This window comes from Pseudomonas bharatica CSV86 (assembly GCF_000319305.2).
GTDB classification, from domain to species: Bacteria; Pseudomonadota; Gammaproteobacteria; order Pseudomonadales; family Pseudomonadaceae; genus Aquipseudomonas; species Aquipseudomonas bharatica.
This window is the reverse complement of the sequence record NZ_AMWJ02000004.1, coordinates 1-114,571: the sequence shown is the minus strand read 5'-3', so window position 1 is coordinate 114,571 and position 114,571 is coordinate 1. Positions and strand designations below refer to the sequence as shown.

General features: G+C 63.7%; 91 protein-coding genes, 1 other RNA gene and 10 pseudogenes (1 of these 102 cut by a window edge). 45 read left to right on the top strand and 57 right to left on the bottom strand.

Annotation, left to right across the window (positions count from 1 at the left end):
* The 3 genes from CSV86_RS27075 to CSV86_RS27065 all read right to left on the bottom strand — a co-directional run.
* Nucleotides 1-900 carry the 5' portion of a polyamine ABC transporter substrate-binding protein gene (locus CSV86_RS27075; protein ID WP_009395599.1) on the bottom strand. Its footprint begins 195 nt before the window's first position, so only the first 900 of its 1,095 coding nucleotides appear in the window; it begins with the start codon at nucleotides 898-900; its stop codon lies off the left edge, out of view.
* A gap of 159 nt (nucleotides 901-1,059) precedes the next feature.
* On the bottom strand, nucleotides 1,060-2,421 hold the full coding sequence (locus CSV86_RS27070; RefSeq protein ID WP_009395600.1) for an aspartate aminotransferase family protein: 1,362 nt from the start codon (nucleotides 2,419-2,421) through the stop codon (nucleotides 1,060-1,062).
* A 48-nt stretch (nucleotides 2,422-2,469) separates the two neighbouring features.
* Complete coding sequence (locus tag CSV86_RS27065) at nucleotides 2,470-3,831, bottom strand: glutamine synthetase family protein (RefSeq protein ID WP_009395601.1); 1,362 nt, start codon at nucleotides 3,829-3,831, stop codon at nucleotides 2,470-2,472.
* 602 nt (nucleotides 3,832-4,433) lie between these two features.
* Here CSV86_RS27065 and CSV86_RS27060 point away from each other — a divergent pair.
* Complete coding sequence (locus CSV86_RS27060; RefSeq protein WP_009395602.1) at nucleotides 4,434-5,810, top strand: glutamine synthetase family protein; 1,377 nt, start codon at nucleotides 4,434-4,436, stop codon at nucleotides 5,808-5,810.
* A gap of 140 nt (nucleotides 5,811-5,950) precedes the next feature.
* Here the strand turns inward: CSV86_RS27060 and argA are convergent, their stop codons facing one another.
* Entirely contained in the window at nucleotides 5,951-7,249 is a 1,299-nt protein-coding gene (argA, locus tag CSV86_RS27055) for an amino-acid N-acetyltransferase (protein WP_009395603.1), read from the bottom strand.
* A gap of 113 nt (nucleotides 7,250-7,362) precedes the next feature.
* Nucleotides 7,363-8,520, bottom strand: a complete 1,158-nt coding sequence (gene argE, locus CSV86_RS27050; protein ID WP_009395604.1) for an acetylornithine deacetylase — start codon at nucleotides 8,518-8,520, stop codon at nucleotides 7,363-7,365.
* A gap of 125 nt (nucleotides 8,521-8,645) precedes the next feature.
* Here argE and CSV86_RS27045 point away from each other — a divergent pair, with 125 nt between their 5' ends.
* Entirely contained in the window at nucleotides 8,646-10,016 is a 1,371-nt protein-coding gene (locus tag CSV86_RS27045; RefSeq protein WP_009395605.1) for a CYTH domain-containing protein, read from the top strand.
* Nucleotides 10,017-10,061: 45 nt separating this feature from the next.
* Here CSV86_RS27045 and CSV86_RS27040 read toward each other — a convergent pair whose 3' ends face one another.
* Nucleotides 10,062-10,532: an Lrp/AsnC family transcriptional regulator gene (locus tag CSV86_RS27040; protein WP_009395606.1), complete on the bottom strand. Its 471-nt coding sequence runs from the start codon at nucleotides 10,530-10,532 to the stop codon at nucleotides 10,062-10,064.
* Nucleotides 10,533-10,658: 126 nt separating this feature from the next.
* Between CSV86_RS27040 and CSV86_RS27035 the strand changes: the two genes are divergently transcribed.
* Both CSV86_RS27035 and CSV86_RS27030 read left to right on the top strand, forming a co-directional pair.
* The gene (locus CSV86_RS27035) at nucleotides 10,659-11,015 is read left to right on the top strand and encodes an ACT-like domain-containing protein (RefSeq protein ID WP_009395608.1); all 357 of its coding nucleotides are present in this window, start codon (nucleotides 10,659-10,661) and stop codon (nucleotides 11,013-11,015) included.
* Nucleotides 11,016-11,079: 64 nt separating this feature from the next.
* Nucleotides 11,080-12,810: a GspE/PulE family protein gene (locus CSV86_RS27030; protein ID WP_009395609.1), complete on the top strand. Its 1,731-nt coding sequence runs from the start codon at nucleotides 11,080-11,082 to the stop codon at nucleotides 12,808-12,810.
* A 15-nt stretch (nucleotides 12,811-12,825) separates the two neighbouring features.
* Here the strand turns inward: CSV86_RS27030 and gcvP are convergent, their stop codons facing one another.
* The 9 genes from gcvP to CSV86_RS26985 all read right to left on the bottom strand — a co-directional run bounded on the left by gcvP (nucleotide 12,826) and on the right by CSV86_RS26985 (nucleotide 24,820).
* Complete coding sequence (gene gcvP, locus CSV86_RS27025) at nucleotides 12,826-15,699, bottom strand: aminomethyl-transferring glycine dehydrogenase (protein ID WP_009395611.1); 2,874 nt, start codon at nucleotides 15,697-15,699, stop codon at nucleotides 12,826-12,828.
* A 238-nt stretch (nucleotides 15,700-15,937) separates the two neighbouring features.
* Nucleotides 15,938-16,321: a glycine cleavage system protein GcvH gene (gene gcvH, locus CSV86_RS27020; protein WP_009395613.1), complete on the bottom strand. Its 384-nt coding sequence runs from the start codon at nucleotides 16,319-16,321 to the stop codon at nucleotides 15,938-15,940.
* Between the two features lie 48 nt (nucleotides 16,322-16,369).
* Entirely contained in the window at nucleotides 16,370-17,452 is a 1,083-nt protein-coding gene (gcvT, locus tag CSV86_RS27015; protein WP_009395614.1) for a glycine cleavage system aminomethyltransferase GcvT, read from the bottom strand.
* Between the two features lie 120 nt (nucleotides 17,453-17,572).
* A complete protein-coding gene (locus CSV86_RS27010) occupies nucleotides 17,573-19,135 on the bottom strand; it encodes an ABC transporter permease (RefSeq protein WP_376699777.1) in 1,563 nt (520 codons plus the stop codon).
* A 208-nt stretch (nucleotides 19,136-19,343) separates the two neighbouring features.
* Complete coding sequence (locus tag CSV86_RS27005) at nucleotides 19,344-20,345, bottom strand: extracellular solute-binding protein (RefSeq protein WP_009395618.1); 1,002 nt, start codon at nucleotides 20,343-20,345, stop codon at nucleotides 19,344-19,346.
* Nucleotides 20,346-20,450: 105 nt separating this feature from the next.
* Nucleotides 20,451-21,668 carry a 2-octaprenyl-3-methyl-6-methoxy-1,4-benzoquinol hydroxylase gene (locus tag CSV86_RS27000; protein ID WP_170395217.1) on the bottom strand — a complete coding sequence of 406 codons (1,218 nt, stop codon included), beginning with the start codon at nucleotides 21,666-21,668 and terminating at the stop codon, nucleotides 20,451-20,453.
* Nucleotides 21,669-21,709: 41 nt separating this feature from the next.
* Nucleotides 21,710-22,909 carry a 2-octaprenyl-6-methoxyphenyl hydroxylase gene (gene ubiH, locus CSV86_RS26995; RefSeq protein WP_009395622.1) on the bottom strand — a complete coding sequence of 400 codons (1,200 nt, stop codon included), beginning with the start codon at nucleotides 22,907-22,909 and terminating at the stop codon, nucleotides 21,710-21,712.
* Complete coding sequence (pepP, locus tag CSV86_RS26990; protein WP_009395625.1) at nucleotides 22,906-24,246, bottom strand: Xaa-Pro aminopeptidase; 1,341 nt, start codon at nucleotides 24,244-24,246, stop codon at nucleotides 22,906-22,908. The genes ubiH and pepP overlap by 4 nt, the downstream gene beginning before the upstream one ends.
* A 19-nt stretch (nucleotides 24,247-24,265) precedes the next feature.
* Nucleotides 24,266-24,820: a YecA/YgfB family protein gene (locus CSV86_RS26985; RefSeq protein WP_009395627.1), complete on the bottom strand. Its 555-nt coding sequence runs from the start codon at nucleotides 24,818-24,820 to the stop codon at nucleotides 24,266-24,268.
* A gap of 151 nt (nucleotides 24,821-24,971) precedes the next feature.
* Between CSV86_RS26985 and CSV86_RS26980 the strand changes: the two genes are divergently transcribed.
* The 4 genes from CSV86_RS26980 to CSV86_RS26965 all read left to right on the top strand — a co-directional run bounded on the left by CSV86_RS26980 (nucleotide 24,972) and on the right by CSV86_RS26965 (nucleotide 26,359).
* Nucleotides 24,972-25,181, top strand: coding sequence for a TIGR02449 family protein (locus tag CSV86_RS26980; RefSeq protein ID WP_009395629.1), 210 nt, complete (start codon nucleotides 24,972-24,974; stop codon nucleotides 25,179-25,181).
* Complete coding sequence (locus CSV86_RS26975) at nucleotides 25,178-25,495, top strand: cell division protein ZapA (protein ID WP_009395631.1); 318 nt, start codon at nucleotides 25,178-25,180, stop codon at nucleotides 25,493-25,495. The genes CSV86_RS26980 and CSV86_RS26975 overlap by 4 nt, the downstream gene beginning before the upstream one ends.
* 19 nt (nucleotides 25,496-25,514) lie before the next feature.
* Nucleotides 25,515-25,692, top strand: a non-coding RNA gene (gene ssrS, locus CSV86_RS26970) — 6S RNA.
* Nucleotides 25,693-25,753: 61 nt separating this feature from the next.
* Nucleotides 25,754-26,359, top strand: coding sequence for a 5-formyltetrahydrofolate cyclo-ligase (locus CSV86_RS26965; protein ID WP_009395633.1), 606 nt, complete (start codon nucleotides 25,754-25,756; stop codon nucleotides 26,357-26,359).
* Nucleotide 26,360: 1 nt separating this feature from the next.
* Here the strand turns inward: CSV86_RS26965 and CSV86_RS26960 are convergent, their stop codons facing one another.
* Nucleotides 26,361-26,519, bottom strand: coding sequence for a hypothetical protein (locus CSV86_RS26960; protein ID WP_009395635.1), 159 nt, complete (start codon nucleotides 26,517-26,519; stop codon nucleotides 26,361-26,363).
* Between the two features lie 187 nt (nucleotides 26,520-26,706).
* On the opposite strand from CSV86_RS26960, the gene CSV86_RS26955 reads away from it, so the two are divergent.
* The 4 genes and pseudogenes from CSV86_RS26955 (at nucleotide 26,707) to CSV86_RS26940 (ending at nucleotide 32,041) form a co-directional block, all read left to right on the top strand.
* Nucleotides 26,707-27,156 (top strand): EVE domain-containing protein, encoded by a 450-nt coding sequence (locus CSV86_RS26955; RefSeq protein ID WP_009395637.1) that lies wholly within the window; start codon nucleotides 26,707-26,709, stop codon nucleotides 27,154-27,156.
* Between the two features lie 100 nt (nucleotides 27,157-27,256).
* Entirely contained in the window at nucleotides 27,257-28,216 is a 960-nt protein-coding gene (locus CSV86_RS26950; RefSeq protein ID WP_080604712.1) for an HlyD family secretion protein, read from the top strand.
* On the top strand, nucleotides 28,213-30,933 hold the full coding sequence (gene rbbA / locus CSV86_RS26945) for a ribosome-associated ATPase/putative transporter RbbA (RefSeq protein WP_009395642.1): 2,721 nt from the start codon (nucleotides 28,213-28,215) through the stop codon (nucleotides 30,931-30,933). The genes CSV86_RS26950 and rbbA overlap by 4 nt, the downstream gene beginning before the upstream one ends.
* Nucleotides 30,933-32,041, top strand: a pseudogene (locus tag CSV86_RS26940) (ABC transporter permease). The gene rbbA and the pseudogene CSV86_RS26940 overlap by 1 nt, the downstream one beginning before the upstream one ends.
* Here the strand turns inward: CSV86_RS26940 and CSV86_RS26935 are convergent.
* Nucleotides 32,042-32,449, bottom strand: a complete 408-nt coding sequence (locus CSV86_RS26935) for a flagellar basal body-associated protein FliL (RefSeq protein ID WP_009395646.1) — start codon at nucleotides 32,447-32,449, stop codon at nucleotides 32,042-32,044.
* A 163-nt stretch (nucleotides 32,450-32,612) separates the two neighbouring features.
* Here CSV86_RS26935 and CSV86_RS26930 point away from each other — a divergent pair, with 163 nt between their 5' ends.
* A complete protein-coding gene (locus CSV86_RS26930; RefSeq protein WP_009395648.1) occupies nucleotides 32,613-33,590 on the top strand; it encodes an NADPH:quinone oxidoreductase family protein in 978 nt (325 codons plus the stop codon).
* A 121-nt stretch (nucleotides 33,591-33,711) separates the two neighbouring features.
* Here the strand turns inward: CSV86_RS26930 and CSV86_RS26925 are convergent, their stop codons facing one another.
* The 5 genes and pseudogenes from CSV86_RS26925 to trxA form a co-directional block, all read right to left on the bottom strand.
* A complete protein-coding gene (locus CSV86_RS26925; protein ID WP_009395650.1) occupies nucleotides 33,712-34,317 on the bottom strand; it encodes a gamma-glutamylcyclotransferase in 606 nt (201 codons plus the stop codon).
* 329 nt (nucleotides 34,318-34,646) lie between these two features.
* Nucleotides 34,647-35,615 (bottom strand): CDP-6-deoxy-delta-3,4-glucoseen reductase, encoded by a 969-nt coding sequence (locus tag CSV86_RS26920; RefSeq protein WP_009395652.1) that lies wholly within the window; start codon nucleotides 35,613-35,615, stop codon nucleotides 34,647-34,649.
* Complete coding sequence (gene ubiD, locus CSV86_RS26915; RefSeq protein ID WP_009395653.1) at nucleotides 35,615-37,081, bottom strand: 4-hydroxy-3-polyprenylbenzoate decarboxylase; 1,467 nt, start codon at nucleotides 37,079-37,081, stop codon at nucleotides 35,615-35,617. The genes CSV86_RS26920 and ubiD overlap by 1 nt, the downstream gene beginning before the upstream one ends.
* 127 nt (nucleotides 37,082-37,208) lie before the next feature.
* Nucleotides 37,209-38,467 (bottom strand): annotated as a pseudogene (gene rho / locus CSV86_RS26910) (transcription termination factor Rho).
* 227 nt (nucleotides 38,468-38,694) lie between these two features.
* Entirely contained in the window at nucleotides 38,695-39,021 is a 327-nt protein-coding gene (gene trxA, locus CSV86_RS26905; protein WP_009395655.1) for a thioredoxin TrxA, read from the bottom strand.
* 240 nt (nucleotides 39,022-39,261) lie between these two features.
* On the opposite strand from trxA, the gene ppx reads away from it, so the two are divergent.
* On the top strand, nucleotides 39,262-40,764 hold the full coding sequence (gene ppx / locus CSV86_RS26900) for an exopolyphosphatase (protein WP_009395656.1): 1,503 nt from the start codon (nucleotides 39,262-39,264) through the stop codon (nucleotides 40,762-40,764).
* Here the strand turns inward: ppx and ppk1 are convergent.
* Together ppk1 and hemB are read right to left on the bottom strand one after the other, a co-directional pair.
* Nucleotides 40,751-42,916 (bottom strand): polyphosphate kinase 1, encoded by a 2,166-nt coding sequence (gene ppk1 / locus CSV86_RS26895; RefSeq protein ID WP_376699776.1) that lies wholly within the window; start codon nucleotides 42,914-42,916, stop codon nucleotides 40,751-40,753. The two genes, ppx and ppk1, sit on opposite strands and share 14 nt — an antisense overlap.
* A gap of 97 nt (nucleotides 42,917-43,013) precedes the next feature.
* Nucleotides 43,014-44,024 carry a porphobilinogen synthase gene (gene hemB / locus CSV86_RS26890; protein WP_009395658.1) on the bottom strand — a complete coding sequence of 337 codons (1,011 nt, stop codon included), beginning with the start codon at nucleotides 44,022-44,024 and terminating at the stop codon, nucleotides 43,014-43,016.
* Between the two features lie 208 nt (nucleotides 44,025-44,232).
* Here hemB and CSV86_RS26885 point away from each other — a divergent pair, with 208 nt between their 5' ends.
* Nucleotides 44,233-44,868: a DedA family protein gene (locus tag CSV86_RS26885; protein WP_080604711.1), complete on the top strand. Its 636-nt coding sequence runs from the start codon at nucleotides 44,233-44,235 to the stop codon at nucleotides 44,866-44,868.
* A gap of 501 nt (nucleotides 44,869-45,369) precedes the next feature.
* Here the strand turns inward: CSV86_RS26885 and CSV86_RS32225 are convergent.
* Nucleotides 45,370-45,918: pseudogene (locus tag CSV86_RS32225) on the bottom strand (sterol desaturase family protein); the annotation flags it as partial.
* Nucleotides 45,919-46,109: 191 nt separating this feature from the next.
* On the opposite strand from CSV86_RS32225, the gene elbB reads away from it, so the two are divergent.
* Nucleotides 46,110-46,775 carry an isoprenoid biosynthesis glyoxalase ElbB gene (gene elbB / locus CSV86_RS26875; protein WP_009395662.1) on the top strand — a complete coding sequence of 222 codons (666 nt, stop codon included), beginning with the start codon at nucleotides 46,110-46,112 and terminating at the stop codon, nucleotides 46,773-46,775.
* An 89-nt stretch (nucleotides 46,776-46,864) separates the two neighbouring features.
* On the opposite strand, the gene CSV86_RS26870 is transcribed toward elbB, so the two are convergent.
* Entirely contained in the window at nucleotides 46,865-47,326 is a 462-nt protein-coding gene (locus CSV86_RS26870) for a YaiI/YqxD family protein (RefSeq protein WP_009395664.1), read from the bottom strand.
* A 63-nt stretch (nucleotides 47,327-47,389) separates the two neighbouring features.
* Nucleotides 47,390-49,285, bottom strand: a complete 1,896-nt coding sequence (locus CSV86_RS26865; protein WP_009395666.1) for a cytochrome c/FTR1 family iron permease — start codon at nucleotides 49,283-49,285, stop codon at nucleotides 47,390-47,392.
* Between the two features lie 321 nt (nucleotides 49,286-49,606).
* Here CSV86_RS26865 and CSV86_RS26860 point away from each other — a divergent pair, with 321 nt between their 5' ends.
* From CSV86_RS26860 to CSV86_RS26845, 4 genes are read left to right on the top strand one after another with little or no spacing between them, the layout of a single operon-like run.
* Nucleotides 49,607-51,001 carry a COG3014 family protein gene (locus CSV86_RS26860; protein ID WP_009395668.1) on the top strand — a complete coding sequence of 465 codons (1,395 nt, stop codon included), beginning with the start codon at nucleotides 49,607-49,609 and terminating at the stop codon, nucleotides 50,999-51,001.
* Between the two features lie 14 nt (nucleotides 51,002-51,015).
* Nucleotides 51,016-51,387 (top strand): YcfL family putative periplasmic lipoprotein, encoded by a 372-nt coding sequence (locus tag CSV86_RS26855; protein WP_009395670.1) that lies wholly within the window; start codon nucleotides 51,016-51,018, stop codon nucleotides 51,385-51,387.
* Between the two features lie 19 nt (nucleotides 51,388-51,406).
* A complete protein-coding gene (gene lpoB, locus CSV86_RS26850; protein ID WP_009395671.1) occupies nucleotides 51,407-51,997 on the top strand; it encodes a penicillin-binding protein activator LpoB in 591 nt (196 codons plus the stop codon).
* A gap of 3 nt (nucleotides 51,998-52,000) precedes the next feature.
* Nucleotides 52,001-52,741 (top strand): hypothetical protein, encoded by a 741-nt coding sequence (locus tag CSV86_RS26845; protein WP_009395673.1) that lies wholly within the window; start codon nucleotides 52,001-52,003, stop codon nucleotides 52,739-52,741.
* A gap of 82 nt (nucleotides 52,742-52,823) precedes the next feature.
* Here the strand turns inward: CSV86_RS26845 and CSV86_RS26840 are convergent, their stop codons facing one another.
* The 3 genes from CSV86_RS26840 to CSV86_RS26830 form a co-directional block, all read right to left on the bottom strand.
* A complete protein-coding gene (locus tag CSV86_RS26840) occupies nucleotides 52,824-53,456 on the bottom strand; it encodes a LysE family transporter (RefSeq protein WP_009395674.1) in 633 nt (210 codons plus the stop codon).
* Nucleotides 53,457-53,541: 85 nt separating this feature from the next.
* Nucleotides 53,542-54,129 carry a mechanosensitive ion channel family protein gene (locus tag CSV86_RS26835; RefSeq protein WP_009395675.1) on the bottom strand — a complete coding sequence of 196 codons (588 nt, stop codon included), beginning with the start codon at nucleotides 54,127-54,129 and terminating at the stop codon, nucleotides 53,542-53,544.
* Nucleotides 54,129-56,039: an ATP-binding cassette domain-containing protein gene (locus CSV86_RS26830; protein WP_009395676.1), complete on the bottom strand. Its 1,911-nt coding sequence runs from the start codon at nucleotides 56,037-56,039 to the stop codon at nucleotides 54,129-54,131. The genes CSV86_RS26835 and CSV86_RS26830 overlap by 1 nt, the downstream gene beginning before the upstream one ends.
* A gap of 50 nt (nucleotides 56,040-56,089) precedes the next feature.
* On the opposite strand from CSV86_RS26830, the gene CSV86_RS26825 reads away from it, so the two are divergent.
* On the top strand, nucleotides 56,090-56,572 hold the full coding sequence (locus tag CSV86_RS26825; RefSeq protein WP_009395677.1) for a TIGR02444 family protein: 483 nt from the start codon (nucleotides 56,090-56,092) through the stop codon (nucleotides 56,570-56,572).
* Here the strand turns inward: CSV86_RS26825 and CSV86_RS26820 are convergent.
* Nucleotides 56,548-57,681, bottom strand: a complete 1,134-nt coding sequence (locus tag CSV86_RS26820) for an AlgP family protein (RefSeq protein ID WP_009395678.1) — start codon at nucleotides 57,679-57,681, stop codon at nucleotides 56,548-56,550. The genes CSV86_RS26825 and CSV86_RS26820 overlap by 25 nt on opposite strands.
* A 241-nt stretch (nucleotides 57,682-57,922) precedes the next feature.
* Here CSV86_RS26820 and CSV86_RS26815 point away from each other — a divergent pair.
* Nucleotides 57,923-58,584, top strand: a pseudogene (locus CSV86_RS26815) (FKBP-type peptidyl-prolyl cis-trans isomerase).
* A gap of 27 nt (nucleotides 58,585-58,611) precedes the next feature.
* Here the strand turns inward: CSV86_RS26815 and CSV86_RS26810 are convergent.
* The 7 genes and pseudogenes from CSV86_RS26810 to CSV86_RS26780 all read right to left on the bottom strand — a co-directional run bounded on the left by CSV86_RS26810 (nucleotide 58,612) and on the right by CSV86_RS26780 (nucleotide 65,008).
* Complete coding sequence (locus tag CSV86_RS26810; protein ID WP_037058943.1) at nucleotides 58,612-59,082, bottom strand: Rsd/AlgQ family anti-sigma factor; 471 nt, start codon at nucleotides 59,080-59,082, stop codon at nucleotides 58,612-58,614.
* A 227-nt stretch (nucleotides 59,083-59,309) separates the two neighbouring features.
* Nucleotides 59,310-59,831: a disulfide bond formation protein B gene (locus tag CSV86_RS26805; RefSeq protein WP_009395682.1), complete on the bottom strand. Its 522-nt coding sequence runs from the start codon at nucleotides 59,829-59,831 to the stop codon at nucleotides 59,310-59,312.
* A 200-nt stretch (nucleotides 59,832-60,031) separates the two neighbouring features.
* Nucleotides 60,032-61,269: pseudogene (locus CSV86_RS26800) on the bottom strand (heme biosynthesis HemY N-terminal domain-containing protein).
* Entirely contained in the window at nucleotides 61,266-62,396 is a 1,131-nt protein-coding gene (locus CSV86_RS26795; protein ID WP_009395687.1) for a uroporphyrinogen-III C-methyltransferase, read from the bottom strand. Before CSV86_RS26795 ends, CSV86_RS26800 begins: the two are co-directional and overlap by 4 nt.
* A gap of 44 nt (nucleotides 62,397-62,440) precedes the next feature.
* Entirely contained in the window at nucleotides 62,441-63,208 is a 768-nt protein-coding gene (locus CSV86_RS26790; RefSeq protein WP_009395689.1) for a uroporphyrinogen-III synthase, read from the bottom strand.
* Nucleotides 63,205-64,146, bottom strand: coding sequence for a hydroxymethylbilane synthase (gene hemC, locus CSV86_RS26785; RefSeq protein WP_009395691.1), 942 nt, complete (start codon nucleotides 64,144-64,146; stop codon nucleotides 63,205-63,207). Before hemC ends, CSV86_RS26790 begins: the two co-directional genes overlap by 4 nt.
* Nucleotides 64,147-64,261: 115 nt before the next feature.
* A complete protein-coding gene (locus CSV86_RS26780) occupies nucleotides 64,262-65,008 on the bottom strand; it encodes a LytR/AlgR family response regulator transcription factor (protein ID WP_009395694.1) in 747 nt (248 codons plus the stop codon).
* Between the two features lie 303 nt (nucleotides 65,009-65,311).
* Between CSV86_RS26780 and argH the strand changes: the two genes are divergently transcribed.
* Nucleotides 65,312-66,706 (top strand): argininosuccinate lyase, encoded by a 1,395-nt coding sequence (argH, locus tag CSV86_RS26775; protein WP_009395695.1) that lies wholly within the window; start codon nucleotides 65,312-65,314, stop codon nucleotides 66,704-66,706.
* Between the two features lie 118 nt (nucleotides 66,707-66,824).
* Here the strand turns inward: argH and CSV86_RS26770 are convergent, their stop codons facing one another.
* On the bottom strand, nucleotides 66,825-67,493 hold the full coding sequence (locus tag CSV86_RS26770; RefSeq protein WP_009395696.1) for a glutathione S-transferase family protein: 669 nt from the start codon (nucleotides 67,491-67,493) through the stop codon (nucleotides 66,825-66,827).
* 147 nt (nucleotides 67,494-67,640) lie between these two features.
* On the opposite strand from CSV86_RS26770, the gene CSV86_RS26765 reads away from it, so the two are divergent.
* The 3 genes from CSV86_RS26765 to CSV86_RS26755 all read left to right on the top strand — a co-directional run bounded on the left by CSV86_RS26765 (nucleotide 67,641) and on the right by CSV86_RS26755 (nucleotide 71,286).
* Nucleotides 67,641-67,925, top strand: a complete 285-nt coding sequence (locus tag CSV86_RS26765) for a hypothetical protein (RefSeq protein ID WP_009395700.1) — start codon at nucleotides 67,641-67,643, stop codon at nucleotides 67,923-67,925.
* An 83-nt stretch (nucleotides 67,926-68,008) separates the two neighbouring features.
* Nucleotides 68,009-68,254, top strand: a complete 246-nt coding sequence (locus CSV86_RS26760) for a TIGR02647 family protein (protein WP_009395701.1) — start codon at nucleotides 68,009-68,011, stop codon at nucleotides 68,252-68,254.
* Nucleotides 68,255-68,430: 176 nt separating this feature from the next.
* Nucleotides 68,431-71,286: a class I adenylate cyclase gene (locus CSV86_RS26755; protein WP_009395702.1), complete on the top strand. Its 2,856-nt coding sequence runs from the start codon at nucleotides 68,431-68,433 to the stop codon at nucleotides 71,284-71,286.
* On the opposite strand, the gene rnk is transcribed toward CSV86_RS26755, so the two are convergent.
* The 3 genes from rnk to cyaY form a co-directional block, all read right to left on the bottom strand.
* Entirely contained in the window at nucleotides 71,287-71,697 is a 411-nt protein-coding gene (gene rnk / locus CSV86_RS26750; protein ID WP_009395703.1) for a nucleoside diphosphate kinase regulator, read from the bottom strand. It abuts the gene before it with no gap.
* Nucleotides 71,698-71,898: 201 nt separating this feature from the next.
* Nucleotides 71,899-72,120: a DUF1289 domain-containing protein gene (locus tag CSV86_RS26745; protein WP_009395704.1), complete on the bottom strand. Its 222-nt coding sequence runs from the start codon at nucleotides 72,118-72,120 to the stop codon at nucleotides 71,899-71,901.
* 1 nt (nucleotide 72,121) lies between these two features.
* Nucleotides 72,122-72,454 carry an iron donor protein CyaY gene (cyaY, locus tag CSV86_RS26740; protein ID WP_009395705.1) on the bottom strand — a complete coding sequence of 111 codons (333 nt, stop codon included), beginning with the start codon at nucleotides 72,452-72,454 and terminating at the stop codon, nucleotides 72,122-72,124.
* Nucleotides 72,455-72,639: 185 nt separating this feature from the next.
* Here cyaY and lptM point away from each other — a divergent pair, with 185 nt between their 5' ends.
* The 6 genes from lptM to CSV86_RS26710 are packed head-to-tail and all read left to right on the top strand — an operon-like array spanning nucleotide 72,640 to nucleotide 77,212.
* Nucleotides 72,640-72,777, top strand: coding sequence for an LPS translocon maturation chaperone LptM (gene lptM, locus CSV86_RS26735; RefSeq protein WP_009395706.1), 138 nt, complete (start codon nucleotides 72,640-72,642; stop codon nucleotides 72,775-72,777).
* 9 nt (nucleotides 72,778-72,786) lie between these two features.
* Complete coding sequence (gene lysA / locus CSV86_RS26730; RefSeq protein ID WP_009395707.1) at nucleotides 72,787-74,034, top strand: diaminopimelate decarboxylase; 1,248 nt, start codon at nucleotides 72,787-72,789, stop codon at nucleotides 74,032-74,034.
* Nucleotides 74,035-74,038: 4 nt separating this feature from the next.
* Nucleotides 74,039-74,869 carry a diaminopimelate epimerase gene (gene dapF, locus CSV86_RS26725; protein ID WP_009395709.1) on the top strand — a complete coding sequence of 277 codons (831 nt, stop codon included), beginning with the start codon at nucleotides 74,039-74,041 and terminating at the stop codon, nucleotides 74,867-74,869.
* Between the two features lie 13 nt (nucleotides 74,870-74,882).
* Entirely contained in the window at nucleotides 74,883-75,620 is a 738-nt protein-coding gene (locus CSV86_RS26720; RefSeq protein WP_009395711.1) for a DUF484 family protein, read from the top strand.
* Nucleotides 75,621-76,520 (top strand): tyrosine recombinase XerC, encoded by a 900-nt coding sequence (gene xerC, locus CSV86_RS26715; RefSeq protein ID WP_009395713.1) that lies wholly within the window; start codon nucleotides 75,621-75,623, stop codon nucleotides 76,518-76,520.
* Nucleotides 76,517-77,212, top strand: a complete 696-nt coding sequence (locus CSV86_RS26710) for an HAD family hydrolase (protein ID WP_009395715.1) — start codon at nucleotides 76,517-76,519, stop codon at nucleotides 77,210-77,212. The genes xerC and CSV86_RS26710 overlap by 4 nt, the downstream gene beginning before the upstream one ends.
* 197 nt (nucleotides 77,213-77,409) lie before the next feature.
* On the opposite strand, the gene sutA is transcribed toward CSV86_RS26710, so the two are convergent.
* From sutA to glnK, 3 genes are all read right to left on the bottom strand, one after another.
* Nucleotides 77,410-77,733, bottom strand: a complete 324-nt coding sequence (gene sutA, locus CSV86_RS26705; protein ID WP_009395717.1) for a dormancy-specific transcriptional regulator SutA — start codon at nucleotides 77,731-77,733, stop codon at nucleotides 77,410-77,412.
* A gap of 469 nt (nucleotides 77,734-78,202) precedes the next feature.
* Nucleotides 78,203-79,540, bottom strand: coding sequence for an ammonium transporter (locus CSV86_RS26700; protein ID WP_037058946.1), 1,338 nt, complete (start codon nucleotides 79,538-79,540; stop codon nucleotides 78,203-78,205).
* Nucleotides 79,541-79,580: 40 nt separating this feature from the next.
* Nucleotides 79,581-79,919: a P-II family nitrogen regulator gene (gene glnK / locus CSV86_RS26695; protein WP_002555808.1), complete on the bottom strand. Its 339-nt coding sequence runs from the start codon at nucleotides 79,917-79,919 to the stop codon at nucleotides 79,581-79,583.
* A gap of 416 nt (nucleotides 79,920-80,335) precedes the next feature.
* Here glnK and CSV86_RS26690 point away from each other — a divergent pair, with 416 nt between their 5' ends.
* The 3 genes from CSV86_RS26690 (at nucleotide 80,336) to dmeF (ending at nucleotide 81,946) form a co-directional block, all read left to right on the top strand.
* On the top strand, nucleotides 80,336-80,599 hold the full coding sequence (locus CSV86_RS26690; RefSeq protein ID WP_009395804.1) for an accessory factor UbiK family protein: 264 nt from the start codon (nucleotides 80,336-80,338) through the stop codon (nucleotides 80,597-80,599).
* Between the two features lie 157 nt (nucleotides 80,600-80,756).
* Nucleotides 80,757-81,032 (top strand): metal/formaldehyde-sensitive transcriptional repressor, encoded by a 276-nt coding sequence (locus tag CSV86_RS26685; RefSeq protein ID WP_009395812.1) that lies wholly within the window; start codon nucleotides 80,757-80,759, stop codon nucleotides 81,030-81,032.
* 8 nt (nucleotides 81,033-81,040) lie between these two features.
* The gene (dmeF, locus tag CSV86_RS26680) at nucleotides 81,041-81,946 is read left to right on the top strand and encodes a CDF family Co(II)/Ni(II) efflux transporter DmeF (protein ID WP_009395813.1); all 906 of its coding nucleotides are present in this window, start codon (nucleotides 81,041-81,043) and stop codon (nucleotides 81,944-81,946) included.
* 340 nt (nucleotides 81,947-82,286) lie between these two features.
* Here dmeF and CSV86_RS26675 read toward each other — a convergent pair whose 3' ends face one another.
* Complete coding sequence (locus CSV86_RS26675; RefSeq protein ID WP_009395814.1) at nucleotides 82,287-83,540, bottom strand: type II toxin-antitoxin system HipA family toxin; 1,254 nt, start codon at nucleotides 83,538-83,540, stop codon at nucleotides 82,287-82,289.
* Entirely contained in the window at nucleotides 83,530-83,778 is a 249-nt protein-coding gene (locus CSV86_RS26670; RefSeq protein ID WP_009395815.1) for a helix-turn-helix domain-containing protein, read from the bottom strand. Before CSV86_RS26670 ends, CSV86_RS26675 begins: the two co-directional genes overlap by 11 nt.
* Before the next feature lie 203 nt (nucleotides 83,779-83,981).
* Here CSV86_RS26670 and CSV86_RS26665 point away from each other — a divergent pair, with 203 nt between their 5' ends.
* The 4 genes from CSV86_RS26665 (at nucleotide 83,982) to CSV86_RS26650 (ending at nucleotide 87,877) form a co-directional block, all read left to right on the top strand.
* Nucleotides 83,982-85,478 (top strand): YifB family Mg chelatase-like AAA ATPase, encoded by a 1,497-nt coding sequence (locus CSV86_RS26665; RefSeq protein WP_009395817.1) that lies wholly within the window; start codon nucleotides 83,982-83,984, stop codon nucleotides 85,476-85,478.
* 128 nt (nucleotides 85,479-85,606) lie between these two features.
* On the top strand, nucleotides 85,607-85,876 hold the full coding sequence (locus CSV86_RS26660; RefSeq protein ID WP_009395818.1) for a type II toxin-antitoxin system Phd/YefM family antitoxin: 270 nt from the start codon (nucleotides 85,607-85,609) through the stop codon (nucleotides 85,874-85,876).
* Nucleotides 85,857-86,165, top strand: coding sequence for a Txe/YoeB family addiction module toxin (locus CSV86_RS26655; RefSeq protein WP_009395819.1), 309 nt, complete (start codon nucleotides 85,857-85,859; stop codon nucleotides 86,163-86,165). The genes CSV86_RS26660 and CSV86_RS26655 overlap by 20 nt, the downstream gene beginning before the upstream one ends.
* A gap of 293 nt (nucleotides 86,166-86,458) precedes the next feature.
* On the top strand, nucleotides 86,459-87,877 hold the full coding sequence (locus CSV86_RS26650; protein WP_009395821.1) for a mechanosensitive ion channel family protein: 1,419 nt from the start codon (nucleotides 86,459-86,461) through the stop codon (nucleotides 87,875-87,877).
* Nucleotides 87,878-87,916: 39 nt separating this feature from the next.
* Here the strand turns inward: CSV86_RS26650 and amaA are convergent, their stop codons facing one another.
* Both amaA and amaB read right to left on the bottom strand, forming a co-directional pair.
* Complete coding sequence (amaA, locus tag CSV86_RS26645; protein ID WP_009395823.1) at nucleotides 87,917-89,206, bottom strand: L-pipecolate oxidase; 1,290 nt, start codon at nucleotides 89,204-89,206, stop codon at nucleotides 87,917-87,919.
* 117 nt (nucleotides 89,207-89,323) lie between these two features.
* The gene (gene amaB / locus CSV86_RS26640) at nucleotides 89,324-90,814 is read right to left on the bottom strand and encodes an L-piperidine-6-carboxylate dehydrogenase (RefSeq protein ID WP_009395826.1); all 1,491 of its coding nucleotides are present in this window, start codon (nucleotides 90,812-90,814) and stop codon (nucleotides 89,324-89,326) included.
* Nucleotides 90,815-90,945: 131 nt separating this feature from the next.
* On the opposite strand from amaB, the gene CSV86_RS26635 reads away from it, so the two are divergent.
* On the top strand, nucleotides 90,946-91,857 hold the full coding sequence (locus CSV86_RS26635; RefSeq protein WP_009395827.1) for a LysR family transcriptional regulator: 912 nt from the start codon (nucleotides 90,946-90,948) through the stop codon (nucleotides 91,855-91,857).
* A gap of 84 nt (nucleotides 91,858-91,941) precedes the next feature.
* Nucleotides 91,942-93,317, top strand: a pseudogene (gene hglS, locus CSV86_RS26630) (2-oxoadipate dioxygenase/decarboxylase HglS).
* Nucleotides 93,318-93,408: 91 nt separating this feature from the next.
* Here the strand turns inward: hglS and CSV86_RS33590 are convergent.
* The 3 genes and pseudogenes from CSV86_RS33590 to CSV86_RS26620 all read right to left on the bottom strand — a co-directional run bounded on the left by CSV86_RS33590 (nucleotide 93,409) and on the right by CSV86_RS26620 (nucleotide 96,487).
* The gene (locus CSV86_RS33590; RefSeq protein ID WP_376699775.1) at nucleotides 93,409-94,140 is read right to left on the bottom strand and encodes a methyl-accepting chemotaxis protein; all 732 of its coding nucleotides are present in this window, start codon (nucleotides 94,138-94,140) and stop codon (nucleotides 93,409-93,411) included.
* A 135-nt stretch (nucleotides 94,141-94,275) separates the two neighbouring features.
* Nucleotides 94,276-95,391, bottom strand: a pseudogene (locus CSV86_RS33585) (Cache 3/Cache 2 fusion domain-containing protein); the annotation flags it as partial.
* Nucleotides 95,392-95,543: 152 nt separating this feature from the next.
* A pseudogene (locus CSV86_RS26620) lies at nucleotides 95,544-96,487 on the bottom strand (LysR substrate-binding domain-containing protein).
* Between the two features lie 132 nt (nucleotides 96,488-96,619).
* On the opposite strand from CSV86_RS26620, the gene CSV86_RS26615 reads away from it, so the two are divergent.
* Nucleotides 96,620-98,002: a NorM family multidrug efflux MATE transporter gene (locus CSV86_RS26615; RefSeq protein WP_009395833.1), complete on the top strand. Its 1,383-nt coding sequence runs from the start codon at nucleotides 96,620-96,622 to the stop codon at nucleotides 98,000-98,002.
* A gap of 109 nt (nucleotides 98,003-98,111) precedes the next feature.
* Here CSV86_RS26615 and CSV86_RS26610 read toward each other — a convergent pair whose 3' ends face one another.
* Nucleotides 98,112-99,776 (bottom strand): putative bifunctional diguanylate cyclase/phosphodiesterase, encoded by a 1,665-nt coding sequence (locus CSV86_RS26610; RefSeq protein ID WP_009395834.1) that lies wholly within the window; start codon nucleotides 99,774-99,776, stop codon nucleotides 98,112-98,114.
* Nucleotides 99,777-100,036: 260 nt separating this feature from the next.
* Between CSV86_RS26610 and rep the strand changes: the two genes are divergently transcribed.
* Both rep and CSV86_RS26600 read left to right on the top strand, forming a co-directional pair.
* Nucleotides 100,037-102,046 carry a DNA helicase Rep gene (gene rep / locus CSV86_RS26605; protein ID WP_009395835.1) on the top strand — a complete coding sequence of 670 codons (2,010 nt, stop codon included), beginning with the start codon at nucleotides 100,037-100,039 and terminating at the stop codon, nucleotides 102,044-102,046.
* Between the two features lie 66 nt (nucleotides 102,047-102,112).
* On the top strand, nucleotides 102,113-102,682 hold the full coding sequence (locus CSV86_RS26600; RefSeq protein ID WP_009395836.1) for a xanthine phosphoribosyltransferase: 570 nt from the start codon (nucleotides 102,113-102,115) through the stop codon (nucleotides 102,680-102,682).
* 168 nt (nucleotides 102,683-102,850) lie between these two features.
* On the opposite strand, the gene CSV86_RS26595 is transcribed toward CSV86_RS26600, so the two are convergent.
* The 4 genes and pseudogenes from CSV86_RS26595 to CSV86_RS26580 all read right to left on the bottom strand — a co-directional run bounded on the left by CSV86_RS26595 (nucleotide 102,851) and on the right by CSV86_RS26580 (nucleotide 109,232).
* A protein-coding gene (locus CSV86_RS26595) for an IS3 family transposase (RefSeq protein WP_376699728.1) occupies nucleotides 102,851-104,217 on the bottom strand; the annotation gives its coding sequence in 2 pieces (ribosomal slippage) (nucleotides 102,851-103,726 and nucleotides 103,729-104,217; 1,365 coding nt in all).
* Between the two features lie 102 nt (nucleotides 104,218-104,319).
* Nucleotides 104,320-105,693: an HlyD family type I secretion periplasmic adaptor subunit gene (locus CSV86_RS26590; protein ID WP_009405337.1), complete on the bottom strand. Its 1,374-nt coding sequence runs from the start codon at nucleotides 105,691-105,693 to the stop codon at nucleotides 104,320-104,322.
* On the bottom strand, nucleotides 105,683-107,836 hold the full coding sequence (locus tag CSV86_RS26585) for a type I secretion system permease/ATPase (RefSeq protein WP_009405336.1): 2,154 nt from the start codon (nucleotides 107,834-107,836) through the stop codon (nucleotides 105,683-105,685). Before CSV86_RS26585 ends, CSV86_RS26590 begins: the two co-directional genes overlap by 11 nt.
* Before the next feature lie 38 nt (nucleotides 107,837-107,874).
* Nucleotides 107,875-109,232: pseudogene (locus tag CSV86_RS26580) on the bottom strand (TolC family outer membrane protein).
* A 351-nt stretch (nucleotides 109,233-109,583) separates the two neighbouring features.
* On the opposite strand from CSV86_RS26580, the pseudogene CSV86_RS33580 reads away from it, so the two are divergent.
* Nucleotides 109,584-114,571, top strand: a pseudogene (locus tag CSV86_RS33580) (beta strand repeat-containing protein); the annotation flags it as partial.

Genomic DNA, 114,571 nt, shown 5'->3' with positions numbered 1-114,571 from the left:
GGCCATGATTTCCGGCTGCTGCAGGAAATTCATCCACTTGTAGGCGGCTTCGACGTTCTCGGCATCCTTCGGAATGGCGACCATGTCGTAGAAGGTACCGGCGCCTTCCTTCGGAATCACGTAGTCCAGCTTGACCTTGTCGCCGGCCTCGTGGGCGCGGGCCTTGGACTGCTCCAGGTCACCCGAGTAGCCCACGGCCACGCAGATGTTGCCGTTGGCCAGGTCCGAGATGTACTTGGAGGAGTGGAAGTAGGTGACCGACGGACGAATGCTCAGGAACAGCTTTTCGGCGGCCTGCAGATCAGCCTTGTCCTTGCTCGCGGTCGGCTTGCCCAGGTAGTGCAGCGCGGCCGGGATCATCTCGGTCGGGGCATCGAGGAAGCTCACGCCGCAGCTCTTGAGCTTGGCGATATTCTCGGGCTTGAACACCACGTCCCAGGAGTCGATCTTGTCGATGCCCAGCGCGGCCTTGACCTTCTCCGGGTTGTAGCCGATGCCGATGCTGCCCCACATGTACGGGAAGGCGTATTTGTTGCCCGGGTCGCTGGCGTCACCGACGGCCTTGAGCAGGTCTTCGTCGAGGTTCTTCCAGTTGGGCAGCTTGGACTTGTCCAGCTCCTGGTAAACGCCGGCCTTGATCTGCTTGGCCAGGAAGTTGTTCGACGGGACCACGATGTCGTAGCCGGACTTGCCGGCCAGCAGCTTGGCTTCGAGGGTTTCGTTGCTGTCGAAGACGTCGTAGACGACCTTGATGCCAGTCTGCTTTTCGAACTTGGCCACGGTATCCGGGGCGATGTAGTCGGACCAGTTGTAGACGTGGAGGACCTTGTCATCCGCGTGAGCGGTACCGACCAGCATCCCGAGGGATACGGCCAACAGCGTCTTGCCCATTTTCTTCATGCGTTAATGCTCCAGAATTTTTATAAAGCCATCTGTTCCGCGGCCTGCCCTGTCGGCGCCAGGGGAGCGACTGGAAACAGGCGCTAGTCTGGCAAGATCCAAGGCGTCCTTACAACGCCTTGGCATGCCGCAAAGCCACCATGCCAGCCTAGCACCTCGTTAGATCAGTGCTTCCAGGGTCAGGTCCAGGCATTTACGAGCTTTTTCAATCAGTTCATCGATCTCGTCACGGCTGATCACCAGCGGCGGCGCGATGATCATGGTGTCGCCCACGGCACGCATGATCAGGCCGTTGTCGAAGCAGAACTGCCGGCAGATCATGCCGACGGCCTTGCCTTCGTAGCGGCTGCGGGTTGCCTTGTCCTTGACCAGCTCGATCGCACCGAGCATGCCCAGGCCGCGCACTTCGCCCACCAGCGGGTGGTCGTTCAGCTCGCGCAGACGCTTCTGCAAATAGGGTGCCGTTTCCTCGCGAACCCGCTCGACGATCTTCTCTTCGCGCAGGATCCGCAGGTTTTCCAGGCCCACCGCCGCCGCTACCGGGTGGCCGGAATACGTGAAGCCGTGGTTGAAATCGCCGCCCTGGCTGACCACCTTCGCCACTTCGTCACGAACGATCACGCCGCCCATGGGGATGTAGCCGGAGGTCAGGCCCTTGGCGATGGTCATCAGGTCGGGCTTGAGGCCGTAGTAGTCGGAGCCGAACCACTCGCCGGTACGGCCGAAGCCGCAGATCACTTCGTCGGCGACGAACAGGATGTCGTAGCGGGCGAGGATTTCCTTGATCTTCGGCCAGTAGCTGTCCGGCGGAATGATCACGCCGCCAGCGCCCTGGATCGGCTCGGCGATGAAGGCCGCGACATTGTCGACCCCCAGTTCGAGGATCTTCTGCTCCAGTTGCTCGGCAGCCCAGATACCGAATTCTTCCGGGGACTTATCACCGCCCTCGCCGAACCAGTACGGCTGCGGGATATGCACGATGCCTGGGATCGGCAGGTCGCCCTGCTCGTGCATGCCGGACATGCCGCCGAGGCTGGCACCGGCCACGGTAGAGCCGTGGTAGCCATTGATACGGCCGATGATCACCTTCTTCTGCGGCTTGCCCTTGAGCGCCCAATAGTGGCGGACCATGCGCAGCACGGTGTCGTTGCCTTCGGAGCCGGAACCGGTGAAGAACACATGGCTCATGCCGGCCGGGGCCACTTCGGAGATGGCCTTGGCCAGTTCCAGGGCCGGCGGGTGAGCGGTCTGGAAGAACAGGTTGTAGTACGGCAGCTCGCGCATCTGCTTGCTGGCCGCTTCGGCCAGTTCCTCGCGTCCGTAGCCGACCGCCACGCACCACAATCCGGCCATGCCATCGAGGATCTTGTGGCCCTCGCTGTCCCACAGGTGCACGCCCTGCGCCTTGGTGATGATCCGCGGGCCCTTTTCCTGCAACTGTTTATAGTCGCTGAAGGGTGCCAGGTGATGATCACGGCTCAGGTCCTGCCACTCGCGGGTTTGCGGGTTCTTGACGCTCATGTGCTTCTCCGATTTCTGGCGGCCGCGCTCCTGCGGCCCCGGGGTTTATCAGACCGCGAACAGCAGGAACTCGCGTTCCCAGGAGCTGATCACGCGCTTGTAGTTTTCATGCTCGGCGCGTTTGGTCGCGACGTAGCCGGCGATGAATTTCTTGCCCAGGTAGGCTTCCAGCGCCCGGCAGTTTTCCATGCGTTCCAGGGCGTCCTCGATGGTCAGCGGCAAACGCAGGTTGCGTCGCTCGTAGCCACGCCCCTGGACCGGCGCGCTGGCGTTGACGCCTTCGACCATGCCGATATAGCCACACAGCAGGCTGGCCGCGATGGCCAGGTACGGGTTGGCGTCGGCACCCGGCAGACGGTTTTCCACGCGGCGGTTCTGCGGGCCGGCGTCCGGTACGCGCAGGCCGACGGTACGGTTTTCCTCGCCCCATTCGACGTTGACCGGCGCCGAAGTGTCGGGCAGGAAACGGCGGAACGAGTTGACGTTGGGCGCGAACAGCGGCAGCACTTCGGGGATGAACTTCTGCAGGCCACCGATGTGATAAAGGAACAGCTCGCTCATGCTGCCGTCTTCGTTGGAGAAGATGTTCTTCCCGGTGTTCACGTCGATGATGCTCTGGTGCAGGTGCATGGCGCTGCCAGGCTCGCCGGTCATGGGCTTGGCCATGAAGGTGGCGGCGACGTTGTGCTTGAGCGCGGCCTCGCGCATGGTGCGCTTGAACACCAGGATCTGGTCGGCCAGGGACAGGGCGTTGCCGTGACGGAAGTTGATCTCCATCTGGGCGGTGCCGTCCTCGTGGATCAGGGTGTCGAGGTCGAGGTTTTGCAGCTCGCACCAGTCATAGACGTCTTCGAACAGCGGGTCGAATTCGTTGGCGGCTTCGATGGAGAACGACTGGCGGCCGGTTTCCGGGCGGCCGGAACGACCAATCGGCGGTTGCAGCGGGAAATCCGGGTCTTCGCAGCGCTTGGTCAGGTAGAACTCCATCTCCGGCGCCACGATCGGCTGCCAGCCCTTGTCGGCGTAGAGCTTCAGCACCTTCTTCAACACGTTGCGCGGCGACAGCTCGACCGGATTGCCCTTCTTGTCGTAGGTGTCGTGGATGACCTGGGCGGTCGGCTCGATGGCCCACGGCACGAGGAATACCGCGTTTTCGTCGGGGCGGCAGACCATGTCGATATCGGCCGGGTCGAGCAACTGGTAATAGATATCGTCGTCGACGTAGTCACCGGTCACGGTCTGCAGCAAAACGCTCTCGGGCAGGCGCATGCCCTTTTCCGCGATGAACTTGTTGGTCGGCGAGATCTTGCCCCGGGTGATGCCGGTCAGGTCGCTGATCAGACATTCGACTTCGGTGATCTTGTGCTCTTTCAGCCAATCGGTGAGCTGGTCGAGATTGCTGCTACTCATACATACCTCGGGAGGTAAATGCCTGGACTATGGTCGGAACGCCCTTGGCAGGCCGTTTCCAGCATTCTGGATGCCCCGCGGGCCCAAAGCAAAAGGCGCGCAGGGAGAATGCGTCTCCGGCATCCATCGGAATGCGGGGGAGCCGACTATAGTCATGAATGGCAGTACGAGAGGGTGAATCTTTGGGGAATGCGACGCCCTGGCCGTCAACTATTTTGGCCGGCACCGGCGCTGCTCGCATGGCGCGCTCGCTGCTTGCGGAAATGGCGTACAGGCCTGCCCACGCTGGACAGCCGCTGTCGCCTATGATCGACAGGCGTAACATGTAACCCCCGGTATTATTGATGTTATGGGTTGCGACCGAGCTTAGCCTTGTTCATTTTTTTACACAACACCCCCGTAAAAAATAAAATACGGCTCTGTTGTGTGAAACCTCGGGCGACGAAAGCAGGCCTTGTCGCTGCCCTCAATTGCAGCAAAAATGCCGCAATGGCGCCCTTTTAGGGCATCATGGGCCTTGCTTGACTTCACTTCGGCTTTCCGATTGACTGGGGTCGCAAGCCCAGATTGATTGATATTTTTAACAACAAAGGTGTTGCATCATGTCGGTACCCCCGCGTGCCGTTCAGCTTAACGAAGCGAACGCGTTCCTTAAGGAACATCCTGAGGTTCTCTACGTTGACCTTCTGATTGCAGATATGAATGGTGTGGTGCGTGGCAAGCGCATCGAGCGCACCAGCCTCCACAAGGTTTACGAGAAAGGCATCAACCTGCCGGCCTCCCTCTTCGCATTGGATATCAACGGCTCCACGGTCGAGAGCACCGGCCTCGGCCTGGACATCGGCGACGCCGACCGGATCTGCTATCCAATCCCGGGCACCCTGTCCAACGAACCCTGGCAGAAGCGCCCGACCGCGCAACTGCTGATGACCATGCACGAACTCGAAGGCGAGCCCTTCTTCGCCGACCCGCGGGAAGTCCTGCGCCAGGTGGTGAGCAAGTTCGACGAACTGGGCCTGACCATCTGCGCCGCGTTCGAGCTGGAGTTCTACCTGATCGACCAGGAGAACGTGAACGGGCGTCCGCAGCCGCCGCGCTCGCCGATCTCCGGCAAACGCCCGCAATCGACCCAGGTCTACCTGATCGACGACCTCGACGAATACGTCGACTGCCTCCAGGACATCCTCGAAGGTGCGAAGGAACAAGGCATTCCCGCCGACGCCATCGTCAAGGAAAGCGCCCCGGCGCAGTTCGAGGTCAACCTGCACCATGTCGCCGACCCGCTGCGGGCCTGTGACTACGCGGTGCTGCTCAAGCGCCTGATCAAGAACATCGCCTACGACCATGAAATGGACACCACCTTCATGGCCAAGCCGTATCCAGGCCAGGCGGGTAATGGTCTGCATGTCCATATCTCGGTGCTGGACAAGGATGGCAAGAACATCTTTACCAGCGAGGATCCCGAGCAGAACGCCGCGCTGCGTCACGCGATCGGCGGTGTGCTCGAGACCCTGCCCGCGTCGATGGCGTTCCTCTGCCCGAACGTCAACTCGTACCGCCGTTTCGGTGCGCAGTTCTATGTGCCGAATGCGCCAAGCTGGGGCCTGGACAACCGCACCGTGGCCCTGCGCGTGCCGACCGGCACCGCCGATGCGGTACGCATCGAGCACCGCGTGGCCGGCGCCGACGCCAACCCGTACCTGCTGATGGCCGCCGTGCTGGCGGGCGTGCATCACGGCCTGACCAACAAGATCGAGCCAAGCAGCCCGGTGGAAGGCAACGCCTACGAACAGGTGGAGCAGAGCCTGCCGAACAACCTGCGCGACGCCCTGCGCGAGCTGGACGACAGCGAGATCCTCAACAAGTACATCGATCCGAAGTACATCGACATCTTCGTCGCGTGCAAGGAGAGTGAACTGGAGGAGTTCGAGCACTCGATCTCGGACCTTGAGTACAACTGGTATCTGCATACCGTGTAACTGAAAACGCCGCCTGAGAAGGCGGCGTTTCTTATGGCCTCATCGCTGCGGTGCGGCGGTCCGACAAGCCAGCTCCCACAGGTTTGGCGGTGCACGCGGTCCTGTGGGAGCTGGCTTGCCAGCGATGGGGCCCTAAAGCCTTACAAAGCTTTTTCGAAGATCTTCGAGTTCCGCTGGTAGTTGTACAGCGAAGCCCGCGCCGCCGGCAGCCTTTCAACCCCGCTCGGCACGAATCCGCGCTCCCTGAACCAGTGCGCCGTCCGGGTCGTCAGGACGAACAGCGTCTTCAACCCCAGCGCCCGCGCTCGTTCCTCGATTCGCTCCAGCAGGTCATCGCCGCGCCCGCCATGGCGATACTCCGGATTGACCGCCAGGCATGCCAGCTCGCCCGCATCGGAATCGGCGATCGGGTACAGCGCCGCACAGGCAATGATGTTGCTTTCGCGCTCCACCACGCTGAACTGCTCGATCTCGCGTTCCAGCACCTCGCGCGAGCGTCGCACCAGAATGCCCTGCTCTTCCAGCGGGCTGATCAGCTCCAGCAGGCCACCAACATCCTCGATCGCCGCTTCGCGCACCACCTCGAACTGCTCCTGGGCGACCAGCGTACCGCCACCGCCACGGGTGAACAGCTCGTTGAGCAGCGCGCCGTTCTCCACGTAGCTGACGATATGACTGCGCGCCACCCCGCCCCGGCAGGCCTCGGCGGCCGCGTCCAGCAGCTCGGCCTGGTAATCGCTGCCAAGACGCTCAAGGTGCGGCGCCACCTGTTGCGGACGGATCTCCTTCACCAGCTTGCCGGAAGCATCCAGCAGCCCCGGCTCGGCGCCGAACAGCAGCAGTTTGTCGGCACCCAGCTCGATGGCCGCCCGGGTAGCGACATCTTCGCAGGCGAGGTTGAAGATCTCGCCGGTCGGCGAATAGCCCAGCGGCGACAGCAGGACAATGGAGCGCTCGTCCAGCAGGCGGCCGATGCCCTTGCGGTCGACCCGGCGTACTTCGCCGGTATGGTGATAATCGACACCCTCGACCACACCGATAGGCCGCGCCGTCACCAGGTTGCCCGAGGCAACGCGCAGGCGCGCGCCCTGCATTGGCGAAGCGGCCATGTCCATCGACAGGCGAGCCTCGATGGCGATACGCAACTGCCCGACCGCATCGATCACGCATTCCAGCGTGGCGGCATCGGTGATGCGCAGGCCGTGGTGGTAGTGCGCGCTCAAGCCGCGGGCGGCCAGGCGGCTTTCGATTTGCGGGCGGGAGCCATGCACCAGCACGAGGCGAACCCCGAGGCTGTGCAGCAGCACGAGATCGTGGACGATATTGCCGAAGTTGGGGTGTTCGACCCCGTCTCCCGGGAGCATGACCACGAAGGTGCAGTCCCGGTGGGCATTGATGTAGGGAGAAGCGTGACGCAGCCAGTTGACGTATTCGGGCATGACCTGAGCCTGTAGAAAGTGAAACAAGGACGGAACGGCACACAGCGCTCGAGGGTTATCGTCGCAGCAGGCAAGACGTCACACGCGTTCTCCTCTGGAAAGAATGGCCGGGCTCAGCGGGCGATGGCCGGGCTGAGACAGTAATGTTCGATCAGTCCACGCAACAGACGCACTGTAGGCTCCAGGCGTGACAGTTCAAGGTACTCACCGGGCTGGTGGGCACAGGCGATATCACCAGGGCCAAGAACCAGGGTCTCGCAGCCCAGGCGCTGAAGATAAGGCGCTTCGGTGCCAAAGGCTACCGCTTCGGCAACATGGCCGGTAAGACGTTCGGCCAGTTGCACCAGCTCGGCATCGGCGCTCTGCTCGAAGGGCGGCACTTCGGGGAACAGCGGCGCATAGTCGATCTTCACCTGGTGCTGCTCGGCCAGCGGCGCCAGCTTGCCGCGAATCGCCGCGCGCAGCACCTGCGGGTCCATGCCCGGCAGCGGGCGCAGGTCGAACTCAAGGGCGCATTGGCCGCAGATCCGGTTGGGGTTGTCGCCGCCATGGATGCAGCCGAAGTTCATGGTCGGCTGCGGCACGCTGAACTGGGCGTTGTGGTATTCGCGCTGCCATTGCTGGCGCAGGTCCATCAGCGCCCCCATCACCTGGTGCATGGCCTCCATCGCGCTGTGGCCGAGGGACGGGTCCGATGAATGGCCGCTGCGCCCGAGGATGTCGATGCGTTCCATCATCACGCCTTTGTGCAGGCGGATCGGCTTAAGCCCGGTCGGCTCGCCGATCACCGCAGCACGGCCCAGCGGCCGCCCGGCCTCGGCCAGGGCGCGGGCACCGGACATGGAACTCTCCTCGTCACAGGTGGCCAGGATCAGCAGCGGCTGCCTGAACGGCTGGTCCAGCAACGGCCGCACCGCCTCGATGATCAACGGGAAGAAACCCTTCATGTCGCACACGCCCAGGCCGATCCAGCGGTCGCCGTCCTCGCTGAGCCTGAGCGGATCGGTTTTCCACAACTGCGGGTCGTACGGCACGGTGTCGCTGTGCCCGGCCAGGACCAGGCCGCCAGGGCCGCTGCCGAAGCTGGCGAGCAGGTTGAACTTGCCCGGGGTGACTTGCTGGATCTCGCAGGAGAAACCCAGGTCGCCGAGCCAGGTGGCGAGCTGGTCGATCACCGCACGGTTGGACTGGTCAAGGTCGGGCTGGGTACAACTGACCGAAGGCGCTGCGATCAACGCGGCGAACTGGTCCTTGAGCGATGGCAACGGCATGCGCGTTCTCCTGGAAACGGCCCCCATCATAGGGCCATCGGGCTGCATGAATAAACCGTGGGCTGTCGAGTCCTGTACACTGCACGGCCAAGACGTACCCGCCCTTCCAGCCTGGTTACCCGGCAATGAATAAAGAAACCGAAATCAAACTGCGCATCAGCCGCGAAACCCTCGCCGCGCTGCGCGAACATCCGCTGCTGAAAAAGCGCAACAAGTCCGGCTGGCAGCAGCGCGAACTGCTCAACCAGTACTTCGACACCCCGGAGCGCGATTTGTCCGCCGCCAGGGTCGCCCTGCGCCTGCGCCGCGATGGCGATGTAGTGATCCAGACCCTGAAGACCCGCGGCAACAGCGTCGCCGGCCTGTCCGAGCGCAACGAGTTCCAATGGGAGCTGCCCAAGGCCAAGCTGGACCTGAAGAAACTCGACGATACCTGCTGGCCCGAGTCCCTGGCCGGGCTGGACAAGAAAACCATCAAGCCGCTGTTCACCACCGATTTCGTGCGCGAGTTCGCCGATATCGCCTGGGGCCGCGGCAAGTCCAAGGTGGTCATCGAAGCCGCCCTGGACCTCGGCACCGTCAGCGCCGGCAAGCAGAAGGAAGAAATCTGCGAACTGGAACTGGAACTGCGTGAAGGCGAGCCGGAAGCCCTGCTGGAGCTGGCCGCCGAGCTGGCCGCGAGCCTGCCGCTGTTCCCCTGCGACATCAGCAAGGCCGAGCGCGGCTACCGTCTGCTCGATCCGTCCAGCTACCAGGTCAACCTGCCGGCGCCCGAGCTGGATCCGGAAATGTCGCTGGACGACGCCTTCTCTGCCCTCGCCTGGCACCTGCTCGCCAGCAGCCAGCGCCTCGCCGAGCAATACCAGCACACCGGCCACTGGCGCCTGCTGCAGGACTGGGTGCAGTGCCTCGGTGAGCTCCGCGCCCTGGCCAGCAGCCTCGGCCAGGCCGCACCGCGTGCAACCACCCGTGAACTGCGTAGCCGCCTCGACGCCCTGCTGGAAGACTGGCGCACCCTGGTGCTGGCCGGCAACGACGACGAAGACGTGCGCCGTGCCGCCCCCGAGCAGTTCGCCGATGAGCTGCTGGACACGCGCTGGGGCCAGTTCTCCCTGGACACTTCGCGCTGGCTGATCGCCCGCGGCTGGACCGCCGAGCGCAACAAGCGCGGCGAGCGCCAGGGTGCCGCCGCGCTGGCCAACTGGCTGGCCGTGGAACTGGGTGACGAGGCCAAGGCCCTGCAACTGCCGCTGTACCAGCAGCAGCCGGAAGACCTTGCCGAGCAGTTGCCCCGCATCGAGCGCCTGCTGGCCTGGCTGCACTACGCGCGCGATGTGTTGCTGAAAGCGCCGGAGCTGGACCGTCTGTACGGCGAGCTGAGCAAGCTGCAACAACTGGCCAACCAACCGATCAGCGACGAGATCCTCGACGCCCGCGTCCAGCAGGCGTTCGCCGTGGCCCAGAGCCGTGGCTGGAAGCACCTGGTGCGCAAGTAAGCCGATTCCTCGCGGGCGGGCAGCTGTGCCCGCCCGCGAGGACGCTCAACGGATGACCGGCAGGCTGGTGGTGGACTTGATCTCCGACAGCGCAACGGTCGAGTTGACCTCCTGGATCCCCGGGACCATCGACAGTTTCTCGAAGAAAAACCGCTCGTACGCCTCGATATCGGGGGTGACGATGCGCAGCAGAAAATCCACCGCGCCCATCAGCACATAACACTCCAGCACCTCCGGAAAACCGCGGATCGCTTCGGTGAACTCGGCGAAGTTGGAGCGGCCGTGCGCGTTGAGCTTCACCTCGGCGAAAATCTGCGTGTTGAGGCCGATCTTCTTGCGATCCAGCAGGGTCACCTGGGCACGGATAACGCCCTCCTCCTTCAACCGCTGAATTCTTCTCCAGCACGGCGATTGCGACAGCCCCACCTTCTCCGCCACCTGCGCGCTGGATAGCGAGGCATCGTCCTGCAGGACGGCCAGAATGCGGCGGTCGTACGCGTCCAGATCGCTGGGCATTATTTTTCCTCGCTATCGCCGTTCAACAGATTGAACAATTCGTAAAAAAGTCATTGCGCCTCATGATAGGCAAATAATCTCCACTTCGCCGTGCAAAGATTCCTTCACCGCTATCGGAGGATTCTCATGACCGCTCTCGAACGCCCTGACCACTTCGCCTTACCCCGGCAGCAAGATGCCGACGGCATCGGCGGCGAAAACAACAAGGTGCGCTACCACTACGAACTGCAGGTCGAGCCGGAGTCCGACAGCCTTTGCCGAATCCTTAACCTGTTCGCCTTGCAATGCCTGTTGCCCCATGGCGTGCAGATGCAGCAGCAGGCCGATCTGCTGCGGGTGGACATCGCCATCGATGGCTTGAGCTGGCACCGTGCCCAGTTGATCGCAGAGAAGATGCGCAACCTGATCTGTGTGTGCGAAGTCGTACTGCGCACCGCGCTGCTCAACAGTGAAAGCCAGGGAAAGATCCAGCAACGCTTCTGAAGCGGCAGATCGCCCGGCGCGGACTAGCCTTGGCAATTTCTCCATTGCACAAGGACGTTCGCCAATGGATCGCCACCTGGAGCTTTTCCCCTTGCTGGACAGCCTGGTTGCCCAGCGCCGGATCAGCAGTGAATCCCGCCAGCGTTTCAGCCACGAGACCCCGGGTGAACACCCGCTCGAAAGCATCGCCCGCGAGCGTCTGGACGACCTGCACCGTCCGGGCCACAGCCTCGACCTGGACAGCCTCTGCCAGTGGCTGGCGCAACAGGCCGGGCAACCCTTCCTGCGCCTCGATCCGCTGGGCATCGACCTGCCCGGCATGACCGGCCTGATGTCTGCGGCCTTCGCCCGCCGCCATGGGATCCTGGCAGTGGCACAGAGTGTCGACAGCGTTACCGTGGCAAGCGCCGAGCCGTGGGTCTGCTCATGGGAGGCGGACCTGGCCCGGGCACTCAAGCGCCGGGTGGTGCGGGTGGTAGCCAGCCCGCTGCGGATTCGCCAGATCAGCCAGGATTTCTTCCGCCTTGCCCGCTCGGTCAGCGGCGCCAGCCAACTGGAGGCTGCGCCCCCGGTCAGCGGCAACCTGGAGCAATTGCTGGAACTGGGCGACGGCGAGCCGGAGGCCGATGACGCGCATATCGTCAGCATCGTCGACTGGCTGCTGCAATACGCCTTCGAGCAACGCGCCAGCGATATCCATCTGGAACCGCGCCGTGACCAGGGCCGGCTGCGCCTGCGCATCGACGGCGTACTGCACGATGCCTATCCCTTCCCGCCGACGGTGACCCTGGCCATCACCAGCCGCCTGAAAAACCTGGGGCGGATGAACGTCGCGGAAAAACGCCGCCCTCAGGATGGCCGGATCAAGACCCGCAGCCCGGCCGGCGATGAGGTCGAACTGCGCCTTTCGACCCTGCCCACCACCTTTGGCGAAAAGCTGGTCGTGCGCATTTTCGACCCGCAACTGCTGCGCTTGGACAACCGCGCCCTGGGCTTCGACGGCCCCGAGCTGGATCGCTGGCAACGCATGCTGCACAGGCCAAACGGCATTATCCTGGTCACCGGTCCGACCGGCTCGGGCAAGACCAGCACCCTCTACAACGCGCTCAAGGAACTGGCTACGCCAGAAGTCAACGTCTGCACCCTGGAGGACCCGATAGAAATGATCGAGCCGGCGTTCAACCAGACCCAGGTGCAGCCGGGCATTGGTCTGGATTTCGCCAATGGCGTGCGCGCGTTGTTGCGACAGGATCCGGACATCATCATGGTGGGCGAGATTCGCGACTTTGAGACGGCGCAAGTCGCGATCCAGGCCGCGTTGACCGGACATCTGGTGCTGTCGAGCCTGCACACCAACGATGCCTGCTCGGCGATCGGACGGTTGCTGGAGTTGGGTGTTGCGCATTATTTGATCAAGGCGACGCTGGTGGGCGTGCTGGCACAGCGACTGGTGCGAACCTTGTGTCCGGCGTGCAGCACAGCGCAGGGTGCGGTGGGTTGCCGGGAATGCCGGCAGACCGGCTATCGCGGGCGCACCGGCGTGTTCGAGGTGCTGGAACTGAACGAACGGCTAGGCGGGTTGATCGGGCCTGAATGCGATATCCACGCATTGAGGACGCTGGCCCGCAGCGAAGCGATGGACGGGCTGCGGGAGAATGGAATGAGGAAGGTTGCGGCCGGGGTCACGACCCAGGAGGAGATCGACCTGATTTCGTGTAGTGCTGCTGATGGCCTCATCGCTGGCAAGCCAGCTCCCACAGGTGTGGGAGCTGGCTTGCCAGCGATGAGGCCCTGAAGAACAACAGACGTCTCAGCGGTAATCCTCCACCGGCACACAGGCACAGAACAGATTCCGGTCCCCATACACATTGTCCACCCGGTTCACCGCCGGCCAGTACTTGTGTGCCCGGGCGTGAGCGCTCGGCGCCACGGCCTGCTCAAGGCTGTACGGCCTGTCCCATGTGCCCAGCACATCGGCCAGGGTATGCGGCGCACGCTTGAGCGGGTTGTCCTCCGCTGGCCAATGACCGTTCTGCACCTCGGCGATCTCCGCGCGGATGCTCAACATGGCCTCGACGAAGCGATCCAGCTCCGCCTTTGGCTCGCTTTCGGTAGGCTCGACCATCAAGGTGCCCGGCACCGGGAACGACATGGTCGGCGCGTGGAAGCCATAGTCCATCAGGCGCTTGGCCACATCCTCCTCGCTGATGCCGGTCTGCGCCTTGAGCGGGCGCAGATCGAGGATGCATTCATGCGCGACCCGCTCGTTGCGCCCGCGATAAAGCACCGGGAACGCCCCGCCCAGGCGCTCGGCCAGGTAGTTGGCAGAAAGGATCGCCACCTCGCTGGCATCCGCCAGTTGCGGCCCCATCATGGCGATGTACATCCAGCTGATCGGCAGGATGCTCGCGCTGCCCCAGGGCGCGGCGCTGACCGCCGTGTTCTGCGGATCCGGCCCCGGCAGCGGAATCACCGGGTGGCTCGCCACGAAGGGCGCCAGGTGCGCGCGCACGCCGATCGGGCCCATGCCCGGACCGCCGCCGCCATGGGGAATGCAGAAGGTCTTGTGCAGGTTCATGTGCGACACATCGGCGCCGATGTCCGCCGGCCGCGCCAGCCCCACCTGGGCATTGAGGTTGGCGCCGTCCATGTACACCTGGCCGCCATGCCTGTGGATAACCTCGCAGATCTCGCTGATGCCCTCCTCGTAGACGCCATGGGTCGAGGGGTAGGTGGCCATCAGGCAGGACAGCCGCTCACCCGCCTCCTTGGCTTTGAGCTTGAGGTCTTCCAGATCCACGTTGCCGGCACTATCGCAGGCCACGATCACCACCTGCATGCCGGCCATCTGCGCCGAAGCCGGGTTGGTGCCATGGGCCGAGGCCGGGATCAGGCAAATATCGCGCTGCCCTTGCTGGCGGCTGCGGTGGTACTTGCTGATCGCCAGCAACCCGGCGTACTCGCCCTGGGCGCCGGAGTTGGGCTGCATGCAGATGGCATCGAAACCGGTGATCGCGCAGAGCCAGCCTTCCAGCTCGTCGATCATGGCCTTGTAGCCGGTCGCCTGTTCCACCGGCGCGAAGGGATGCAACTCAGCAAAACCGGGCCAGGTGATGGGGATCATTTCGCTGCTGGCATTGAGCTTCATGGTGCAGGAGCCCAGCGGGATCATCGACTGGTTCAGTGCCAGATCCTTGTTTTCCAGTTGCTTGAGATAGCGCAGCATCTCGGTTTCGCTGTGGTGCAGGTTGAACACCGGGTGGGTCAGGTAATCCGAGCGACGCAACAGTTCATCCGGGATACCGGCAGGCAGGTCTTCGCCGTCCAGCCCGGCGATGTCCAGGCCATGATCGACACCGAGGAACAGGTCGAACAGGCGCAGCACCGTGCTTTCATCGCAGGTTTCGTCGAGCGCCACGCCCAGTTGGCCGCGCCCGAGGATACGCAGGTTGATCCGCGCCGCCTCGGCACTCTGGATGATCGAGGTCTGGCTGCCACCGACCTCCAGGGTCAGGGTGTCGAAGAAGTGCTGGTTGAGGCGTTTGACGCCGTTACGCTCCAGCCCGGCCGCAAGAATGGTGGTCAGCCGGTGGACCCGCTGGGCAATCCGGCGCAGCCCGTCGGGTCCGTGATAGACGGCGTAGAAACCAGCGATGTTGGCCAGCAGCACCTGGGCGGTGCAGATGTTCGAGTTGGCTTTCTCGCGACGGATATGCTGCTCGCGGGTCTGCAGGGCCATGCGCAATGCCAGGTTGCCCCGGGCATCCTTGGACACACCGATGATGCGCCCGGGCATGGCCCGCTTGAACTCGTCGCGACAGGCGAAATACGCCGCATGCGGCCCGCCATAACCCATGGGCACGCCGAAGCGCTGGGAAGAGCCGAGCACCACGTCGGCGCCCTGCTCGCCCGGCGGGGTCAACAGTACGAGGCTGAGGAGGTCGGCAGCCACGCAGGCGATGGCCTGCTGGCTATGCAGGTGCTGGATGGCGGGACGCAGGTCATGCACAGCGCCATGGGTGTCGGGGTACTGCAGCAAGGCGCCGAACACCTCATGCTGGTCGAGGTTGGCCAGCGAGTCGATCACCAGCTCGAAACCGAAGCCCTCGGCACGGGTCTGCAGCACCGAGAGGGTCTGTGGATGGCAGTGCTCGTCGGCGAAGAAACGGTTGCTGCGGGATTTCGTCACCCGCCTGGCTAGGGCCATGGCTTCGCCGGCGGCAGTGGCCTCATCCAGCAGCGAGGCGTTGGCCAGGTCGAGGCCGGTGAGATCGATGACCATCTGCTGATAGTTCAGCAGCGCTTCCAGGCGGCCTTGGGCGATTTCCGGCTGGTAAGGCGTGTAGGCGGTGTACCAGCCCGGATTTTCCAGGACGTTGCGCAGAATGACCGTCGGTGTGCGGGTCGCGTGGTAGCCCATGCCGATCAGGCTGGTCCAGCGCTGGTTCTGCTCGGCATACCCGCGCAGGCGCTCGAGCGCGGCCTGTTCATCCAGGGCGGGCGGCAGGTCCAGCGGGCGGTTGAAGCGGATGCCGGGCGGCACGGTCTGCTCGATCAGCTCGGTACGGCTGGCGACGCCAAGCACTTCGAGCATGGCTTGCTGCTCGGCCGCGTCGGGACCGAGATGGCGGCGCAGGAACGGATTGGGGTCGTGCAGTTGGCTCAGGGATGGCAACAGGGACATGGCAGCTCTCTCTTCCTAGGCTCTGTAGGAAAAGCCTTGATACTCGTTCATGCTGCGTTGAAAACAGCCTCGGAATGCTCATGTACTCCAGTACACTCCGCTTCCTCGGCTGTTTTCGCCTTGCCTGACCTTCGTCTCAACGCTTTTCGTACAGAGCCTTGACCAAGCCCCGATGGGTGTCGGGGCCATTAGAGTCTAGGAAGGGATTGCCGATCGTGCGGGAAAAACTGCGGCGGGCTTACTCGCCGATGGACTTGGCGTATTCCGCGGCGCTCAGCAGCTTGTCCAGTTCGGACTTGTCCGATGGCTTCAGCTTGAAGAACCAGGATTCGTAGACTTCTTCGTTGACCAGCTCCGGGCTATCGCGCACTTCATCGTTGACGGCGATGACTTCGCCGCCGACCGGCGAGTAGATATCCGAGGCCGCCTTGACCGACTCGACCACGCCGGACGCATCGCCTTGAGCGAAGACGCTGCCGACTTCAGGCAGTTCGACGAAGACCACGTCATCCAGGGCTTCCTGGGCATGGTCACTGATACCGACAGTCACGGTGCCATCGGCTTCCAGGCGGGCCCACTCGTGGCTTTCGGCGTAACGCAGGTCGGCAGGGATTTTGCTCATTGTGTTGTTCCTCAACAGGGAGTCAGCGGACGGCCCGCCGGAATTAATTTAGATCAGGATTCGGCCATGGCGAACGAAGGTCGGCTTGACCACCCTCACCGGATACCACTTGCCACGGATTTCCACTTCAGCGCGGTCCGCAGTGGCCATGGGCAGGCGTGCCAGAGCGATTGCCTTGCTCAGCGTAGGCGAGAAACTACCACTGGTGATCTCTCCTTCGCCAATTTCCGCGACTCGCACGACCTGGTGGGCGCGTAGTACACCACGCTCCTCAAGGACCAGTCCGACAAGTTTCTGGGAAACGCCTTGTGCCTTTTCGGCATTCAGCGCCGCGCGCCCGATGAAATCGCGCTCGGCAGGCTCCCAGGCGATGCTCCAGGCCAGGTTCGAGGTCAAGGGCGAATGCCCTTCGTCCATGTCGTTGCCGTACAGGTTCATGCCGGCCTCGAGACGCAGGGTATCGCGGGCACCGAGGCCACTCGGAGCGATGCCGGCGCCGACCAGGTCGTTGAAGAAGGCCGGTGCCTGCAGTGCAGGGAGGATGATTTCCAGGCCGTCCTCACCGGTATAGCCGGTGCGGGCGATGAACCAATCGCCTTCGAAATGGGCTTCGAAAGGCTTGAGATCGCGGATCAGGGCAGCGCGGGAGGCGCTGAGCAATTCGGCGACCTTTTCCCGCGCCTGCGGGCCCTGGATGGCGAGGATCGCCAGTTCCGGACGCTCGCGGAACTGCACTTCGAAACCGCTGCGGCGGGATTCGAGCCAGGCCAGGTCCTTGTCGCGGGTGGCGGCGTTGACCACCAGCCGGTAGCCATCATCGAGGCGATAGACGATCAGGTCGTCGATCACCCCGCCTTCGTCATTGAGCAGGGGGCTATAGAGGGCCTTGCCGGGCACATCGAGGCGGGCCACGTCATTGGCCAGCAGGTGCCGCAGCCAGACGCTGGCATCAAGGCCAGCGATATCGATGACGGTCATGTGCGACACGTCGAAAACCCCGCAATCGCGGCGCACCTGATGGTGTTCCTCGACCTGCGAGCCGTAATGCAGGGGCATGTCCCACCCGCCAAAATCGACCATCTTGGCGCCAAGCGCCAGGTGCAGGTCATACAGAGGCGTACGCTGTCCCATGGGTTTCTCCTTCCGGGCGTGGCGAAGCTACGGCTGAGGGCAGCGTTCCGGCTACCCGGTCGTGGACCGGCCGCAGCGAATGCCGCGCATTGTATCCGCAAGGAGGCCGGGTGGCATCCGTCAGTGACTCTGACCCGGATGACGCGCGGAGCGCCGTATCAGACCGATGACCGGCAACAGGCCGACCAGCACCAGGGTCAGGGCTGGCAGCGAGGCCCGCGCCCACTCGCCTTCGCTGGTCATTTCGAATACCCGCACCGCCAGGGTGTCCCAGCCGAACGGACGCATCAGCAGGGTCGCCGGCATTTCCTTGAGCACATCGACGAAGACCAGCAAGGCTGCGCTGAGGGCGCCTGGCACCAGCAAGGGGAGATACACCTTGAAAAACAACCTGGGGCCACTGACGCCCAGGCTGCGCGAGGCCTCCGGCAGTGACGGACGGATGCGGCCCAGGCTGTTTTCCAGCGGCCCGTAGGCCACGGCGATGAAGCGCACCAGGTAGGCCAGCAACAAGGCCGAAAGACTGCCCAGCAACAAGGGCTTGCCCGCCCCGCCGAGCCAGCCGGACAGCGGGATCACCAGCTCGCGGTCGAGGTAACTGAATGCCAGCATGATCGCCACCGCCAGCACCGAGCCGGGCAATGCATAACCAAGGTTGGCCAGGCTGACCCCGGCACGGATCGCCGGGGCCGAGGACTGACGGCGGGCGAAGGCCAGGACCAGGGCAACGCAGACAGTGATCAGCGCCGCCGCCGCACCCAGGTAGAGGGTATGCAGGATCAACGCGGTATAGCGCTCATCGAGGTCGAAACGGCCACGCTGCCAGAACCAGGCCAGCAGTTGCAGCATCGGCACGACGAAGGCGCAGGCGAACACCAGCAGGCACCAGGCGCTGGCGGCAGCGGCCTTGATACCGCGCAGGTGATACAGCGCCTTGCCCCGCGGTCGTTCGTTGCTGCTGCGCACGGCGCCACGGGCACGCCGTTCGCCGTAAAGCACCAGCATCACCGCGAGCAGCAGCAGGCTGGCCAGTTGCGCCGCACTGGAGAGGCTGAAGAAGCCATACCAGGTCTTGTAGATGGCGGTGGTGAAGGTGTCGAAATTGAACACCGAAACGGCACCGAAATCCGCCAGGGTTTCCATCAGCGCCAGGGCAAGGCCAGCCAGGATCGCCGGGCGCGCCATCGGCAGTCCAACGCGCCAGAACGCCTGCAACGGGGATTGCCCCAGCACCCGTGCGGCCTCCATCAGGCCCTTGCCCTGGGCCAGGAAGGCATTGCGCGCGAGCAGGTAGACGTAGGGATAGAACACCAGCACCAGCACGACGATCACCCCGCCGGTGGAGCGCACTCGCGGCAAGCGCATCGGCCCGAACCACTCGCGCAGCAGGGTCTGTACCGGTCCGGAGAAGTCCAGCAGGCCGACGAAGACGAACGCCAGCACGTATGCGGGAATGGCGAAGGGCAGCATCAGCGCCCAGTCCAGCCAGCGCCGTCCGGGAAACTCGCAGAGGCTGGTGAGCCAGGCGAGGCTGACGCCCAGCACGGTGACACCAAGGCCGACGCCCACCACCAGGGTCAAGGTATTGCCCAGCAAGCGGCTCATCTGGGTATCGAGCAGGTGCGACCAGATCTGCAGGTCGATGCTCTGCCACGACAACACGAGCACGCTCAGGGGCAGCATCACCAGCGCAGCGATGGCGAAGACCAGGGGGTACCAGCGGCGTTGGGTGGGGCGGGACAAGGGGCGGGATCTCAGGGATGTGGTGTTTTTCAGGGCCCTATCGCTGGCAAGCCAGCTCCCACAGGGACCGCGTGCACCGCGAAACCTGTGGGAGCTGGCTTGCCAGCGATGAGGGCCTCAAGGACCCAGCAAGAATAAGGGCTGAACCTCAGTTCCAGCCAGCCCGGTCCATCAAGCGAATCGCCTCGGCCTGGCGCTTGCCCGCCACTTCCACCGGCAGGTCATCAGCCTTGAAGCTGCCCCAGGCCGCCACTTCCTCGGACGGAGCGACTTTCGGGTTGGCCGGGAATTCCTGGTTGATGCCGGCGAACATCTTCTGCGCTTCCTCGCCAGTCATCCACTCCACCAGCTTCTTCGCCGCTTCCGGGTGCGGCGCATGCTTGGTCAGGCCGATGCCGGACAGGTTGACGTGCACGCCACGGTCACCCTGGTTGGGCCAGAACAGCTTGACCGGCAGTTTCGGGTCGGCCTGGTGCAGGCGACCGTAGTAGTAGGTGTTGACGATGCCCACGTCGCACTGGCCGGCGGCAATGGCGTTGATCACCGCGTTGTCGTCGGAGAACACGTCGGTGGACAGGTTATTGACCCAGCCCTTGACCAGCTCTTCGGTCCTGGCCTCGCCATGGGTCTCGATCATGGTGGCGGTCAGCGACTGGTTGTAGACCTTCTTCGCCGTGCGCAGGCACAGGCGGCCTTCCCATTGCTTGTCGGCCAGCGCTTCGTAGGTGGTCAGTTCGCCAGGCTTGACTCGCTCGGTGGAGTAGACGATGGTCCGCGCGCGCAGGCTCAGGCCGGTCCATTCATGGGAAGACGCGCGGTACTTCTGTGGAATGTTGGCATCGATCACATCGGACCTGATCGGCTGCAGGATGCCCATCTGCTCGGCCTGCCAGAGGTTGCCGGCATCGACGGTGAGCAGCAGGTCGGCCACGCCGTTCTCGCCCTCGGCCTTGATCCGCTGCATCAGCGGGGCTTCCTTGTCGGTGATGAACTTGATCTTCACCCCTGTCTTGGCGGTGTAGGCGTCGAATACCGGCTTGATCAGTTCATCGATGCGCGAGGAGTACACCACCACTTCGTCCGCCGCTTGGGCAGCTCCGCCGAACAGGGTGAGGGTCAGGGCGGCCAGTAAATGCTTGCGTGGCGACATCGGTTGCGCTCCTCGGTAGCGGAATGAGGCGCAAATGGTAGTTAATGTCATTTGCCATCACAAACCCAAGGCCAGACCGAGGAGTTACCAGATGTTGCGAAGGCGTCAGGCCCTGGCCAGGTCCGGCAGGTCACCGCTCAGGCCCAGCGCCTGACGGACGAACACGGCCTTGGCTTCCGGCATCTGCTCGACCCATTTCAGTCCGCTGTTGCGCAGCCAGCGCAGCGGCAGCGGGTCAGCCTGGAACAGGCGCTCGAAACCTTCCATCGCGGCCATCAGCGCAAGGTTGTGCGGCATGCGCCTGCGCTCGAAACGGCTCAGCACGCGGACATCGGCCAGGCGTTCACCGCGCTCGTGGGCATGCTGCAACACCTCGGCGAGCACCGCAGCATCGAGGAAGCCCAGGTTGACGCCCTGGCCCGCCAGCGGATGGATGGTGTGGGCGGCATCGCCGATCAGCGCCAGGCCTTCGGCGACATAGCGCTTGGCGTGGCGTTGGCGCAGCGGCACGCACAGCCTTGGATCGGCATGCAGCACCGAGCCCAGCCGGCGTTCGAAGGCCCGTTCCAGTTCGGCGCAGAACTCGCTGTCCGGCAGTGCCATCAGGCGCGCGGATTGCTCCGGCGTGGTCGACCAGACGATCGAGCACCAGTCCTGCCGGCCGTCGCGCAGCAGCGGCAGGAAGGCCAGCGGCCCTTCGTCGGTGAAACGCTGCCAGGCCGTGGCCAGGTGCGGCTTGTCGCACTGCACGCTGGTAACAATGGCGTGGTGCAGATAATCCCATTCACGGGTTTCGCAGCCAGTGAGGCGGCGCACGGCGGAGTTGGCGCCGTCGGCGGCGATCACCAGCGGCGCTCGCAGGTTGCGGCCATCGGCGAGGGTCAGCAGCCACTCGTCACCGGAGCGGCGCATGCGCTCCAGGCGAGCGTTGGGCAGCAGGCCGATTTCGCTGTCGTGCAGGCGCTCCAGCAGACCGTCCTGGACCACTCGGTTCTCGACGATATGCCCGAGCACCTCGGCATGCACGCTGGCCGCCGAGAAGTGGATCTGCCCAGTGCCGCTACCGTCCCAGACGTGCATGTCGGAATACGGGCTCAGGCGCCGTCCGCTGATGCCCTGCCAGGCGCCGAGGCGTTCGAGGATGCGCTGGCTGGCGGCCGACAGGGCGCTGACCCGCGGTTCGAAAGGTGCTTCGTCATCGAAGCGCTGCACCGACAGCGGACTGCCATCGATCAGGAGGATTTCCAGGCCGCTGTGCTGCAACGCCAGGGCCAGGGCGCTGCCGACCATACCGGCACCGACAATCAACAGATCCGCGCGCATGTCCATGCTTCAAGCCTGTTCCGGGTAATAGAAAGAGAGGGTCATGCCTTGCCCTGAAGATCAGGACGGGTGCCCAGGCCCATGGCCTGGCGGGCGAACCAGCGCTTGGCCGGCGGCAGCAGGTCGAGGCCGAGCAGGCCCAGGTTGCGTCCGGTGGCGACCAATGGCTGGGCAGTACCGAACAGCCGGGTGACCTTGTCGGAAAAGCCGACGGTCAGGTCCTGGTCCAGGCGCTGGCGCTCGCGGTAGGCATTCAGGGTAGCGAGATCGCCCGGGGTGTCTGGGCCGGCGAGCAGGCCATCGGCCAGCGACTGCACATCGCGCAGCGACAGGTTGAAGCCCTGCCCGGCAATCGGATGCAGGCTGTGGGCAGCGTTGCCGAGCACAACAAGGTGTGGACGGACCTGCTCCTGCGCCTCGATCAGCGCCAGCGGATACAGGTGCCGGGCCCCGACCTGGCGCAAGGCGCCGAGGCGATAACCGAAGACGCCCTGCAGTTCATCGAGGAAGCTGCGTTCGTCCAGTTCGGCCAGGCGCCTGGCGTCCATCCCGGCACGGGTCCAGACCAGCGCACAACGGTTTTCCGGCAGCGGCAGCAGGGCCATCGGGCCGTCATCGGTGAAGCGCTCGAAGGCCTGGCCGCAATGGGCTTCGCCCGGAGTGATATTGGCGATCAGCGCGCTCTGGTGGTACGGGCGCTGGTTGACGTGGATCCCCAGTTGCTCGCGCAGGCCGGAGCGGCCGCCATCGGCGAGCACCGCCAGGTCGCAATCGACCTGGGTTTCGTCATTCAGGGAAAGACGATAGCCGTCGCCAAGGGGCTGCATGGCGGTGACTTCCGCCGGGCAGCGCCAGCTCACCACTTCGCTATCGAGGCCCTGCCACAGGCATTGGCCGAGCCAGGCGTTTTCCACCACGTAACCCAGCGCCGGCACGCCTTCTTCGATGGCATCGAGGCGGGTCGCGCCAAAGCGCCCGCGATCGGACACCTGGATCTGCCGGATCGGCTCGGCACGCCGGGAGATGCCCTGCCACAGGCCCAGGCGCTCATAGATCTGCCGGGTGCCGAAGGACAGCGCCGAAGAACGCGCGTCATAGCTGGGCTGGAAACTGTCGCCCGGGGCGAAGGGCTCGATCAGCAGGATCTTCCAGCCACGAGCCCGGGCACCGGCCTGCAGGGCCAGGGCGAGGCTGGCACCGACCAGGCCACCGCCGATGATCGCCAGATTGAACCTGCTCATGCGACCTGGCTTCGTGCAGCGGCCATCAAGGCTTCGATTTCGGCGACCGTCTTCGGCACGCCGGAGGTCAGGATTTCACAGCCGGTCCTGGTTACCACTACGTCATCCTCGATTCGGACACCGATGCCGCGCCATTTCTTCGCGACATTCGGGTTGTCCGCAGCAATGTAGATACCCGGTTCGACCGTCAGGGCCATGCCGGGTTCGAGCACGCGCCACTGGCCGCCGACCTTGTATTCGCCGACATCATGCACATCCATGCCCAGCCAGTGTCCGGCACGGTGCATGTAGAAGGCCCGGTAGGCCTCGGTTTCGATCAGTTCGTCGACCGCGCCCTTGAGCAGGCCCAGTTCGACCAGGCCCGCGGTAATCACCCGAACGGTCGCCTCGTGGGCCTGGTTCCAGTGCTTGCCAGGGGCGATTTCGGCAAAGGCCGCTTCCTGCGACCTGAGCACCAGCTCGTAGATCGCCTTCTGCTCGGCCGAGAACACGCCGCTGACCGGGAAGGTGCGGGTGATGTCGCTGGCGTAGCAGTCGATCTCGCAACCGGCATCGATCAGCACCAGGTCGCCGTCCTTCAGGGGCGCATCGTTTTCCTGGTAGTGGAGGATGCAACCGTTGCGCCCGGCGGCGACGATGGAGCCATAGGCCGCCATCTTCGCCCCGCCCTTGCGGAACTCGTAGTCCAGCTCGGCTTCGAGGCTATATTCGTGCAGGCCGGCACGGCAGGCTTGCATGGCGCGAACGTGGGCACGAGCGGAAATCGCTGCAGCCTCGCGCATGACCTTCACTTCCGCCGCCGATTTATACAGGCGCATGTCGTGCAGCAGATGATCCAGGGCAACGAATTCGTTCGGCGGCTGCGCGCCCATGCGCGCCTTGGAACGGATCACGTTGATCCACTCCATCAGCCGACGGTCGAACTCGGCGTTGCTGCCCATGGCCGAGTAGACCCGGTCACGGCCTTCGATCAGGCCGGGGAGAATGTCGTCGATATCGCTGATGGGGAAGGCGTCGTCGGCACCGAAGTCGCGGATCGCGCCTTCCTGGCCGGCGCGCAGGCCGTCCCACTGCTCCCGCTCGGCATTGCGCTCGCGGCAGAACAGCACGTATTCGCCGTGCTCGCGCCCGGGAATCAGGGCAATCACCGCTTCCGGCTCGGGAAAACCGCTGAGGTACTGGAAATCGCTGTCTTGGCGGTAAAGGTATTCGACATCACGGTTGCGGATGGCAACCGCGGCCGCCGGCAGGATGGCGATGCTGTTGGGTTCCATCTGCGCCATCAGCGCCTTGCGGCGCCGGGCGTATTCCGCTTTCGGGATATGGGTGACTGCCACGGGGAACCCCTGTTCGGCCTCAGTGCAAGGAAGGTTTGGCGGCGGCGGCGACCGGCTTGGCCAGCTCCGTGTAGAGCAGCAGCGGCGCGACACGCAGGTATTCCATTACTTCCATATAGTCGCTTTCGCCATCGTCGGACTCTTCCAGGGCGTCCTGGACTTGCGAAATGGCGGTGAGGTCCTGCAGCACTTCCTTGGCTTCGTCGCTCAGGTCCTTGCCGCCGGCATTCAGGCCGAAACCGGCAAGGAAGCCCTGGCACCACTGGCCCAGGGCGCCTGCACGTTCGCTCAGTGGCTGCTCGTCGCCGGGCAGGAGCAGGACGATGGTGATGTCTTCGCCGGTCAGTTCGCCCTTGACCATCTCCTGGAGACCGATCAAAGCGTTGCGAACGTTGTCTACCGGTTCGGTTTCCAGCAGGTGGGCCGCATCGGCCAGCCAGGCGTCGGCATCGAAGCCGGCACCGGCGCAGCTGCGGCCGAGCAGCAGGCCATGCAGCTCGGCGGGGGAAACGGGGTGGCCGTTGCTGCTGAGCAGGCTGGCGAAGGCTGTGTACGGCGATTGGGTATTGGACATGGCAACTAGGCGCCAGACGGCGCAATGACTAGAATGAAGGCCTTGTATCCTAGCACCGGCAGGCGCGCCAAGACCATCGAAGCGGGTAAACCCGGCCAGTGGCGGACGTGGGTACGAAGCGGTCACGGCCAGACGAATCGAGTGGCGAGCAATGCAAGAAGACGAGCTGCAAACGCTGAAGAGCCGTCTCGAACTGCTGATCGAGCGGGTCGAGCAACTAAAACGGCAAAACGCACTCCTATCCGTGCAGGAGAAGTCCTGGCGCGAGGAGCGCGCCCACCTCATCGAAAAAAACGAAATCGCGCGACAGAAAGTCGAATCGATGATTTCGCGGCTCAAGGCCCTGGAGCAAGACTCATGAGTTCACCGAACAATGTCACCGTGCAGATACTCGACAAAGAGTATTCGATCATCTGTCCGCCGGAAGAGCGCAGCAACCTGATCAGTGCCGCCCGCTACCTCGACGGCAAGATGCGCGAGATCCGCAGCAGCGGCAAAGTCATCGGCGCCGACCGCATCGCGGTGATGGCCGCGTTGAACATCACCCACGACCTGCTGCACAACCAGGAGCGTCCCGACGCCCAGAGCGGCGGTGCCACCCGCGAGCAGGTGCGCGAGCTGCTGGACCGCGTGGATCAAGCCCTGGCCGACGACTCGGATACAAAAAGCAACTAACTTTCTGTATACTCCGCCCCACTCCCTGGAGTGCTTGCCAGTCGGTCATGTCCCTGAGCCGATACGCACAACCACGGGGGTTGCACGTGGGGCCGGTGTGCATGTCCGCTTGACGGAAAGCCTTAACGCCTCCTGCAATCTCCACCTTGAACTTTCGGGTTCAAGGGCTACACCGACAGCGGTTCGTCGGGGAGCCTGCTTCCTTTGCCTGCGCACCTTACTTCCTCCGCGCAGGCATCCCTAGGGATCGCCCGTGCCATGACCGACACCGCGTCGCTGACCCGCCCCCAACTTCGCCGCCTGCTTCGCAATGCCCGCCGCGCCCTGACGCCGGCCGAGCAACGCCGCGCCGCTCGCGGCCTGTACCGGCAACTGGCGCAGCATCCGCTGTTCCGCCGTGCCCGGCATATCGCCCTGTACCTGCCCAATGACAGCGAGATCGACCCGCGCTTGTTGCTGCGCGAGGCCCAGCGCCGTGGCAAGTGCACCTACCTGCCGGTGCTGCATGCCTGGCCGCGGACCAAGATGGCCTTCCAGCGCTTCGAGCACGGGGAAAAACTGCGCCCCAACCGCTTCCGCATTCCCGAGCCGACTATCAGCCTCGCACGGCAACGCCCGGTCTGGGCGCTGGACCTGATCCTGCTGCCGCTGGTGGGATTCGATGAACTGGGCGGGCGCCTGGGAATGGGCGGTGGCTTCTATGACCGCAGCCTGGCCTATCAGGGTCGTCGCAAGGCCTGGAAGAAACCCTTGCTGCTGGGGCTGGCACATGAATGCCAGAAAGTTGAGCGTCTGGCGCAGGCCAGTTGGGACGTTCCGCTACAGGGAACGGTATCGGACAAAGGCTGGTACCTGGCGCGCTGAATCAGCGCTGGACCTGGGCCTGGGCTTGCGCAGGAACGACCGGCATCTGGTAGGCAGCGTCGGCCTTGCGCTCCCAGAAGCTCTGGGCGTAACCGGTGGTGACCACGCCAAGACCGAACACGAAGACGAGTACCCAGAACAAATCCGGTTTGCGATTCATCGATTGCCCCCTCAGGCAAACTCATCACGATGTCCGCAGCGGTTCTTGTTATAAGCCGTGCAGCAGCGTCAAGCTGAAAAAATTTGGCGCATTTTCCGACAACGCGCGTCTGCACGCAAACCTTGACGTCAACCAGTCGTCGGTTTGATGCAACAGGTTGTTTCAAAGCAAAACAGGTAGCGAATCCATGGCGTATTGGCTGATGAAATCCGAACCCGACGAGCTGTCCATCGAGGATCTGGCCCGTCTTGGCGAGGCACGCTGGGACGGCGTGCGCAATTACCAGGCGCGCAATTTCCTGCGCGCGATGGCGGTCGGTGACCCGTTCTTTTTCTATCATTCCAGCTGCCCCGAGCCGGGGATCGCCGGCATCGCCCGGATCAGCGCCGGTGCCTATCCGGATCCGACCGCACTGGACCCGCAGAGCCACTACCACGACGCCAAGGCCAGCGCCGAGAAAAACCCCTGGAGCGCAGTGGATGTGGCCCATGTGGAAACCTTCCGCAAGGTCCTGGGCCTTGGCTACCTCAAGCAGCAGGCCGCCCTTGCCGAACTGCCGCTGGTGCAGAAGGGCAGTCGCCTGTCTGTGATGCCGGTCACAGCGGAGCAATGGGCGGCAATACTCAATCTTCGCTGAACGGGGTAGGATCGGAACTCATTTGACGCTAATCAACCCACCAGGGCAGGTGGTCCGTCACACTCTGACGCGTACGTAAGCAGGATGCGAAACCATGTCGATGAGCCAACATACACCCAGGATCTTCGCCGGCGCACTGATTGCGCTGCTGCTGGCGGCCGGAGGCCTGGGCTACTGGAAATCCCTGCATGACCGCCTGCCCGAGGGCCTGGCCATGGGCAACGGGCGACTCGAAGCCACCGAGGTGCAGATCGCCAGCAAAATCCCCGGGCGCCTTGCAGAAGTGCTGGTCGACGAAGGCGACAAGGTCGTCCGTGGCCAGCTTCTCGCCCGCATCGATACCCGTACCCTCGAAGCCCAGCGCAGCCAGGCCGAGGCCGAAGTCCTGCGAGCCCGGGAAAACTTCGCCGCCGCCCAGGCCACCGTGCAACTGCGCCAGAGCGAACAGTTGCTGGCCAGCCAGGAATTGAAGCGGATCAAGGAACTGTTCCAGCGCAAGTACGCCAGCCAGCAGTTGCTCGACCAGCAACAGGCGCGCTTCGACACCAGCAATTCTGCAGTGGTTGCCGCCCGTGCACAGTTGGCGGCGATCAAGGCGGCGATCGGTGCGGCCGAGGCCCAGGTTGCCCAACTGACCAGCGAGATCGACGACAGCAGCCTGCGCGCGCCGCTAGACGGCGTAATCCAGTTGCGCCTGGCCGAGCCGGGCGAAGTGCTGGGTGCCGGCGGTCGCGTACTGCTGCTGATCGACCCCGGCGACCAGTACATGAACCTGTACCTGCCCGCATCGACCACCGGCCGCCTGACGGTCGGCGACGAGGCCCGCATCGTCCTCGACGCCCTTCCCGACCAGGCTCTGCCGGCGAAGATTGCCTTCGTCGCGGCCAAGGCGCAGTTCACCCCCAAACAGGTGGAAACCCGTGACGAGCGGCAGAAGCTGGTGTTCCGGGTGAAACTGCGCCTGACCACACCCGACGCGGTGCCCCAGGCCAAGCCCGGCATGCCCGGGGCCGGCTACGTGCGCACCACCTCCGTGGACTGGCCGGCCAACCTGCAATGAGCGCCCTGGCGCTGCGGGCGAGCGGGATCGATCACCGCTACGGCGCGCTGCAAGCCCTGCGCGACATCACCTTTGACCTCCCCGCCGGCACCCGCTGCGGGCTGATCGGCCCGGACGGCGCCGGCAAATCGACCTTGCTCGGCCTGATCGCCGGGGTAAAGCGCCTGCAGCAGGGCGAGCTGGAAGTCCTCGGCGGGCCGATCCGCAAGCGCTCGCACCGCGCCAGCCTGTACCCGCTGATCGCCTTCATGCCCCAGGGCCTGGGCGGCAACCTGTACCCGGACCTGTCGATCAGCGAGAACATCCGCTTTTTCGCCACCCTGTTCGGCCTGTCCCGCAGCGAATGCGATGCGCGCATGCAGACCCTGCTCGACGCCACCGACCTCGCCCGCTTCGCCGAGCGCCCAGCGGGCAAGCTGTCCGGTGGCATGAAGCAGAAGCTCGGCCTGTGCTGCGCGCTGATCCACGAGCCGGACCTGCTGATCCTCGACGAACCCACCACGGGTGTCGATCCGCTGTCACGGCGGCGTTTCTGGGAGCTGGTGGAGCGTGTGCGCCAGCAGCGGCCGCAACTGACGCTGCTGGTGGCGACGGCCTACATGGAGGAAGCCGAGCAGTTCGAACACTGCCTGATGCTCGACCGCGGCCAGTTGATCGCCGCCGGCCTGAGCAGCGAACTGGCCAGCGTCACCCCGGGCGGCAAGCTGGACGAAGCCTTCACCCATTTCCAGGGTGATCGCCGGCACGACGCCGAGCCCTTGCGGATTCCACCCCAGGACAGCCAGGACCACAGCATCGCCATCGAGGCCCATGACCTGACCCTGCGCTTCGGGGACTTCACCGCGGTGAACAAGGTGAGCTTCGCCATCGGTCGCGGCGAGATCTTCGGTTTCCTCGGGTCCAACGGTTGCGGCAAGACCACCACCATGAAGGTGCTCACCGGCCTGATGCCGGCCAGCGAAGGCAGCGCCACCCTCCTCGGCAGGCCGGTGGACGCCAGGGACCTGGCCACACGCAAGCGGGTCGGCTTCATGTCACAGAGCTTCTCGCTGTACGGCGAGCTCAGCGTGCGCCAGAACCTCGAACTGCACGCCCGCCTGTTCGACCTGGACAAGGCCGACAGCACGCCACGGATCGCCGAACTGATCGAGCGCTTCGACCTCGGCGAGGTGGCCGACCAGCAGTCCGGCGCCCTGCCGCTGGGCCTGCGGCAACGCCTGTCGCTGGCCGTGGCGGTGCTGCATCGCCCGGAAGTGCTGATCCTCGACGAACCGACCTCGGGCGTCGATCCCGCCGCCCGCGACGACTTCTGGCGCTTGCTTGTCGAGCTGTCGCGCGAACAGGGCGTCACCATTTTCCTTTCCACCCACTTCATGAACGAAGCCCTGCGTTGCGATCGCATTTCGCTGATGCACGCCGGCACGGTGCTGGCCTGCGACACGCCTGCGGCGCTGCAGGTGCGGTACGGCGGCGAGACGCTGGAGGACGCCTTCGTCACCTGCCTGGAACAGGCCCAGGGTGGCGCGCTGGATACACCGCAGGCCAATCTGGACAACCCTGCCGGCCCGGCCAGTCCGCCACCACGTCGCGGCTTCAGCCTGACCCGGCTGGTCGCGGTGGCCAGCCGCGAGGGCAAGGAGCTGCTGCGCGACAAGGTGCGCCTGGCCTTCGCCCTGGCCGGTGCGCTGTTCATGATGGTCATCTTCGGCTTCGGCATCTCCCTGGATGTGGAGAACCTCGCGTTCGCCGTCTACGACCAGGACCAGAGCCCGCAAAGCCGGGCCTATCTGGAAGCCTTCCGCGGCTCGCGCTACTTCGCCGAACAACCGCCCATCCGCGACCCGCAGCAGTTGCACCAGCGCCTGCAACGTTCGGAGATCAAGCTGGCCCTGGAAATCCCGCCGGGTTTCGGGCGCGACCTGATGGCCGGGCGCCAGCCGGTGGTCGCTGCCTGGCTCGACGGCGGCATGCCGTTCCGCGCCGAAACCAGCCGTAACTATGTCGAGGCAGTGCACCAGGCCAACCTCGAGCAACTGGCGGCCCTGAGCAGCCCGGCGCAACCGCGCCAGGCGGCGGTAAAACTGGAAACCCGGTTCCGCTACAACCAGGACGTAGTCAGCGTGAACGCCATCGGCCCGGGGGTGATGGCGCTGATCCTCGCCTTCATCCCGGCGATGCTCACCGCGCTGGGCATCGTCCGGGAAAAAGAACTGGGTTCGATCACCAACTTCTACGCCACGCCCCTGACCCGCCTGGAGTTTCTTCTCGGCAAACAGGTGCCGTACCTGGCGGTGAGCCTGGTCAACCTGGCCTTGCTGGTGGCAATGAACCGCTGGCTGTTCGGTGTACCGTTCAAGGGCAGCGCCCTGGCCCTGGCCTGCGGCGGCGTGCTGTACCTGCTGGCGACCACCAGCCTCGGCCTGCTGATTTCCGCCTTCACTCGCACCCAGATCGCGGCCATCCTCGGCACCATGATCCTCACCAGCCTGCCGACCATCCAGTTTTCCGGGCTGATCGTGCCGCGTTCGTCCCTCGACGGCTCGGCGGCGCTGATGGGCCAGCTGTTCCCGGCGGGCTACTTCCTCGACATCGCCGTCGGCACCTTTACCAAGGCCCTCGACCTGCGCGAGCTGTGGCCGCAGTGCCTGGCGCTGCTGGGCTTTTTCGCCGCGTTCACCGGGTTGAGCCTGGTCATGCTGAAGAAACAGGAGGCCTGATGCAGCGTCTCGCCCATATCCTGCGCCTGGGCCTGAAGGAACTGACCAGCCTGCGCCACGACAGTGTCCTGCTGCTGTTCCTGCTCTACGCCTTCAGCGTGGCCATCTACATGCCGGCGGCAGGCTCGGTGATCGGTGTGCATAACGCCAGTGTCGCGGTGGTCGACGAGGACCGCAGCCCGGTCTCGCGCAAGCTCGCCGAGGCCCTGCAACCACCGGAGTTCCAGGCGGCGGTGCCGCTGGCCTACGGGCAGATGGACCGCAGCCTGGACCACGGCCTGTTCACTTTCGTCATCAATATCCCGGTGAATTTCCATACCGACCTGCTGGCCGGGCGCTCCCCGGAAATCCAGATCAATGTCGATGCCACGGCAATGAGCCAGGCGTTCATGGGTGCGGGCTACATTGCACGGATCTTCGAACGCGAACTACTCGATTACGCCAACGCCGCCAATCGCCCGCCGATCCAGCTGGAACCGCGGGCGCTGTTCAATCCCAACCTGGAGGGCGGCTGGTTCCTCGCGGTGATCCAGATCATCAACAACATCACCATCCTTGCCATCGTCCTGACCGGCACGGCGCTACTGCGCGAACGCGAGCACGGCACACTCGATCACCTGCTGGTGCTGCCCCTGACGGCACTGGAAATCATGCTGGCGAAAATCGCCAGCAACGCGCTGGTAGTCGTGCTGTGCACCTGGGTGTCGCTGGAAGTGATCGTGAAGTGGGCTTTGGGCGTGCCGCTGGCGGGCTCGCTGGGGCTGTTTCTCGGAGTGACCGCACTGTATCTGTTCGCCAGCACCGCGCTGGGGATCTTCCTCGCGACCCTGGCACGTTCGACACCGCAGTTCGGCCTGCTGGCGATTCCGGTGATCATCCCGATGCTGCTGCTCTCGGGGGCAGCACGCCGCTGGACAGCATGCCGCAATGGTTGCAATGGGTGATGCAGCTATCGCCTTCGACCCACTTCGTCAGCCTCGGCGCCGCCATTCTGTTCCGCGACGCCGGAGTCAACGTGGTCTGGCCGGACCTGCTGGCCCTGGCGGCGATCGGCCTGGCCTTCTTCGTGATCGCCCTGGCGCGCTTTCGCCGCAGCCTGGCCTCGTGACTACTGGACGATCAGGTTGTTGAACAGCAGGTCTTCGACGACCGGGCGGCCTTCTTCGTTTTCCAGCACCTGCTGGACCTGCTTGAGGGCTTCCTGGCGCAGCTTTTCCTTGGCCTCGACATTGCTCATGGCATCCAGCGGCTGCTGGGTGAACAGCGCCACCAGCTGGTTGCGGATCAGCGGCTCGTGGTGCTTGACCGCGGCAGCATCGGCGTCGCCGGTGACCTTGAGCGCCACGTCGGCCTTGTACACCCGCAGGCGCGGGCTGCCGTCGAGAGCGTAGTTGCCGACGAATGGCGGGTTCAGACTGACATAGGACACCTTGGGCGCCGCGCCTTCCTTCTCTTCTTCGGCCATTGCCGCTGCTGGCAGCATCAGTGCCAGTACCACCAGGATCCACGCTTTCACGAACTCGCTCCTCGAAACAATGGGTCGCCAGCATACCCAGCGCGCCTGGCAAACCCAAGCCCGGGCTGGCTTATGCCGGCCTATTCAGGCCAGGCCATGCTCGTTGACCCGGCCCCTCGCCTACCTACACTTATCGGCCACCCCTCGCAAAGGAATAGCCCCGATGAAAGCCTTGTTGTGCAAAGCCCATGGTCCGGCCAGCGACCTGGTGCTGGAAGAGGTCGCCAGCCCGGCACCGAAGAAGAACGAGATCCTCCTGGACGTGCACGCAGCCAGCGTCAATTTCCCTGACACCCTGATCATCGAAGGCAAGTACCAGTTCAAGCCGCCCCTGCCGTTTTCGCCTGGTGGCGAAGCGGCAGGGGTGGTCAGCGCAGCCGGGGAAAGCGCTGGCGGCTTCCAGGCCGGCGACCGGGTCATGGCCCTGACCGGCTGGGGCAGTTTCGCCGAGCAGGTGGCGGTGCCGGCCTATAACGTGATGCCGATTCCCGAAGGCATGGACTTCGTCACCGCATCGGCCTTCGGCATGACCTACGGCACGTCGATGCACGCCTTGCGCCAGCGTGGCCAATTGCAGCCGGGCGAGACTCTGCTGGTGCTGGGCGCCTCGGGCGGTGTCGGGCTGGCGGCGGTGGAAATCGGCAAGGCCATGGGCGCGCGGGTAATCGCGGCCGCCAGCAGCGCGGACAAGCTGGAGACCGCCAGGGCCGCCGGGGCGGATGAGCTGATCGACTACAGCCAGGCCAGCCTCAAGGACGAAATCAAGCGCCTGACCGCCGGCAAGGGCGTCGATGTGATCTACGACCCGGTCGGCGGCGACCTGTTCGACCAGGCCGTGCGTGGCCTGGCATGGAACGGACGGCTGCTGGTGGTGGGCTTTGCCAGCGGGCGGATTCCCGAGTTGCCGGTGAACCTGGTGCTGCTCAAGGGCGGCGCGGTGCTTGGCGTGTTCTGGGGATCATTCGCCCAGCGCCAGCCGGCGGACAATGCGGCGAATTTCCAGCAATTGTTTACCTGGTTTGCCGAAGGGAAGCTGAAACCGCTGGTGTCGAAGACCTATCCACTGGCGGAGGCCGGGGAAGCGATCGAGCAACTGGCTAGCCGCAAGGCGGTGGGCAAGTTGGTGGTGAAAGTGAGGTAAACCTCAAGGGCCTCATCGCTGGCAAGCCAGCTCCCACAAGGTCCGGGTCAACCAAGGTTTTGTGCCAGGCCCTAAACCTGTGGGAGCTGGCTTGCCAGCGATAGGGCCCTCGACAACGCCATCAATTCCCCTGCTGGGAATGACAGCGCCTGTACCGCGCCTCAAGGTTGCGGTCCGGCATTGCATGGCTGCGCAGCGCCTCCAGCGTTTGCTCCACATACTCCCGGGTGGTGCCGTAGCGCCCCTTGGCGCTGGCGAGGATGTGCGTGAGCAGGCTGTCCGGTAGATTTCCCGCATAGCAAGGCAGGTGCCGCTCCAGCACGAAGCCCAGGGCCTGGACCTTGCTGCCGTCATCCAGCCGGCAGTTGAGCCAGTGCGGCTTGTAGGCCGGGTAAGGCATCTCCCGCTGCCACAGCGCCAGCAGCGAGTCCTGCAAGGTATCTTCGGGCAGGCGATAGGCGAAACCGCTGCACGAACCGCCTCGGTCGAGCCCGAACACCAGCCCCGGGCACTCCGGTGTGCCGCGATGCTCGTGGGACCACAGGTACAGCCCGCGGTGATAGCCATGCACGCGCCCACGGCGCCGCTCGGTCGATTGGCATTCCGGACGCCAGATCAACGAACCGTAGGCGAACAGCCAGACCGGCCCGCCATGATGCAGGGCCATGGTCTTTTCGACCGATTCAAGAAGTTGTTCCCGGGACAATTGCTGTCCGAAATCCAGCACCGGGGGATACGCCTGGGGAAAGGTGCAGGTTCAAGTACCGACATAGCCGCCGCCAAAGATCCTCGTGAAATACCGAAGTACCTCACTATAAAGCCAACACTCTCGTTGAACACTTACCGTACGGCAGATAGCGGTGCGTTAACAAGCCCCGTTGCGCTCAGAGCCCGTGAATTCGGGCATTTCGGAATATTCGACTGTACTTTTGCAAGTGTAGCGATACTTTTTCACGTTGCGCGCAACAATGAATAAATGCCAGCCCTTATAAGCTTTACTTGCGCAGTTGGTTATTTACCTCAGGCGCGCCATTGCAACGCGCCTTATTACCGAAGTTACCCCCGTGGGGCATAAGCAAATACATCGGCACGCATCTGGTGCGCGTCCATGCCGGCTTCGACCAGGGCGTCGAGGGTCGCATAGACCATGTTCGGCGAACCACTGGCATAGACATGGACCAGCGACAGATCGTCGATATCCTCGCAGACCGCCTCGTGCAACAGGCCGCAGCGCCCCGTCCAGCCGCACTGATCGCTGACCACCTGGTGCAGGAACAGGTTGGGCAGTTGCTGCCACTGCGCCCACGCCTCGATCTCGTAGAAGTCCTCGGGCCGGCGCACGCCCCAATACAGATGCACCGGATGCGCGAACCCCTGCACCCGACAGTGCTCGATCAGGCTGTGCATCTGCGCCATGCCGGTGCCGGCGGCGATCAGCACCAGCGGACCATCGGGCAGTTCGGCCAGGTGGGTATCGCCGAAGGGCATCTCGATCCGGGCCATGCCGTTGCGCTGCAACTGGGCGACCAGGTCTACCGCGCTTTTCTCGCGGGCCAGTACATGCAATTCGAGATCGCGGCCGCTGTGCGGCGCCGAAGCCAGGGAAAAGGCCGCCTTGTCCCCGCCGTCGCGCTCGATCATCAGGTACTGCCCGGCGTGGTAGCGCGGCGGCTTGCCGGCCGGCGCGCGCAGACGGACGCGATAGACGTCGCCGCCAACTGGCGCACATTCACTGAGCTGGCAGGCCAGCTCGCGCACCGGCAGCTCACCGAGGGCGAGCACGCCATCCCAGAGCAGCACGCAGTCTTCCAGCGGCTCGGCGATGCAGGTGAACAGCTCACCGTGATCGCGCACCTCGCCGTTCTGGCGCACGCGCCCTTCTACCAGCAAGGCAGCGCAAACATGGCAGTTGCCATTGCGACAGCTCTGCGGGCAGTCGTAACCCAGGCGCTGCGCCGCTTCCAGAATCCTCTCGCCGGGGGTGACGGTCATCACCGCCCCGGACGGCTGCAAGGTCACCTGCATCAATCTATTCCCAACTGGTTCCACAATTCATCGATCCGCTTGGTCACGGCTTCGTCCTTGACGATGACCCGGCCCCATTCGCGGCTGGTTTCACCCGGCCACTTGTTGGTGGCATCCAGGCCCATCTTCGAGCCGAGGCCCGAGACCGGCGAGGCGAAGTCCAGGTAGTCGATCGGGGTGTTGTCGATCATCACCGTATCGCGCTTGGGGTCCATGCGCGTGGTGATGGCCCAGATCACGTCGTTCCAGTCCCGCGCATTGACATCGTCGTCGGTGACGATAACGAACTTGGTGTACATGAACTGTCGCAGGAACGACCACACCCCCAGCATTACGCGCTTGGCGTGGCCCGGGTACTGCTTCTTCATGGTCACCACCGCCATGCGGTACGAGCAGCCTTCCGGCGGCAGGTAGAAGTCGGTGATTTCGGGGAACTGCTTCTGCAGGATCGGCACGAACACCTCGTTCAGCGCCACGCCGAGGATCGCCGGCTCATCCGGTGGCCGGCCGGTGTAGGTGCTGTGGTAGATCGGCTTGGTACGGTGGGTGATGCGCTCGATGGTGAACACCGGGAAGCTGTCGACTTCGTTGTAATAGCCGGTGTGGTCGCCATACGGGCCTTCCGGCGCGGTTTCGCCCGGATGGATCACGCCTTCGAGGATGATCTCGGCAGTGGCCGGAACCTGCAGGTCGCTGCCGCGGCATTTCACCAGCTCGGTACGGTTGCCGCGCAGCAGGCCGGCGAAGGCGTATTCGGAAAGGGTGTCGGGTACCGGGGTGACGGCACCGAGGATGGTCGCCGGGTCGGCACCCAGGGCCACTGCCACCGGGAACGGCTTGCCGGGGTTCTTCTCGCACCATTCGCGGTAGTCGAGGGCGCCGCCACGGTGGCTCAGCCAGCGCATGATCACCTTGTTGCGGCCAATCACCTGCTGGCGGTAGATGCCGAGGTTCTGGCGCTCCTTGTTCGGCCCGCGGGTGACGGTCAGGCCCCAGGTGATCAGCGGCGCTACGTCGCCGGGCCAGCAATGCTGGATCGGCAGCATGCCCAGGTCGACGTCGTCGCCTTCGATGACCACTTCGTGGCAGGGCGCATCCTTTACCACCTTCGGCGCCATGGACACGACCTTCTTGAAGATCGGCAGTTTCGACCAGGCGTCCTTCAGGCCCTTCGGTGGCTCTGGCTCCTTGAGGAAAGCCAGCAGCTTGCCGATCTCGCGCAATTCGCTGACCGACTCGGCACCCATGCCCATGGCCACCCGCTCCGGAGTACCGAACAGGTTGCCCAGCACGGGAATGTCGTAACCGGTGGGACGCTCGAACAACAGTGCCGGCCCCTTGGCCCGCAGCGTGCGGTCGCAGACTTCAGTCATTTCCAGGACCGGCGAAATGGGGACCTGGATGCGCTTGAGTTCAGAGCGCTGCTCCAGGCCACGGATAAAGTCGCGCAAATCGCGATACTGCATGCGTGAGCCTCGTATTGGCCGTATCGGTCGGGGTGGGCAGTGTAACGTCGATCCGGGCCGGTCAGAATAGCGTTTATGACAGATAGCAAAAAGCCGGGTTTCCCCGGCTCTTGCATACAGCGAGTGCTTACTTGCGCTTCATCGACAGGAAGAACTCGTCGTTGGTCTTGGTCTGCTTGAGCTTGTCGACCAGGAACTCGATGGCGGCGATCTCGTCCATCGGGTGCAGCAGCTTGCGCAGGATCCACATGCGCTGCAGTTCGTCGTCGGCGGTCAGCAGCTCTTCGCGGCGGGTACCCGAACGGTTGATGTTGATGGCCGGGAACACACGCTTCTCGGCGATGCGGCGGTCCAGGGGCAGTTCCATGTTGCCGGTACCCTTGAACTCCTCGTAGATCACTTCGTCCATCTTCGAGCCGGTTTCGACCAGCGCTGTGGCGATGATGGTCAGCGAGCCGCCTTCCTCGATATTACGCGCGGCACCGAAGAAGCGCTTCGGCTTCTCCAGGGCGTGGGCGTCGACACCACCGGTCAGGACCTTGCCGGAGCTCGGGATCACGGTGTTGTAGGCGCGGGCCAGGCGGGTGATGGAGTCGAGCAGGATGACCACGTCCTTCTTGTGCTCGACCAGGCGCTTGGCCTTCTCGATAACCATCTCGGCCACTTGCACGTGACGGGTCGGCGGCTCGTCGAAGGTCGAGGCGACCACTTCGCCGCGCACGGTGCGCTGCATCTCGGTCACTTCTTCCGGGCGCTCGTCGATCAGCAGGACGATCAGGTGGCACTCGGGTTGTTGCGGGTGATGTTCGCCGCGATGTTCTGCAGCATGATGGTCTTGCCCGCTTTCGGCGGGGCGACGATCAGGCCGCGCTGGCCCTTGCCGATCGGGGCGCAGAGGTCGATCACGCGGCCGGTGAGGTCTTCGGTGGAACCGTTGCCGGCTTCCATCTTCAGGCGCTCGTTGGGGAACAGCGGCGTCAGGTTTTCGAACAGGATCTTGTTCTTCGCGTTTTCCGGACGGTCGAAGTTGATGGTGTCGACCTTCAGCAGTGCGAAGTAACGCTCGCCCTCTTTAGGCGGCCGGATCTTGCCGACGATGGTGTCGCCGGTGCGCAGGTTGAAACGACGGATCTGGCTGGGCGAGACATAGATGTCGTCAGGGCCGGCCAGGTAGGAGGAGTCCGCCGAACGCAGGAAGCCGAAACCGTCCTGGAGAATCTCCAGCACGCCGTCACCGGAGATTTCCTCGCCGCTTTTCGCGTGCTTTTTCAGCAGGGAGAAAATCACATCCTGCTTGCGCGAACGGGCCATATTTTCTATGCCCATCTGTTCGGCCATTTCGAGCAGATCGGTAATCGGCTTTTGCTTGAGTTCAGTCAGGTTCATAAGGGGAATGGAGTAATCATGTAAGAAAGGAGAGATTAAGCATCTGGCTTAATGAAGCCGCGCCGCGGGAGGCGAATGATCGCGTACTGAATTCGAATTGGAATGCGGCGACGGGCGTGCAGGGGGCACTGGAGAATCAGTGCGAGGCCGAATGTAACACCTGCTTTTTCTGGCGTCTAGTCACCAGAAAGAGAAAAGCCCCGACGAATGCGGGGCTTTTTCGAGGCTCAGAGATGAGCGTCGAGGAAGGCTTGCAGCTGCGACTTCGACAGCGCGCCGACCTTGGTAGCCTCGACGTTGCCGTTCTTGAACAGCATCAGGGTCGGGATACCACGAACGCCGTGCTTGGCCGGGGTCTGGTCGTTTTGGTCGATGTTCAGCTTGGCGATGGTCAGCCTGCCCGCGTAGGTTTCAGCGACTTCGTCCAGAACAGGAGCGATCATTTTGCAAGGACCGCACCATTCAGCCCAGTAGTCCACCAGTACAGGGCCTTCGGCCTGCAGCACGTCGGCCTCGAAAGAGGCGTCGGTGACGTGTTTGATAAGTGCGCTCATGGAAATCTCCAAGTTCGGAAGCAAAAAAACGTCGCTCATCATAGCCGCCCTGCCAGCCGACAGGAAGTCGCAATCGATTGAGTCTAACTATGATAGTTGATGATTTGCCGAATGGACTGTCACACAAAAGACACAATTCCTACGCGAAACTGCGCCATATCAAGCCCCGGAGTGCCGCGCGTTGGCGTATGACGTCTATCGTGGCAGGATTGCCGGGTTAACGACCGAGAAGCCATTACCATGCCCCACTCCTCCGCCAAGAACCTTTCCCTGATCGCCGCCATCGACCTGGGCTCCAACAGTTTCCACATGGTTGTAGCCAAGGCCCATCACAGCGAGATCCGCATCCTGGAGCGCAATGGCGAGAAGGTCCAACTGGCGGCCGGTATCAATGAAGAACGCCATCTCAGCGAAGAGTCCATGCAGCGCGGCCTCGACTGCCTGAAGCGCTTTTCCCAACTGATCAACGGCATGCCGCAGGGCTCGGTGCGCATCGTCGGCACCAACGCCCTGCGCGAAGCGCGCAACCGCGGCGAATTCATCCGCCGCGCCGAAGAAATCCTCGGCCACCCGGTGGAAGTGATTTCCGGTCGCGAGGAAGCCCGCCTCATTTACCTGGGCGTTTCCCATACCCTCGCCGATACGCCGGGCAAGCGCCTGGTCGCCGATATCGGCGGCGGCAGTACCGAATTCATCATTGGCCAGCGTTTCGAGCCGCTGCTGCGCGAAAGTCTGCAGATGGGCTGCGTCAGCTTCACCCAGCGTTATTTCCGCGACGGCAAGATCACCCCGGCGCGCTACGCCCAGGCCTACACCGCAGCACGCCTGGAACTGATGAGCATCGAAGGCGCACTGCACCGCCTGGGCTGGGACGAAGCCATCGGTTCCTCCGGTACCATCCGCGCCATCGGCTCGGCGATCAAGGCGGCTGGCCTGGGCAGTGGCGAAGTCAACGCCGAAGGCCTGGCCTGGCTCAAGCGCAAGCTGTTCAAACTGGGCGAGACCGACAAAATCGACTTCGACGGGGTCAAGCCCGATCGCCGGGCGATCTTCCCGGCGGGCCTGGCGATCCTCGAGGCCATCTTCGACGCCCTCGAACTGCAACGCATGGACCATTGCGACGGCGCCCTGCGCGAAGGCGTGCTATACGACCTGCTCGGCCGCCATCACCACGAGGACGTGCGCGAGCGCACCCTCACCTCGCTGATGGAGCGCTACCACGTCGACCAGGGCCAGGCCGCTCGGGTCGAGCGCAAGGCGTTGCATGCCTTCGACCAGGTGGCCAAGGCATGGGATCTTGAAGAAGGAATCTGGCGCGAACTGCTGGGCTGGGCAGCCAAGGTGCACGAAGTGGGGCTGGACATCGCCCACTATCACTATCACAAGCACGGCGCCTACCTGATCGAACACTCCGACCTGGCCGGATTCTCCCGCGAAGACCAGCAAATGCTGGCCCTGCTGGTACGTGGCCATCGCCGCAACATCCCCAGGGACAAGTTCGCCGAGTTCGGCGACGAAGGCACCAAGCTGATCCGCCTGTGCGTGCTGCTGCGCTTCGCCATCCTGTTCCACCACATCCGCGGCAACCAGCAAATGCCGAAGGTGCAGTTGCAAGCCAACGAAAACAGCCTGGACGTGGCCTTCCCCGATGGCTGGCTGCAGGAGAACCAGCTGACCCGGGCCGACTTCGAGCAGGAAGCCGAGTGGCTGACCCGGGTAGGCTTCGTCCTCAGCGTACGCTGAGGACCGGGTTGCTCAGGCGCTCCAGCAGGGTCGCCTGGGCACTGCGCGGGTTCTGGTTGCCGGTCGGCGAGCTGCGTACGTAGCGCCCGTCCGGTTGCAGGATCCAGGCGTGGGTGTTGTCGGTCAGGTACCCTTCCAGCTCCTTCTTCACACGCAGCAGCAATTTCTTGCCTTCCACCGGGAAGCAGGTCTCGACGCGCTTGTCGAGGTTGCGCTCCATCCAGTCGGCACTCGACAGGAAAATCTGCTCGTCGCCACCATTGAGGAAGTAGAACACCCGCGTGTGCTCGAGGAAGCGGCCGATAATCGAGCGCACATGGATGTTGTGCGAAACCCCGGCGATACCCGGACGCAAGCAGCACATGCCACGCACCACCAGGTCGATGCGCACCCCGGACTGGCTGGCCTTGTACAACGCGCGGATGATCTTCGGATCGGTCAGCGAGTTGAACTTGGCGATGATGTGCGCCGGCTTGCCGTCCAAGGCGAACTGGGTCTCCCGGGCGATCATGTCGAGCATGCCTTTCTTCAGGGTGAAAGGCGCGTGCAGCAGCTTCTTCATGCGCAGGGTCTTGCCCATGCCGATCAACTGGCTGAACAGCTTGCCGACGTCTTCGCACAGGGCGTCGTCGGAGGTCAGCAGGCTGTAGTCGGTGTACAGGCGCGCATTGCCGGCGTGGTAGTTGCCGGTGCCCAGGTGGGCGTAGCGGACGATCTCACCGGCTTCGCGACGCAGGATCAGCATCATCTTGGCGTGGGTCTTGAAGCCGACCACGCCATAGATCACCACGGCACCAGCGGCCTGCAGACGGCTGGCCATCTGCAGGTTGGACTCTTCGTCGAAGCGCGCGCGCAGTTCGATGACCGCGGTGACTTCCTTGCCGTTGCGCGCGGCGTCCACCAGGGCATCGACGATTTCCGAGTTGGCACCGCTGCGGTACAGGGTCTGGCGCACGGCAAGAACGTGGGGGTCCTTGGCGGCCTGGCGCAGCATGTCCACCACCGGTGTGAACGATTCGAACGGGTGCATCAGCAGGATGTCCTGCTTGCCCACCACGCTGAAGATGTTCTCGCTGTTCTGCAGCAGCTTGGGAATCGCCGGCGTGAACGGGGTGTATTGCAGCTCCGGGTGGCTGTCCAGGCCGGTAATGCTGAACAGGCGGGTCAGGTTTACCGGACCGTTCACCTGGTACAGCTCGCTCTCGCTCAGGCTGAACTGCTTGAGCAGATAGTCGGACAGGTGTTTCGGGCAGGTGTCGGCGACTTCCAGGCGCACCGCATCACCATAGCGACGGGAGAACAGCTCGCCGCGCAGTGCGCGGGCCAGGTCTTCCACGTCTTCGGAGTCCAGTGCCAGGTCGGCGTTGCGGGTCAGGCGGAACTGGTAGCAGCCCTTGACCTTCATGCCCTGGAACAGGTCGTCGGCGTGCGCATGGATCATCGACGAGAGGAATACATAGTTGTCGCCAGGGCCGCCGACTTCCTCGGGCACGCGGATGATCCGTGGCAGCAGGCGCGGCGCCGGGATGATCGCCAGGCCGGAATCGCGGCCGAAGGCATCGACACCTTCCAGCTCGACGATGAAGTTCAGGCTCTTGTTCACCAGCAGCGGGAACGGGTGGGTCGGATCCAGGCCGATCGGCGTGATGATCGGCGCAATCTCGTCGCGGAAGAAGCGGCGCACCCAGGTCTTCAGCTTGGCGGTCCAGTGCCGGCGGCGGATAAAGCGGATCTGGTGCTTTTCCAGTTCCGGCAGCAACACATCGTTGAGGATGGCGTACTGGCGCTGAACTTCGCTGTGCACCAGGTCGCTGATTCGCGCCAGCGCCTGGTGCGGCTGCAGGCCGTCGGCGCCGGCCTGTTCGCGGGCGAAGGTGATCTGTTTCTTCAGGCCCGCAACACGAATTTCGAAGAACTCGTCCAGGTTGCTGGAGAAGATCAGCAGGAATTTCAGCCGCTCCAGCAAGGGGTAGGACTCATCCAGCGCCTGCTCCAGCACACGGATGTTGAACTGCAACTGCGACAGCTCGCGATGGATATAAAGACTGCTGTCGTCCAGGCCCGGGATCGCCACGGCCGGCGCCGGCGCAGCGGCCGCCGTTTCCGCGGAGACGACCGGAACCGCAGCGGGCTCGGGCGGGGTTTCCAGCATCGGCTCGGGAATGACCGGCCCTTCCTTCACGTCCTTGATGTCCTTAACCGCAGCTTCGATCAGTGCTTCGTTATTCATATTGCGTTCCTGAAGGGCGTTACTGCCCTCTCATCAATTGTGCGGCGCGCACAGCGAAATACGTGAGAATGCCGTCGGCACCCGCGCGCTTGAAGGCGGTGAGCGACTCGAGAATGACGCCCTCGGAGAGCCAGCCATTCTGGATCGCCGCCATGTGCATCGCGTATTCGCCGCTGACCTGGTAAACGAAGGTCGGCACCTTGAACTCGTCCTTGACCCGCTGAAGGATATCCAGATACGGCATGCCTGGCTTGACCATGACCATATCGGCGCCTTCGCTGAGGTCGGCCGCCACTTCATGCAGCGCCTCGTTGGTATTGGCCGGGTCCATCTGGTAGGAGGCCTTGTTGGCCTTGCCCAGATTGAGCGCCGAACCGACCGCATCGCGGAACGGACCATAATAGGCGCTGGCGTACTTGGCCGAGTAGGCCATGATGCGCACGTTGACATGGCCGGCCACTTCCAGGGCCTCGCGGATCGCCTGGATGCGACCGTCCATCATGTCCGACGGCGCGACCACCTGGGCGCCGGCGTCGGCATGGGACAGCGCCTGGCGGACCAGGGCATCGACGGTGATGTCGTTCTGGACGTAACCCTCTTCATCGAGGATGCCGTCCTGGCCGTGGGTGGTGAACGGGTCGAGAGCGACGTCGGTGATCACCCCCAGCTCCGGGAAACGCGCGCGCAGCGCACGGGTAGCGCGCTGGGCAATGCCCTCGGGGTTCCAGGCTTCGGCACCATCAAGGGACTTCTTCTCGGCCGGGGTTACCGGGAACAGGGCCAGGGCCGGAATGCCCAGTTCGACCCACTCGGCCGCCGCTTCCAGCAGCAGGTCGATGCTCAGGCGCTCGACGCCCGGCATGGACGCGACTTCCTCGCGACGGTTCTCACCATCGAGAACGAAGACCGGCAGGATCAGGTCATCGACTGTCAGAACATTCTCACGAACCAGGCGACGGGAAAAATCGTCGCGGCGATTGCGACGCAGGCGGGTAGCGGGAAACAGGCGATTGGCAGGGGTAAAGCTCACGGCAGACTCCTGAGCCCGCATGGACAGGCGGGCGCGACAGTTATAAGCGGCCATTATGACGCTTGTGTGACAGGCGGGGACAACCCTGCGACCTACAGACGCAGTCATTGTCCCTTGTAGGAATTGTTCACGTCGAGACACATTTGGACACTTTCCCCGAAGGCCATGAAGGGGTAGGCTGCGCGTTCATTTCGCCAGCATCCAGAAAATGCTCCAACAATTCCTGCAAGATTTTGGCTACTTTGCCCTTTTTCTAGGTACGTTCTTTGAAGGCGAGACCATCCTGGTGCTGGCCGGATTCCTGGCGTTCCGCGGATACATGGATATCAACCTGGTGGTGCTGGTGGCCTTCTTCGGCAGCTACGCCGGCGACCAGCTCTGGTACTTCATGGGGCGTCGCCATGGACGCAAACTGCTGGCGCGCAAACCACGCTGGCAAATGATGGGCGACCGTGCACTGGAGCATGTGCGCCGCCATCCCGACATCTGGGTGCTGAGTTTCCGCTTCGTCTACGGCCTGCGCACAGTAATGCCGGTGGCCATCGGCCTGTCCGGTTATCCACCGCGCCGCTACCTGCTGCTCAATGGCATCGGCGCGGCCATCTGGGCCCTGGCCCTTGGCGCGGCCGCCTACCACTTCGGCGCGATCCTCGAAGGGCTGCTGGGCAATGTGAAAAAGTACGAGCTATGGGTGCTTGGCGGTCTGCTGGTGCTGGGCGGCCTGCTGTGGTTGCGCCGACGCTTCAAGGCTGCGCGCATCGCCAAACAGCAAGCGCAGGCCCAGCAGGCTGAGCAGCTCGTAGGCGAGCAGAATGACCCATCCCAGGACAGTGACCGGCGCTAAACCGGCCCACCCGGCCAGCGCGTAGGCCGGCAGGGTCAGCGCCAGGCGCAGCATTTCCAGCTTCAGCGCCCAGGGACGGTTCTCCAGTGCCGTCCCCAGCACGAACAACCCGAACCCGATCACCAGCGCGCCCAGCCACAATGCTGGCAGCGACAGATGCGGGCCCGCGTTCATCAGATAGCTGCCCAGCGCCACGTAGATAACGAACTGCAGCACTACATAGAGCTGTCGCGACCAGGCCAGGGGCACCTCGAACTTCTTGAAATTCGCCAGGTCCTGCCCGGCCTGTGGATAACGTTGCGCCACATCCGCCGGTCGCCAGCCGGTGGGCATGAACCAGATGCGCAGCTTGTCCTGCCAGCGCGAGGCGCGGCGCGCATCGTTCCACAACTGCGCGTAGAACTGCAGGTTGGCCCACAGCGGATTCCAGCTCGCCAGCGGCGTGGTCACGCCGAAGATCACCGGTTCTGCATCATCCTCGGACTGAAAGGTGCCAAACAGGCGGTCCCAGAGAATGAACACACCACCGTAGTTGCGATCCAAGTACAAAGGATTCTGTGCATGGTGGACGCGATGGTTGGAGGGCGTGACGAAGATCCACTCGTACCAGCCGAGCCTGGGGATGTGCCGTGTATGTACCCAGAACTGGTACAGCAGGTTCAACGCGCCGACGCTGATGAACACCAGCAGCGGCACACCGAGCACCGCCAGTGGCAGATAGAACACCCACGACAACAGGAAGCCCGTGCTGGTTTGGCGCAGCGCCGTGGAAAGGTTGTACTCCTCGCTCTGGTGATGCACCGAGTGCGCTGCCCACAGGATGTTGCACTCATGCCCGAAGCGGTGCAGCCAGTAATAGCAGAAGTCATAGGCAACGAAGGCGATCACCCATACCCACCAGGCCTCGGACGGCAATTCGAAAAGGGCCAGGTGTTCTACCGCAATGGCGTAGGTCACCAGGCCGACGCCCTTGGTCAGCAAGCCGAAGGTGGTGGACAGTACCCCCGCGCTCAGGCTGTTGACGGTATCGGCCAGACGATAGTTGCGCATGCCGCGCCAGCGATCGGCGAGCAGCTCGACCGCTATCAACACGAAGAAAAACGGCACGGCGAGCAGGATGAAGTCCATGGCGGGTCCATTTTCAGGCGATGGATCAAGATTAGGCCTACGATCCACTTATCCCTATGGCGACAACTGCCAAATTAGACGACATTTAGCGCCTTGAAACGGGAGTAGAAAGCATGACCAAAAAAGTTGCTGTGATTCTGTCGGGCTGCGGCGTCTACGACGGCGCGGAGATCCACGAAAGCGTGATCACCCTGCTGCGTCTCGACCAGCGTGGTGCCCAGGTACAGTGCTTCGCGCCGAACATCGCGCAGAGGCATGTGATCAACCACCTGACTGGCGAAGAAATGCCCGAAACGCGCAATGTGCTGGTCGAGTCGGCGCGCATTGCCCGCGGCGAGATCAAGGACCTGGGCGAGGCGGACGTCAACGACTTCGACGCGCTGATCGTGCCCGGCGGGTTCGGCGCGGCGAAAAACCTGTCCAGCTTCGCGGTCGATGGCCCCGGCTGCAGCGTTCACCCGGATGTACTGGCCCTGGCCGAAGCCTTCGCCGAGGCGGGCAAACCGGTGGGCCTGATCTGCATCTCGCCGGCACTGGCGGCGAAGATCTATGGGCCTGGCGTGGTCTGCACCATCGGCAACGACGCCGATACCAGCGCGGCCATCGTCAAGATGGGCGGCACCCATGAAGAATGCGATGTCCATGACATCGTCGAAGACACCCAGCGCAAGCTGGTCAGCACCCCGGCCTACATGCTGGCGCAGTCGATCAGCGACGCGGCAAGCGGCATCAACAAGCTGGTGGACCGGGTGCTCGAACTGACCCACGAAGGCGAGTAGGCCTCCGGGGCCTCATCGCTGGCAAGCCAGCTCCCACAGGACCTGTGGGAGCTGGCTTGCCAGCGATGAGGCTCTCAAAGAGCACCCCATCAGCCAGGAAACTGCCTCGCCAGCCGGGTCAGGATCCGGTCCAGCGAATTGGCAAACGCCTGCTTCTCCTTCTCCCCGTAGGGCGCCTGCCCGCCGCCAACCTGCCCCTGCTCGCGCAGGTCGGTGAACAGGTTGCGCACCGCCAACCGCTCGCCCATGTTCCGCTCGTCGAACTCGCGGCCGCGCGGGTCCAGCGCTGCCACGCCTTTCTTCACCAGCCGGTCGGCCAGCGGTACGTCGCTGCAGATCACCAGTTCGCCCGGCACGGCATGCTCCACCAGATAGTCATCGGCGGCATCCGGCCCGCTGGGCACGACGATCAGCCTGACAAGGGCGAACGGCGGCTTGGCCTGGGGCCCGCCGGCCACCATCACCACCTCGAACTGGCGCTTTAGCGCGAACTTGACGACCTGGTCCCTGGCCAGCTTCGGGCAGGCATCGGCGTCGATCCAGACACGCATGACAGAGTTATCCACAACTTGAAACGGGCGGGCAGTATGGCTGCTCGCCCGCCCCGCTTCAAATCACGACGCCGCCACGCGCCGCGAAGCCAGCCAGCTGCGCCCGTACAGGACGATCACCGCCAGCAGCGCGACGCACTGGGCAGACAGCGAATACAGATCGGCATGAATCCCCAGCCATTCGAAGTCGAAGAACGCCACTGGATGGGTGCCGAACACCCCGGCTTCCTGCAAGGCCTTGACCCCGTGGCCGGCGAACACGACCGACAGCGCGCAAAGCAGTGCCGCGTTGATGCTGAAGAACAACGCCAGCGGCAGCCGGGCCGAACCACGCAGGATCACCCAGGCCAGACCGACCAGCAGCACCAGCGCCGTCGCACCACCGGCCAGCACCGCCTGATGTCCGCCGGGGCCCGCCTGCAACCACAGGGTTTCGTAGAACAGGATCACTTCGAACAGCTCGCGATACACCGAGAAGAACGCCAATACGGCAAAGCCGAAGCGACCGCCGCCGCCGACCAGGCTGCTCTTGATGTAGTCCTGCCAGGCGGCAGCGTGGCGCCGGTCATGCATCCACACCCCGAGCCAAAGCACCATGACGCTGGCGAACAAGGCCGTACTGCCTTCCAGCAACTCGCGCTGGGCACCGCCGACATCGATCACATAGGCTGCCACCGCCCAGGTGGCAAAGCCGGCAACCAGGGCCAGGCCCCAGCCGATGTTGACGCTGCGCACCGCCGCCTGCTGGCCGGTGTTGCGCAGGAACGCGAGGATCGCCGCCAGCACCAGGATCGCTTCCAGGCCCTCGCGCAGCAGGATCAGCAAACCGGAAACGAAGCTCAGCGACCAGCTCAGGCCATCGCCCCCCAGCAGGCCGGCACATTCCTTCAGACTGGCCTTGGCGACATCCAGCCTGGCCATCACCTGGTCCAGCGGCAGGCCGTCCTGCAGCGACTGGCGGTAAGCCATCAAGGCCTTTTCGGTGGTCTTGCGCAGGTTGCTATCGACGTTGTCCAGCGAGCTTTCCACCAGCTCGAAACCTTCCAGGTAGGCCGCGACGGAAAGGTCGTAGGCCTGCTCATGGTCACCACTGCGGTAAGCCGCAAGGCTCTGGTCGAGGGTGTTGGCGGTGTAGTCGAGCAGTTGCCCCGGGCCGCGCTTGACCTGCGGCGGCTGGGCGCGCTGGGCGCGGAACGCCGCTACCGCGTCGGCACCCTGGGCCGCCTGGACTTCCGCCGGGGTCTGGCGCGCCAGATCGCCGAGGCTGAACGGCTTGTCACTGGCAGCCTTGGCCGGATCGGCGGTAAAGCTGGCGATGTAGGTCGCCAGATCCCAGCGCTGGCGCTCATCAAGCTGGTCGGCAAAGGACGGCATGTCGGTGCCTTCGATGCCCAGGCCGAGGGTGCTGTAGATAGCGTAGAGGCTCAGGTGGTCCAGACGGCCGGGATCACGCAGGTTCGCCGGGGCCGGCTCCAGGCCGACACCTGCCGGGCCGTCACCGGCGCCCGTGTCGCCATGGCAGACCGAGCAATGCTGAGCATACAGCGGCGCACCGCGGGTTGGATCGGGCGTGATCAAGGGAGCCAGGGCGACCTCGTAGGCCAAAGCCAGGTCGGCGCCCAGCTGTCGGGCCTGACGGGCTACTACCGGGCCGTCCTGACGTTCGCTGATCGCCTGGCGCAGGGCAGCTACCCCGTCCTCCAGCGCCTTGCGTTGCGGGCGATCCGGCAGGTCGGCCAGCAGCCCTTGCAGCGTGCCGACGAACTCCAGTTGCTCGCGGTACTCGGACTCGTCGAGCACCGCGCCGGCCTTGACCGTCGGCGGATAGTCGGCACCGATGTAATCCAGCAAATGCAGGGCTTTCGCCGCCCCCTCGACAGGTTCGGCGAGTGCCACGGCACTGCCCAGGGCCAGCACTGGCCAGAGCAGCCAGGCGATCAAGCGGGAGCGGGAAATCATGAGCCAATCTCGGACGTCAGCGATGAGGCGAATATTGTTCACCGCCGCCCTGGCAGGCTCAAGGCGAATCGTAAAAATTCGCAACAATTTCATCAGTTGCCACTTTCTTCCCCGGAAAATTACCGCTCGTCGGGCGGCTCAGGGATAATGGCACGCGTAATGGCACTTACCGGTGGTAACAAACGGCTCCTCCCACCCCAAGGGAAAAGGGGCCTAATGCGTCACGCCACCCCCTATATCCATTCGAAATTTCAAAAATACTTATAAGAATTTCCGGACCTATATAGCCGGGAAAATTCGCCAACTCTCAGGGAAGAAGTAATGAAATCCCGCGTACTCACGCTCGCCACGCTCTTCGTGGCTACCCAGCTGACCGGCTGCGCGATGTTCCGCAGCTACGACAACGAACTCAAGGAAACCAACCAGCATCTGAGCACCGGCAATGTCGATGCCGCTCTCGCCGTGCTGGAGAAAAACAACACGGGCGAGGACAAGGACCTGCTCTATTGGTTCGAGAAGGGCGAACTGCTGCGTTCCAAGGGCGACCTGGCAGGCAGCCAGAACGCCTGGCGCGAAGCCGACGGCATGGTATTCAAATGGGAAGAATCGGTCAGGCTCGACACCGACAAGTACCTGAGCCAGTTCGGTAGCTACCTGATCAACGACAAGGTCCGCCGCTACGAAGGCTACGACTACGAAAAAGTCATGCTGACCACGCAGATGGCCCTCAACCTGCTGGCACAGAACGATTTCGATGGTGCCCGCACGGCGATCAAGAAAACCCATGAGCGCGAGGCAGTGATCGCCGAACTTCGCGACAAGGAATACCTCAAGCGCGAGGAAGAGGCCGAAAAGGAAGGGCTCAAGACCGAGTACAAGGACCTTCAGGGCTATCCGGTGGCGGCCCTGGACGCACCTGAAGTCATCAGCCTCAAGAACAGCTATCAGAGCGCCTTCAGCCACTTCCTGTCCGGCTATGTCTACGAGGCACTTGGCGAAAGGGGCCTGGCTGCGCCGGGCTATCGCAAGGCCGCTGAATTGCTGCCCAACACCCCGCTGCTGGAACAGGCGCTGCTCGACCTCGACAAGACCCCGGGCAAGGACCAGGACAGTGACGTGCTGATAGTCGTCCAGAGCGGCCTTGCCCCGGCACGCGACTCGATCCGTATTCCTCTTCCCTTGATGATCAGCGGCAACCTGGTGATCACTCCGCTGTCGTTTCCGATCATGCGCGAAGATGCGTCCACGGCACGCATCAGCCAGATCAACCTGGACGACAAGGCGCTGAACCTCACTGCGCTCAACAGCACTTCGGCCATGTCCCGTCGTGCCCTGCGCGACGACATGCCCGGCATCATCCTGCGCACCACCGTACGCGCGGTAACCCGTGGCGTGGCGCAGAAGCAGATCAACGAGACCAACCCGATGGCCGGACTGGTCATGGGCATCGCCTCGACCATCACCGAGGGCGCCGACACCCGCACCTGGCGCACCCTGCCCAACGACACCCTGGTCACCCGCGTGCGCCTGCGCCAGGGCGAGCACCAGTTGAGCCTGCCGTCGGGCCTGGGTGGCAGCAAGGTGGTGGTCAAGGTCGAGCATCCGTACCAGGTCGTCGCTCTGCGCGTGGTCGGCAACCAGGTCTATACCGCCGGCCAGGCAGCCCACGTCCTCACTCCTCCCGCGCCGGCCGCCGCCGTCGCCAGCCTCAAGTAAACGAAGGATTCGTCATGCGATTCAAACTGTCCCTCGCCCTCGCCGCCGCCCTCCTGGCCGGCTGCGCCACCCCGCCGCCACCCGCACCCGGCAGCGCTGCCAGCAAGGTCGCGGTGATGGGCAAGCTGAAGAACATCGAGACCGGCCCGATGCGGGTCGCGCGCGAGAACGGCTTCCTTACCGTCAAGGTGGCGCTGAACAACACCAGTGGCAGCAACAGGACGCTGTTCTATCGCTTCGCCTGGCTGGGCAACGATGGCTTCCCGGTCGCCGATGAGGAGAGCTGGAAGACCGTGACCCTTTATGGCTCGCAGTCCACCGTACTGCCCGCCATCGCACCGGTGCCACAGGCCACCGATTTCCGTCTTGAAGTCCAGTCGCAGTAATTCTTTCCAGGAGTTTTCCATGAAGTTCATCCAGATTTCCCTGCTCGCTGCCGTCGTCGCCCTGGCCAGCGGCTGCTCCAGCCCGTCCCCGGTACTGGGCGGCAAGAACATCAGCTATGGCGACAGCAAGGCCGTCGAACTGGTGACCAACGAGTTCGGTTCCACCGACCTGCAGATGATCGCCGAGAGCATGACCCGCTCGCTGGCCCAGTCCGGCGTGCTGCACGGTCGCCCCGTGGTGCAGGTCTACGACGTGAAGAACAAGACCAGCGAGTACATCGATACCCGCGAGATCACCACGTCGATCAAGACCCAGCTGATGAAGTCCGGCACCGCTCGCTTCGCCAGCGACAACAACCAGATGGACAGCCAGGTCGACCAGCTCAAGCTGCAGAACCAGAGCGGCCTGTACAAGAAAAGCACCGTTGCCAAGACCGGCAACATGATCGCCGCCAAGTACCGCCTGGAAGGTTCGATCAGCTCGATCGTCAAGCGCAGCAGCGATTACAAGGACGTGTTCTACAAGTTCAGCCTGCAACTGGTCGATGTCGAAAGCGGCCTGGCCGAATGGATGGACGAAAAAGAAATCCGCAAGACCACGGAGCGCTAAGCAATGCGTGCATGGATGGGAATCCTCGGCCTGGCTTGCGCCTTCGGCGTGCAAGCGGCCCCCAGGGTGGCGGTGACCGACCTCGCGTACCAGGAACGTGTGGAGCAGTACATCCACATCGTCGCCGCGCAGAGCAATTCATCGGCCAGTCCGTACCACGCCAGCAGCGCGTCGAGCTACGCCGAGTTCGAGAGCAGCGACAGCTACATCGAGCAGACCGAACTGCGCAAGTTCAGCGGCGACATCAAGGGCGAGATCCTCAAGTCAGGGATGTTCCAGCTGGTCCAGGGCAAGCCGTACATCACCGGCAGCAAGACCGATGTCTACGACATCATCAAGCGCATCAAGGCCGGCGATTTCAAGGGTGCCGACTACGTGCTGTTCGGTACGCTCTCGGACATCGACTTCCAGCGCGACATCAATGCCCTCGACCACACCAGCAGCTATTCGGCGGTACTGGGCCTGACGCTGGTGGCGGACTTCAGCCTGATCAATACACGCACCTACGAAATCACCTCGGCATTCACTGCCATGGGCGAAGGGCAGGACACCAAGCTGGTGGGCTCGCGGGATATCAAGGTCCGCCTGAACCGGCCAAGAGTGGTGCGGGAAGTATCGAAGGAGCTGGGCGTGGATGTAGCCCGGCAGATGGCGGAGCAGTTGGGTGGGCAGGTGCCGGGAGAAGGCCGCCCGGTGCAGCGCAACAATCTGCCGCCGGATGAGCCGGCGAAGATTCTGCGCTGAATTCCCTGGCCTAATCGCTGGCAAGCCAGCTCCCACAGGTCCTTGTGGGAGCTGGCTTGCCAGCGATAGGGCCGGCACTACCTCAGACCGGCGCCCGGCGAATCGTGGCCAGCAAGGTCGCCGCCCCGAGGAACAACCCGGCAAAGGTGCGGTTCATCCGCCGCTGCTGTTTCGGCGTGCGCAGCAGGCGCAGCACTTTCGACGCCAGCCCGGTGTAACCGGCCATCACCAGCAGATCCACACTGATCATGGTCACCGTGATCATCATGTATTGCGGCAGCAGCGCTTCATGCGGATTGATGAACTGCGGCAGCACCGCCAGCATGAACACCAGCGCCTTCGGGTTGCTGACGTTCACCAGGAACCCGCGGAATACAAGGCTCAGCGGCCTGCCGATCGGGCGCACCGCGGATTCATCGGACAAGTCGGCCGGCAGCGCCCGCCATTGCTTGACCGCGAGATAGACCAGGTAGGCCACCCCGAACCACTTGATCACCTGGAAGGCCGTCGCCGAAGCCGCCAGCACCGCGCCTACCCCGGCAGCGATGATCGCGATCTGCAGGATCAGGCCCAGTTGCAGGCCCAGGGCATTCCAGTACCCGCGCCAGAATCCGTATTGCAGGCCACAGGACATCGAGGCGATGGCCCCGGCACCCGGCGACAGGCTGATTACCCAGCAGGCGGCAAAAAAGGCCAACCACGTTTCCAGCGACATCTCACACCTCGGCCAAAAAATCGGTTCAAGGGCCCAACGCTAATCCGCCTGAAGGAAAATCACCACAAAAGTTTTCAGGGAACCATCACTTGCCGAGGGACTTGTCTTCGCCCACCAGCGGCAGCCCATCGCTACCACGCCAGCGGCGCACGGATTTCTGGAAGAACTGGCTGTTCGGCACCTGTACCAGCGCGCCGCCGGTTTCCGGCATTTCCACCAAGGTGGTGAACAGCAGGTTGATCGCCGTGACCCGGCCCTTGATGCCGGGCTTGTCGGTGGTATCGACCAGTTCCACCACATCACCGATGCGGAATGGTCCGACGGTGAAGATCAGCACCGCGCAGAGCAGATTGGAAAGCACGCTCCAGATCGCGAAGAAGGCTACCGCTGCCACCGCGACGAACCCCGACAGGGCGGTCCACAACACGGTAGCGGACACACCCAGGCGCTCCAGCACGAACAGCACCGCGCTGCCCATGATCAGCCAGCGCAGGCCGCCACGCAGCGGCATCATCAGTTGCGGCGGCAGCGGGTAGCGTTCGCCCAAGGTCTTGAGGCTGCGCGCCACCAGGCGTTGCAGAACGAAGGCCACCACCAGGATCAGCAGGATCTGCAGGCCCATCCAGAACGGCCCGAGCCATTCCACCGGGATCATCTGCCGCAACGACTCCATCAGGACAATGCCTCCAGCTCCGCCTGCATGGTCTCCAGCACTTCCAGCGCTTCCATCCAGGCTTCTTCCAGTTCCGCTTCGCGGGCTTTCAGTTGCGCCTGACGTGCCAGCAGGTCGCGCAGTTCATCCTTGCGCGCCGCCTCGTAGACGCCACTGTCACCGAGGCTCGCCTCGACCTTCGCGAGGTCTGCGTGCAGCTTGCTCAACTCGGCTTCCAGCTTGTCGGCCTGGCGCTTGTGCGGTGCCAGTTGCTGGCGCAGGGCGGCGGCGGCCTGGCGCTGGGCCTTCTTGTCGGTCTTGTCCGGGTTGACCGGGCTGTTGCTGACCGGCGCATTGCGCTGGCGATAGTCGACCAGCCAGCGGGCGTAGTCGTCGAGGTCGCCCTCGAACTCGCTGACCTTGCCATCGGCGACCAGGAGGAACTCGTCGGTGGTGCTCTTGAGCAGATGTCGATCGTGGGAAACCACCACCACGGCGCCGCTGAATTCCTGCAGGGCCATGGTCAGCGCCAGGCGCATTTCCAGGTCCAGGTGGTTGGTCGGTTCGTCGAGCAGCAACAGGTTCGGCCGCTCCCAGGCGATCAACGCCAGGGCCAGGCGGGCCTTTTCACCACCGGAGAAATTGACCACCGGTTCGTCGCAGCGATCGCCACGGAAGTCGAAACCACCGAGGAAATCGCGCAGGGTCTGCTCGCGCTCGCTGGGCGCCAGGCGTTGCAGATGAAGGAGAGGGCTGGCCTTGCTGTCCAGCGAGTCGAGCTGGTGCTGGGCGAAGTAGCCGACCGCGGTGTTCTCGCCGCGAACCAGGCGCCCGGCCAGCGGCTGCAGCTCGCCGGAGAGGTTCTTGATCAGGGTCGATTTACCCGCGCCGTTGGGGCCGAGCAGGCCGATCCGGGCACCGGGTACCAGTTGCAGCTTGACCTTTTCCAGCACGGTCTTCTCGCCGTAACCCAGGCGGGCTTCGGACAGGTCGAGCAACGGGCTGGAGATCTTCTGCGATTCACGGAAAACGAAGTCGAACGGCGAATCGACATGGGCGGCGGTCAGCTCCTCCATGCGTTCCAGCGCCTTGATCCGGCTCTGCGCCTGGCGGGCCTTGGTGGCCTGGGCCTTGAAGCGGGCGATGTACTTTTCCATGTGCGCACGCTGGGCCTGCTGCTTCTCGTAGGCCTGTTGCTGCTGCGCCAGGCGCTCGGCCCGGGCTCGCTCGAACGCCGTGTAACCGCCGCGATAGAGCGTCAGCTTGCACTGTTCGACATGGGCGACGTGATCGACCACGGCATCGAGGAAGTCCCGGTCGTGGGAAATCAGCAACAGCGTGCCGGGGTAACCCTTGAGCCAATCTTCAAGCCAGAGGATCGCATCGAGATCCAGGTGGTTGGTCGGTTCGTCGAGCAGCAGCAGGTCGGAGGGGCACATCAGTGCCTGGGCCAGGTTCAGGCGCATCCGCCAGCCACCGGAGAAGTCACCGACACGGCGATCCATCTGTTCGTTGCTGAAGCCCAGGCCGGCCAGCAACTTGCGCGCACGGGCGTCGGCGGTATAGCCGTCGGCGCTGTCGAGTTCGACGTGCAGGCGCGCCAGCGCGGCGTTATCGTGTGCGGCTTCGGCAGCGGCCAGCTCGTCCTGGACCTTGCGCAGGCGAATATCGCCGTCGAGCACATAGTCCACGGCCAGGCGATCGAGGGTGTCGACCTCCTGGCGCATATGGGCGATGCGCCAGTCGCCGGGCAGCTGGCAGTCACCCGAGTCCGGGGTGAGCTCGCCGCGAAGCAAGGCGAACAGGCTGGATTTGCCGGCGCCATTGGCACCGATCAGGCCGGCTTTCTGGCCGGCGTGCAGGGTCAACTCGGCGCCTTCTAGCAGGCGTTGCGGACCACGCTGTAAAGTGAGGTTCGAAAGTCTGATCATAATGGCGGCGGAGTCTACCAGCTTCGCTGGCAACTGGCGCGAGCAGGAATATGCACACCGACCTGTGGGATTTCGCCGTCGGGCTTTATGCCCGTCCTGGCGTGGAAACAGCCTGCCTGGAATTGCAGGCATTGGGCGCCGATGTCTGCCTGCTGCTCTGCGGCGCCTGGCTGGAACAGCGCTGTGTGGCGCTCAGCGACGAGCGTGTCGAAGGGCTTCGGCAACTGGCCAGGCCTTGGCAAACCGATGTGGTCCGACCGTTACGCGCACTGCGCCAGCAATGGCGCGCCGACGCGCTGAAGGATGCGCAACTGGCGGCCCTGCGTGAACGATTGAAGGCACTTGAACTGGATGCGGAACGCCTGCAACTGCAACGCCTGCAAGACATGTGCAGTGGCTGGCCGAACGGAGCCGAAGCCCCGTCGGAAAGCTGGCTGGCCCGGCTGGCGCCGGCAGCCTCCCGCGATCGCGACGCGCTGCGTGTGCTGCGCGTCGCGGCGGGAACCACTCAGGAAGCCGAAGACGGCGTCTGAGTGCTTGGGGTGGCAGCAGCAGGCGTTGCCGCCGGCGCTGGCGAAGCAGCAGGCGTTGGTGCCGGAGTGGCAGCCGGAGTAGCGGGCTTGGCCGCAGCGGGTTTGGCGGCGGCAGGTTTTGCCGCTGGCTTGGCTGCTGCAGGTTTGGCAGGTGCCTTGGTCGCGGCCGGCTTGGCGGCGGGCTTGGCGGCTGGTTTTGCGGCAGCCGGCTTGGCAGCGGCAGGCTTGGCGGCTGGTTTCGCAGCAGCAGGCTTGGCCGCCGGTTTGGCAGCAACTGGCTTGGCAGCGGGTTTCGCAGCAGCAGGCTTGGCAGCGGCTTTGGCTGGAGCTTTAGCCGCAGTGCTGGCCGGTTTGGCCGCTGCTGGCTTGGCAGCAGCAGGCTTCGCGGCTGGCTTGGCGGGTGCCTTGGCAGCAGCGGTTTTCGCAGCGGGTTTGGCGGTAGCGGCTTTGGCAGCAGGCTTGGCAGCTACTGGTTTCGCGGCTGGCTTGGCTGGAGCCTTGGCAGCGGCGGTTTTTGCGGCAGGCTTGGCAGCAGCTGGTTTCGCGGCTGGCTTGGCCGGAGCCTTGGCAGCAACAGCCTTCGCGGCTGGCTTGGCCGGAGCCTTGGCAGCAGCAGCCTTGGCGGCAGGTTTGGCCGGCGCCTTGGCGGCAGCAGGCTTGGCGGCCGGTTTCGCGGCGGCCTTGGCAGCAGCAGCAGGTTTAGCCGGAACGCGAGAGGACAGGGCCTTGGCCGCAGCCTCACGAACCTTGCCGACGCCCTGGGCAATTTTCAGGCTTTCCTGGGCATCTTTTTTCAGTTGCACAATATAAGTACGGGTCTGGGTCTGGCGATCTTTCAAAGAATCGAGCAGTGCTTCCAGTTCGCCAACCGCGGTTTTTGCCTTGTCCTGCGCCTTGGCTTTACCAGAGGCGGCAACGTCCTGAAGTTTCAGGCGCGACTTGTGCAGTTTCTCCTGAGCCTTGCCACGTTGTTTTTCCAACTTGGCGAGCAGTTTTTCCGCATCGGCCAGCGCTTGCGAGCAGGCATCTTCCAAATGCTCGAGCAGGCTGCCCGAGAGTTGTTGCAGCAGGTGCAACGGCGTGTTGACTGGCTTCTTGTTGGCCGACATGGCTTTCCTCCTGGCTGACGAAATTGCGGCTCATACTAGACCTGTGCTGCTATCGCCGCTAGGGCATGTTGACAGTAAAGAAGTCGCCGCGTTGCATGCCTGGGCAAAGTTGTCGAAGCTGCCGCTGGGGGCAAGTGTAGTTGCTGCGTTACAGAATGCAGACAATTAACTAACTTGCCTCGGCGAACAGGCATAATCAAACCCGCTGCAACTCTTCTTTTTTCATCTTCGGAGCCAGCCCGTGCCGCGCTATTTGCTGCTGTCGTTATTCTTCCTGCTGCCCCCGGCCCATGCGGAACAATCCGCCGCTGCATCGGATCATGATCTGGCCTACAGCCTCGGCGCCAGCCTTGGCGAACGCTTGCGTGCGGAAGTCCCGGGCTGCAGCTCCAGGCCCTGATCGAAGGGTTGCAGCAGGCTTACCAGAACAAACCACTTGCCCTGCCCCAGGCACGTATCGATGCCATCCTCGCCCAACATGACCAGCAAGCCAACGATGCGGCCGCACAGTCCCATGTCGAACAGGCACTGGCTGCGGAGCGACGCTTTATCGCCAACGAACGCGGCCGTGCCGGCGTGCGCGAATTGAGCGATGGCGTACTGATGAGCCTGTTGCAGCAAGGCACGGGCGCCAAGCCGAAAGCGGGCGGCAAGGTAAAGGTGCGTTATGTAGGGAAATTGCCGGACGGCACGGTCTTCGACCAGAACGACCAGCCCCAGTGGTTCAACCTGGACAGCGTGATCGCGGGTTGGCAGGCGGCGCTGCCGGAGATGGCGGCGGGCTCGAAATACCGCCTGGTGATCCCGTCCGGGCAGGCTTATGGCGCCGATGGTGCAGGCGACCTGATCGCCCCCTACACGCCACTGGTATTCGAGATCGAATTGCTCGACGTTGCCGACTGAGCGTCGGCAACGTTACAGGGCCCGGCGTCAGGCAAGCGCTGCTGCGTTTTCCTTGTGCGCCGTGTGCAACGCGTCGATGAGGCCATCTTCAAGTTCGAAGCGCTCACGCAACTTGCTGCCCAGTTTCTTCAACTCTTCGGCGAAATGCTCGGGATCGGTACATTCGCCTTTGCTGCAATGATCATTGAACTGCAGCGCCTGTTCAGTGCTGAGACGGATGAACTCATCGATCCCTTGCGCCTTGAGCACGCCGCTATCGTCACCGAAAGCCTTGGCTTCGCTGATCAACTGTTCCCAGATTTCAAAGTGCCAGGCCGAGACATAATCCACGAGGATCTCGCAGAACCGGCCATTGAGTGACTTGTCGGCAAATGCCGGTTTGGCATCGCGCAATTCGCGGAACGCAGTGACCAGCTCCTTTCGCTCCTGCAGCCAGCGGTCAATGAGCTTGTGAACCCCACCCCAGCGTTCCTGAGCATTCTGACAACTATCTAACATGGCGGTCTCATCCCTTAAGGGTCGTGCCCCCTGCGCCCCGATATCGCAAGTCGCGATGAAAAAGGAACAACGGCAGAACGGCATTGAGCAGCAGTGTTTTCGGTATGCGTGCAGGGAGATTATTCCCGCACGCCCTTGGCTTCAAGGTACGCAGTCGACTAGTTTCATACAAGTGTTTGATCCTGCGACCCATCGCCGCCGGCCGTTTGAAATGACGACCAACCCTTTCATGACCCCGAGGAATCGGCCAGGTTCAGCCGGCGTTGCGGCAGCAAGCGAATCAGCACCGCCACGGCCAGCCCGACGAACGCCAGCAGGCTCCATTCCGGCACGCTCAGGCTGAAGAAACTCCAGGTGATCGGCACGCATTCGGCCGACCCCAGCACCAGGGCATGCAGCCATTGGCTGGCTGTTCCCTGTTCGAGAAGGTAGGCCAGGTTCTGCTCGCACGGAATCTCGGGTGATGGAAACAGCCCTTGCAGCCTTACATGCCGCGCCGCCAGTGCGCTACCGGCCAGCGACTGTCCCAGGCAGGCCCATAGCCAGATGCGTGCGCCAATGCGCCCGGGCGCGCGCAGCATCGCCATCAGGCAGGTAAGCGAGAACGTCGCCAGCAGGAAACGTTGCCCCAGGCACAGCGGACATGCCGCCAGCCCCAGGCCGAGCTCGAGGTAGAACGAGCCACACAGAACCAGAAAGGACGCCAGGAATGCCGGGAAAAAGAAGGAGCGCAGACAAGCCAGAGGCATGACAGGACCAGGGCAGAAAAGACATTTGGCAACGGTAGAGGAAAGCGCCTCGTTGTTTCAAGAAGCGACTAAAGGGACAAGTCTCTGATTTTTAATGGAAAATTCGCCTAAATCAGTAGGAAAAATCCACAATCCTGCTAAGAAGCCTCTACTAGAGCCTTTTTCACGGGCTGACCCTGGCGATCAGCCCGTGATCGCTGTCAAGCCCGCACTTGGTCAGGCAGTGGCAGGGCGAGCAGGCGTTCGTCGAGCAGACCAAGTCCTTCCTGGAACAGCTGGTTGCTGCGCTCGTTCTCACCCAGGCCGGCCAGCAGGCGAGCCAGTTCGGCGCAGGCTTCCGGGTTGCGCTGCAGGCGCAGGCTGTCTTCGAGATAATCCCGCGCCTTGCCCCACAAGCGATTCTGCAGGCTAAGCCGCCCCAGGGTCAGCAGCAGGCCGGGATCCTGCGGATGGGCCTTGAGCCAGCCTTCGGCGGTCTGCAATTGCTTCGCCGGGTCGCTGCCGCGCACCAGCCCGTACAGACGCGCCAGGTGAGTCTCATAATCGCGCTTGAGGGCAGTGCGAAGGATTTCCTCCGCCTCGTTTTCCGCGCCAAGTTGACGAAGCTGCTCGGCATAGGCCAGGACCAACTGCGGCTCTTGCCGCTGGGCGTTGGTCAGTTGCTGCCAGGCGCGCTCCAGCGACTGTCGCGCGGCCTGGCCGTCGTCCTCGCGCTGGGCCGCCAGGGAAAGGTTCTGCCCCAGGCCCGGCGCTCCAGTTCCGCCAGTTCCTTGGCCGAAAGCACCTTGTCCTTGCGCAGTTCCGGCATCAGGCGGATCAGTGCCGACCAGTCGCCACGCTGCTGATACAGACGCTGCAACTGCCTCAGGACCTGCACATTGTGCGGGTGACGCTCGTGCATGGCCTGCAGGGTTTCAAGAGCGGCATCGGTGTCGCCGCGATCGACCTGCAACTGCGCATGAGTCAGGGCGATCGCCAGTTCCGCCTGTGGCTGACGCTCCAGCGCCCGTTCCAGCAGGCTGTCGCTGTCTTCGGTGCGCCCCAGCTCGTTGGCCGCACGGGCCGCGCCGAGGTAGTACAGCAGCGGTTGGCGCTCGGCCTCGGCAGCACGATGCAGATGCCGCTGGGCGCTGGCCCAGCGCCCCTCGGCCAGGTCCAGCTGGCCCTGCTCGATGGCGAGCCGGGTACGCCGGCTGCGGTTGCGCCGCGACCATGGATTGACCACACCGGTAGAGGTCAGCACCAGACCGATAAGCAGCTTGAGCAACCACAGGACCAGAACCACGGCTGCCAGCAGCGCCAGGGTCGCCCACAGGCTCGATTCATAGCGGAAACCCTCATAGGCGATCAGCACGTAGCCCGTGTGCCTGGCTACGGCGATACCCAGCAGGGTCGCGACGACAATCGCCACGATCACCAGGATGTAGGCGCGTTTCATGGCGTCGCCTCCCCGGCTTTCTCACCCGGCTGGCGCAGGATCGCTTCCTCGGCGGGCAGATGCCGGCGCTCGAGATAGGCCTGGACGGCGGCCAGGCTTTCAGCCAGGTCCGGCGTGACCACGGTCACCGGTTCCTTCACCAGCGCGTTGAGCTGGTCCAGCATCAGCCGGCTCTGTTCGTTGTCCTTGTTGAAGCTGCCCAGCAGCACGCTGCGCGCTTCATCCAGGGCCTGGCCGTAGACCTTGGCCTCGCCGTTCAACGCTGCCCACTGCGCCTGTTCCAGGGCCAGGCTCAGGGCCAGGCGCACCTGGGCAAGGGCCTGCCCGGCGAGCAACGGACGAATGTTGTCATCGGCGTTGAAATCGATACGGAAGTAACGCGAGATCTGCGCCCACCACTGCGCCCACCGACTGTCACTGTCGGCGCCGGCCCCCAGGCCGAACAGGGGTTCGCCATCGTTCTTGAATTCCGGCGCCAGCGCATTGAGTTGCACGACCTGTTCACGCAGCGCAGCAAGCTTGAGGAACAGCCCGGTGCGGTCCGGCTGTTGCACGCTGTTCAAGGCGGCAAGACTGCGGGCCAGTTGCTCGCGGGCCGCGAAGGAACCTGGGTCGCTCTGCTCGCGCAGGATCTGGTCGGCGCCTTCCACCAGCGCCCGGGCGCTGGCGATGTCCTGCAAGGCGGACAGGCGCAGGCTGGCCAGCCGCAGCAAGTGTTCCGCCTCGGCCAGGCGCCAGTCCTTGCGGCTGGCGCCCAGTACCGTTTCCAGGCGCTGGCTCAGGCGTTGCTGGTCGCCCTGCAGTTGCGCGACCAGGCGGCGGCGGTCCTCCAGCTCGCTCGCCGGAGGCAAGCTGTCGAGCTGCGCCGATAGCTGCTGCTCGCGGGCTTGCAAGGCCTCGCTTTGCTGATTGAGCTGGCGAACCTGCTCGACCTGGTCCTGGTTCACCTGCTGCAGGTGCCGCACCTGCCACAGCCCCCAGCCACCGGCTGCCACACCTGCGGCGCCGAGCAGCAGGGCGAGGACCGCCAGACCGTTTCCGGAACGCCCGGAAGACGCAGGCGCAGGATTCGTCGAAGCCTCGGACGTCGTTTGCTGTTCTTCGTTGGGCAAGGCTGTTTCGCTCACGTATCCATCCTTTGTTTTCAGGCGCGTCGCCTCAGCTTAGCGCCTCAGGAAGCGGGTGCAGGGGTTTCCTGCAGCGCCGCCAGCAAAGCCGCGGCACCGGCGCCACGGCAATCCACCACATTCTGCGCACCGGCCTGTCGGGCGATCTGCGCGACCCGCGGGCTCGGCACGAACAAGGGCAGCCGCGCCAGTCGCGGCCAATCCTGCGCAGCAAGCGCGCGCAGGTGTTCGAAGCCCTGTCCACTGCTGACCACCACCCCGTTCAGGCGTTCCGCTACGATCCGCTGCACCAGGGCATTGGCAGGGTAGTCGGGGAGCCCGCGACGGTACAGCGGCAGATAGTCGACATGCGCACCCTGCGCAGTCAACTGGCTGGCCAGCAGTTCGCGGCCGTCCTCTCCACGCATGATCAGCACCTGCGGCGTTGCGCAGGCCAGGGCCGCCTGCAGGCGAGGCAGGCGAAGCAGCGCTTCGCTGTCGTCGGCGCCTTGCGGGTAATGCACCTCCAGCCCCTGCTCCTCAAGCACCGCGGCGGTCGCCGCGCCGACGGTGAACCAGGCCAGCGGCGGCAACGAGGACCAGTGTTCGGCACACAGCGCCAACCCCAGGCGGGCTGCCGGCTTGCTCACCACGATAACCGCACGGTAGTGATCAAGGTTGCGCACCAACGCCCGCTGCTTCTCCGAAACCGCCAGCGGCTGGATGTCGAGCAAAGGCATGCAACTGCCGTACACACCGGCGGCATCCAGGGTGGCGGCCAGGGCCGCGCACTCTTCGCCCGGCCGGGTCAGCAGCAGCCGCCAGGCGGTCACGGGTGACCGGCCTCGCCATAGACGGCTTTGAGAATGTCGCCGGCGCCCTGGGCCAGCAGCGCTTCGGCGACCTGTATGCCAAGGGTTTCGGCATCGCCACGGGGGGCCCGGCCTTGCGCGTTCAGCAGCGCACCGCCAGCCGGCTCGCCCACCAGGCCGCGCAGCCACAGTTGGTCACCTTCTAGCACGGCGTAGCAGGCGATCGGCACCTGGCAGCCGCCGTTGAGATGTTTGTTGAGTGCCCGCTCGGCCGTCACGCGGTCGGCAGTGTCGGCGTGATGGAGTGGCGCCAGGAGTGTATGGATTTCGCTGTCGGCGCTGCGGCATTCAATACCGACCGCCCCCTGGCCGCCTGCCGGCAGGCTGTCATCGACGCTGATGGTGTCGGTGATGCGGTCTTCGAAACCAAGGCGGATCAGCCCGGCAGCCGCAAGAATGATGGCGTCGTATTCACCGGCGTCCAGCTTGGCCAGGCGGGTGTTGACGTTGCCGCGCAGGAAACGGATCTGCAGGTCAGGGCGGCGGGCCAGCAACTGGGCCTGGCGGCGCAGGCTGGAAGTGCCGACGATGCTGCCGGCCGGCAGCGCATCGAGGCTGGAGAAGGTATTGGAAACAAAGGCGTCGCGCGGGTCTTCACGTTCGCAGATGCAGAACAGGCCAAGGCCCTCGGGGAAGTCCATCGGCACGTCCTTCATCGAGTGCACGGCGATATCCGCCTGCTGTTCGAGCAGCGCGGTTTCCAGCTCCTTGACGAACAGGCCCTTGCCGCCGATCTTCGACAACGGCGAGTCGAGCAGCTTGTCGCCGCGACTGACCATCGGCACCAGGGTCACGATCAGGCCCGGATGCGCCTGTTCCAGGCGGGCTTTGACATATTCGGCCTGCCACAGGGCAAGGGCGCTTTTGCGGGTGGCAATGCGGATTTCGCGAGTGGACATGGAACGATCCGTACGAGATAGATTCGCCGGATGATAACAGCTAGATCAAAGTCCCTTGCAGATCCATGTCAGCAAAGAAGTGACCGTCCGTGGCCGCGATCGCTCCATCCCCGCCCTAAAGCTGCTGCATCATTTTGCGGACGCCGGCCACATGCCGGCGGCTGACGATCAGCGCATCGCCATTCAAACCTTTGAGGAACAGCTGGAAATGCCCGAGGGGCGTGCGTTGCAGGCGTTCGATACGGTCGCGCGCGACCAGGGCATTGCGGTGGATGCGCACGAAGCGCTCGCCGAATTCATCCTCCAGCGCCTTCAGCGGCTCATCCAGAAGGACCTCGCCGTGTTCATGGCGCAAGGTGACGTACTTGTGGTCGGCGATGAAGTAGATCACCTGGTCCAGGGGAATCAGCTCGATGCCCTTGCGGGTCCGCGCGCTGATGTGGCTGCGCGGAGCGCTGCCGCTGTCTCCGGCCGGGCGGGTCAGGGCCGCAAGCTGCGTGCGGTTGGGGCGCTCGGCCTTGCGCAGGGCATCGTGCAGGGCATCGCTCTGCACCGGCTTCAAGACGTAGCCGAGGGTGCTGTCCTTGAACGCCTCGAGGGTGAACTCATCTTCGGCGGTGCAGAACACCAGCGCCGGCGGGGCTTCGCGCTCGCACAGGCGGGCGGCGACCTGCAGGCCGTCCATGCCGGGCATGCGGATGTCGAGCAGGACCACGTCGGGCTTGTGGCTATCGATCAGCGCCAAAGCCTCTTCGCCATTGGTGGCGCTGGGCTCCAGCACGGTATAGCCCTCCAGTTCGCCGAGCAGGCGGCTCAGGCGTTCGCGGGCTTGGGGTTCGTCATCAACGATCAGGACATTCATATTGCGCTGGATTCCTGCGTGAGTCTCGCACAAGGCATACGTGGACAATCACGGTGACAGGCCGTCACGGCGACCCACGCTCTGACTCGCACGATGGCTAAAGATTCACTGGTCGACAGCAAACAATGCCGATCCTCTGTCCAACTGTAGACGGTTGCCGCAACACTGCCGTTCAATCGTTGAATATCCCCCGCCAGCGCGACATAAACCCGCACTTGTACCGACCGCCGAGCCCCGTGGCGGCCGGCAACCCTGTTATCATCCGCACACTTTTTCCCGTTCACGCCTTCAACGAGCGAATCCATGAGCACTGACAAGACCAACCAGTCCTGGGGCGGCCGCTTCAGTGAACCCGTCGACGCCTTCGTCGCCCGCTTCACCGCCTCCGTCACCTTCGACCAGCGCCTGTACCGCCACGACATCATGGGTTCGATCGCCCACGCCACCATGCTGGCGAAGGTCGGCGTGCTCACCGACGCCGAGCGCGACAGCATCATCGACGGCCTGAAGACCATCCAGTCCGAGATCGAGGCCGGCAACTTCGACTGGCGCGTCGACTTGGAAGACGTGCACATGAACATCGAGGCACGCCTGACCGACCGCATCGGCATCACCGGCAAGAAACTGCACACCGGCCGCAGCCGCAACGACCAGGTGGCCACCGATATCCGCCTGTGGCTGCGTGACGAGATCGACCTGATCCTCGGCGAGATCACCCGCCTGCAGCAGGGCCTGCTGGAACAGGCCGAGCGCGAGGCGGAAACCGTCATGCCCGGCTTCACCCACCTGCAGACTGCCCAGCCGGTCACCTTCGGCCACCACCTGCTGGCCTGGTTCGAAATGCTCAGCCGCGACTACGAGCGCCTGGTGGACTGCCGCAAGCGTACCAACCGCATGCCCTTGGGCAGCGCCGCCCTGGCCGGCACCACCTACCCCATCGACCGCGAGCTGACTTGCCAGTTGCTGGGCTTCGAAGCCGTGGCCGGCAACTCGCTGGATGGCGTCTCCGATCGCGATTTCGCCATCGAGTTCTGCGCTGCGGCCAGCGTGGCGATGATGCACCTGTCGCGCTTCTCCGAAGAGCTGGTGCTGTGGACCAGCGCACAGTTCCAGTTCATCGACCTGCCTGACCGGTTCTGTACCGGCAGCTCGATCATGCCGCAGAAGAAGAACCCTGACGTGCCGGAGCTGGTACGCGGCAAGACCGGCCGGGTGTTCGGCGCCCTGACCGGCCTGCTGACCCTGATGAAGGGGCAGCCACTGGCCTATAACAAGGACAACCAGGAAGACAAGGAACCGCTGTTCGACGCCGCCGACACCCTGCGCGACTCGTTGCGGGCCTTCGCCGACATGATCCCGGCGATCAAGCCGCGTCATGCGGTGATGCGCGAAGCGGCCCTGCGCGGCTTCTCCACCGCCACCGACCTGGCCGATTACCTGGTGCGCCGCGGCCTGCCGTTCCGTGACTGCCACGAGATCGTCGGCCATGCGGTGAAATATGGCGTTGATACCGGCAAGGACCTGGCCGAAATGAGCCTGGAAGAACTGCGCCAGTTCAGCGACCAGATCGATCAGGACGTGTTCGCCGTGCTGACCCTGGAAGGTTCGGTCAACGCGCGCAACCACATTGGTGGGACCGCTCCGGCGCAGGTTCGCGCTGCGGTAGCACGCGGCAAGGCCCTGCTGGCCAGCCGCTAAGTACACTGGCCCCTTGTGGGAGCTGGCTTGTCGGACCGCCGAACCGCAGCGATAACTATGGTGAATTCACTACAGCTATCGCTGGCAAGCCAGCTCCCACAGGGTCCTGTATTCTTCCTTATTGCTGACTACGCGCCTTCACCACCTTCTCCAGGAAGGTCGGGAACATCGCCGCCTTCGCTTCATTGATCGCCGCCACGTGCGGGTTCTGCCCGATCAGTTCCAGCAGCGCTACCGCCTGCGGGAAGTCTTCCAGTACATCCACGCCATATACCTTCCTGCCCACCGCCCGGGCCAGATCGACGCTGAAGAAGAAATACAGGTCCGCCACGGTGAAGCGTTCACCTGCCACATAAGGCGCGAACAGCCCATTGCGCTTGAGGGTCGCCAGCCCAGCCAGCAGCTCCGGCCAGGCCTTGGCCTTGAGCGGTTCCGGTACTTCGGCGCCAAAGAAGGACTGCGGGTAGAACACGCGCGCGGTCAACTCGATGTACAGCTCGATTTCCTTGACCAGCTCCCAGACCTTGGCCCGGGCGAAAGGCTCGGCCGGCAGCAGCGGCTTGCCGCCTTGGGTCTGCTCGATATAGTCGAGGATGATGTCGGTCTCGCTGAGGAAACCCTGTTCGGTCTCAAGCACCGGGACCTTGCCGCGCGGGCTGATCTTCAGCGAATCCGGAACCTGGCCGCCGAAGAACAGCACTTCCTCGAAGGGCAGGCCTTTTTCCAGCAGCGCCAGTTTGACCATGTTGTAGTAGTTGCTGACCGCGAATCCATGAAGCTTGAGCATGAGGAACAGCCTCCAGGCCGTAAGGGGTTGGCCGCGCTGTTATAGCCGCAACGCCAGGCGACTGACCAGCATCATGCGGACGGCAGATACCCCGGCATTGCCGGCAAGGCCGTGGCACACTGGCTCCCTTGTCCCAAGGAGCACACCATGAGCGACCACGAGATCGACCACGACGACGATGAAGCATTCGCCGAATCAACCCTGATCCAGGCCATTGAAAACCAGCTTGAAAGCGGCGAGCCGCCGGCCGCCCAGGCCGTGTTCAACAAGCTGACCCTGGTGGGCTATGAGCGCGACGACATCCTCAACCTGATGGCCCACGTGCTGGCGATAGAGATCGATGCCATGCTCGGCGAAGACCGCCCGTTCAACGCCGAGTGGTACGAAACCGCGTTGCGCGCCCTGCCGGAGCTGCCGCCCGAGAAGGAATAAGGCAAACCCAGGCAAGGCGACTACACTGCAAGACCAGGCATCCGCAGAGGTGCCGCCCTCCTTTTCTTGAAGTCGGAGTATCTATGTCGTTCACCCCCGAGCTGGTTGCCGAACTGGAAATTCTCGCGCTGTTCAACCTGGACAGCACTCAGGAAGGACTCAAGGTCCATGCCACTGCCGCCCCGCAAACCATTGCCGCGGCAAAACGCCTTTATGAAAAGAAACTGATCGACCAGCCCGACGGCGGCTACCTGACGCAGCTTGGCCATGATGCTGCGGAAGCCACCCAACAACTGTTGACCATCCTGAACGTCGCCGAGCCCGCCTGATACAGCCCGCCAACGGCCAAGCCCGTCGCCTTTGCAACGGGCTTGCCACGACAGATTCGGCGGCGCCGACAAACGGCGCTGGAAAAATGACGTCAAAAATCAAATAGCGCTTATCGCTGTACTCCGACTGCGGCTAAACTCGCCCCTGCCTCCACGACGGCTGGTTTGAGCTTGCGATGAATCTTCCTCACGAAATCCGCCCTGATCTCGACCAGGGTATCGACCGCAAGGTCCTCGGCCAGTTGCGCAAGCGCTTCATGGACCTCAACCAGGGTCGCCTGACCCGCGCCATGGAAGGGCTGTCCAGCCGTCAGCAACAGGTGCTGACCCTGTTGCCGCTGTTCTTTCACGTCAATCATCCGCTGTTGCCGGGCTATGTGTCCGGCAATACCCTGGCCGGTGTCTCCGCCTACGAGCCGGGCCCGCAGGTGCTGGCCGAGGCCCAGCGCCTGACCCGATCGTTTTCCTACAAGGCCAGGCGTGGTGAACGGCAACAGCCGATCCACGGCCTGTTCCTGATGGGCAGCCTGGGCACCCTGGCCCAGGCCGAACAGAGCGACATGGATATCTGGGTCTGCCACGCGCCCGATGCGGACGAGGCGGCCCTGGCCGAGCTGCGCAGGAAATGCCAGCTGCTGGAAGCCTGGGCCGCCAGCCAGGGTGCCGAGGCGCACCTGTTCCTGATCGAGCCAGGCCAGTTCGTGCGCGGCGAGCGCGACAGCCGCCTGAGTTCCGACAACTGTGGCACCACCCAGCATTACCTGCTGCTCGACGAGTTCTACCGCACCGCGATCTGGCTCGCCGGGCGCACACCGCTGTGGTGGCTGGTGCCGGTCTATGAGGAAAGCAATTACGCGCAGTACACCGAGACCCTGCTGTCCAAGCGCTTCGTGCGCAGCGAAGAGGTGCTGGACCTCGGCAACCTGGCGCAAATCCCGCCCGGTGAGTTCGTCGGCGCCGGGCTGTGGCAGTTGTACAAGGGGATCGAGTCGCCCTACAAATCGGTGCTCAAGCTATTGCTGACCGAGGTCTACGCCAGCGAACACCCCGACGTGCGCTGCCTGAGCCTGCACTTCAAGCAGGCCGTGTTCGCCAACATCCTCGATATCGACGAGCTGGACCCGTACATGATGGTCTACCGCCGCATCGAGCAGTACCTGCAACGGCGCAACGAAACCCAGCGCCTGGAGCTGGTACGACGCAGCCTGTACCTGAAGGTCAACCGCAAGATCAGCCAGATGGCCCGGCAAAAACCCAACTGGCAGAGCGAGCTGCTGCAGCGCCTGACGCACGAGTGGGGCTGGGACGAACGCCAGTTGGCCCTGCTCGACAGCCGCAGCCAATGGAAAGTGCGCCAGGTGGCGGCCGAACGCCGGGTGCTGGTCGCCGAGCTGAACCACAGCTATCGCTTCCTCGACCAGTTCGCCCGCAATCTCGGTGCTACCGCACGCATCGACCAACGTGACCTGAACATCCTCGGCCGACGCCTGTATGCCGCCTTCGAGCGTCGCGCCGGCAAGGTCGAGTTCGTCAACCCGGGCGTGGCGCCGGACCTGGCCGAAGACACCCTGACGCTGGTCAACTCGCCGGACCGCAAGGAGCCGGGCCAGACCCATTGGGGCCTGTACAACGGCAACCTGGCCGTGCACGAATGGGAGCAGTTCACGCCGATCAAGCGCAGCCGCGACCTTCTCGACCTGCTGGCCTGGGCCCATCGCAACGGCGTGATCGACAGCGCCACGCGCCTGGCCCTGCATCCGGGCAGCAGCGACCTGAGCGAGTACGAGCTGTTCAACCTGATCGGCAGCCTGCAACAGAGCGTGATGCTGCCATTGAGCACGGTCAGCGACGCGCGCTTGCTGCGCCCGAGCGTGGCCGACGAGGTACTGCTGCTGGTCAACGTAGGCGTCGACCCGCTACGCCATCACCGTGACCTGAACATCCTGATGACCACCGAGCGCACCGATTCGCTGAGCTACGCCGGGGTCAGGGAAAACCTGGTCCTCACCCTGGACCAGGTGACCCTCAACAGCTGGAACGAGGTCCAGGTGCTGCGCTACGACGGCGAGCATGCGCTGTTGCGCTGCCTGCGCGACTATCTCAACAGCCTCGACCACAGCGCCGTGGAAGCCCCGCACCGGCCAAGGCTGCGGGTGCGCAGCTTCTGCCACAACCGCGCCCTGGCCATCGCCCAGCGGGTCGAGGAAGTGTTCGTTACCGCCCAGGCCCTGTTCGACCAGCGTCTGGACCACCGCTACCTGATCCAGGTACAGCAGCATACCCACGTGCTGGAACTGTTCGCCGGCGGGGTGAACCTGGTCTCGGTGGACAGCCAGGCCGCGCTGCTGGCGTACCTCGGCGAAGAACGCCACGGCTACAGCCCGTTGGCCCTGGACGGCAATGTCCTGGAGGAGCACGACCTGGCGCTGGTCCTGCCGCTGGGCCAGCCGCAGTGCCTGCAGGTGTTCTACCGGGTGCAGGACACCTGGGCGGACGTCTACGTGCTGGACGAATACAACGCCCTGTGGCAACAGCGCCTGCCGTTCCATGATGAGAGCAGCCTGCTCCTGCCGTTGCAGCGCTTCCTGCAATCGGTGGTGTTTCGCCGCAATGCGCGGCTGCCGATGGACGAGCAACAGGCCCATCCACTGGACACCCTGTATTACCGGATATTGCCCTCGGGCAGCGGCCGAGCGCGGCAGGTCGAGCCGTGGCAGGCGCCGGAGCTGGCCTTCGACCTGCCCTACTACGAAGTACAGGCAATCATCCAGGCCGCCGCGGACGACGCCATGCACGTCACCCTGTACTGCAACCAGAAGGAGTTTTCCGAGCTGGATCACGGCGACCAGCTATACGCCGTGGTCGCCCGCGAGATCATCGAGCAGCGCCGCGATGCGCAGCGCTATCGCTGCTACATCACCGACCTGGATCTCTCCGACCTGCTTGCCGACGGCCAGGGTTCGAGCATCCTGTACCTGCGCTACAAGCAGGAACTGGAGCGCGTGCTCAACCAGGCCCTGGCGGCGGTCTGATCAGAGATCGAAGTCGCCCGCCGCTTCCGGCTGGTATTCGACTTCCAGCAGCTTGAGCTTGAGGGTCTTGCCGCCGGGCGCCGGCCAGTCGATCTGCTCGCCCACCGACAGGCCGAGCAGCGCGCAGCCGATTGGCGCGAGGATCGACACGTTGCCTTCCTTGCCGGCGTCCTGCGGGTAGACCAGGGTCAGGTGATAGTCCTTGCCGCTGGCTTCCTCGCGACAATGCACGCGGGAATTCATGGTCACCACACCTGCCGGCACCTCATCGTGGCCCACCACCTGAGCAGCGCGATCCAGCTCGCCCTGCAGGGCCAGGACGCCCGGCGCGTTCTCGTCGAGGCTGTCGATCAGGCGCTCCAGACGCTGCACGTCCAGGCGGGTGAGGGTAAGGGAAGGTTTGGTGCTCATGATCCGTTCAGACTCCTTTTGGTAGATCGCATAAAGCAAAACCCCGCCCAAGGGCGGGGTTTTCGAATGTTCGGCAGATGGCCGGTGTGAGACTGACACTAACACAGCCCAGCAATTTCTCAAGACCTCATCGCTGGCGTGCACCGCCGGACCTGTGGGAGCTGGCTTGCCAGCGATGAGGCCAGCAAAAGCCCCACAGACTCAGGAGCCAGTCGCAGCCAGCCGCCGCGCACTCGCCTCGGCACAGATCTCCCGCCGCCGCTGGTCATCCGCCGAACGCCACTCGCGAATATGCTCCACATGGCGGAAACAGCCGATGCACACCCGCGCCTCATCCAGGCGGCAGGTGCTGATGCAGGGCGACTTCACCGCCGGGCTCACGTTGCTGTACAGCGGCTTGGGCGGCCGGATTTCGCTGCTCACCTCAGATCTCTTCGAAATCGAGTTTCTCGCCGGCACGCTCCCAGACGATGCGCTCCAGCATCTCGCCCAGCAGTTCCTCGGTCTTCTCGCAGACCCACTTGCCGCTTTCTTCGTCGTAGTCGAAGTGGAAGCCACCCGAGCGGTCGGCCAGCCATAGCTGGCGCAGCGGCTCCTGGCGGCTGAAGATCAGTTGGGCGCCGTTGTCGAACTTGACGGTCAGCACACCGGCCGAATTTTCCATGTCCAGGTCCAGGTCGCTCTCATCGAACAGGTCTTCCAGTGCCTGTTGGGTCGCGTCTACCAGATCGTGAAAACGCGCTTCGCTCAAACTCATTGCAGGAACCTCGAAAAATGTCTGCTCAACACGCAAGCCGGGCAAGATACGAGCGCCGCGCCGCGAATGCAAAGACAAACGCCAGGCCCGGCACGTGCCGCCCGACGGCTGGCCGGCTACATAGGCAAGGCGCCGGACGCTCGGTATACTCCGGCGCAATACTGCTTAAATCAAAGGATTTCGCCATGAAGCGCCTGATTTCCTCCCTCGCGGCGCTCGTCGCGGTTGCCTGCCTTGTCTCCGCCTGCGGCCAGAAAGGCCCGCTGTACCTTCCTGATGACAGCAAGGACGGCAAGAAGTCGCAATCGCACCAGCACCAGTAAGGGAACCCGATGGACGCTTTCAACTACCGCGACGGCGAGCTGTTCGCGGAAGGTGTAGGCCTGTCGGTCCTTGCCGAACGTTTCGGCACGCCGACCTACGTGTATTCCCGCGCTCATATCGAGGCCCAGTACCGTAGCTACACCGATGCCCTGCAGGGCACCTCGCACCTGGTCTGCTTCGCGGTCAAGGCCAACTCCAACCTGGGCGTGCTGAACGTCCTGGCGCGCCTCGGCGCGGGCTTCGACATCGTTTCCGGCGGCGAGCTGGAGCGTGTCCTGGCTGCAGGCGGCCGCGCCGACCGCGTGGTCTTTTCCGGTGTCGGCAAGACCCGCGCAGACATGCGCCGCGCCCTCGAGGTCGGCGTGCACTGCTTCAACGTCGAGTCCACCGAAGAGCTCGAGCGCCTGGCCCAGGTCGCCGCCGAAATGGGCGTGCGCGCCCCGGTGTCGCTGCGGGTCAACCCGGATGTCGACGCCGGCACCCACCCGTATATCTCCACCGGCCTGAAAGAGAACAAGTTCGGCATCGCCATCGCCGATGCCGAAGAGGTCTACATCCGCGCCGCACAGCTGCCGAGCCTGGATGTGGTCGGGGTGGACTGCCACATCGGGTCGCAACTGACTTCGCTGGAACCGTTCCTCGACGCCCTCGACCGCATCCTGATGCTGGTCGATCGCCTTGGCGATTGCGGCATCCTGCTCCAGCACCTGGACCTCGGCGGCGGCCTCGGCGTGCGCTATCGCGATGAAGAGCCGCCTTTGGCCGGCGACTACATCAAGGCCGTGCGCGAGCGCCTCGGCGACCGCGACCTGGCCCTGGTCTTCGAACCGGGCCGGCACATCGTGGCCAACGCCGGCGTGCTGCTGACCCGCGTGGAATACCTCAAGCACACCGAACACAAGGATTTCGCCATCGTCGACGCGGCGATGAACGACCTGATCCGCCCGGCGCTGTACCAGGCCTGGATGGACATCAGCGCCGTGCGACCACGCGCCGGCGAACCACGCCATTACGACGTGGTCGGGCCGATCTGCGAGACCGGCGACTTCCTTGCCAAGGACCGCGCCCTGAACCTGGCCGAAGGCGATCTGCTGGCCGTTCGCTCCGCGGGCGCCTATGGTTTCGTCATGAGCTCCAACTACAACACCCGTGGCCGCTGCGCCGAAGTGCTGGTCGATGGCGACCGGGCCTTCGAAGTGCGCCGCCGCGAGACCGTAGCCGAGCTGTTCGCCGGCGAAAGCCTGCTGCCGGAGTGACACGATGCTTTTGCGTTTTACCAAGATGCACGGCCTGGGCAACGACTTCATGGTCCTCGACCTGGTCAGCCAGCACGCGCACATCCTGCCCAAGCACGCCAGGCAATGGGGCGATCGCCATACCGGCGTGGGCTTCGACCAGCTGCTGATCGTCGAGGCGCCGAGCAACCCGGAAGTGGATTTCCGCTACCGCATCTTCAATGCCGACGGCTCCGAAGTGGAGCAATGCGGCAACGGCGCGCGCTGCTTCGCCCGCTTCGTCCTCGACAAGCGCCTGACCGCGAAGAAACGCATCCGCGTGGAAACCAAAGGCGGCATCATCGAGCTGGACGTGCGCAACGACGGGCAGATCTGCGTGGACATGGGCCCACCGCGCCTGGCCCCGACGGAAATCCCGTTCCAGGCGCCGGCCCAGGCCTTGAGCTACCCCCTGGAAGTCGGCGGGCAGACCGTCGAGCTGGCGGCCGTGTCGATGGGCAATCCCCACGCCGTATTGCGCGTCGATGACGTCAACAACGCACCGGTCCACGATCTCGGCCCGCAGATCGAAAACCACCCGCGCTTCCCGCAGCGGGTCAACGTCGGTTTTCTCCAGGTCGTCGACCGTCACCGCGCCCAGTTGCGCGTCTGGGAGCGCGGCGCCGGGGAAACCCAGGCCTGCGGTACCGGCGCCTGTGCTGCCGCAGTGGCCGCCATCAGCCAGGGCTGGATGGACTCGCCGCTGCTGATCGACCTGCCCGGCGGACGCCTGTCCATCGAGTGGGGCGGCCCGGGCAAACCGGTGCTGATGACCGGCCCGGCGGTGCGGGTCTACGAAGGACAGGTTCGTCTATGAGTGAGTGCCAGCCATGACCGATCAGCCCCAGGCGCCAGCCGCGGAACCCGACGACAACCTCGTGGAGGGCTCCACGCCCGACGTCGGGGCCGAGGCCGTGGCCGCTTACCTGCGCGCCCATCCCACGTTCTTTGCCGAACATGACGAGCTGCTGCTGGAACTGCAGATTCCCCACCAGCGCGGCGACAGCGTCTCGCTGGTGGAACGCCAGCTCAAGCTGCTGCGCGACCGCAACATCGAAATGCGCCACCGTCTTTCGCACCTGATGGATGTCGCCCGCGACAACGACCGGTTGTTCGAGAAGACCCGCCGCCTGATTCTCGACCTGCTCGACGCCGACAGCCTGGAAACCGTGGTCATGGCCGTGGAAGACCGGCTGCGCCAGGACTTCCAGGTGCCCTTCGTCAGCCTCATCCTGTTCGGCGAAAATGCCGCGCCGGTAGGCCGCTGGGTTCCGGCCAGCGAAGCCCAGCAGGCCATCGGCGGCTTGCTGTGTGGCGGCAAGACCGTGAGCGGCAACCTGCGCGACCACGAGCTGGACTTCCTGTTTGGCGAGGCACAGCGCAAGGAAGTCGGCTCCAGCGCGGTGGCGGCCCTGGAAAACCAGGGGCTGCACGGCGTCCTGGCGATCGGCAGCCGCGATCCGCACCACTACAAGAGCACCGTCGGAACCTTGTTCCTCGGCTACATCGCCGAAGTCCTCGGTCGCGTCGTACCACGCCTGACCCAGACCCTGCGCCCGGTACGCTGAATGGAGCGCCAGTTGGAGGCGTTCTGCAACCATCTGCGCAGCGAGCGGCAGATGTCGGAGCACACCCGGCTGGCCTACCGACGCGACCTCGACAGCGTCCTGGCATTCTGCGCCACGGTGGGTATTACCGAGTGGAAAGCCTTGCAGATCCAGCATCTGCGTCAGTTCATCGCGCGCCGGCACCATCAGGGCCAGTCCTCCCGCAGCCTGGCCCGCCTGCTTTCAGCGGTGCGCGGTTTGTACCGATACCTCAACCGCGAGGGCCTCTGCGAGCACGACCCGGCCAACGGGCTATCTGCGCCCAAGGGCGAGCGGCGTCTGCCGCGCACGCTGGATACAGACCGGGCCCTGCAACTGCTGGAAGGCGGTGTCGAAGACGACTTCCTCGCCCGCCGCGACCAGGCGATCCTGGAGTTGTTCTATTCCTCGGGCCTGCGCTTGTCGGAGCTGACCAGCCTCGACCTGGAGCAGCTCGACCTGCCGGCAGGGCTGGTCCAGGTGCACGGCAAGGGCAGCAAGACCCGCGTCCTGCCGGTGGGGCGCAAGGCTCGCGAGGCACTGGAACACTGGCTGGCCCTGCGCGCGCTGAGCAACCCCAAGGACAGTGCCGTCTTCGTCAGCCAGCAGGGCCGGCGCCTGGGGCCGCGGGCCATCCAGCTACGGGTAAAGGCTGCAGGTGAGCGGGAGCTGGGCCAGAACCTGCATCCGCATATGCTCCGGCACTCCTTCGCCAGCCACCTGCTGGAATCGTCCCAGGACCTGCGTGCCGTCCAGGAGATGCTCGGCCACGCCGACATCAAGACTACCCAGATCTACACCCACCTCGATTTCCAGCACCTTGCCGCGGTCTACGACAGCGCGCATCCTCGTGCCAAACGCAGTAAGGGCGACGACTCATGAGTATCCAGCTGATTACCTTCGACCTTGACGACACCCTGTGGGATACCGCGCCGGTGATCGTCAGTGCCGAAGCGGTTCTGCGCGACTGGCTGGCGGCCAATGCGCCAAGCCTCGGCGCAGTGCCGGTGGAACACCTGTACGCCATTCGCGAGCGGGTGGTGCAGGCCGAGCCAAGCCTCAGGCACCGCATCAGCGCCCTGCGCCGGCGCGTGCTGTTCCATGCGTTGGAAGAGGTGGGCTACAGCAAGCACAAGGCCCGCGAGCTGGCCAACGAAGGCTTCGAAGTGTTCCTGCACGCACGCCATCAGATCGAAGTCTTCCCCGAGGTGCAGCCGGTGCTGGAACTGCTGCGTCGCCACTACACCCTGGGCGTGGTCACCAACGGCAACGCCGACGTGCGGCGCCTGGGCCTGGCGGATTACTTCAAGTTTGCGCTCTGCGCCGAGGACCTGGGGATCGGCAAGCCGGATCCGGCGCCGTTTCTCGAAGCGCTGCGCCAGGGTGAGGCGGCTGCCGGGGCGGCCGTGCATATCGGCGATCATCCCGGCGATGACATTGCCGGGGCCCAGCGCGCCGGCCTGCGGGCGGTTTGGTTCAACCCGCAGGGCAAGGCGTGGGAGGCTGACGGCAAGCCGGATGCGGAGATTCAGCGCTTGTCGCAATTGCCGGATGTCCTCGCCCGCTGGCGCTAACCTCTCCATCAGCCTTTGCAAAAAACCTGTGGGAGCTGGCTTGCCAGCGATTGCGTAAGCCCGGACAACATCGCTGTCATGGCCGGCCTCATCGCTGGCAAGTCGGACCGCCGCACCGCAGCTCCCACAAGGTACGAGTCGCCCTTCAGGCATAAAAAAGCCCGCTGTGTAATGGCGGGCTTTTCGTTACGACGGTCTCAGATAGGACGACTGCCGTATTTGTTGTCAGGCTTCTTGGGCGGATCGGCGACCACGTTGGCCTCGACTTCCTGCACCTTGCCACCGCGCGCCAGGAACTCTTCCATGGCACGGGCAAGCGCGTCGCGCTCCTTCTGCTTGGCTTCCATGCTCGGCATCTCGTCGACCGAGACCGCTGCCTTGGATTTGCCCTTCGCCGCAGGGGCCGGGCTGTCGTCGCCAGCGTCTTCGGCTACGTCATCGGCCGCCGCTTCGAGGCCTTCATCGCCCTCGTCTTCATCGCCTACTTCGAGGTCGTCATTTTCCAGATCGTCGTCGCTCATGTTCTACCTCATGACTTGCGAAAAGCAGATTAGTTATAGACCAGTCGCCGTAGAGGTTTACGACTGCTGGAGAAAGATCATCGATCACGTGTTGCCCATGATCGACAGCGCCCGCCGCTACCGCTGGCGAACGCTGTGCAGGCCCTTCAGAGCCTGACCAAATAAAGAGCTGCCGGTTCAAATAACCCCGGTTTCGTCCCCGCCGATCGGCTCGCTCAACAGCAAGCCTAGCAAAGGGCCATGAAGTGTGTGAACAGGCCACCATCACCCCACGGCGCGCATTCTAGCGTGCCGGATGAAAAAGCAAAGTGCCTAAAACGCCCCGCAGACTGTAAGTTTTCCGCTGACAATCGGACAGCCTTTGCAACAAGAATGAACCTGCAGCGAAAAACCGTTTGCTTGCCGTGCGCAGAGCAAATCCGGGACAAAAAAATGCCCGGCAAGCCGGGCAAGTTTTTTTCTCGGCGGGTTACAGGTTGTAGCCACGCTCGTTGTGTTGAGCCAGGTCGAGGCCGACCGACTCTTCTTCTTCGTTCACACGCAGGCCCATCACTACGTCCAGCACTTTCAGGATCACGTAGGTGACGATGGCGGTGTAGATCACGGTGAAGCCGACGCCCTTGGCCTGGATCCAGACTTGCGCGCCGATGTCGGTCACAGTGCCGAAGCCGCCCAGGGCCGGTGCGGCGAACACACCGGTAAGGATTGCACCGACGATACCGCCGACGCCGTGCACGCCGAAGGCATCCAGCGAGTCGTCATAGCCCAGCTTGCGTTTCAGGCTGGTGGCGCAGAAGAAGCAGACCACGCCGGATACCAGGCCGATCACCAGGCCGCCCATCGGGCCGGCAGTGCCGGCGGCAGGGGTAATGGCAACCAGGCCGGCAACCACACCCGAAGCGATGCCCAGGGCGCTTGGTTTGCCGTGGGTGATCCATTCGGCGAACATCCAGCCCAGCGCAGCGGCGGCAGTGGCGACCTGGGTCACCAGCATGGCCATGCCGGCAGTGCCGTTGGCAGCAGCAGCGGAACCGGCGTTGAAGCCGAACCAGCCGACCCACAGCATCGCCGCGCCGACCAGGGTGTAGCCCAGGTTGTGCGGAGCCATCGGGGTGGTCGGGAAGCCTTTGCGCTTGCCAAGTACCAGGCACGCCACCAGGCCGGCGATACCGGCGTTGATGTGCACCACGGTGCCGCCAGCGAAGTCCAGCACGCCCCAGTCCCACATCAGGCCGCCGTTACCGGCCCAGACCATGTGCGCGATTGGCGCATAGACCAGTGTGAACCAGACGCCCATGAACACCAGCATCGCGGAGAACTTCATGCGCTCGGCGAATGCACCGACGATCAACGCCGGGGTGATGATCGCGAAGGTCATCTGGAAGACCACGAAGACCGCTTCCGGGAAGGCCGCCGTCAGGCTTTGCGGGGTCACGCCGGCGAGGAAGGCCTTGGAAAGGCCGCCGACGAAGGAATTGAAGTTGGTGACGCCTTGTTCCATACCGGTGGTATCGAAGGCCAGGCTGTAGCCGAAGACGACCCACAGCACGCTGATCAGGCCGGTGATGGCGAAGCATTGCATCATCACCGACAGCACGTTCTTCGAACGCACCATGCCGCCGTAGAACAGCGCCAGGCCGGGGATGGTCATGAACAGCACGAGGGCAGTGGCAGTCAGCATCCAGGCGGTATCGCCGGAATTGAGCGCAGGAGCCGCAGTGGCCGCAGCGGTTTCCTCGGCCAGCGCGACAGCTGGCATTACGAGGGACAAAAGGGCTCCTAGCCCTGCGAATTTACGCAGAGTCATGTTGTTTTCTCCTGGGGCGTTGGGTTTGGGGCGGCTTTTGTTAGATCGCGTCGGTATCGGTTTCGCCGGTACGGATGCGGATAGCCTGTTCCAGATTCACCACGAAAATCTTGCCGTCACCGATCTTGCCGGTGTTGGCGGCCTTGGTGATGGCTTCGATGACCCGGTCAAGATCCTTGTCGTCGATGGCGACGTCGATCTTGACCTTGGGCAGGAAGTCGACCACGTACTCCGCGCCGCGATACAGCTCGGTGTGACCCTTCTGCCGACCGAAGCCTTTGACTTCAGTGACAGTGATGCCCTGCACGCCGATTTCGGACAGCGACTCGCGCACATCGTCCAGTTTGAACGGCTTGATGATGGCAGTGACTAGCTTCATGAAACTCTCTCCCGAATAGGTGGACTTGCCCCAGGAAAACAAACCCGACTCAAGTCTAAGCGCAGTGCCTGGGCTTTGTAACGTTTCGTCAGCCTTTAATCCGTAGGGCTGACTGGCGAAACCGGCACCAGGCAACAAACTTCGTGTCATCGCTCCGCCTGAGCACTGCCTCGTCCTGGGACTGCATCAGTGCATGGGTCACGATGGTCTTAGCAGAAACAGTGCCATGTCAGGGAAACCTCCGGATTACAACGACTTGGAGGGAATATCCCGTCTTGGCCAGTAGCCAGCAGGCAAATGGACGCACTACAACGGTGCGCGGCATCGGCGAGACATGTTCAAAAAGCGTGCAGTGAGAGGTGGCCAATCGCCCGTGCTACACTGCCCGCCCTCTTTTCGAAACAGGAGCGTCCGACATGCTCGCGCCCAAAGCCTTTCTCGATGCCCTGAGCGACCAGGCCTCGCGCCTGTTCAGCAATGACCCCACGCAACCGCGCAGCGAGCTGGAGAGCCAGTTCAAGGCGCTGCTGCAAAGCGGCTTCAGCAAGCTCGACCTGGTCAGCCGTGAAGAATTCGACAGCCAGATGGTTGTCCTGGCCCGCACCCGCGCCCGCCTCGAAGCACTGGAAGCCAAGGTCGAAGCACTCGAAGCCCGCCTGAACCCCATCACCAGCGAGTGATGTTCCGGTTGCCGACCGGCGCGCCCCTGCGCTGGTCTTGCGGCCAACCCTCCTGCCTTTTCCGCTGCTCGTCCCGGCCTTCGTTCGCCTGTCGCTTGTATAGGGGGAGGGGGTATGCAATGCTGCGCCCTATCCGATAGGCAGGGGGGGTATAGCCATGTCACACACCCACGTTAAAAAGGACGCGCTGCTCAAGCGCGTGAAGCGCATCGCCGGTCAGTTGCAGGCGGTGGAAAAGGCCCTGGAAGAAGGTGCCGACTGCGGCAAGACCCTGCACCTGGTGGCGGCCACCCGCGGCGCCATGAACGGGCTGCTGGAGGAAATCATCGAAGACCACGCCCGCGAGCATGTCGCCAACCCCGAGCTAAGCGACGAAGAGCGCGCCCGGGGCGTGGAAGAACTGCTCGAAGCCATCCGCCGCTATTCGAAGTGAGCACCGTCATGACCGAGCACACGCACGACCATCAGTTTCTCGGCTCCGCCCATGACCAGAACGCTCGCCGCACCTTGTGGGTGGTGATTCTCACCCTGGTGATGATGGCGGCCGAAATCGCCGCCGGCTACATCACCGGCTCCATGGCCTTGCTGGCCGACGGTTTCCACATGGCGACCCATGCCGGGGCGCTGGGTATCGCGGCGGCGGCCTATGCCTACGCGCGACGGCATGCGGGCAGTTCCCGCTACAGCTTCGGTACCGGCAAGGTCGGGGACCTGGGTGGCTTCGCTTCGGCGCTGATCCTTGGCATCGTGGCGCTCAGCGTCGGCGTCGAATCGACCATCCGCCTGTTCCAGCCGGGCGAGGTGCAGTTCGACATGGCGATCTTCATCGCCGTGATCGGGTTGCTGGTCAATATCGCCAGTGCGCTGCTCCTCGGGCATGGCCACAATCACGACCATCATCATGAGCATGGCCACGACCACCCTCATCACCACGACAACAACCTGCGTTCGGCCTACCTGCATGTGATCGCCGATGCGCTGACGTCAGTGCTGGCGATCGCCGCGCTGCTGGCAGGGCGGTTCCTGGGCTGGGTGTGGCTGGATCCGCTGATGGGGATTGTCGGTGCGCTGGTGATTGCACGCTGGTCATGGAGCTTGATGAAGGTCACGGCCGGAGTGCTGCTGGACCAGACGGACGAGCATGTCGCCGAAGAGATTCGCGAACGGGTGGAAAAGCCGGGGGATGCGCGGATTACCGACCTGCACGTCTGGCGGGTCGGGCCTGATGCGCATGCGGCGATTATCAGCGTGGTGGGCAAGGCCGGGGTGGACCTGGCGAGTATCCGGCAGCGGCTGGTGCCGGTGCATGAGGTGCGGCATCTGACCGTCGAGGTGCAGGCGGGGTGAGAACGGCCCTGCTAATTGCATCGTATAGAAGGCATTTGGTAGTAAAGACCGTGAAATGACTTCTATACGATGCAATTCCAGGCTGTACAACATCCATTGGTGCGGCGCGAACCCTGTGTGGCGGGTTCACCCGCGATTGCGATGGTGAATTCACTACCGCAATCGCTGGCAAGCCAGCTCCCACAAGGTCCGCGCCGGGCACGAGTGCTGCGGTTGACCCAGAACCCTGTGGGAGCTGCGGTTCGGCGCTCCGACTTGCCAGCGATGAGGCCATCAGCCTCACCGTGGATCCGGCGATGTACCCGGCCCCTGTGGGGGTTTACCCGCGATTGCCTCTCCATCACTTTTTAACCTTATCAAAGACCTTGGCCCGCTTCTCCGACATCAAGCTGCGGGCCACACCAATATTCCAGGCATCCAGCATCCTGGTGCCGATCAGTTCGAATTGCGGGTTCTGCCCGAGGTACTCGAGCATTTCCTTTCGAGCATCGCTGATACCGTCAGCGATCTGCTGCAGGGTCTGTTCCACGACCCGCTCGGAAAACCCGCACGTCACGCGTCCGAACTGAGCCAGCCGCTTATGCTTTGGAAACGCCTTACTCCCTTCCATCATCAGCGCCATCATGTCCTGCGGGCTGTAGGGCGTGGTGGTGACGATGTCATAGGCAGGGGCCAGCTTGATCACGGCGTCCTCGCTGGTGCTGTCGTACATGAGCGCAAAGTTCTTCATGTGAGCGTCGCCGCCTCGCACCGCCGCCGACAGGGCCACACAACGAAAATATTGCAGCAATGACGCCTGACGCAGCGATGGCTCGACCCACGTATTAATCTGCCGCACGCCACCTTCATAGCTGCCATCGTACTTGCGATTGGCGCCCCAGCCGTTGAGCACGCAGAAGTCTTCAAGGCCCAGATAGCCCTGCTCGCCGATATCGAATCGCTCGACGATCAGAAACTTGCCGCCGTTGCTCAATTGAAATCCAGGCACCTCCAAACCAGCCAGCTTGGCGGCTCGCATGCAGAAGAACTCATTCGCGGCCAACTCAGGGTAATCCTCATCGCGCCAGGCCTTGACGATGTGCGTCGCTCCCCGGTGCGTAACCCGCTCGACGCCTTCGACATCCTCGTCGCGCACAAGCACCTTCGGCTGCACCCCGGAAACGCCTGAATACTTGGCATATCTGGCAAGCAGATCCTCGAACAGTCCCTGCGCACCATCATGGACAAGCAGCTCATGGATGGAGGTGCCTGGCATCGAGCCTTCTGAATCACCACCCACGATCACTCGCCCCAACTGGTGAGGGCCTACGATGCCCAGCAGATCGAGATCGTCGAATCCATGGATGACCTTGGCGAACATCTGCTGCAGTCGGCTTCTGAGAAAGCCCTCGGGCAGGTTCATCTCGAAGATGGGATGCAGACCGCGCTCCCAAAGGTAGTCATCCCGGCGTACTGGCATCGTCAATGACACCGCCTGGCCTTCTGCAGCCGAATCGCGATATCTGAAGGACGTGGCGCCCAGTGTAGAGTCCGCGCGCGCCAGGCTGCCGACATCCAAGCCCCTTACCGCCACGTTCAAGGCTTCATTGCTCATGGAAGTTGGCCTCTTTCAGCTGGTCCAGCGTTGGTCGCCGGCGCTGGGCGACAGCCGTCAGGGTATATCCAAGCATGTTGAGGATGGCCTCGACCTTGCGAATACCAATCTCGGGCACGGTATTGTTTTCGATCCCGGAGATGGTCGAGCGGCTCATGCCCAACTGGCTTGCCAGTTCTGACTGCGAAAGACCTTTCTGTTTGCGGAGGTTCTTGATGGTCCGGCCGATGGCTTCCATTTTTGCACCGTATACAAGACATTTCTGGCTGAAGGCTAGCATATGACTTGTATAGCATTCATTCTGAGTATGAAGCGATCATCGAGTTTCTACTGCTCACCCTCCGGACACACCAAGAAGTAATCTCCCCCAACCCGCCTCCGAACCCGCCACTATCCTTGCAAAACCGCACGACGCGGCCCCGCATCGATCATGGAGCGTTCATGTCCCTCGCCATCGTCCACAGCCGCGCCCAGGTGGGGGTGCTGGCGCCGCCGGTTCTTATCGAAGCCCATCTCGCCAACGGTTTGCCGACCCTGACCCTGGTCGGATTGCCCGAAGCCACGGTCAAGGAAAGCAAGGACCGGGTGCGCAGCGCGATCGTCAATTCCCGGCTGGAATTTCCCCAGAGGCGGATCACCCTCAACCTGGCGCCTGCCGATCTGCCGAAGGACGGCGGGCGTTTCGACCTGGCAATTGCGCTGGGCTTGCTGGCGGCCAATGGACAGTTCACCCAGGCGGCGCTGGACAAGGTGGAGTGTCTCGGCGAACTGGCGTTGTCCGGAGCGGTGCGGCCGGTGCAAGGCGTGCTGCCTGCGGCACTCGCTGCCCGCGATGCCGGGCGGGCGCTGGTGGTGCCGAAGGCGAATGCCGAGGAAGCCTGCATGGCGTCGGGGCTAGAGGTGTATGCGGCAGACAATCTGCTGGAGCTGGTCGGGCATTTCAGCGGACAGCAGCCGTTGATGCCGTACCAGCCTAACGGGCTGTTGCTCAATCCCCGGCCCTACCCGGACCTGAGCGAGGTGCAGGGACAGTTGGCAGCGAAGCGGGCGCTGCTGGTGGCTGCGGCAGGGGCGCATAACCTGCTGTTCACGGGGCCGCCCGGGACGGGGAAAACCCTGCTTGCCAGCCGCCTGCCCGGGCTGCTTCCGCCGCTGGATGAACGCGAAGCGCTGGAGGTTGCGGCGATTCAATCGGTAGCAAGTCCGAAGCCGCTGGACTGCTGGCCACAAAGGCCTTTTCGACATCCCCATCACTCTGCTTCCGGGCCTGCATTGGTCGGAGGAGGGTCACGTCCGACGCCCGGCGAAATCACCCTGGCCCACCACGGCGTGCTGTTCCTCGATGAACTACCCGAGTTCGAGCGTCGCGTGCTGGAGGTGCTCCGCGAGCCACTGGAGTCAGGCGAGATCGTGGTCGCCCGAGCCCGCGACCGGGTGCGCTTTCCGGCGCGCTTCCAGCTCGTTGCGGCAATGAACCCCTGCCCTTGTGGCTATCTCGGCGACCCCACTGGCCGCTGCCGCTGCAGCAGCGAACTGGTGCAGCGCTATCGCAACAAGCTGTCCGGCCCGCTGCTGGACCGCATCGACCTGCATCTCACCGTCGCCCGTGAAGCCACGGCACTTTCTCCCGACAGCGAAGACGGCCCCGACAGCGCCACCGTCGCCCGCCAGGTGGCAATCACCCGTGAGCGCCAGCAGCAACGGCAAGGTTGCGCCAATGCCTTCCTCGACCTGCCCGGCTTGCGCCGGCATTGCAGGTTATCCACAGAGGACGAGCGATGGCTGGAACATGCCTGCGAACGCCTGACCCTGTCGCTGCGGGCAGCGCATCGGTTGCTCAAGGTGGCGCGGACGTTGGCCGATCTCGAAGAGGTCGAGGATATCCGGCGGGAGCATCTGGCGGAGGCGTTGCAGTATCGGCCGGCGGGGCAGGAGTAAACCCCGGGAGCTCAGACGAGGGTTTCAGGTTTCGGATGAAGCGATCTTGAAAGGTACAATGTTCTGTACCATGATCGACGTTCACTCTCCGGTTACCCTGGCCTGCCCCCAGGAAGGAAACAACACAAATGCAAGTACTTACTTTCAGCGAGGCGCGGGCCAACTTGAAACAGACCATGGATGACGTTTGCCGGGACCACGAACCGGCAGTAATCACCCGCCAGCGAGGCGAGCCAGTGGTTGTCATGTCTCTTGAGGATTACAACTCGATGGCTGAAACCGTCTACCTGCTGGGTAACGAGAAGAATGCCGCGTGGCTGCGCGAATCCATCGCTCAGCACAAGGCAGGGAAGGCTTTCATTCAGGAGATTGCTCTGAATGTCCCAACAGAAGACTAAACAGCGCAACAAGGAGCAGGCTCGGCGCGGAGTGTCTGTCTCGTTCACTCCCCACGGCTGGAAGGACTACCAGCATTGGAAAACCAATGATGAAGCCATTTCCATCGCTTTGGATCGCTTGATCTCCGAATGCCTACGAACACCTTTCACAGGCACTGGAAAACCTGAACCCCTTAAGGGTGACTTAAGCGGGTACCACTCTCGCCGGATCACCAAGGAGCATCGCCTGATCTACATGTATGAAGCTGGGACATTGACTGTCATCGCCTGCCGCTACCATTACGAATGAGGCCTCGCTAACACCGCATCCAGCAATGCTTGCTTCGGATTGCGAAACCCGGTCGTCAGACTATCAACGACCGTGGGAGCCCAAGCGGGCAGGGAAGGCGGTGCGAAATACCCGAAGGAATTCAGCAACAGACCATTGTGAAATCTGTTGTTTCGAATGACATTTGAGATCGCATCGCTGGCAAGCCAGCTCCCACAGGTACGGTGCACGCAAGTCCCTGTGGGAGCTGGCTTGCCAGCGATGAGGCCATCAGCCACACCACACCCACCCAAGGCCCAACTCCCGAGACCCCCATGCCCTACCCTCTCCTGCTCGGCGCCTTCCTCCTGCTTCTCGACCTGCTGCTCTGGCGCGCCATTCCCGTGGAACGGCGCAACTGGCGCACCGCCGCGCGGGTCGTGGCCTTCCTGCTGTTCACCGGGGTATTGCTGAGCGCCGGCATCAGCCCGCTGCAACCGCCGCCCTGGCCCGAAGACCTGGCCCGCAACCTGCTCGCCACCGTCCTCGAGATCACCTGGTGGCTGTTCGCCGCGCGCACGCTGACCGTGGTGATCGGCCTGATGCTGATCGCCCGCAGCGGCCACACCGGCCGCCTGCTGCAGGACGTCCTCGGCGCGGTTATCTTCCTGGTTGCCATCGTCGCCGCAGCCGCCTACGTGATGCAGCTACCGGTCAAAGGCCTGCTGGCAACCTCGGGCGTGATGGCCATCGTCATCGGCCTGGCCTTGCAGAGCACCCTGAGCGACGTGTTTTCCGGCATCGTCCTCAACACCACCCGCCCTTACCAGATCGATGACTGGATCAGCATCGACGGCACCGAGGGCAAGGTGATCGATATCGACTGGCGCGCCACCCGCCTGCTCACCGGCAACGGCAGCATGGCGGTGATTCCCAATTCGGTGGCGGCCAAGGCCAAGCTGCTCAACTTCAGCCGGCCCAACGATGTGCATGGGGTGTCCATCAGCGTGGTCGTTCCCGCCAGCGTGCGCCCGCGCAAGGTGCTCGATGCCCTGGAGAAAACCCTGCAAGGCAGCAGCGCCCTGCTGGCAGTGCCCAAGCCCAAGGCGACGATCAAGGCGTCGACCCTGGAGTCGGTGGAATACGAGGCCAGCGGCTTCGTCGCGGCGATGGACCAAAAGACCACCGTGCGCAACCAGATGTTCGACCTGGCCCACCGGCACCTGGTGGCTGCCGGGGTGATCTGGAACCCGGAAAACGACACCCGCCCCTGGAGCCGGCAACGCAGCCTGCTGGAAGACGTGCGCATCTTCCGCGCCCTGAGCAGCGAGGAAAAGGACAGCCTGAGCCAGCGCATGATCGCCGTCGAATACCCGGCGGACCAGGTGATCCTCGGCGTCGACGAGGCCTCCGATCATGTATTGGTGATCGGCACAGGCGTGGTGTCGGCGGCGGTCCATGATGGCGAGAAACTGCTGGAAGCCGGTCGCATGGGCCCGGGCGAAGTACTTGGCGTCGAAGGCTTGCTGGACGAAGCCACCTCGGCGGCGGAGTTCCGCACCCTGACCAGTTGCCTGCTCTATCGCATCGACAAGGCCGAAGTGAAGCAATGCCTGGAACAGCGCCATGAAGTGAAGGACGCCCTGGGCAAGCTGCAGAGCGTCCGCGAGCAGAACAGCCAATCACTGTTGTTGCAGAAGCCCGCCGCGATCAAGAAAGGCGGCTTCCTCAACTGGCTGCAGCGCAAGCCTTGAACCTCGGTATCGACGCTCCTACCTGGACCGCGCAAGCCTTCAGAGCACCACCCGCAGGCACTGCCCGGCGTGATACAGCGAGAACCCGGTTTCATAGAAGCCGGTGCGCAGCGCCGGTACCGCCACCGGCTTCATCGGCGAGAACGGGATCGGCAGCGCGGCGGGATCATCCTGCATCAGGAAACGGGCAAACGCCTTGCCGATCACCGTACCGGTGGTGTTGCCGCGGCCGTTGTAGCCGGTGACGGCAACGATGCCCGGCGCCGGTTCGAACAGGCGCATCAGGTGGTCCGGGGTGAAGTCTATGCAGCCGGTCCAGTGCATTTCCCATTCGACCTTGCCCAGTTCCGGGAAGTAATGGCCCTGGATCCTGTCGGCCCAGCGGCGGATGAACCATGACGGCTTGTTGTCCACCCGGCCGAGGCTGCCCAGCAGCAACCGGCCCTGATCGTCGCGACGGATGCTGCTGAGCACGGTGCGGGTGTCCCAGGAGCCCTGGCCATGCTTGAGCACGTTGTCGGCGGCAGCGTCGTGCAGCGGCACCGAGGCGACCTGATAGTAGTAGCCGCGGAAAAAATGCTTTTGCAGATCGGTCCAGTCGCCTTCGGTATAGGCGCCGGTGGAGATGACCACTTTCTCGGCTTCCACCACGGCTTTCGCCGTCTTTACCTGCCAGCCGCGGCTGCCGTTGCGTTGCAGGCCTTGCACCGGGGAGCGCGTGTGGATGCGCCCGCCCAGGCGCTCCACCGCTTCGGCCAGGCCGCGGGTGTAGGCCATGGGATTGATGGTGCCGGCACGGCGGTCCAGCAGGGCGGCGGAGATCTGCCGGGTGCCGCAGTAATCCTCGCAGCGGGCTCCGGTGAGCAGTTCCACGTCGGCACCGCGACGGGTCCATTGCGCGTGGCGGGCCTGCAGGTCGGCGACACCGGTAGCGTTGTGCGCCATGTGCAGGGTGCCATCGTTATGCGCCTGGCAATCGATGCCGAGGCGCTGGATCAGGGCGAAGACTTCCGCAGGGGCCTCGCCCAGCACCTTGTTCAAGCGACTGCCCTGCTGCAGGCCGAGGGTGGCTTCGACATCGTCGGGACGGATCCAGGTGCCAGCGTTGACCAGGCCGACGTTGCGGCCGGAGCCGCCGTGTCCGATGTCACGGGCCTCCAGCACTACCACCGACTTGCCCTGCTCCAGCAGGTGCAGGGCGGCGCAAAGGCCAGTGATGCCGCCGCCGATGATGCAAACGTCCGCGACCGCATCGGTGCTGAGAACCGAAGCGGGGGCCGCAGGCGGGGTGATGTGTTCCCACAAGCATTGTTGACGCAGGTCGGGCATGGGTGGGGTCCCCGGAGCAGGTATTGATCTTGTTATGTCTGAACCTGAAAAGCATCGCTGGCAAGCCAGCTCCCACAGGGACCGTGGCGGTCCCGCAGGAGTGTGCTTGCTTGCGAATCAGTCGAACACGATGCCCTGGGCCAGCGGCAACTCCCGGGAGTAGTTCACGGTGTTGGTCTGACGGCGCATATAGGCCTTCCAGCTGTCCGATCCGGATTCACGGCCACCGCCGGTTTCCTTCTCGCCACCAAAGGCCCCGCCGATCTCCGCGCCACTGGTGCCGATATTGACGTTGGCGATGCCGCAGTCACTGCCCGCCGCACTCTGGAAACGCTCGGCCTCGCGCAGGTCGGTGGTGAAGATGCACGAGGACAGGCCTTGCGGAACTTCGTTGTTCAGGCGCAGGGCCTCGTCGAAATCGTCGTAGGCCATTACATAGAGAATCGGCGCGAAGGTCTCGTGGCGCACCACCTCGGTCTGGCCCGGCATTTCCACGATGGCCGGCGCAACGTAGTAGGCATTCGGATACTGATCGGCCAACTGACGCTCGCCACCGAAGACCTGGCCGCCTTCGTCACGGGCACGGGCCAGCGCGTCCTGCATGGACAGGAACGAAGCCTTGTCGATCAGCGGACCGACCAGGTTGCCCTCGCGCGGGTCACCGATGCGGACCTTGGCGTATGCGGACTTGACCCGCGCCACCACTTCGTCCTTCACCGAACGGTGCACGATCACCCGACGCAGGGTGGTGCAACGCTGCCCCGCCGTACCGACGGCGCTGAACAGCACGGCACGCACGGCGAGATCGAGGTCGGCGCTGGGGGCGAGGATCATGGCGTTGTTGCCGCCCAGTTCGAGAATGCTGCGACCGAAGCGTGCCGCGACCCGAGGACCGACCTCGCGGCCCATGCGGGTGCTGCCGGTGGCACTCACCAGCGGCACACGCGGATCGTCCACCAGCGCCTGGCCAGCATCACGATCACCGATGATCACCTGGCTCAAGCCGGCAGGCGCATCGCCAAACCTGCCCAGCGCTTTCTCGAACAGCGCCTGGCAGGCCAGGGCCGTCAACGGCGTCTTCTCGGACGGCTTCCACACCACGGCATTGCCGCAAACCAGCGCCAGCGTAGTGTTCCACGCCCACACCGCCACCGGGAAGTTGAAGGCGCTGATAACACCGACCACGCCCAGCGGATGCCAGCTTTCACGCATATGGTGCCCGGGACGCTCGGAGGCGATGGTGAGGCCGTAGAGCTGGCGCGACAGGCCGACGGCGAAGTCGCAGATGTCGATCATTTCCTGCACTTCGCCCAGGCCTTCCTGGGTAATCTTGCCGGCTTCCACCGATACCAGCTCGCCCAGTTCCGCCTTGTGTTCACGCAGCACTTCGCCGAACAGCCGGACCAGCTCGCCACGGCGTGGCGCCGGGACATTGCGCCAGGCTTCGAAGGCCTGCTGTGCCTGGGCGATCTTCGCGCCCACGGACGCCGCTGGCTCCAGGTGCACCGACGCGATCAGGCTACCGTCGATCGGGGTATGAACGGGATGGTTGCCCTTGGTGTAGGCGCTGGCCGGGACACCCAGGCGGTCAAGCAGTCCATCAACCATTTTGTTCTCCTGCAAGGCGGTGAAAGGTTGTAATCGTGGTTGAGGGTCAGTATTAATCCGATCACTCTAGCGCCACAAACGACCTTTATTCCGCACATCATTCCGTCAGGTAATGACCTGGAGCTACCGTAATGTCCAAGCGCCTGGTGCCGTCGATGGCCGCCCTGCAATGCTTCGAAGCCGCCGCCCGGCACTTGAGCTTCACCCGCGCGGCCGAGGAGCTGCACCTTACCCAGAGCGCAGTGAGCAAGCAGGTGGCGCAACTGGAGGACATGCTGCGCCATCACCTGTTCCTGCGCATTCGCCGCCGCCTGCAACTGACTCCGGCCGGCGCGCTTTATCTGGCCGAGGTGAACAAGATCCTCACCCAGGTGGATATGTCCAGCCGCTACATCATGTCCTACGGCGAGCAGACTGAAGTGCTCAAGGTCGCCACCCAGCCCAGCTTCGGCGTGCGCTGGCTGATTCCGCACCTGAAGGGCTTCGGCAAGCGCTACCCGAATATCCATTTGGATATCCGCAACGAGATGGAGCCGTTTTCCCTGCTCCAGGCCAAGGCCGACGTGGTGTTCTTCTACGGCCAGGGTACCTGGCCGGGGGCGACCTGCATCGAGCTGTTCGGCGAGGAGGTGCTGCCGGTGTGCGCGCCGGACCTGTTGCAGGGGCGCAGCCTGGAGGACGCCAGCGAGCTGTCCGGTTTCGTCCTGCTGCAAAGCACCACCCGCCCGGAAGCCTGGCACGAATGGTTCCTCGAACAGGGCCTGCATTCGCCCAACAGCTATCACGGACCGCGCTTCGACACCTTTCATATGTGCCTGAGCGCAGCCCAGGCCGGCTGCGGCGTGGCGCTGGTTCCGGGTTACTTGGCCGAGGCCGATATCGCCGAGGGCAAGCTGGTGGTGCCCTGGGCGCATCGCATGCGCAGCAACGGCGCGCATTTCCTCGCCTTCTCCGAGCACGCCGCCGAGGTGCCCAAGGTGCGCTGCCTGGTGGACTGGATCAGCGGACAGGTGGCAGCCGAAAATCAAGAATCCAAGGAATGACTGCTCGACTTTTTTTCGCTTGAAGTCGATCAGCATTCCTCGCTTTCATGTACAGGCCTCGATCCACTCATCAGGAAGCCCGCGATGCCCGCAGAAGATTTCGTCAGCCCGGACCATATCCGTGCGCGGTTCTCCGCCGCCATGTCGTCAATGTACAAGGAGGAGGTTCCGCTCTACGGCACGCTGTTGAAGCTGGTGAGCGAGGTCAATCGGCAGGTGCTGAAGATGCGGCCGGAAGTTGCCGAAGCGTTGCGCTGGACCGGCGAGATCGAGCGTCTCGACCAGGAACGCCACGGCGCCATTCGCGTCGGCACGGCAGCGGAGCTGGCGACCATCGGCCGCCTGTTCGCGGTGATGGCATGCACCCGGTGGGTTACTACGACCTCAGCAGTGCCGGGGTGCCGGTGCACTCCACCGCGTTTCGTCCGGTGCACGAGCAGTCGTTGCATACCAGTCCGTTCCGGGTCTTCACGTCACTGCTGCGCCTGGAGCTGATCGAGGATCCGGCCCTGCGTGAACTGGCCGGGTCGATCCTGGAAAAGCGCCAGATCTTCACCCCGCGCGCCGTGCAACTGATCGAACGAAGCGAGCGCGAGGGCGGCCTGAACGAGGCCGATGCCCAGGCGTTCGTCGATGAAGCCCTGCATACCTTCCGCTGGCATCACGAAGCCACGGTCACGGCGCAGCAATACCGGCAATTGCACGACCAGCACCGTCTGATCGCCGACGTGGTGGCCTTCAAGGGGCCGCACATCAATCACCTGACCCCGCGCACCCTGGATATCGACGCGATCCAGCTGGGCATGCCGGCCCACGGCATTCCACCCAAGGCGGTGATCGAAGGGCCGCCGCGCCGCCGGCATCCGATCCTGTTGCGCCAGACCAGCTTCAAGGCTTTGCAGGAGGCCATTGCTTTCCGCGATGCCGAAGGCAGCCATACCGCGCGCTTTGGCGAGATCGAACAGCGCGGCGCGGCGCTGACGCCCAAGGGGCGGCAACTCTATGACCAGTTGCTGGACGCCACCCGCGAAGCCCTGGGCGGAGCGCCGGCAGAGAGCAATGCCGATCTCTACATGAGCCTGCTGGCCGAGACGTTCCAGGCATTTCCGGATGATCTACGGCAAATGCGCGAGCAGGGGCTGGCGTATTTCCGCTACTTCCCGACCGAGAAAGGGCTGGCGGCGCAGGAGCGCCCGGGCACGCTGGAGGCGCTGATCGAGGCGGGGCATGTCCACTTCGAAGCGTTGGTCTACGAAGACTTCCTGCCGGTCAGTGCGGCGGGGATCTTCCAGTCCAACCTGGGCGATGACGGGCAGGCAGACTATGGCAGCAACGCCAACCGGGAGGCGTTCGAGCAGGCGCTGGGCATGGCGGTGCAGGATGAACTGGCGTTGTATGCCGAGAGCGAAAAGCGCTCTATCGAGGCCTGCCTCAAGGCCCTGAACCGACTTGAGCTCTGAGGTTGTCAGGCCTGGCCTCATCGCTGGCAAGCCAGCTCCCACAGTGTGGGAGCTGGCTTGCCAGCGATGAGGCCAGAATGAACCAAGAGACTTAGTGGCGGACGCGGAAGCGGTCCACCTCCTGGCGCAACTGCCCCGCCAGCCCTTCCAGTTGGCGTGCCGTGGTGGCGAGATCGTTCGCCACTTCTCGCTGGTCATGGTTGGTCGAGGCAATGCTTTGCAGATTGCTGCTCAGCACCGTCGCGGTAGCACTCTGCTCCTGGGTCGCGGTGGTGATCACGGCAAACTGTTCCCCGGCACTGCGGCTCTGCTCATCGATCCTTGCCAGCGCTTCCGCTACCCGGGCATTGCGCTCCAGCCCTTCGCGCATCAGGCGGTTGCCCTGCTCCATGGTGCTGATGGCGTGCCCGGTCTGCTGCTGCACGCTGTCGATCATCGCGGAAATTTCATCCGTGGCCTGGCGCGTCCGTGCGGCCAGGTGCCGGACCTCATCGGCAACCACCGCAAAGCCGCGCCCCTGCTCTCCGGCCCGGGCCGCTTCGATGGCAGCATTGAGGGCGAGCAGGTTGGTCTGCTCGGCAATCGAGGTGATGGTGCCGACGATGCCGCCGATGTCCTGGGAACGGGCACCGAGGATATCGATGACCCTGGCGGTATCGCCCAGGGATTCGGCGATCTGCTGCAGCGAGGTCGAAGCCTCGTCCATCGAGGCACGGCCGATCCGCGTCTGCTGGGCGTTGTCCCGGGCCATGCGCTCGGTATTGCCCATGCTGTCGGCGATATTCGCTGACGTTGCGCTGAACTCCTCCACCGCACCGGCCATGCTGGTGATCTCGCCGGACTGCCGGTCCATGCCATCGCAGGCACCTGCCGAGAGATCGGCCAGGGCATGGGCGCGCTGCCCTACCTGCTGCGACGCCTCGCGGATGCGCAGGACCATGTTCGCCAGTGCCTCGCCCATATGGTTGAAGCTGGCGGCGAGCTGGCCGATTTCGTCCTGGCTGGTGACCTGCAGGCGCACGTCCAGGTCACCCGCGCCCAGCGCCTCGGCCTGGTGCACCAGGTCGCTCAGTGGCCGCAGCTTGCGCCGCAACAGCCATAGCGTGGCGCCCACGGCCAGCAGCATCGCCAGCAGGCTGCCGATGGCCAGGCGGGTGCCGACACTCCAGGTCACCGCGCGGATTTCCGCTTCCGGCATGCTCGCCAGCACGGTCCAGGGGCCGCCGGCGAAGGGCATGGCGACGCTGTAGAGGTCTTCCACGCCATCGTTCCAGAAGCGCCCCTCGCCTGGTTTTCCGACAAAGCCGGCAGCCTCCGCAGCAGCCTGTTGCAGGTCGGTCACACCCGCCGGCGGCACCAGCCAGCGGCCTTGCTCGTCGAGCAGGGCAAGGGAGCCGGTCTGGCCGATGCGGAAGCGCTTGAGGTTGTCGAACTGGTTTTTCTGCGCGTCGGTGTAGTCGAAGCCGACGAACAGGATGGCGATGACCTGACCGCCAGCGTCACGCACCGGGCTGTATTGGGTCATGTAGAAGCGATCGAACAGCAGGGCGCACCCGACATAGGACTGGCCGGCCATGATCCGCGCGTAGGCCGGGCTCTGGCGGTCCAGCAGGGTGCCGATGGCGCGGCTGCCATCCTGCTTGGTCAGCGAGGTGCTGATGCGTACGAAATCATCGCCGTTGCGCACGAAGATCGTGGCGACACCCGCTGTCATCTGGCGGAATTCATCCACCTCGCTGAAATCGTTGTTCAACGCCTGGCCGTCGAGGTACAGGCCCGGGGTGGCGACACCGGCGACCGGAATGGACGTCCCTGGCTGCACCGCGAGACGGTTGAAACGCTTTTCGAACAGCCCGGCCAGGCGCTGGGTGCTTTCCCGCAGCGAGTCATGGAAGGTGCCGAGCTGGTCGGCCAGCAACCGGGCCTCGCTGGTGAGGTGTTCCTGGCGGGTGACCAGGTTGGCGTGGTCGAGGGAGCGCAGGGCGAACAGGGTACTGCCGCTGATCACAATGGCGAGCACGACGGCGAGCGCAAGGCCGAGCTGCGAAGCAATCCGGGCACGAGGTCGAGACATGAAAACTCCTGGCTGAGCGAGGCCGGGACCATCCAGATCACCGGGGGGCACGAAGGGGCAGGGAACATGGGCCTCATGGCGGGCCCTTGAGTGCATCATCGGCGGCGCCGGTCGATACTTGAGTGCTGAACACGGTTATTTTGCGCAAACGGTCATTCGCCGCTGTTAGCCGCATTTATCCGCAGCATTTCCACATCTGGCAACTGCATCGCCCGCGCTTCGCCCTGCAGGAAGTCGCTGAGCCGGCGCAAACGCTCGCCGCCCGGACGGGTGCGCGGCCAGACCAGGTAGTAGTCCAGCCCGCTGGCCACCGCCGCCGGCCAGGGCAGGCTGAGCCGCCCTTGCGCCACGTCCTCGGCGACCATCAGCAGATCGCCCATGGACACGCCGTAGCCCCGGGCTGCGGCGATCATGCCCAGTTCCAGTGTGTCGAACACCTGCCCGCCCTTGAGCGAAACCTCGTCGGTCAGGCCCATGCGTGCCAGCCAGGTGCGCCAGTCGCGCTTGTCCGGGGTCGGATGCAGCAGTTCGCAGGCGGCGAGCTTTTCCACGTCCCAAGGGCCGTCCTTGAGCAGTTCCGGTGCGCCTACCGGCACCAGCCATTCGGAAAACAGGCAGCTCACCTCCCAGTCCGGGGAAAGTGCCCGTCGCCCAGCAACACGGCGCAGTCGAAGGGCTCCTGGTTGAAATCGACGTGATCCACATCCATCCAGGCGCTGGTCAGTTGCACCTCGTTGCCCGGCTGCAGATGACGGAAGCGGCTGAGCCGCGCCAGCAGCCAGCGCATGGTCAAGGTCGAAGGTGCTTTCATGCGCAGCACACCTTCCTCGCTGCGCAGTGTGCTACAGGCCCGCTCCAGGGCGCCGAAGCCTTCGCGCACGCCGGGCAACAGCAAACGCGCCGCCTCGCTCAGTTGCAGGCTGCGGCCATTGCGAATGAACAGGCGGCAGGCGAAATGCTCCTCCAGGGTGCGGATATGCCGGCTGACCGCGCTCTGGGTGATGTTCAACTCATCGGCGGCGCGGGTGAAGGAACTGTGCCGCGCGGCAGCCTCGAAAGCGCGCAAGGCATAGAGCGGCGGTAGGCGACTGGACATGAAGAACCTCCTCGGGCACGCATCTTCGCATGAGTTTTAGTCATGCCAATGATCGTTTTTATCCTTTTGTGCACAATCGCGCAAACACCGAGAATCAGCGGCTTGTCACTTCATAATTCAAGGAATCCGACCATGCAGGCGGCGCCAACCCATGAACTCAAGGCACTGCTGCGGCTGGCGGGGCCGCTGATTGCCTCGCAGTTGGCGCATATGCTGATGCTGCTCACCGACACCCTGATGATGGCCAGGATCAGCCCCGAGGCCCTGGCCGGCGGCGGGCTGGGCGCGGCCAGCTATTCGTTCGTGTCGATCTTCTGCCTGGGCGTGATCGCGGCAGTGGGCACCCTGGTCGCGATCCGCCATGGCGCCGGCGACACCGAGGGCGCCACCCGCCTGACCCAGGCCGGGTTGTGGCTGGGCTGGATCATGGCGGTGGTCGCGGCGCTGGTGCTGTGGAACCTCGAGCCGGTCCTGCTGCTGCTCGGGCAGACGCCAGGCAACGTCGAGAACGCCGGTCATTTCCTGCTGTTGCTGCCCTTCGCCCTGCCCGGCTACCTGACCTTCATGGCCCTGCGCGGCTTTACCAGCGCGCTGGGACGTTCATCGCCGGTGATGGTGATCAGCCTGGTCGGCACGGTGGTCAACTTCCTGCTCAACTACGCGCTGATCGAAGGAATGTTCGGGCTGCCGAAGCTGGGGCTGGTAGGCATCGGCCTGGTCACAGCGGTGGTCGCGAACTGCATGGCGGTGGCGCTGGCCTGGTATATCCGCCGGCATCCGGCCTATGCGCCCTACCCGATCCGCAGGCACCTGGCGCGGCCTTCCATGCCCGCCCTGCGTGAACTGTGGCGGCTGGGGCTGCCGATTGGCGGGACCTATACCGTGGAAGTCGGCCTGTTCGCCTTTGCCGCGCTGTGCATGGGCACCATGGGCAGTACCGAACTGGGGGCGCACCAGATCGCGCTGCAGATCGTGTCCACGGCGTTCATGATTCCGGCGGGGTTGTCCTATGCGGTGACCATGCGCGTCGGCCTGCACTATGGCGCCGACCGGCTGCTGGCCGCTCGGCACGCCGGGCGGGTCGGGATCGGCTTCGGCGCGGCGGTGATGCTTGGGTTCTCGGTGCTGTTCTGGCTGCAACCCGAGGCGCTGGTCGGGTTGTTCCTCGACCTGGAGGATCCGGCGTTTGCCGGGGTGGTGCAGCTGGCGGTGAGCCTGTTGATGGTGGCGGCGTGGTTCGAGCTGTTCGACGGGATCCAGACGGTAGCCATGGGCTCGATCCGCGGGTTGAAGGATGCCAAGACCACCTTCCTGGTGGGCCTGTGCTGCTACTGGCTGATCGGCGCGCCGGCGGCCTGGGTGATGGCGTTTCCGTTGCAGATGGGCGCGGTCGGGGTGTGGTGGGGGCTGGCCCTGGGGCTGGCGTTTGCGGCGGTGAGCCTGACGCTGGCGTTCGAGTGGCGGATGAAGCGGATGATGGGTGGGGTGGGGCTGGGGGTGCCGGTTCGGCCCTGAGATGTGCTTTGTTCTTCAGGGCCCTATCGCTGGCAAGCCAGCTCCCACAGGTCCAGCGGTGCACCCGGTCCCTTGGGAGCTGGCTTGCCAGCGATGAGGCCCTCAGGGTTTACAAAGCAACCGGCCTTTGAGCGGCATTCAGCAGCAGGAACTCCACCAGCGGCTCGATCGCCAGCGGCTTGCTGATCAGGTAGCCCTGCACCTGGTCACAGCCGAAGCTGCGCAGCAGGTCCAGTTGCTCCTCGGTCTCGACACCCTCGGCAACCACCTCCAGATGAAGGTTGTGCGCCAGGTTGATCATGGCGTGCACCAGCTTGCGGTTTTCTTCCCGGCCTTCCATGCCGCCGACGAAGCTGCGATCCACCTTGAGCAAGGCGATCGGCAGACTGTTGAGGTGAACGAAGGACGAGAAGCCCGTACCGAAGTCATCCAGCGAGAAGCGCACGCCCAGCCGTCCCAGCGCGTCCATGGTCTGCTTGACCAGGTCATTGCGGCGCATTACCGCCGTTTCGGTCAGTTCGAACTCCAGCCAGCGCGCATCGACACCATGCTGGACGATCAGGCGGCTCAAGGTTGCCAGCAACTGGCTGTCCTGGAACTGGCGGAACGACAGGTTCACTGCCATGTGCAGCGGCGTCAGCCCGCGCTCGCGGAGAATCTGCATATCGCGCAGGGCCCGGGAAATCACCCAGTAACCCAGCGGCACGATAAGCCCGCTCTGCTCGGCCAGCGGCACGAATTCGCTGGGCGGCAACAGCCCGCGTTCGGCATGGCGCCAGCGCACCAGGGCTTCGAGCCCGACGATACGGCCTTCTTCCAGGTCCAGGCGTGGCTGGTAGTGCAGCTCCAGTTCGTCACGGCGCAGGGCACGGCGCAGCTCGCCTTCGAGATCAGCGAGGCTGCGGGCGTTGCGGTTAATCCGCTCGTCGAAGATGTGGTAGGTGCAACCATGCACGCCCTTGGCCTGCTGCATGGCGATATGCGCATGCCACATCAGCGGGTCGGCACCGGCCTGGGCACGGGCATGGGCCACGCCGAGGCTGCAACCGATCAACAGGCTCTCGCCGTCGATCCAGTAAGGCTCGGCCAGCGCCTCGACGATCCGCTCGGCCACGCGCTCGGCGCGCTGCGGTTCACGACGGGTATCGATCAGCAGGGCGAACTCGTCGCTGCCCAGGCGCGCCACACGGTCGCCGGCTTCCAGCTGGCTCTTGAGCCGGCCGACCACCTGCAGGATCAGACGATCGCCGCCCTGGTGCCCGAGGGCATCGTTGGCATGGCGGAAGTTGTCGAGATCAAGGTGGCCCAGGGCGACGCCACGCCCTTCGTTCTCGGCCAGGCGCGCGGTCAGCAGGGTCTGGAAACCCTGGCGGTTGGCGATGCCGGTCAGCGGGTCTTCCTCGGCCAGGCGCTGCAAGGTGGCTTCCAGCACGCCCCGCTCGCGGACATGGCGCAGGCAGCGGCGCAGGGTGTCGCTGCCCAGTTGGCCGCGAACCAGCCAGTCGCTGACGCCCGGCGGAGCCTTGGCCGGTTCCAGGTCCAGCAGCAATACCATCGGCAGATCACAACGCCCGGGCGCGGGCTGGCGGCCCGGCGTGGTCAGGACCACTGCGTTGCGGTCGCGGGCGAACAGGCTGTCCACCGACTCCCAGCTCGGCGCCGTCAGCAATACCGCGGTGCCCGCCAGCGGCGACAAAGCCTCGCCGAGGGCAGCAGCCCACTCGGGCTCTTCGGCCAGCAGCAGCAAACGCAACGGTTCGGCAGGCGTAGACAAGCTCTCTCCTTAGTTGGCAGTACGCGAACGCAGTCGGGTAACGGGCGGATCATTGGCAAGCGCTGCTTGAATGTAAATGATTTTCAATCAGCAGTCCGCACTACCCGGTAAATCCATCCATTCGGGGTGCATCCTGATGGAAAGTAGCAGAGCCGGCAAATTTAGATATTGTGCTGCATCACACTGTCAGACGGTCGCGCCATCACGGCGAAGCCCTGTTAAACTGCGCGGCTATTTTTCAGCCACCCCCGGTTTTCGTCATGTCCCGACTCAATCCCCGGCAGCAAGAAGCCGTGAACTATGTCGGCGGCCCGCTCCTGGTACTCGCCGGCGCAGGCTCCGGCAAGACCAGCGTGATCACCCGCAAGATCGCCCACCTGATCCAGAACTGCGGGATCCGCGCCCAGTACATCGTGGCCATGACCTTCACCAACAAGGCCGCGCGGGAAATGAAGGAGCGGGTCGGCACCCTGCTGCGCAAGGGCGAGGGCCGCGGCCTGACAGTGTCCACCTTCCATAACCTCGGTCTCAACATCATCCGCAAGGAACACGTGCGCCTGGGCTACAAGCCCGGTTTCTCGATCTTCGACGAAACCGACGTGAAGGCGTTGATGACCGACATCATGCAGAAGGAATACTCCGGGGATGACGGCGTCGACGAGATCAAGAACATGATCGGCGCCTGGAAGAACGACCTGATCCTGCCCCCCGAGGCCCTGGAAAAGGCGCGCAACCCCAAGGAACAGACCGCCGCCATCGTCTATGCCCATTACCAGCGCACGCTCAAGGCGTTCAACGCGGTGGACTTCGATGACCTGATCCTGCTGCCGGTGAAACTGTTCGAGGAACACCAGGACATCCTGGAAAAGTGGCAGAACCGCGTGCGCTACCTGCTGGTGGACGAATACCAGGACACCAACGCCAGCCAGTACCTGCTGGTGAAGATGCTGATCGGCACGCGCAACCAGTTCACCGTAGTGGGCGACGACGACCAGTCGATCTACGCCTGGCGCGGCGCGCGCCCGGAAAACCTGATGCTGCTGAAAGAGGACTACCCGTCGCTGAAGGTGGTCATGCTGGAGCAGAACTATCGCTCCACCAGCCGCATCCTGCGCTGCGCCAACGTCCTGATCTCGAACAACCCGCACGCCTTCGAGAAGCAACTGTGGAGCGAGATGGGGCATGGCGACGAGATCCGCGTGATCCGCTGCAAGAACGAGGAGGCCGAGGCCGAGCGCGTGGCCATGGAGATCCTCAGCCTGCACCTGCGCACCGACCGGCCCTATAGCGATTTCGCCATCCTTTACCGCGGCAACTACCAGGCCAAGCTGATCGAGCTGAAACTGCAGCACCACCAGGTGCCGTATCGCCTGTCAGGCGGCAACAGCTTCTTCGGCCGCCAGGAAGTGAAGGACCTGATGGCCTACTTCCGTCTGTTGGTAAACCCGGACGACGACAACGCCTACCTACGGGTCATCAATGTGCCGCGCCGGGAAATCGGCTCCACCACCCTGGAAAAACTCGGCAACTATGCCACCGAGCGCAAGATCTCGATGTACGCCGCCAGCGAGGAACTGGGCCTGCGCGAGCATCTTGACGCCCGCTTCACCGACCGCCTGCACCGCTTCAAGACCTGGATGGACAAGGTGCGCGAGCAGGTGGCCCTGGAAGATCCAATCGCCGCGCTGCGAAGCATGGTGATGGACATCGATTACGAAAACTGGATTCGCAGCAACAGTTCCAGCGACAAGGCCGCGGACTTCCGCATGGGCAACGTCTGGTTCCTGATCGACGCGCTGAAAAGCACGCTGGAGAAGGACGAGGATGGCGACATGACCATCGAGGACGCCATTGGCAAGCTGGTGCTGCGCGACATGCTGGAGCGCCAGCAGGAAGAGGAAGAAGGCGCCGAGGGCGTGCAGATGATGACCCTGCATGCCTCCAAGGGCCTGGAGTTCCCCTACGTGTTCATCATGGGCATGGAGGAAGAAATCCTTCCGCACCGCTCCAGCATCGAGGCCGACACCATCGAGGAAGAGCGCCGCCTGGCGTACGTCGGCATTACCCGGGCCCGCCAGACCCTGGCCTTCACCTTCGCCGCCAAGCGCAAGCAGTATGGTGAAATCATCGATTGTTCGCCGAGCCGCTTCCTGGATGAGCTGCCGCCGGACGACCTGGCCTGGGAAGGCCTGGACGACGCACCGGTCGAGGTCAAGGCGGCACGGGGCAATACGGCACTTGCCGATATCCGCGCCATGCTCAAACGGTAGATAATCAACCCTTTCAATCGCCCTGGCCCATGCCGGGGCCTTTTGCTTACATCCGAGGAAACACCAGTGGAAGCACTGCACCAGAAGATTCGCGAAGAAGGCATCGTGCTTTCCGATCAGGTCCTGAAAGTCGATGCATTTCTCAACCATCAGATCGATCCAGCGCTGATGGCACTGATCGGCGACGAATTCGCACGCCTGTTCGCCGATTCCGGCGTGACCAAGATCGTCACCATCGAAGCCTCGGGCATTGCCCCGGCGGTGATGACCGGCCTGAAGCTGGGCGTCCCGGTGATCTTCGCACGCAAGCACCAGTCTCTGACCCTGACGGAAAACCTGCTGACCGCGTCGGTGTACTCCTTCACCAAGCAGACCGAGAACACCGTGGCCATCTCCCCGCGCCACCTGAACAGCAGCGACCGCGTGCTGGTGATCGACGACTTCCTGGCCAACGGCAAGGCGTCCCAGGCGCTTATCTCGATCATCAAGCAGGCCGGCGCCACCGTTGCCGGCCTGGGCATCGTCATCGAGAAGTCGTTCCAGGGCGGCCGTGCCGAACTGGACAGCCAGGGCTACCGCGTCGAATCGCTGGCCCGGGTCAAATCGCTGGAAGGCGGCCAGGTCACCTTCCTCTGACCGAGGCTTTCCCGGCCCGGATGTAAAAAGCCCGCCGCCACAGTGATGTGGCGGCGGGCTTTTTCATATCCGGGAGCTTTGGGTTGCCTGTTAGGGCCCTATCGCTGGCAAGCCAGCTCCCACAGGTCCATGAGCTGCGCCCCGGATGTTGGACACTTTTGTCTAAAGCTATGCGGCTTGTGCTCTGTACGCTACAGGGCTCAGGCCGCCGAGCTTCATCTTGATACGTTCGTGGTTGTAGTAGCGGATGTAATCATCAATCCCAGCGCGTAATTGCTCGATGCTCTCAAATTTCTCGCGGTAGAAATACTCCGACTTCAGCGTGCCGAAAAAGCTTTCCATCGCCGCATTGTCCAGGCAGTTGCCCTTGCGCGACATGCTCTGTTCCAAGCCCGCTTCTTTCAAGCGCTGGCGGTAATCCGGATAGCGATAATGCCATCCCTGATCTGAGTGCAGCATCGGCTTACTGTCAGCCGGCAGCTTCTCCAGCGCTCGTTCAAGCATCGTTCCCACCAGGGTGTAACGCGGCCGAGTATCCGTTTGATAGGCCACGATCTCCCCGTTGTACAAGTCCAGAACTGGCGACAGATAAAGCTTTTCTCCAGCCACCTTGAACTCGGTAACGTCTGTCACCCATTTCTGATTCGGCTGATCAGCAGCGAACTCCCGGTTCATGGTGTTCGGCGATGCTTCGTCCATCAGCCCTCTGTACGACTTGTATTTCTTCGGTCGTACCGTGCACTTGAGGTCCAACTCGCCCATGAGGCGGCGCACTTTCTTGCCGTTGATCACGTGCCCTTTCTGGCGCAGCGCAGCGGTCATGCGACGATAACCATACCGGCCCCTGTGGTGCTCCTGAATGCCCCGCATCGCCTGTTTCAGTGGAGCGTACTTATCCTCGGCGCCCTCGTCCCCGAAGTAGGTGTAGTAAGTGCTACGAGGCAAACCAGCAGCGATCAGCAGGTATTTCAGCCTGAACTGTCGGCGCAGCGCGGTAATCAGCTGGGCTTTTTCCTTGCTGCCCGGATCTGCCTGAGCTTCGCCTCCTCTAACTCCTCGAGCTTTTTTAGGTAGGCGTTCTCCGCTTCAAGCATGCGAACTTTCTCTAGTAACTCTTTGGGCGAGAGGTCCTCGTTACGCACGGCTGCAGGCTTGGAGGACTTGGCGGAAGGCTTAGGCATGGTGCGGGTTGAACTCTTTTCTACAGAAAGCTGGTTTGCGAGCCCGTCACTGTAATACTGGCGCAGCCATCTGCCCAGCTGACTAGAGTTACCTAGGTTGAACAACGCTGCGGCGGCGCGCTGAGAAAGACGGTCATTTAGCATGCGGTGAAGCACCGTAATCTTGAATTCGGCGCTGTGGCGCTGATGGCGACGCTCAAGGCTGGACCTGCCGTGTTGCTGATAGGCCACGACCCAACGGCGAAGCAAGGTGGGATCTATCTGGAACTGGTTCGCCACATGACGGAAACCTCGGCCTCGCTTGAGGAAGGCTTCGATGGCGGACAACTTGAACTGCTTTGAATACTTGGTCATGCAAAACACCCCGGTGTTGGATTTTTTGTCCAACATCCGGGGCGCAGCTCACCAGCGGTGCACCCGGTCCCTGTGGGAGCTGGCTTGCCAGCGATGAGGCCCTCAGCGTTCGCGCAAGGCCTCGGCCCGGGCGCGGATGATGGGTTTGAGCAGGTAGCTCAGCACGCTCTTCTTGCCAGTGATGATATCCACCGACGCCACCATCCCCGGGATGATCAGCAGCGGCTTTTCGTCCGTGCCCAGGTGACTGCGGTCGGTGCGCAACTTGATCAGGTAGAAGGTGTTGCCCTCTTCATCGGTGATAGTGTCCGCACCGATCTGCTCCAGTTTGGCCTTGAGCCCGCCGTAGATGGTGAAGTCATAGGCAGTGAACTTGACCATGGCCTCCTGCCCCGGGTGCAGGAAGGCAATGTCCTGCGGGCGGATCCGCGCTTCGACCAGCAGGGTGTCGTCCAGCGGGACGATCTCCACCAGGTCGCTGCCGGGCTGGATCACGCCACCAATGGTGTTGACCAGCACCTGCTTGACGATCCCGCGCACCGGCGAGGTGACCAGGGTGCGGCTGACTCGGTCTTCAAGGGCCTTGCCGGTGGCTTCGGTCTTGTTCAGATCGGTGCGGGCTTCGTTGAGCTGGGTCAGCGCGTCGCTGCGGAATTTGCCGCGGGTTTCGTCGATCTTGCGCTCGACCTCCTTGACCGCCGATTCGGCCCGCGGAATCGCCAGGGTGGTGGCGTCGAGCTGCCCGCGGTTTTCCACTTCGGCACGCTTGAGGCGCAGCACCTCCACCGGTGACACCGCCCCCTGCGCGACCAGCGGCTCGGACATGCCGATTTCCTGGCGCAGCAGGTTCAAGCTGTTGCGGTACTGGGCCTGCTTGGAGGAAAACTCGCGCAGTTCCTGCTGGCGCTGCACCAACTGCTCCTGGAGCCCGCCGATTTCGTCCTGCAATTGCTGGCGACGGCTCTGATACAGGGATTCTTCGTTGGCCGCCTGGCTCGGTGCGGCCTTGCGCAGCTCGGCATCGATGTTCAGCGGCCGGTCCTCGACCTCGGCGCTCAGGCGCTCGACCCGCAAGGCCAGGCCCACCCGGTCGGCCTCGGTCTCGCCGACGTTGGAGACGAAGCGGGTCGCGTCCAGGCGCAGCAGCGGCGCCCCGGCGTCGACCACCTCGCCTTCGCGAGCAAAGATCTCGGAGACGATACCGCCCTCCAGGTTCTGGATCTTCTGCAGCTTGGACGACGGAATCGCCTTGCCGTCGCCGCGAGTGACTTCGTCGAGTACGGCGAAGTTGGCCCACAGCACCAGAAACAGGAAGAAGCAGATGATGCCCCAGATGGTCAGCCGCACGATGCGCGGGGCGTCTTCCACCAGCGCCTTGTTGACCTCCGGCAGCGGCTCGCCGCCAAAGGATTGCGAGCCTTTGAAGTAGCCGCGCAGGGTGTCCTTGAAACGTCCCGCTCCAGACTTAAGCAACACTGATCTGCCCCTTCTTCAGCGCATCCATGACGGCCGCCTTCGGACCATCGGCAACGATCTGGCCGCGGTCGATGACGATCAGGCGGTCGACCAGCGACAGCAACGAGGCACGGTGGGTTACCAATACCACGGTCTTGTTCTCGATCACCGCCTGCAAGCGCTGCTTGAGGCGCTCTTCACCGGTGTTGTCCATGGCCGCGGTGGGCTCGTCGAGCAGCAGGATCTGCGGATTGAGCAACAGCGCGCGGGCCAGGGCCACGTTCTGCCGCTGGCCGCCGGAGAGGTTCTGGCCGCGTTCGCCGACCTGAAGCTCGTAGCCTTGCGGATGCAGGCGGGCGAATTCGTGGACGCCGGCCAGTTCGGCGGCCTGCAGGACCATCTCGTCCTCGACGTAGCGGGCACCGCTGACAAGGTTGTCGCGCAGGGTGCCGGCGAGCAGCTGGATGTCCTGGGGCACGTAGCCGAGGTTATGGCGCAGTTCGCTGACGTCGATCTGGCGAATGTCCACGCCATCGACCAGCAACGAGCCGGCATCGGCTTCGTACAGGCCGACCACCAGCTTGGCCAGCGAGCTCTTGCCCGAGCCGCTGCGGCCGATGATGCCGACCTTCTCGCCCGGGCGGATCGCCAGGTTGATGTTCTTCAGCGCGGCGTTCTGCTGGTTCGGATAGGTGAAGTCGACACCGCGGAACTCCAGGGCGCCCTGGATGACCTGGCGGCTCAACGGGCGCTCTTCGAAATTGCGCTCCTGGGGCAGCTCCATCATCTGGTCGGTCGAGACCATGGTCACCTTGGCCTGCTGGTAGCGGGTCAGCAGACCGGCCAACTGGCCCAAAGGCGCCAGGGCGCGACCGCTCAGCATATAGCAGGCGATCAGGCCGCCCATGCTGAGGTTGCCGGCCATGATCTGGTAGACACCGAAGCAGATCAGGGTGACGCCGGCCATCTGCTGGATCAGCAGGGTGATGTTCATCGCCAGGCCGGAAAGCACCTTCACCCGCAACTCCAGGCGGCTGAGGGTGCCGATGGTCTGCTCCCACATGTACTGGCGTTCGCTTTCGGCGTTGTTGACCTTCACCGCGTCGAGCCCGGCCAGGGTCTCGATCAGGCTCGACTGGCGCTCCGAGCCGAGGGCCATGGTGCGTTCCAGGGTGGCGGTCAGTGGCTTTTGCAAGGCATAGCCGATACCCAGCGCCAGCGGGAAGGCCACTACCGGGATCCATACCAGATGCCCGCCGATGATGCCGATCACCATCAGGATCAACAGGGTGAACGGCAGGTCGATCAGGCTGGCCAGGGTCAGCGAGGCGAGGAAGTCACGCAGGCCCTGGAACTCGTGGATGTTCTGCGCAAAGCTGCCGACCCGCGCCGGGCGATACTTCATCGACATGCCGACAATGCGCTCGAACAGCGTGGCGGAGATGATCAGGTCGGTCTTTTTCCCCGCAAGGTCAAGGCACAGGCTGCGCAAGCCCTTGAGGATCAGGTCGAAGATGTACGCTCCGGTGATGCCGATGGCCAGCACCCACAGGGTAGAGGTGGCCTGGTTCGGCACCACGCGGTCGTAGACGTTCATTACGAACAGCGGCGCGGCCATGGCAATGATGTTGATGATCAGGCTGGCGGCGATGGCATCGGCGTAGAGCCAGCGCGAGCGCTTGAGGGTGTCGCGGAACCAGGAGCGGGCGCGGGGAATCAGGTTGCCGTGGTTGACGTCGAACTTGTGCTGCGGCTGGGCGAAGAACACCCGGCCGGTGTAGTCGGCTTCCAGCGCTTCGCGGCTGACGTGCACCTCGCCGCCGTCGCTTTCGCTGAGCAGCAAACGCGCGGTGTTTTCATTTTCCCACCCCAGTAGCACCGTACTGCGCCCGCCCTTGAGCAGGAGCATGGTGGGCATGGCGATGGATGGAATGTGCTCCAGCTTGCGCTGCAACAGGCGCCCCTGCAGCCCCGCCCGCGCAGCGGCCCGCGCAAGCAGCTCGGGGCTCAGGCGCTGGGCCGGCAGCGGCAGGCCGGTGGTGAGCATGGCCCGGCTGGCCGGCTTCTGGTGCAACACGCAAAGCGACAGCAGGCTGTCCAGCAACGGATCGTCGTGCAGGCTTCGCGGATCATGGGTGAGGTTTCTGCTGACAAATGAATCCACGCGGACTTCCTTGCTGGCTGGTAAGGACTACTGGCTAATCAGTTCAGCCCGGGCAGGTTGACCCTCGGCTTCAGATCGTTGTGTACGACCGTCGCCATCGGCGCGACGACACCCTGGCTCCTGAGCAACTGACCAATGGTCGCCTTGATCCGATACTGAGTAAACAACTGCACGCTCTTCACTTCGGCCAGCCGACGCTGTGCGGTGAACAGTTCGTTCTCGCTGTCGAGCAGGTCGAGCAACGAGCGCTCGCCCAGGCTGAACTGACTCTGGTAGGCGGAGCGTACCTTGCTGCTGTGATCGACATATTGCTGGGCGATCGGCACCTGCGCTTCGGCGTTGTGCATAGCATTCCATGCCAAGCCTAACTCCTCGTTGAGCTGGCGCAAGGCGTTGTTGCGAATATCCAGCGCCTGGCTGGCCTGGTAGGCCTTGGATTCCAGGTCGGCCTTGTCGCTGCCGCCGTCGTACAGGTTGAAGCTCATGCGCAACATGGCTTGCCACTCGTTGTTATGCCCGCTCACACCGTCGACGTCGTTGTTCGCACTGCGTTCCAGCTCGGCGTCGAAGCGCGGGTAGAACCTGGATTTCGCCGTGTCGTACTGCTTGTCCGCCGCAGCGATATCCGCTTCCGCCGAGCGCAGGGCCGGGTTGCTTTCGACCATTTGCTGGCGGGCCTCATCCAGGGTCGCCGGCAGCAGATCGATGAAAGGCTCGGGAGGGCTCAATTCATCGGGCAGTTGGCCAACGACACTCAGGTAATTGGTTTGTGCATCGGCGAGGTTGGTTTGTTCCGTCAGCAGGTTGTTCCTTGCCGACGCCAGGCGGGCTTCGGCCTGGTCCATATCGGCCATGCGCCCGATGCCGCGGGCGGTACGCAACTGGATCTGGTCGAAGATGCGCTCGTGGCTGCGCAGGTTGTCCTCGGCCAGGCGCACCATCTGCCGGCGCGTCAGGACTTCGATATACACCTTGGCGGTTTCCAGGGCGGTGCGCTCGGAGGTGTTGAGCAAGGCATACGCCCGGGCATTGGCGGTGGCTTGTTGACGCCCCACTTCGCTTGACGTCGCAAAACCGTCGAACACCATCTGCCGCACGCGCAGGCTGGACTCGCCGCGGTTCAGGGTTTCCGAGCTGCCAGCGGCGGCGCGGGTGCTCGGCTGTCGGTGTTTTCCCGGCCATAGCCGGCCAGCACATCGACCTTGGGCAGGTAGCCACCTTGGGCAATGCGCACCTGTTGATCGGCGGCCAGGCGACCGTTGATCCCCGCCTGTACCTCCGGGTGGGCTTCAAGGGCTTGTTGCATGGCCTGCGGCAAGGTTTGTGCAAAGGTTTGTGCAGTAGTGAAAGAGGCAAAGAAAGCGAGGGGCAAGGCGCTGAGCAAGGGGCGACGCATGAGGTTTTTCTTCCCTAGGGACGGCAGGTCCACAACAGAGCGAAACGTGGCAAATCGGCGAAAAATGGCTATACAGGAAGCCGCGTGTCGGAAATTTCCGAGTGAGAACCCTGTCACAGATCATGGGGGCTTCACCTAGTGAAATATCAATGTGACATTAAGGAAACGATTGTTTAGGATGGCGACACCCGGGTCAATACTTTGACGAAAAGAAATAAAGACCCCGAATCAGCCATAAAATTGACATAAAGCAAATCAGTAGTGTCTTGCGAAACATTCCAAGCAGATCGCGGCAAACACCAGCCCTATCGCGTAAGGAAGCCACATTGAACGGTTAGTTCGGAGAGTGTCATGAGCAGTGTTGTCGCCATCGTCAAACGTGTTGTTGGCCAGGTTATCGCCGTTTCCCAGGACGGGATCCAACGTGTACTTATCGAAGGCGACCGACTGTTCGCGGGCGACCAGGTTTTGACGGGGCAGGCCGGTGCCGTGACCCTCGAACTGACGGACGGTCGAACCCTCGATCTGGGCCGTGAAACACAGTGGAGCGCCGACGCTCCTGCCTCCAGCAGTGACCTTGCGCAGGCTACCGCCCAGGCCGCGCCATCGGTGGAGGAACTGCAACAGGCCATCGCCGCCGGTGCCGACCCGACCAAGGACCTTGAAGCGACCGCGGCCGGCCCGCAATCGGAAGGCAGTAGCGCGCCAGGTGGCGGCCACAGCGTGGTCATGCTGGAGGAAGTCGCCGGTTCCGTGGCGCCGGTGATCGGTTATCAGACGGAAGGCCTCACCTTTGCCGGCAATCTGAATGACCAGCTCACCGGAGCGCCAGACCAGACGGTCAACCAGCAGCTGGCGACCGTCCTGGTAGACAGCGGCCTGACCCTGAGCGCGACGCCAAACGTCTCCGAAGCGGGTGGTTCGGTGGTCTATACCGCTACCCTGACCCAGGCTGCGACCAGCGAAACCCGCGTCACCCTGTCCAACGGCCAGGTCATCGTCATCGCCGCGGGCAATTGACGGGTAGCCTCAGCGTCGCGGTTCCTGCCAGCGACAACGTCTACCTCGACAACCGCCAGATTGCCGTCACCATTACCGGTACCAGCGGCGGCGATGGCCTGAACATCACGCCGAGCACCGCGCCGGCGGTCACCACCATCACCGACACCCTGGATACCACCACTGCCAGCCTGACCGCTGGCAGCAGCGTGACCGAAGGCGGCGCGATCACCTACACCGCCAGCCTGAACAACCCGGCACAGACGCCGGTGACCATCACCCTGTCCAACGGCGCGGTGATCAGCATCGCCGCAGGCGAATCCAGCGGCAGCGTACAGGTGCAGACCCCGGCCAATGACGTCTACGCCAACGGCAGCACCGTCAGCGTGACCATCACCGGAGCGACGGGCGGCAACTTCGAGAACCTGGTGCCGAATACCACGCCGGCCGTCACCGTCATCAACGACTCGATCGACACCACTACCGTCAGCCTCGGCGCCAGCACAAGCGTTGCCGAGAACGGCGTGATTACCTATACCGCCAGCGTCACCTCGCCGGTGGCTGGTGCCCCGGTCATCGTCAACCTGTCCAACGGCCAGAGCATCACCATCCCGGTCGGCGGCACCAGCGGCAGCGTGCAATTCACCGCACCGAACGATGTCTACAACGCGCGGCACCGATCAGCACCACCATCACCGGCGTGTCCGGTGGCAACTTCGAGAACCTGGCGGCCAATCCGGCTCCGGCGGTCACCACTGTCACAGACTCCACCGACACTACCACCGTCAGCCTCGGCGCCAGCCCGAGCGTTGCCGAGAATGGTGTGATCACCTACACCGCCAGCGTGACCTCGCCAGTGACCGGCGCCCCGGTCATCGTCACCCTGTCCAACGGCCAGAGCATCACCATCCCGGTCGGCGGCACCAGCGGCAGCGTGCAGTTCACTGCGCCTAACGACGTCTACAACGGCGCGGCGCCGATCAGCACCACCATCACCGGCGTTTCCGGTGGCAACTTCGAGAACCTGGCGGCCAATCCGGCTCCGGCGGTCACCACTGTTACCGACTCCACCGACACCACCACCGTCAGCCTCGGCGCCAGCCCGAGCGTTGCCGAGAATGGTGTGATCACCTACACCGCCAGCGTGACCTCGCCAGTGACCGGCGCCCCAGTGATCGTCAGCCTGTCCAATGGTCAGAGCATTACCATTCCGGTCGGTGGTACCAGCGGCAGCGTGCAGTTCACTGCACCGAACGATGTTTATAACGGTGCGGCGCCGATCAGCACCACCATCACCGGCGTTTCCGGTGGCAACTTCGAGAACCTGGCGGCCAATCCGGCTCCGGCGGTCACCACTGTCACAGACTCCACCGACACCACCACCGTCAGCCTCGGCGCCAGCCCGAGCGTTGCCGAAAACGGCGTGATCACCTACACCGCCAGCGTGACCTCGCCGGTGACCGGTGCACCGGTCATAGTCACACTGTCCAACGGACAGAGCATCACTATCCCGGTCGGCGGCACCAGCGGCAGCGTGCAGTTCACCGCGCCGAACGATGTCTATAACGGCGCGGCGCCGGTCAGCACCACCATCACCGGCGTGTCCGGCGGCAACTTCGAGAATTTGGCGGCCAATCCAGCTCCGGCCGTGACCACTGTCACAGACTCCACCGACACCACCACCGTCAGCCTCGGCGCCAGTCCGAGCGTTGCCGAAAACGGTGTGATTACCTATACCGCCAGCGTGACCTCGCCAGTGACCGGCGCCCCGGTGATCGTCAGCCTGTCCAACGGCCAGAGCATTACCATCCCGGTCGGCGGCACCAGCGGTAGCGTGCAGTTCACTGCACCAAACGACGTCTACAACGGTGCGGCGCCGATCAGCACCACCATCACCGGCGTGTCCGGTGGCAACTTCGAGAACCTGGCGGCCAATCCGGCTCCGGCGGTCACCACTGTTACCGACTCCACCGACACCACCACCGTGACCCTCAGCGCCAGCCCGAGCGTGCCCGAAGGCGGCGTGGTGACCTACACCGCCTCTGTCGGCGCTCCGGTGACCGGCACGCCGGTAATCGTCAACCTGGCCAACGGCCAGAGCATCACCATCGCGGTGGGCCAGACCTCCGGCTCGGTCAATTTCACCGCGCCGGACAACGTGCTGGCCACCAACGCACCGCTGACCAACAGCATCACCGGCGTCAGTGGCGGCAACTACGAGAGCCTGGTCGCCGGTACCGGCACGACCACCACTACCGTCACCGATGACCCGGCGCGCCTGGACACCACCACCCTGACCTGGGCGCCACCGGTTCCGTCGCCGAAGGCGGGCAGATCGTCTACACCGCGACCCTGAGCAACCCGCCGGCAGCGAAATGAAGATCAGCCTGAGCAATGGTGAGACCATCACCATTGCCCAGGGCCAGACCCAGGCACCGTGACCTTCGCGGCGCCTGCGAACACCGTTTATGTGGATGCGGGCAATGTCAGCGTCACCGTGACCGGCACCACCGGCGGTGACTTCGAAAAACTGGCGGTGAATCCGGCTGCGGCGGTGACGGCGATCACCGACAGCATCGACACCTCGACTGTCACCCTGACCGCGACCCCGAGCGTCACCGAAGGCGGCGTGGTGACCTATACCGCCTCGGTCACGGCTCCGGTTACCGGCACGCCGCTGTGATCAGCCTGGCCAATGGTCAATCGATCACCATCCCGGTCAACGCTTCGAGTGGCTCGGTGGATTTCATTGCGCCGAACAACGTCCTGAACACCAACACGCCGCTGACCAACAGCATCACGGGGTTACTGGTGGCAATTACGAGAAGCTGGACACTGCCGGAACTCCGACCACTGTGGTCATGACGATCCGGCCCGCCTCGACACTACCGGCCTGACCCTGTCGCCACCGGCACCGTCCAGGAGGGTGGCGACATCGTCTATACCGCTCGCCTGACCAATCCGGCCGGCAGCGAAATGAAGGTCACCCTCAGCAATGGCGAAGTGATCACCATAGGCAAGGGCCTCTCCGAAGGCAGCGTGACCTTCCCGGCGCCTGCCAACACCGTCTATGTGGATGGCGGCAACGTCAGCGTCACCGTCACAGGCACTACGGCGGCGACTTCGAGCATCTGGAAGTCAGCCCGACTCCGGCTGTCACTGCCGTTACGGATTCGATCGATACGTCGACCGTCACCTGACCGCGACTTCGAGTGCAGTGGAAGGCGGTGTCGTCACCTACACCGCCTCGGTTACCGCGCCAGTCACTGGTACGCCTCTGGTCATCTCTTTGGCGAACGGCCAGTCGATCACCATTCCGGTCAATTCTTCGAGCGGTTCGGTGGACTTTATTGCCCCGAACAACGTGTTGAACACCAACACCCCACTGACCAACAGCATCACCGGTGTCACCGGTGGCAATTACGAGAAATTGGAAACCGCCGGCACGCCGACCACCGTCGTGACCGACGATCCAGCTCGCCTGGACACCACTGGCCTGACCCTGTCGGCCACAGGCACCGTCCAGGAAGGTGGAGACATCGTCTACACCGCTCGCCTGACCAACCCGGCCGGCAGTGAAATGAAGATCACGCTGAGTAATGGCGAGGTCATTACCATCGGCAAAGGTCTGTCGGAAGGCAGCGTGACCTTCGCGGCACCAGCCAATACCGTTAATGTAGATGGCAGTAATGTCAGCGTCACCGTCACGGGTACCACCGGCGGCGACTTCGAGCATCTGGAAGTCAGCCCGACCGCGGCAGTGACCGCAGTTACCGACAGCATCGATACTTCGACCGTGACTTTGACGGCTACCGCCAGCGCTGTTGAGGGCGGCGTAGTGACCTACACCGCCTCCGTCACTGCACCGTTACCGGCACTCCGCTGGTCATCAGTCTGGCTAACGGCCAGTCGATCACTATCCCAGTGAACAGCTCCAGCGGCTCGGTCGATTTCATTGCGCCGAACAACGTGCTGAATACCAATACGCCGCTGCCAACAGCATCACCGCGTCACTGGCGGCAATTACGAGAAGCTGGAAACCCCGTACCCCGACCACCGTCGTGACCGACGACCCGGCTCGCCTGGACACCACTAGCCTGACCCTGTCCGCCACCGGAACCGTTCAAGAAGGCGGCGACATCGTCTACACCGCTCGCTTGACCAACCCAGCAGGCAGCGAGATGAAGATCACCCTCAGCAACGGGGAAGTGATCACCATTGGCAAGGGCTTGAACGAGGGCTCTGTCACGTTCGCTGCACCGCAGAACACTGTGTACGTAGACGGCGGCAACGTCAGCGTCACCATCACCGGTACCACTGGCGCGACTTCGAACATCTGG

Excerpts from the sequence above, each read along its gene's own strand:
- CSV86_RS26845 (WP_009395673.1), top strand. The coding sequence starts at position 52,001 with ATGCGTGCATGGATGGGAATCCTCGGCCTGGCTTGCGCCTTCGGCGTG.
- CSV86_RS26865 (WP_009395666.1), bottom strand. The coding sequence starts at position 49,285 with ATGATTTCCCGCTCCCGCTTGATCGCCTGGCTGCTCTGGCCAGTGCTG.
- CSV86_RS26665 (WP_009395817.1), top strand. The coding sequence starts at position 83,982 with ATGTCCCTCGCCATCGTCCACAGCCGCGCCCAGGTGGGGGTGCTGGCG.
- ubiH (WP_009395622.1), bottom strand. The coding sequence starts at position 22,909 with ATGAGCAGGTTCAATCTGGCGATCATCGGCGGTGGCCTGGTCGGTGCC.
- gcvT (WP_009395614.1), bottom strand. The coding sequence starts at position 17,452 with ATGGGACAGCGTACGCCTCTGTATGACCTGCACCTGGCGCTTGGCGCC.
- CSV86_RS26720 (WP_009395711.1), top strand. The coding sequence starts at position 74,883 with ATGACCGATCAGCCCCAGGCGCCAGCCGCGGAACCCGACGACAACCTC.
- amaB (WP_009395826.1), bottom strand. The coding sequence starts at position 90,814 with ATGGTTGATGGACTGCTTGACCGCCTGGGTGTCCCGGCCAGCGCCTAC.
- amaA (WP_009395823.1), bottom strand. The coding sequence starts at position 89,206 with ATGCCCGACCTGCGTCAACAATGCTTGTGGGAACACATCACCCCGCCT.
- CSV86_RS26780 (WP_009395694.1), bottom strand. The coding sequence starts at position 65,008 with ATGAATGTCCTGATCGTTGATGACGAACCCCAAGCCCGCGAACGCCTG.
- CSV86_RS26660 (WP_009395818.1), top strand. The coding sequence starts at position 85,607 with ATGCAAGTACTTACTTTCAGCGAGGCGCGGGCCAACTTGAAACAGACC.
- lptM (WP_009395706.1), top strand. The coding sequence starts at position 72,640 with ATGAAGCGCCTGATTTCCTCCCTCGCGGCGCTCGTCGCGGTTGCCTGC.
- CSV86_RS26760 (WP_009395701.1), top strand. The coding sequence starts at position 68,009 with ATGTCGTTCACCCCCGAGCTGGTTGCCGAACTGGAAATTCTCGCGCTG.
- CSV86_RS26770 (WP_009395696.1), bottom strand. The coding sequence starts at position 67,493 with ATGCTCAAGCTTCATGGATTCGCGGTCAGCAACTACTACAACATGGTC.
- ppx (WP_009395656.1), top strand. The coding sequence starts at position 39,262 with ATGCCCCACTCCTCCGCCAAGAACCTTTCCCTGATCGCCGCCATCGAC.
- xerC (WP_009395713.1), top strand. The coding sequence starts at position 75,621 with ATGGAGCGCCAGTTGGAGGCGTTCTGCAACCATCTGCGCAGCGAGCGG.
- CSV86_RS26670 (WP_009395815.1), bottom strand. The coding sequence starts at position 83,778 with ATGGAAGCCATCGGCCGGACCATCAAGAACCTCCGCAAACAGAAAGGT.
- CSV86_RS26985 (WP_009395627.1), bottom strand. The coding sequence starts at position 24,820 with ATGTCCAATACCCAATCGCCGTACACAGCCTTCGCCAGCCTGCTCAGC.
- cyaY (WP_009395705.1), bottom strand. The coding sequence starts at position 72,454 with ATGAGTTTGAGCGAAGCGCGTTTTCACGATCTGGTAGACGCGACCCAA.
- elbB (WP_009395662.1), top strand. The coding sequence starts at position 46,110 with ATGACCAAAAAAGTTGCTGTGATTCTGTCGGGCTGCGGCGTCTACGAC.
- hemC (WP_009395691.1), bottom strand. The coding sequence starts at position 64,146 with ATGTCCACTCGCGAAATCCGCATTGCCACCCGCAAAAGCGCCCTTGCC.
- dapF (WP_009395709.1), top strand. The coding sequence starts at position 74,039 with ATGCTTTTGCGTTTTACCAAGATGCACGGCCTGGGCAACGACTTCATG.
- CSV86_RS26820 (WP_009395678.1), bottom strand. The coding sequence starts at position 57,681 with ATGTCGGCCAACAAGAAGCCAGTCAACACGCCGTTGCACCTGCTGCAA.
- CSV86_RS33590 (WP_376699775.1), bottom strand. The coding sequence starts at position 94,140 with ATGGCCGGTGCGGTGGAGGAGTTCAGCGCAACGTCAGCGAATATCGCC.
- ppk1 (WP_376699776.1), bottom strand. The coding sequence starts at position 42,916 with ATGCTGGAAACCCCGCCCGAGCCCGCTGCGGTTCCGGTCGTCTCCGCG.
- rep (WP_009395835.1), top strand. The coding sequence starts at position 100,037 with ATGTCCCGACTCAATCCCCGGCAGCAAGAAGCCGTGAACTATGTCGGC.
- glnK (WP_002555808.1), bottom strand. The coding sequence starts at position 79,919 with ATGAAGCTAGTCACTGCCATCATCAAGCCGTTCAAACTGGACGATGTG.
- CSV86_RS27065 (WP_009395601.1), bottom strand. The coding sequence starts at position 3,831 with ATGAGTAGCAGCAATCTCGACCAGCTCACCGATTGGCTGAAAGAGCAC.
- lpoB (WP_009395671.1), top strand. The coding sequence starts at position 51,407 with ATGAAGTTCATCCAGATTTCCCTGCTCGCTGCCGTCGTCGCCCTGGCC.
- CSV86_RS27060 (WP_009395602.1), top strand. The coding sequence starts at position 4,434 with ATGTCGGTACCCCCGCGTGCCGTTCAGCTTAACGAAGCGAACGCGTTC.
- CSV86_RS26930 (WP_009395648.1), top strand. The coding sequence starts at position 32,613 with ATGAAAGCCTTGTTGTGCAAAGCCCATGGTCCGGCCAGCGACCTGGTG.
- CSV86_RS26615 (WP_009395833.1), top strand. The coding sequence starts at position 96,620 with ATGCAGGCGGCGCCAACCCATGAACTCAAGGCACTGCTGCGGCTGGCG.
- argA (WP_009395603.1), bottom strand. The coding sequence starts at position 7,249 with ATGCCCGAATACGTCAACTGGCTGCGTCACGCTTCTCCCTACATCAAT.
- CSV86_RS26830 (WP_009395676.1), bottom strand. The coding sequence starts at position 56,039 with ATGATCAGACTTTCGAACCTCACTTTACAGCGTGGTCCGCAACGCCTG.
- ubiD (WP_009395653.1), bottom strand. The coding sequence starts at position 37,081 with ATGCAGTATCGCGATTTGCGCGACTTTATCCGTGGCCTGGAGCAGCGC.
- CSV86_RS26840 (WP_009395674.1), bottom strand. The coding sequence starts at position 53,456 with ATGTCGCTGGAAACGTGGTTGGCCTTTTTTGCCGCCTGCTGGGTAATC.
- trxA (WP_009395655.1), bottom strand. The coding sequence starts at position 39,021 with ATGAGCGCACTTATCAAACACGTCACCGACGCCTCTTTCGAGGCCGAC.
- dmeF (WP_009395813.1), top strand. The coding sequence starts at position 81,041 with ATGACCGAGCACACGCACGACCATCAGTTTCTCGGCTCCGCCCATGAC.
- rnk (WP_009395703.1), bottom strand. The coding sequence starts at position 71,697 with ATGAGCACCAAACCTTCCCTTACCCTCACCCGCCTGGACGTGCAGCGT.
- lysA (WP_009395707.1), top strand. The coding sequence starts at position 72,787 with ATGGACGCTTTCAACTACCGCGACGGCGAGCTGTTCGCGGAAGGTGTA.
- CSV86_RS26710 (WP_009395715.1), top strand. The coding sequence starts at position 76,517 with ATGAGTATCCAGCTGATTACCTTCGACCTTGACGACACCCTGTGGGAT.
- argH (WP_009395695.1), top strand. The coding sequence starts at position 65,312 with ATGAGCACTGACAAGACCAACCAGTCCTGGGGCGGCCGCTTCAGTGAA.
- CSV86_RS26700 (WP_037058946.1), bottom strand. The coding sequence starts at position 79,540 with ATGACTCTGCGTAAATTCGCAGGGCTAGGAGCCCTTTTGTCCCTCGTA.
- CSV86_RS26965 (WP_009395633.1), top strand. The coding sequence starts at position 25,754 with ATGACCGACACCGCGTCGCTGACCCGCCCCCAACTTCGCCGCCTGCTT.
- CSV86_RS26955 (WP_009395637.1), top strand. The coding sequence starts at position 26,707 with ATGGCGTATTGGCTGATGAAATCCGAACCCGACGAGCTGTCCATCGAG.
- CSV86_RS27030 (WP_009395609.1), top strand. The coding sequence starts at position 11,080 with ATGGATCGCCACCTGGAGCTTTTCCCCTTGCTGGACAGCCTGGTTGCC.
- CSV86_RS26855 (WP_009395670.1), top strand. The coding sequence starts at position 51,016 with ATGCGATTCAAACTGTCCCTCGCCCTCGCCGCCGCCCTCCTGGCCGGC.
- rbbA (WP_009395642.1), top strand. The coding sequence starts at position 28,213 with ATGAGCGCCCTGGCGCTGCGGGCGAGCGGGATCGATCACCGCTACGGC.
- CSV86_RS26650 (WP_009395821.1), top strand. The coding sequence starts at position 86,459 with ATGCCCTACCCTCTCCTGCTCGGCGCCTTCCTCCTGCTTCTCGACCTG.
- CSV86_RS27010 (WP_376699777.1), bottom strand. The coding sequence starts at position 19,135 with ATGCTGCCCCTGAGCGTGCTCGTGTTGTCGTGGCAGAGCATCGACCTG.
- CSV86_RS26920 (WP_009395652.1), bottom strand. The coding sequence starts at position 35,615 with ATGCAGGTGACCTTGCAGCCGTCCGGGGCGGTGATGACCGTCACCCCC.
- CSV86_RS26960 (WP_009395635.1), bottom strand. The coding sequence starts at position 26,519 with ATGAATCGCAAACCGGATTTGTTCTGGGTACTCGTCTTCGTGTTCGGT.
- gcvP (WP_009395611.1), bottom strand. The coding sequence starts at position 15,699 with ATGTCCCTGTTGCCATCCCTGAGCCAACTGCACGACCCCAATCCGTTC.
- CSV86_RS26810 (WP_037058943.1), bottom strand. The coding sequence starts at position 59,082 with ATGTTAGATAGTTGTCAGAATGCTCAGGAACGCTGGGGTGGGGTTCAC.
- CSV86_RS26765 (WP_009395700.1), top strand. The coding sequence starts at position 67,641 with ATGAGCGACCACGAGATCGACCACGACGACGATGAAGCATTCGCCGAA.
- CSV86_RS27005 (WP_009395618.1), bottom strand. The coding sequence starts at position 20,345 with ATGTCGCCACGCAAGCATTTACTGGCCGCCCTGACCCTCACCCTGTTC.
- CSV86_RS26755 (WP_009395702.1), top strand. The coding sequence starts at position 68,431 with ATGAATCTTCCTCACGAAATCCGCCCTGATCTCGACCAGGGTATCGAC.
- CSV86_RS27000 (WP_170395217.1), bottom strand. The coding sequence starts at position 21,668 with ATGCGCGCGGATCTGTTGATTGTCGGTGCCGGTATGGTCGGCAGCGCC.
- CSV86_RS26635 (WP_009395827.1), top strand. The coding sequence starts at position 90,946 with ATGTCCAAGCGCCTGGTGCCGTCGATGGCCGCCCTGCAATGCTTCGAA.
- argE (WP_009395604.1), bottom strand. The coding sequence starts at position 8,520 with ATGCCGTTGCCATCGCTCAAGGACCAGTTCGCCGCGTTGATCGCAGCG.
- CSV86_RS26870 (WP_009395664.1), bottom strand. The coding sequence starts at position 47,326 with ATGCGTGTCTGGATCGACGCCGATGCCTGCCCGAAGCTGGCCAGGGAC.
- CSV86_RS26975 (WP_009395631.1), top strand. The coding sequence starts at position 25,178 with ATGAGTTCACCGAACAATGTCACCGTGCAGATACTCGACAAAGAGTAT.
- CSV86_RS26675 (WP_009395814.1), bottom strand. The coding sequence starts at position 83,540 with ATGAGCAATGAAGCCTTGAACGTGGCGGTAAGGGGCTTGGATGTCGGC.
- CSV86_RS26980 (WP_009395629.1), top strand. The coding sequence starts at position 24,972 with ATGCAAGAAGACGAGCTGCAAACGCTGAAGAGCCGTCTCGAACTGCTG.
- CSV86_RS26805 (WP_009395682.1), bottom strand. The coding sequence starts at position 59,831 with ATGCCTCTGGCTTGTCTGCGCTCCTTCTTTTTCCCGGCATTCCTGGCG.
- CSV86_RS26885 (WP_080604711.1), top strand. The coding sequence starts at position 44,233 with ATGCTCCAACAATTCCTGCAAGATTTTGGCTACTTTGCCCTTTTTCTA.
- CSV86_RS26860 (WP_009395668.1), top strand. The coding sequence starts at position 49,607 with ATGAAATCCCGCGTACTCACGCTCGCCACGCTCTTCGTGGCTACCCAG.
- CSV86_RS27040 (WP_009395606.1), bottom strand. The coding sequence starts at position 10,532 with ATGCCCAGCGATCTGGACGCGTACGACCGCCGCATTCTGGCCGTCCTG.
- CSV86_RS26825 (WP_009395677.1), top strand. The coding sequence starts at position 56,090 with ATGCACACCGACCTGTGGGATTTCGCCGTCGGGCTTTATGCCCGTCCT.
- CSV86_RS26685 (WP_009395812.1), top strand. The coding sequence starts at position 80,757 with ATGTCACACACCCACGTTAAAAAGGACGCGCTGCTCAAGCGCGTGAAG.
- CSV86_RS26950 (WP_080604712.1), top strand. The coding sequence starts at position 27,257 with ATGAGCCAACATACACCCAGGATCTTCGCCGGCGCACTGATTGCGCTG.
- CSV86_RS26690 (WP_009395804.1), top strand. The coding sequence starts at position 80,336 with ATGCTCGCGCCCAAAGCCTTTCTCGATGCCCTGAGCGACCAGGCCTCG.
- CSV86_RS27035 (WP_009395608.1), top strand. The coding sequence starts at position 10,659 with ATGACCGCTCTCGAACGCCCTGACCACTTCGCCTTACCCCGGCAGCAA.
- CSV86_RS26835 (WP_009395675.1), bottom strand. The coding sequence starts at position 54,129 with ATGGAGTCGTTGCGGCAGATGATCCCGGTGGAATGGCTCGGGCCGTTC.
- sutA (WP_009395717.1), bottom strand. The coding sequence starts at position 77,733 with ATGAGCGACGACGATCTGGAAAATGACGACCTCGAAGTAGGCGATGAA.
- CSV86_RS27070 (WP_009395600.1), bottom strand. The coding sequence starts at position 2,421 with ATGAGCGTCAAGAACCCGCAAACCCGCGAGTGGCAGGACCTGAGCCGT.
- CSV86_RS26655 (WP_009395819.1), top strand. The coding sequence starts at position 85,857 with ATGTCCCAACAGAAGACTAAACAGCGCAACAAGGAGCAGGCTCGGCGC.
- gcvH (WP_009395613.1), bottom strand. The coding sequence starts at position 16,321 with ATGAGCAAAATCCCTGCCGACCTGCGTTACGCCGAAAGCCACGAGTGG.
- CSV86_RS27045 (WP_009395605.1), top strand. The coding sequence starts at position 8,646 with ATGAATAAAGAAACCGAAATCAAACTGCGCATCAGCCGCGAAACCCTC.